At 71.6% G+C, this 113,516-nt stretch carries 102 protein-coding genes and 2 pseudogenes (1 of these 104 running past the window's edge); 49 read left to right on the top strand and 55 right to left on the bottom strand.

Annotated elements, in window-relative coordinates; all coding sequences use genetic code 11:
• Window positions 1-94: the 3' portion of a DUF3866 family protein gene (locus AB0L65_RS39660; protein ID WP_364256638.1), read on the top strand. The gene continues 974 nt to the left of window position 1, outside the view; only the last 94 of its 1,068 coding nucleotides appear in the window; its start codon lies beyond the left edge, outside the window; it ends in the stop codon at window positions 92-94.
• Here the strand turns inward: AB0L65_RS39660 and AB0L65_RS39655 are convergent.
• The 9 genes from AB0L65_RS39655 to prcB all read right to left on the bottom strand — a co-directional run bounded on the left by AB0L65_RS39655 (window position 40) and on the right by prcB (window position 7,776).
• Window positions 40-519, bottom strand: coding sequence for a DUF3291 domain-containing protein (locus tag AB0L65_RS39655; RefSeq protein WP_364256635.1), 480 nt, complete (start codon window positions 517-519; stop codon window positions 40-42). The genes AB0L65_RS39660 and AB0L65_RS39655 overlap by 55 nt on opposite strands.
• Window positions 520-552: 33 nt before the next feature.
• Window positions 553-1,197 (bottom strand): helix-turn-helix domain-containing protein, encoded by a 645-nt coding sequence (locus AB0L65_RS39650; RefSeq protein ID WP_363969728.1) that lies wholly within the window; start codon window positions 1,195-1,197, stop codon window positions 553-555.
• Between the two features lie 9 nt (window positions 1,198-1,206).
• A complete protein-coding gene (locus AB0L65_RS39645; protein ID WP_364256632.1) occupies window positions 1,207-1,563 on the bottom strand; it encodes a hypothetical protein in 357 nt (118 codons plus the stop codon).
• A gap of 15 nt (window positions 1,564-1,578) precedes the next feature.
• On the bottom strand, window positions 1,579-2,478 hold the full coding sequence (locus tag AB0L65_RS39640) for an FKBP-type peptidyl-prolyl cis-trans isomerase (RefSeq protein ID WP_364256629.1): 900 nt from the start codon (window positions 2,476-2,478) through the stop codon (window positions 1,579-1,581).
• Window positions 2,479-2,567: 89 nt separating this feature from the next.
• Entirely contained in the window at window positions 2,568-3,503 is a 936-nt protein-coding gene (locus AB0L65_RS39635) for an FKBP-type peptidyl-prolyl cis-trans isomerase (RefSeq protein WP_364256626.1), read from the bottom strand.
• A 74-nt stretch (window positions 3,504-3,577) separates the two neighbouring features.
• Window positions 3,578-4,936, bottom strand: a complete 1,359-nt coding sequence (pafA, locus tag AB0L65_RS39630; protein ID WP_185076838.1) for a Pup--protein ligase — start codon at window positions 4,934-4,936, stop codon at window positions 3,578-3,580.
• A gap of 151 nt (window positions 4,937-5,087) precedes the next feature.
• A complete protein-coding gene (locus tag AB0L65_RS39625; RefSeq protein ID WP_364256623.1) occupies window positions 5,088-5,624 on the bottom strand; it encodes a hypothetical protein in 537 nt (178 codons plus the stop codon).
• A 589-nt stretch (window positions 5,625-6,213) separates the two neighbouring features.
• A complete protein-coding gene (prcA, locus tag AB0L65_RS39620) occupies window positions 6,214-7,008 on the bottom strand; it encodes a proteasome subunit alpha (RefSeq protein WP_364256863.1) in 795 nt (264 codons plus the stop codon).
• 21 nt (window positions 7,009-7,029) lie between these two features.
• Window positions 7,030-7,776 carry a proteasome subunit beta gene (gene prcB, locus AB0L65_RS39615; RefSeq protein ID WP_364256620.1) on the bottom strand — a complete coding sequence of 249 codons (747 nt, stop codon included), beginning with the start codon at window positions 7,774-7,776 and terminating at the stop codon, window positions 7,030-7,032.
• 297 nt (window positions 7,777-8,073) lie between these two features.
• Here prcB and AB0L65_RS39610 point away from each other — a divergent pair, with 297 nt between their 5' ends.
• The 4 genes from AB0L65_RS39610 to AB0L65_RS39595 all read left to right on the top strand — a co-directional run bounded on the left by AB0L65_RS39610 (window position 8,074) and on the right by AB0L65_RS39595 (window position 12,488).
• Complete coding sequence (locus AB0L65_RS39610) at window positions 8,074-9,441, top strand: extracellular solute-binding protein (RefSeq protein WP_364256617.1); 1,368 nt, start codon at window positions 8,074-8,076, stop codon at window positions 9,439-9,441.
• Between the two features lie 76 nt (window positions 9,442-9,517).
• Window positions 9,518-10,420 (top strand): sugar ABC transporter permease, encoded by a 903-nt coding sequence (locus AB0L65_RS39605; RefSeq protein WP_364256614.1) that lies wholly within the window; start codon window positions 9,518-9,520, stop codon window positions 10,418-10,420.
• Window positions 10,417-11,223, top strand: a complete 807-nt coding sequence (locus AB0L65_RS39600) for an ABC transporter permease subunit (RefSeq protein WP_364256611.1) — start codon at window positions 10,417-10,419, stop codon at window positions 11,221-11,223. Before AB0L65_RS39605 ends, AB0L65_RS39600 begins: the two co-directional genes overlap by 4 nt.
• 203 nt (window positions 11,224-11,426) lie before the next feature.
• Window positions 11,427-12,488: a DNA polymerase IV gene (locus AB0L65_RS39595; RefSeq protein WP_364256608.1), complete on the top strand. Its 1,062-nt coding sequence runs from the start codon at window positions 11,427-11,429 to the stop codon at window positions 12,486-12,488.
• Here AB0L65_RS39595 and AB0L65_RS39590 read toward each other — a convergent pair.
• A complete protein-coding gene (locus tag AB0L65_RS39590) occupies window positions 12,461-13,459 on the bottom strand; it encodes an endonuclease domain-containing protein (protein ID WP_364256605.1) in 999 nt (332 codons plus the stop codon). The genes AB0L65_RS39595 and AB0L65_RS39590 overlap by 28 nt on opposite strands.
• Before the next feature lie 34 nt (window positions 13,460-13,493).
• A complete protein-coding gene (locus AB0L65_RS39585; protein WP_344995612.1) occupies window positions 13,494-13,703 on the bottom strand; it encodes a ubiquitin-like protein Pup in 210 nt (69 codons plus the stop codon).
• 147 nt (window positions 13,704-13,850) lie between these two features.
• On the opposite strand from AB0L65_RS39585, the gene AB0L65_RS39580 reads away from it, so the two are divergent.
• Window positions 13,851-14,255, top strand: a complete 405-nt coding sequence (locus AB0L65_RS39580; protein WP_350735389.1) for a hypothetical protein — start codon at window positions 13,851-13,853, stop codon at window positions 14,253-14,255.
• 38 nt (window positions 14,256-14,293) lie between these two features.
• Here AB0L65_RS39580 and dop read toward each other — a convergent pair whose 3' ends face one another.
• The 6 genes from dop to AB0L65_RS39550 form a co-directional block, all read right to left on the bottom strand.
• Window positions 14,294-15,808, bottom strand: a complete 1,515-nt coding sequence (gene dop, locus AB0L65_RS39575) for a depupylase/deamidase Dop (protein ID WP_363969745.1) — start codon at window positions 15,806-15,808, stop codon at window positions 14,294-14,296.
• Between the two features lie 86 nt (window positions 15,809-15,894).
• Window positions 15,895-16,974, bottom strand: a complete 1,080-nt coding sequence (locus AB0L65_RS39570; RefSeq protein WP_364256602.1) for an acyltransferase — start codon at window positions 16,972-16,974, stop codon at window positions 15,895-15,897.
• A 67-nt stretch (window positions 16,975-17,041) separates the two neighbouring features.
• Window positions 17,042-18,217 carry a pyridoxal-phosphate dependent enzyme gene (locus AB0L65_RS39565; RefSeq protein ID WP_364256599.1) on the bottom strand — a complete coding sequence of 392 codons (1,176 nt, stop codon included), beginning with the start codon at window positions 18,215-18,217 and terminating at the stop codon, window positions 17,042-17,044.
• Window positions 18,218-18,293: 76 nt separating this feature from the next.
• Window positions 18,294-20,534: a carbamoyltransferase HypF gene (gene hypF, locus AB0L65_RS39560; protein ID WP_364256596.1), complete on the bottom strand. Its 2,241-nt coding sequence runs from the start codon at window positions 20,532-20,534 to the stop codon at window positions 18,294-18,296.
• Between the two features lie 137 nt (window positions 20,535-20,671).
• Complete coding sequence (gene arc, locus AB0L65_RS39555; protein ID WP_318786861.1) at window positions 20,672-22,444, bottom strand: proteasome ATPase; 1,773 nt, start codon at window positions 22,442-22,444, stop codon at window positions 20,672-20,674.
• Between the two features lie 194 nt (window positions 22,445-22,638).
• Entirely contained in the window at window positions 22,639-23,490 is an 852-nt protein-coding gene (locus tag AB0L65_RS39550; protein WP_350735376.1) for a tRNA (adenine-N1)-methyltransferase, read from the bottom strand.
• 55 nt (window positions 23,491-23,545) lie between these two features.
• Between AB0L65_RS39550 and AB0L65_RS39545 the strand changes: the two genes are divergently transcribed.
• Complete coding sequence (locus tag AB0L65_RS39545) at window positions 23,546-24,643, top strand: GNAT family N-acetyltransferase (protein ID WP_364256593.1); 1,098 nt, start codon at window positions 23,546-23,548, stop codon at window positions 24,641-24,643.
• Window positions 24,644-24,790: 147 nt separating this feature from the next.
• Window positions 24,791-25,330 (top strand): hypothetical protein, encoded by a 540-nt coding sequence (locus AB0L65_RS39540; RefSeq protein WP_364256591.1) that lies wholly within the window; start codon window positions 24,791-24,793, stop codon window positions 25,328-25,330.
• A gap of 257 nt (window positions 25,331-25,587) precedes the next feature.
• Here the strand turns inward: AB0L65_RS39540 and AB0L65_RS39535 are convergent, their stop codons facing one another.
• Entirely contained in the window at window positions 25,588-27,033 is a 1,446-nt protein-coding gene (locus tag AB0L65_RS39535) for an FHA domain-containing protein (RefSeq protein WP_364256588.1), read from the bottom strand.
• Between the two features lie 344 nt (window positions 27,034-27,377).
• A complete protein-coding gene (locus AB0L65_RS39530) occupies window positions 27,378-28,514 on the bottom strand; it encodes a site-2 protease family protein (RefSeq protein WP_364256585.1) in 1,137 nt (378 codons plus the stop codon).
• A 115-nt stretch (window positions 28,515-28,629) separates the two neighbouring features.
• On the opposite strand from AB0L65_RS39530, the gene AB0L65_RS39525 reads away from it, so the two are divergent.
• The 3 genes from AB0L65_RS39525 to AB0L65_RS39515 all read left to right on the top strand — a co-directional run bounded on the left by AB0L65_RS39525 (window position 28,630) and on the right by AB0L65_RS39515 (window position 31,457).
• Window positions 28,630-29,490 (top strand): RecB family exonuclease, encoded by an 861-nt coding sequence (locus AB0L65_RS39525; RefSeq protein WP_355200837.1) that lies wholly within the window; start codon window positions 28,630-28,632, stop codon window positions 29,488-29,490.
• 111 nt (window positions 29,491-29,601) lie between these two features.
• On the top strand, window positions 29,602-30,777 hold the full coding sequence (locus tag AB0L65_RS39520) for a sensor histidine kinase (protein WP_364256582.1): 1,176 nt from the start codon (window positions 29,602-29,604) through the stop codon (window positions 30,775-30,777).
• A complete protein-coding gene (locus tag AB0L65_RS39515; RefSeq protein WP_185076857.1) occupies window positions 30,774-31,457 on the top strand; it encodes a response regulator transcription factor in 684 nt (227 codons plus the stop codon). The genes AB0L65_RS39520 and AB0L65_RS39515 overlap by 4 nt, the downstream gene beginning before the upstream one ends.
• A 42-nt stretch (window positions 31,458-31,499) precedes the next feature.
• Here AB0L65_RS39515 and AB0L65_RS39510 read toward each other — a convergent pair whose 3' ends face one another.
• The 8 genes from AB0L65_RS39510 to metH all read right to left on the bottom strand — a co-directional run bounded on the left by AB0L65_RS39510 (window position 31,500) and on the right by metH (window position 43,492).
• Complete coding sequence (locus tag AB0L65_RS39510) at window positions 31,500-32,528, bottom strand: dipeptide ABC transporter ATP-binding protein (RefSeq protein ID WP_350735355.1); 1,029 nt, start codon at window positions 32,526-32,528, stop codon at window positions 31,500-31,502.
• Complete coding sequence (locus AB0L65_RS39505) at window positions 32,525-33,553, bottom strand: ABC transporter ATP-binding protein (protein WP_350735353.1); 1,029 nt, start codon at window positions 33,551-33,553, stop codon at window positions 32,525-32,527. The genes AB0L65_RS39510 and AB0L65_RS39505 overlap by 4 nt, the downstream gene beginning before the upstream one ends.
• On the bottom strand, window positions 33,550-34,563 hold the full coding sequence (locus AB0L65_RS39500) for an ABC transporter permease (protein WP_357742707.1): 1,014 nt from the start codon (window positions 34,561-34,563) through the stop codon (window positions 33,550-33,552). Before AB0L65_RS39500 ends, AB0L65_RS39505 begins: the two co-directional genes overlap by 4 nt.
• A 93-nt stretch (window positions 34,564-34,656) precedes the next feature.
• Complete coding sequence (locus AB0L65_RS39495) at window positions 34,657-36,423, bottom strand: ABC transporter substrate-binding protein (protein ID WP_364256579.1); 1,767 nt, start codon at window positions 36,421-36,423, stop codon at window positions 34,657-34,659.
• A gap of 58 nt (window positions 36,424-36,481) precedes the next feature.
• Window positions 36,482-37,480 carry an ABC transporter permease gene (locus AB0L65_RS39490; protein ID WP_364256576.1) on the bottom strand — a complete coding sequence of 333 codons (999 nt, stop codon included), beginning with the start codon at window positions 37,478-37,480 and terminating at the stop codon, window positions 36,482-36,484.
• A gap of 266 nt (window positions 37,481-37,746) precedes the next feature.
• Window positions 37,747-38,217, bottom strand: a complete 471-nt coding sequence (locus tag AB0L65_RS39485) for a cellulose synthase (protein WP_364256573.1) — start codon at window positions 38,215-38,217, stop codon at window positions 37,747-37,749.
• Between the two features lie 712 nt (window positions 38,218-38,929).
• Window positions 38,930-39,574: an HAD family phosphatase gene (locus AB0L65_RS39480; RefSeq protein WP_350735343.1), complete on the bottom strand. Its 645-nt coding sequence runs from the start codon at window positions 39,572-39,574 to the stop codon at window positions 38,930-38,932.
• Between the two features lie 453 nt (window positions 39,575-40,027).
• On the bottom strand, window positions 40,028-43,492 hold the full coding sequence (gene metH / locus AB0L65_RS39475; protein ID WP_364256570.1) for a methionine synthase: 3,465 nt from the start codon (window positions 43,490-43,492) through the stop codon (window positions 40,028-40,030).
• Window positions 43,493-43,684: 192 nt separating this feature from the next.
• Here metH and AB0L65_RS39470 point away from each other — a divergent pair, with 192 nt between their 5' ends.
• From AB0L65_RS39470 to AB0L65_RS39445, 6 genes are all read left to right on the top strand, one after another.
• Window positions 43,685-44,140 (top strand): universal stress protein, encoded by a 456-nt coding sequence (locus AB0L65_RS39470; protein ID WP_355200827.1) that lies wholly within the window; start codon window positions 43,685-43,687, stop codon window positions 44,138-44,140.
• An 850-nt stretch (window positions 44,141-44,990) separates the two neighbouring features.
• Window positions 44,991-45,845 (top strand): PAC2 family protein, encoded by an 855-nt coding sequence (locus tag AB0L65_RS39465; RefSeq protein ID WP_350735337.1) that lies wholly within the window; start codon window positions 44,991-44,993, stop codon window positions 45,843-45,845.
• 269 nt (window positions 45,846-46,114) lie between these two features.
• A complete protein-coding gene (locus AB0L65_RS39460; RefSeq protein ID WP_364256565.1) occupies window positions 46,115-46,567 on the top strand; it encodes a hypothetical protein in 453 nt (150 codons plus the stop codon).
• 122 nt (window positions 46,568-46,689) lie between these two features.
• The gene (locus tag AB0L65_RS39455) at window positions 46,690-47,328 is read left to right on the top strand and encodes a TetR family transcriptional regulator (RefSeq protein WP_364256562.1); all 639 of its coding nucleotides are present in this window, start codon (window positions 46,690-46,692) and stop codon (window positions 47,326-47,328) included.
• 3 nt (window positions 47,329-47,331) lie between these two features.
• Complete coding sequence (locus AB0L65_RS39450; protein ID WP_364256559.1) at window positions 47,332-48,153, top strand: class I SAM-dependent methyltransferase; 822 nt, start codon at window positions 47,332-47,334, stop codon at window positions 48,151-48,153.
• Between the two features lie 45 nt (window positions 48,154-48,198).
• Window positions 48,199-49,152: an NAD(P)-dependent oxidoreductase gene (locus AB0L65_RS39445; RefSeq protein WP_364256556.1), complete on the top strand. Its 954-nt coding sequence runs from the start codon at window positions 48,199-48,201 to the stop codon at window positions 49,150-49,152.
• 10 nt (window positions 49,153-49,162) lie between these two features.
• On the opposite strand, the gene AB0L65_RS39440 is transcribed toward AB0L65_RS39445, so the two are convergent.
• Complete coding sequence (locus AB0L65_RS39440; RefSeq protein ID WP_364256553.1) at window positions 49,163-50,350, bottom strand: glycosyltransferase; 1,188 nt, start codon at window positions 50,348-50,350, stop codon at window positions 49,163-49,165.
• Window positions 50,347-51,582, bottom strand: coding sequence for a glycosyltransferase family 9 protein (locus tag AB0L65_RS39435; RefSeq protein ID WP_364256550.1), 1,236 nt, complete (start codon window positions 51,580-51,582; stop codon window positions 50,347-50,349). The genes AB0L65_RS39440 and AB0L65_RS39435 overlap by 4 nt, the downstream gene beginning before the upstream one ends.
• Before the next feature lie 168 nt (window positions 51,583-51,750).
• Here AB0L65_RS39435 and AB0L65_RS39430 point away from each other — a divergent pair, with 168 nt between their 5' ends.
• Together AB0L65_RS39430 and AB0L65_RS39425 are read left to right on the top strand one after the other, a co-directional pair.
• On the top strand, window positions 51,751-52,341 hold the full coding sequence (locus tag AB0L65_RS39430) for an HAD-IIIA family hydrolase (protein WP_364256547.1): 591 nt from the start codon (window positions 51,751-51,753) through the stop codon (window positions 52,339-52,341).
• 46 nt (window positions 52,342-52,387) lie between these two features.
• Window positions 52,388-52,630 (top strand): WhiB family transcriptional regulator, encoded by a 243-nt coding sequence (locus AB0L65_RS39425; RefSeq protein WP_363969792.1) that lies wholly within the window; start codon window positions 52,388-52,390, stop codon window positions 52,628-52,630.
• Window positions 52,631-52,640: 10 nt separating this feature from the next.
• On the opposite strand, the gene def is transcribed toward AB0L65_RS39425, so the two are convergent.
• Window positions 52,641-53,153, bottom strand: coding sequence for a peptide deformylase (def, locus tag AB0L65_RS39420; protein ID WP_364256544.1), 513 nt, complete (start codon window positions 53,151-53,153; stop codon window positions 52,641-52,643).
• A gap of 199 nt (window positions 53,154-53,352) precedes the next feature.
• Between def and AB0L65_RS39415 the strand changes: the two genes are divergently transcribed.
• Both AB0L65_RS39415 and AB0L65_RS39410 read left to right on the top strand, forming a co-directional pair.
• Entirely contained in the window at window positions 53,353-54,519 is a 1,167-nt protein-coding gene (locus AB0L65_RS39415; RefSeq protein WP_364256541.1) for a uroporphyrinogen-III synthase, read from the top strand.
• Window positions 54,516-55,250, top strand: a complete 735-nt coding sequence (locus AB0L65_RS39410) for a CbiX/SirB N-terminal domain-containing protein (RefSeq protein WP_364256538.1) — start codon at window positions 54,516-54,518, stop codon at window positions 55,248-55,250. The genes AB0L65_RS39415 and AB0L65_RS39410 overlap by 4 nt, the downstream gene beginning before the upstream one ends.
• A 46-nt stretch (window positions 55,251-55,296) precedes the next feature.
• On the opposite strand, the gene mshC is transcribed toward AB0L65_RS39410, so the two are convergent.
• The 5 genes from mshC to AB0L65_RS39385 all read right to left on the bottom strand — a co-directional run bounded on the left by mshC (window position 55,297) and on the right by AB0L65_RS39385 (window position 59,257).
• The gene (mshC, locus tag AB0L65_RS39405; protein WP_364256535.1) at window positions 55,297-56,520 is read right to left on the bottom strand and encodes a cysteine--1-D-myo-inosityl 2-amino-2-deoxy-alpha-D-glucopyranoside ligase; all 1,224 of its coding nucleotides are present in this window, start codon (window positions 56,518-56,520) and stop codon (window positions 55,297-55,299) included.
• A 10-nt stretch (window positions 56,521-56,530) separates the two neighbouring features.
• Complete coding sequence (locus AB0L65_RS39400) at window positions 56,531-57,178, bottom strand: NRDE family protein (protein WP_364256532.1); 648 nt, start codon at window positions 57,176-57,178, stop codon at window positions 56,531-56,533.
• Between the two features lie 70 nt (window positions 57,179-57,248).
• Complete coding sequence (locus AB0L65_RS39395) at window positions 57,249-58,016, bottom strand: SCO1664 family protein (protein ID WP_364256529.1); 768 nt, start codon at window positions 58,014-58,016, stop codon at window positions 57,249-57,251.
• On the bottom strand, window positions 58,013-58,561 hold the full coding sequence (locus AB0L65_RS39390) for a DUF3090 domain-containing protein (protein ID WP_364256526.1): 549 nt from the start codon (window positions 58,559-58,561) through the stop codon (window positions 58,013-58,015). The genes AB0L65_RS39395 and AB0L65_RS39390 overlap by 4 nt, the downstream gene beginning before the upstream one ends.
• Before the next feature lie 9 nt (window positions 58,562-58,570).
• Window positions 58,571-59,257, bottom strand: coding sequence for a histidine phosphatase family protein (locus AB0L65_RS39385; protein ID WP_364256523.1), 687 nt, complete (start codon window positions 59,255-59,257; stop codon window positions 58,571-58,573).
• 124 nt (window positions 59,258-59,381) lie between these two features.
• Here AB0L65_RS39385 and AB0L65_RS39380 point away from each other — a divergent pair, with 124 nt between their 5' ends.
• A complete protein-coding gene (locus tag AB0L65_RS39380; protein ID WP_350735310.1) occupies window positions 59,382-60,329 on the top strand; it encodes an aldo/keto reductase in 948 nt (315 codons plus the stop codon).
• Between the two features lie 136 nt (window positions 60,330-60,465).
• Window positions 60,466-61,287, top strand: a complete 822-nt coding sequence (locus AB0L65_RS39375) for a hypothetical protein (protein ID WP_364256520.1) — start codon at window positions 60,466-60,468, stop codon at window positions 61,285-61,287.
• A 97-nt stretch (window positions 61,288-61,384) separates the two neighbouring features.
• Here the strand turns inward: AB0L65_RS39375 and fabI are convergent, their stop codons facing one another.
• Both fabI and fabG read right to left on the bottom strand, forming a co-directional pair.
• Window positions 61,385-62,149 carry an enoyl-ACP reductase FabI gene (fabI, locus tag AB0L65_RS39370; protein WP_364256517.1) on the bottom strand — a complete coding sequence of 255 codons (765 nt, stop codon included), beginning with the start codon at window positions 62,147-62,149 and terminating at the stop codon, window positions 61,385-61,387.
• Between the two features lies 1 nt (window position 62,150).
• A complete protein-coding gene (gene fabG / locus AB0L65_RS39365; RefSeq protein ID WP_364256515.1) occupies window positions 62,151-62,846 on the bottom strand; it encodes a 3-oxoacyl-ACP reductase FabG in 696 nt (231 codons plus the stop codon).
• A gap of 77 nt (window positions 62,847-62,923) precedes the next feature.
• Here fabG and AB0L65_RS39360 point away from each other — a divergent pair, with 77 nt between their 5' ends.
• Both AB0L65_RS39360 and AB0L65_RS39355 read left to right on the top strand, forming a co-directional pair.
• A complete protein-coding gene (locus AB0L65_RS39360; protein ID WP_364256512.1) occupies window positions 62,924-64,420 on the top strand; it encodes a TldD/PmbA family protein in 1,497 nt (498 codons plus the stop codon).
• Complete coding sequence (locus AB0L65_RS39355) at window positions 64,417-65,787, top strand: metallopeptidase TldD-related protein (protein ID WP_364256509.1); 1,371 nt, start codon at window positions 64,417-64,419, stop codon at window positions 65,785-65,787. The genes AB0L65_RS39360 and AB0L65_RS39355 overlap by 4 nt, the downstream gene beginning before the upstream one ends.
• A 27-nt stretch (window positions 65,788-65,814) precedes the next feature.
• Here AB0L65_RS39355 and AB0L65_RS39350 read toward each other — a convergent pair whose 3' ends face one another.
• A complete protein-coding gene (locus AB0L65_RS39350) occupies window positions 65,815-66,372 on the bottom strand; it encodes a hypothetical protein (protein WP_364256506.1) in 558 nt (185 codons plus the stop codon).
• Window positions 66,373-66,493: 121 nt separating this feature from the next.
• Window positions 66,494-66,706 (bottom strand): dodecin, encoded by a 213-nt coding sequence (locus AB0L65_RS39345; RefSeq protein ID WP_350735297.1) that lies wholly within the window; start codon window positions 66,704-66,706, stop codon window positions 66,494-66,496.
• 99 nt (window positions 66,707-66,805) lie between these two features.
• Here AB0L65_RS39345 and AB0L65_RS39340 point away from each other — a divergent pair, with 99 nt between their 5' ends.
• The gene (locus AB0L65_RS39340) at window positions 66,806-67,120 is read left to right on the top strand and encodes a DUF3099 domain-containing protein (protein WP_350735295.1); all 315 of its coding nucleotides are present in this window, start codon (window positions 66,806-66,808) and stop codon (window positions 67,118-67,120) included.
• A 303-nt stretch (window positions 67,121-67,423) separates the two neighbouring features.
• Here the strand turns inward: AB0L65_RS39340 and AB0L65_RS39335 are convergent, their stop codons facing one another.
• The 3 genes from AB0L65_RS39335 to AB0L65_RS39325 all read right to left on the bottom strand — a co-directional run bounded on the left by AB0L65_RS39335 (window position 67,424) and on the right by AB0L65_RS39325 (window position 70,092).
• Window positions 67,424-68,563 carry an NTP transferase domain-containing protein gene (locus tag AB0L65_RS39335; protein WP_364256503.1) on the bottom strand — a complete coding sequence of 380 codons (1,140 nt, stop codon included), beginning with the start codon at window positions 68,561-68,563 and terminating at the stop codon, window positions 67,424-67,426.
• Between the two features lie 4 nt (window positions 68,564-68,567).
• Window positions 68,568-69,557, bottom strand: a complete 990-nt coding sequence (moaA, locus tag AB0L65_RS39330; protein WP_364256500.1) for a GTP 3',8-cyclase MoaA — start codon at window positions 69,555-69,557, stop codon at window positions 68,568-68,570.
• 166 nt (window positions 69,558-69,723) lie between these two features.
• The gene (locus AB0L65_RS39325) at window positions 69,724-70,092 is read right to left on the bottom strand and encodes a helix-turn-helix domain-containing protein (RefSeq protein WP_364256497.1); all 369 of its coding nucleotides are present in this window, start codon (window positions 70,090-70,092) and stop codon (window positions 69,724-69,726) included.
• A 105-nt stretch (window positions 70,093-70,197) separates the two neighbouring features.
• Here AB0L65_RS39325 and AB0L65_RS39320 point away from each other — a divergent pair, with 105 nt between their 5' ends.
• A complete protein-coding gene (locus AB0L65_RS39320) occupies window positions 70,198-70,875 on the top strand; it encodes an NAD(P)H-binding protein (RefSeq protein ID WP_364256495.1) in 678 nt (225 codons plus the stop codon).
• Window positions 70,876-71,276: 401 nt separating this feature from the next.
• On the opposite strand, the gene AB0L65_RS39315 is transcribed toward AB0L65_RS39320, so the two are convergent.
• The 3 genes from AB0L65_RS39315 to AB0L65_RS39305 all read right to left on the bottom strand — a co-directional run bounded on the left by AB0L65_RS39315 (window position 71,277) and on the right by AB0L65_RS39305 (window position 75,062).
• Window positions 71,277-71,765 (bottom strand): hypothetical protein, encoded by a 489-nt coding sequence (locus AB0L65_RS39315; protein WP_364256492.1) that lies wholly within the window; start codon window positions 71,763-71,765, stop codon window positions 71,277-71,279.
• 152 nt (window positions 71,766-71,917) lie between these two features.
• Window positions 71,918-73,114: a hypothetical protein gene (locus AB0L65_RS39310; protein WP_364256489.1), complete on the bottom strand. Its 1,197-nt coding sequence runs from the start codon at window positions 73,112-73,114 to the stop codon at window positions 71,918-71,920.
• Window positions 73,115-73,220: 106 nt separating this feature from the next.
• On the bottom strand, window positions 73,221-75,062 hold the full coding sequence (locus tag AB0L65_RS39305; protein WP_364256486.1) for an AMP-dependent synthetase/ligase: 1,842 nt from the start codon (window positions 75,060-75,062) through the stop codon (window positions 73,221-73,223).
• 140 nt (window positions 75,063-75,202) lie between these two features.
• On the opposite strand from AB0L65_RS39305, the gene AB0L65_RS39300 reads away from it, so the two are divergent.
• The 3 genes from AB0L65_RS39300 (at window position 75,203) to AB0L65_RS39290 (ending at window position 77,583) form a co-directional block, all read left to right on the top strand.
• A complete protein-coding gene (locus AB0L65_RS39300; protein WP_364256483.1) occupies window positions 75,203-76,660 on the top strand; it encodes an oligopeptide:H+ symporter in 1,458 nt (485 codons plus the stop codon).
• A 10-nt stretch (window positions 76,661-76,670) separates the two neighbouring features.
• Entirely contained in the window at window positions 76,671-77,279 is a 609-nt protein-coding gene (locus AB0L65_RS39295; RefSeq protein WP_364256480.1) for a trimeric intracellular cation channel family protein, read from the top strand.
• Window positions 77,280-77,352: 73 nt separating this feature from the next.
• Window positions 77,353-77,583 (top strand): hypothetical protein, encoded by a 231-nt coding sequence (locus AB0L65_RS39290; RefSeq protein WP_350735278.1) that lies wholly within the window; start codon window positions 77,353-77,355, stop codon window positions 77,581-77,583.
• Window positions 77,584-77,820: 237 nt separating this feature from the next.
• Here the strand turns inward: AB0L65_RS39290 and AB0L65_RS39285 are convergent, their stop codons facing one another.
• Window positions 77,821-79,251, bottom strand: a complete 1,431-nt coding sequence (locus tag AB0L65_RS39285) for a PLP-dependent aminotransferase family protein (protein ID WP_364256477.1) — start codon at window positions 79,249-79,251, stop codon at window positions 77,821-77,823.
• Window positions 79,252-79,314: 63 nt separating this feature from the next.
• On the opposite strand from AB0L65_RS39285, the gene AB0L65_RS39280 reads away from it, so the two are divergent.
• Both AB0L65_RS39280 and AB0L65_RS39275 read left to right on the top strand, forming a co-directional pair.
• Window positions 79,315-79,920 carry a hypothetical protein gene (locus AB0L65_RS39280; RefSeq protein ID WP_364256474.1) on the top strand — a complete coding sequence of 202 codons (606 nt, stop codon included), beginning with the start codon at window positions 79,315-79,317 and terminating at the stop codon, window positions 79,918-79,920.
• Window positions 79,921-80,000: 80 nt separating this feature from the next.
• Window positions 80,001-81,755 carry a glycoside hydrolase family 15 protein gene (locus AB0L65_RS39275; protein WP_364256471.1) on the top strand — a complete coding sequence of 585 codons (1,755 nt, stop codon included), beginning with the start codon at window positions 80,001-80,003 and terminating at the stop codon, window positions 81,753-81,755.
• Between the two features lie 18 nt (window positions 81,756-81,773).
• Here the strand turns inward: AB0L65_RS39275 and AB0L65_RS39270 are convergent, their stop codons facing one another.
• Together AB0L65_RS39270 and AB0L65_RS39265 are read right to left on the bottom strand one after the other, a co-directional pair.
• On the bottom strand, window positions 81,774-82,706 hold the full coding sequence (locus tag AB0L65_RS39270) for a lytic transglycosylase domain-containing protein (protein ID WP_364256468.1): 933 nt from the start codon (window positions 82,704-82,706) through the stop codon (window positions 81,774-81,776).
• 65 nt (window positions 82,707-82,771) lie between these two features.
• Window positions 82,772-83,629: a helix-turn-helix transcriptional regulator gene (locus AB0L65_RS39265; protein WP_364256465.1), complete on the bottom strand. Its 858-nt coding sequence runs from the start codon at window positions 83,627-83,629 to the stop codon at window positions 82,772-82,774.
• A gap of 92 nt (window positions 83,630-83,721) precedes the next feature.
• Here AB0L65_RS39265 and AB0L65_RS39260 point away from each other — a divergent pair, with 92 nt between their 5' ends.
• Genes AB0L65_RS39260 through AB0L65_RS39250 form a run of 3 tightly spaced genes read left to right on the top strand, consistent with a single transcriptional unit; the run spans window position 83,722 to window position 87,155 of the window.
• On the top strand, window positions 83,722-84,528 hold the full coding sequence (locus tag AB0L65_RS39260) for a phytanoyl-CoA dioxygenase family protein (protein WP_363969850.1): 807 nt from the start codon (window positions 83,722-83,724) through the stop codon (window positions 84,526-84,528).
• Complete coding sequence (locus tag AB0L65_RS39255) at window positions 84,525-84,785, top strand: hypothetical protein (protein ID WP_350735260.1); 261 nt, start codon at window positions 84,525-84,527, stop codon at window positions 84,783-84,785. The genes AB0L65_RS39260 and AB0L65_RS39255 overlap by 4 nt, the downstream gene beginning before the upstream one ends.
• 57 nt (window positions 84,786-84,842) lie before the next feature.
• Entirely contained in the window at window positions 84,843-87,155 is a 2,313-nt protein-coding gene (locus tag AB0L65_RS39250; protein WP_364256462.1) for a protein kinase, read from the top strand.
• A 188-nt stretch (window positions 87,156-87,343) separates the two neighbouring features.
• On the opposite strand, the gene AB0L65_RS39245 is transcribed toward AB0L65_RS39250, so the two are convergent.
• From AB0L65_RS39245 to AB0L65_RS39235, 3 genes are all read right to left on the bottom strand, one after another.
• Window positions 87,344-90,652, bottom strand: coding sequence for a PQQ-dependent sugar dehydrogenase (locus tag AB0L65_RS39245; RefSeq protein ID WP_364256459.1), 3,309 nt, complete (start codon window positions 90,650-90,652; stop codon window positions 87,344-87,346).
• A gap of 100 nt (window positions 90,653-90,752) precedes the next feature.
• Window positions 90,753-91,880, bottom strand: a complete 1,128-nt coding sequence (locus tag AB0L65_RS39240; RefSeq protein WP_364256456.1) for a TIM barrel protein — start codon at window positions 91,878-91,880, stop codon at window positions 90,753-90,755.
• Window positions 91,881-92,008: 128 nt separating this feature from the next.
• Entirely contained in the window at window positions 92,009-93,187 is a 1,179-nt protein-coding gene (locus tag AB0L65_RS39235; RefSeq protein ID WP_364256453.1) for an ROK family transcriptional regulator, read from the bottom strand.
• A gap of 667 nt (window positions 93,188-93,854) precedes the next feature.
• Here AB0L65_RS39235 and AB0L65_RS39230 point away from each other — a divergent pair.
• Window positions 93,855-94,022, top strand: a complete 168-nt coding sequence (locus tag AB0L65_RS39230) for a hypothetical protein (RefSeq protein WP_364256450.1) — start codon at window positions 93,855-93,857, stop codon at window positions 94,020-94,022.
• Between the two features lie 8 nt (window positions 94,023-94,030).
• Window positions 94,031-94,945, top strand: a pseudogene (locus AB0L65_RS39225) (2-phospho-L-lactate transferase CofD family protein); the annotation flags it as partial.
• Window positions 94,946-95,209: 264 nt separating this feature from the next.
• Here AB0L65_RS39225 and AB0L65_RS39220 read toward each other — a convergent pair.
• The 3 genes and pseudogenes from AB0L65_RS39220 to AB0L65_RS39210 all read right to left on the bottom strand — a co-directional run.
• A pseudogene (locus AB0L65_RS39220) lies at window positions 95,210-95,278 on the bottom strand (hypothetical protein); the annotation flags it as partial.
• 66 nt (window positions 95,279-95,344) lie between these two features.
• A complete protein-coding gene (locus AB0L65_RS39215) occupies window positions 95,345-96,895 on the bottom strand; it encodes a carboxylesterase family protein (RefSeq protein ID WP_364256447.1) in 1,551 nt (516 codons plus the stop codon).
• On the bottom strand, window positions 96,892-99,378 hold the full coding sequence (locus AB0L65_RS39210; RefSeq protein WP_364256444.1) for a beta-glucosidase: 2,487 nt from the start codon (window positions 99,376-99,378) through the stop codon (window positions 96,892-96,894). The genes AB0L65_RS39215 and AB0L65_RS39210 overlap by 4 nt, the downstream gene beginning before the upstream one ends.
• A 265-nt stretch (window positions 99,379-99,643) precedes the next feature.
• Here AB0L65_RS39210 and AB0L65_RS39205 point away from each other — a divergent pair, with 265 nt between their 5' ends.
• The 12 genes from AB0L65_RS39205 to AB0L65_RS39150 all read left to right on the top strand — a co-directional run bounded on the left by AB0L65_RS39205 (window position 99,644) and on the right by AB0L65_RS39150 (window position 113,154).
• On the top strand, window positions 99,644-100,519 hold the full coding sequence (locus AB0L65_RS39205; protein ID WP_364256441.1) for an IclR family transcriptional regulator: 876 nt from the start codon (window positions 99,644-99,646) through the stop codon (window positions 100,517-100,519).
• 72 nt (window positions 100,520-100,591) lie between these two features.
• Entirely contained in the window at window positions 100,592-102,370 is a 1,779-nt protein-coding gene (locus AB0L65_RS39200) for an aldehyde ferredoxin oxidoreductase C-terminal domain-containing protein (RefSeq protein ID WP_364256438.1), read from the top strand.
• Between the two features lie 87 nt (window positions 102,371-102,457).
• Entirely contained in the window at window positions 102,458-103,216 is a 759-nt protein-coding gene (locus AB0L65_RS39195; protein WP_364256435.1) for an SDR family NAD(P)-dependent oxidoreductase, read from the top strand.
• 2 nt (window positions 103,217-103,218) lie between these two features.
• Window positions 103,219-104,559: an adenylosuccinate lyase family protein gene (locus AB0L65_RS39190; protein WP_364256432.1), complete on the top strand. Its 1,341-nt coding sequence runs from the start codon at window positions 103,219-103,221 to the stop codon at window positions 104,557-104,559.
• Window positions 104,552-105,499, top strand: a complete 948-nt coding sequence (locus AB0L65_RS39185) for a thiamine pyrophosphate-dependent dehydrogenase E1 component subunit alpha (RefSeq protein WP_364256429.1) — start codon at window positions 104,552-104,554, stop codon at window positions 105,497-105,499. Before AB0L65_RS39190 ends, AB0L65_RS39185 begins: the two co-directional genes overlap by 8 nt.
• On the top strand, window positions 105,492-106,481 hold the full coding sequence (locus AB0L65_RS39180; RefSeq protein ID WP_364256426.1) for a transketolase C-terminal domain-containing protein: 990 nt from the start codon (window positions 105,492-105,494) through the stop codon (window positions 106,479-106,481). Before AB0L65_RS39185 ends, AB0L65_RS39180 begins: the two co-directional genes overlap by 8 nt.
• Complete coding sequence (locus tag AB0L65_RS39175; RefSeq protein WP_364256423.1) at window positions 106,478-106,939, top strand: VOC family protein; 462 nt, start codon at window positions 106,478-106,480, stop codon at window positions 106,937-106,939. The genes AB0L65_RS39180 and AB0L65_RS39175 overlap by 4 nt, the downstream gene beginning before the upstream one ends.
• 40 nt (window positions 106,940-106,979) lie before the next feature.
• Window positions 106,980-107,828: an amidohydrolase family protein gene (locus AB0L65_RS39170; protein ID WP_364256420.1), complete on the top strand. Its 849-nt coding sequence runs from the start codon at window positions 106,980-106,982 to the stop codon at window positions 107,826-107,828.
• Between the two features lie 43 nt (window positions 107,829-107,871).
• The gene (locus AB0L65_RS39165; RefSeq protein ID WP_364256417.1) at window positions 107,872-108,978 is read left to right on the top strand and encodes a Gfo/Idh/MocA family oxidoreductase; all 1,107 of its coding nucleotides are present in this window, start codon (window positions 107,872-107,874) and stop codon (window positions 108,976-108,978) included.
• Window positions 108,975-109,976 carry a LacI family DNA-binding transcriptional regulator gene (locus tag AB0L65_RS39160; protein WP_364256414.1) on the top strand — a complete coding sequence of 334 codons (1,002 nt, stop codon included), beginning with the start codon at window positions 108,975-108,977 and terminating at the stop codon, window positions 109,974-109,976. Before AB0L65_RS39165 ends, AB0L65_RS39160 begins: the two co-directional genes overlap by 4 nt.
• A 158-nt stretch (window positions 109,977-110,134) precedes the next feature.
• Window positions 110,135-111,166 (top strand): LacI family DNA-binding transcriptional regulator, encoded by a 1,032-nt coding sequence (locus AB0L65_RS39155; protein ID WP_364256411.1) that lies wholly within the window; start codon window positions 110,135-110,137, stop codon window positions 111,164-111,166.
• The gene (locus tag AB0L65_RS39150) at window positions 111,163-113,154 is read left to right on the top strand and encodes a beta-galactosidase (RefSeq protein ID WP_364256408.1); all 1,992 of its coding nucleotides are present in this window, start codon (window positions 111,163-111,165) and stop codon (window positions 113,152-113,154) included. Before AB0L65_RS39155 ends, AB0L65_RS39150 begins: the two co-directional genes overlap by 4 nt.
• Window positions 113,155-113,273: 119 nt before the next feature.
• Here the strand turns inward: AB0L65_RS39150 and AB0L65_RS39145 are convergent.
• On the bottom strand, window positions 113,274-113,516 hold a 243-nt coding region (locus AB0L65_RS39145; RefSeq protein WP_364256405.1), incomplete at its 5' end, for a zinc ribbon domain-containing protein.

Here is a 113,516-nt window from a genome sequence, read left to right as displayed (position 1 = left end):
CCTGTCGACGATGGGCAGGGGCCTGGAGGAGGACCTGCCCTACTTCCTGGCCTCGGCGGCGGCGGGCAGGCTGGCGGCCTCGCTGCTGTCGTAGGAGTCCTTGAACGTGAACGCCTCGGGGCTCGGCCCCTCGGCCCTGAGGCGCTCCAGCCGCGCCATGCCCTCGGCCAGCGTCGGGATGTGACCCTCGGGGATCCACCACATCACCATGTACGGCTCCGCCAGGCGCAGGAACCACTCCCTGCGCCGGCGCAGCACGCCCAGATGGGCGCTGCGGTAGGTGTAGTTCCACAGGGCGTCGAGCGACTCCCACACCGAGAAGTTCATCAGCAGGTGGTCGCCGTAGTCGTGGATGACGGTGGCGGTGGGGTCGCTCTCGCTCTCCTTCAGCCGCCACACGAACCCGGGGGCCTCGTCGGCGACGGTGTTGACGGGCTCGAGGAGGGCGACGAACTCGGCGAGCTCCTGACTGTCGATGGGCGCGCGCAGATGGGCGATGTTCAGCTCAGCGAGATGCATGACGCTCAGCACACCACCCGTCCGCCTTCTATGTCAATCCTCATTTGTTTTAGAAAGGGAGACGCAGCAGTCCCCCGGCCGCGGGTCGAGCCTGGCCCTGCCCGGCTCGTCGCCGAGACCTTCGAGCAGCCCCTGGCACAGGGCCAGGTTCATGGAGCACACCAGCAGCGGCTGCTCCTCGGCCAGCACGTGGAAGGGGCAGTTGCGCAGCCGCAGCGCGCCGCCCTCCTCGTACGGCTCGTAGCCGCGCTCCCTGAGCACCTGCTCGACGGGCTCGCCGGCGTGCCTCTTGGCCAGCCGGGCGCCGGCCTCGCGCGCCGCCCGCTCGGCCCGCTCCTCGGCGCCGAGCGCGTCGACGACCTCGGCCAGGACGGAGGCGAGCGCGCCGTAGTCGCGCGGCGGCAGGCTCACCGACCGCTCACCCCTGGCCCGGCGGTAGACCTTGGCGGGCCGGCCGCTGCCCGGCCCCTTCTTCTCCTGCTGCCGGAAACCGCTCTCGAGCAGCCCCGCCTCGACGAGCTTGTCGAGGTGGTGGCCGGCGAGGGTCCTGGAGACGCCCGCGGCCTCGGCCGCCTCCCCCCTGCCCACGTCGCCGCCGCGGCCCGCGACGGCCGCGTACAGGCTGCGGCGTACGGGGTCGTGCAGGAGGGCCAGCGCGTCGAGGTCGTCGCTACTCACAACGGGAGTCTATGAAAACTTCCGCTTCACGTGCTTGTACGTGCACGCGCGGCTGGCGTCGGACGGGACGTTGCCGTACCTGCGCCAGCACGCCCCCTTCTTGATCACCCAGATGTCGACCCACTCGGGCGCGTGGTAACGGCGGTGGGCGGCCGTGGCGTTCTTCAGCACGCGGGCGGCCACGGCCTTGGCCTGGGCCTTGCCGGCGGCGGAGGTGTTCACCCACGTCGTGCCGGCGTCGCCGCCGACGACGCAGGGCTTCTTGACGCCCTTGCAGAAGGGCGGGTCATCGGCGGCGGACGCGGCCGTGGCGCCGCCGAGGAGGACGGCTAAGGCGGAGGCGATGACCAGGAAAGTACGGATCATGAGGATCATCCTGCCTCAGTAGGCGGCGATGACGTCCACGACGTAGACGAGCGTGTCGGTGCCCGTGATGCCGTGGGCGGGGTCGCCGGCGGGGCCGTACCCGTACGAGGGCGGGACGACCATCAGGACCCGGCTGCCGGCGGGCACCCCGACCAGGGCCGCCTCCCACCCCTTGGGCACGCCGCCGTCGCCGATCCTGAACGCCTTCGGCCGGCCGCTCGTCCAGGTGGCCTCGAAGACGCGGCGGCGGCTCCAGATCGCGCCCTCGTACTGGGCGACCACGAGCTGCCCCGCCTGCGTGCCGCGCCCCTCACCCCTGGCCAGCACTTTGACCTCGAACGCGGCCGGCGGGGCGGTGGCGGGCACCTCCAGCCCGGGCGGGGCGCCGGCGGTGACGCGCACGCCCGCCAGCGAGCCGCCGCCCGCCTCGACCGAGGCGCCCTTGGGGTGGGCGCCGAGGATGTCGACCACGTAGACCAGCTCGTCATCGGGCCCGACGCCGGGCGGCAGGCGCGCGCCACGGCGCTGATCGGGCGGGAGCACGGCCAGGACCCTGCTGCCGACCCTGCGGCCCCGCAGCGCCCCGTCCAGCCCCGGCGGCAGCTCCCCCAGCGGGAGCGCGGCCGGGGTGCCGCGGTCGAAGGTGGAGTCGACCAGGCGGTTGTCCCCGCCGTCCCAGACGTGCGCGGTGTACTGGACGATCGCCGTGTCGTCCGCGCCGAGCCGGGCGCCGCCGCCGGTCGCCAGCTCCTCCACCTTGAGCCCGGCCGCCGGTCCGCCGCCCGCGAAGGTGATCGTCGGCCTGGCCCCGAACGGGCCGTCCACCGTCATGCCGAGGTCGCGCGCGGCACCGCCCGAGCAGCCGGCCAGCAGGACGAGGACCGGCAGCAACACGGCGGTACGGCGGTGCGGCATCGGTCCTCCCACGCGGCGGGGCTGGGCGTGGCGATGCTACCGCGTCCGGCCCCCGTCCGGCCCGCCCGCGGGCCGGACGGGAGATCGGCTCAGGAGGCGCCGAGGATGTCCACCACGAACACGAGGGTGCTCTTGGCGGGGATGCCCTGCTGCGCCTGGTCGCCGTAGCCGAGGTCCGGCGGGATGCTCATCACGACCCGGCTGCCGACGGGCACCCCGGCCAGGCCCTGCTGCCAGCCCTTGATGACCCCCGACAGCGGGAACTCGGCCGGCTGACCCCGCTCCCAGCTGGAGTCGAACTGCTTGTCGCTGCCCCACAGCTTGCCCGTGTAGTGGACGGTGAGCGTCTGGCTCGCCTCCACCTTCGGCCCGGTGCCCTCGATGAGCGTCTTGACGACGAGCTTGTCCGACGGCTTCTCGTCGGTCTTCGTGGTCAGCGTCGGCGCCTTGTCGCCGCCCGGGCTGACGACCTTGACGCCCTTGAGGCTCTCGCCGGTCTCCTTGCCGGTGGCGGCCTTCAGCGGCGGCGGCTGGGTGCCGACGATGTCGAACACGAACACCTTGGTCGGCTCGGCCGGCTGCGTGGCCTGCTGCTGGGCCATGCTGTCGTTGGCGAGCACGGCCAGCAGCCGCCCGCCGTGCTTGACCTTGGTGAAGCCCTCCTGCAGCACCTGCGGGATCTGCTGGTCGACCGCGATCGTCTCGGGCTTCTTGGTGTCGTAGGAGGAGCCCTGGACCGCGTTGCCCTTGCCGTCCCAGTTGTAGACGGTCAGGTTGACGATCACGCGGTCGCCGGCCTTGATCCCGTCGCCGGTGCCCGGCTGGATCACCTCGTACGACGACTTGCTGGCGGGCGTGCCGGCGGGGAAGGTCACCGTGGGCTTGCCGCCCACGTCACCGGTGACCTTGACCCCCGACCCGGCGCCAGTGGCGGTGGCGCCGGTGCTCGCACCGTCGTCGGATCCGCAGGCGGCGGCGAACAGGATCAGTGGCACGGCGGCCAGTACGGCCATAGCGCGGCGCATGGGTTTCCCTCGGGAAGACGGCAGATTCGCGTCACCCTACCCGACATCCTGGTAGGCCCGAGGTAAACCACGCGCTACATCCCGGCTATGAGCTTGTCCACCCTCTCGTCCACGCTCCGGAACGGGTCCTTGCACAGCACCGTGCGCTGCGCCTGGTCGTTGAGCTTGAGATGCACCCAGTCGACGGTGAAGTCGCGCCGCTTCTCCTGCGCCTTGCGGATGAACTCGCCGCGCAGCCGCGCCCTGGTCGTCTGCGGCGGCACCGACTTGGCCTCGAAGATCTTCAGGTCGGACGCCACCCGCTCCACCGAGCCGCGCTTCTGCAGCAGGTAGAACAGGCCGCGCTTGCGGTGCACGTCGTGGTAGGCCAGGTCGAGCTGGGCCACCCTGGGCGAGGACAGCGGCAGGTCGTACTTCTTCCGGTAACGCTCGATGAGCTGGTATTTCGTCACCCAGTCGATCTCCCGGGAGACCAGGTCGAGGTTGCCGGTGTCGACCGCGTTCAGCGTGCGCTCCCACAGCTCCAGCACCCGGTGGGCGATGGCGTCGCCGCCGCGGCGGTCGACGAAGTCCTTCGCCTTGGACAGGTATTCCTGCTGGATCTCCAGGCTGGAGGCCTCCCGGCCGTTGGCCAGGCGCACCCTGCGGCGGCCGGTCATGTCGTGGGAGACCTCGCGGATGGCCCTGATCGGGTTCTCCAGCGACAGGTCCCGCATCACCGTGCCCGACTCGATCATGCGCAGCACCAGGTCGGTGGCGCCGACCTTGAGCAGCATCGTGGTCTCGCTCATGTTGGAGTCGCCGACGATGACGTGCAGGCGGCGGAACCGCTCGGCGTCGGCGTGCGGCTCGTCCCGGGTGTTGATGATGGGCCGGGACCGGGTCGTGGCGCTGGAGACGCCCTCCCAGATGTGCTCGGCCCGCTGCGAGACGCAATAGACGGCGCCGCGCGGCGTCTGCAGGACCTTGCCGGCCCCGCAGATGATCTGCCGCGTCACCAGGAACGGGATTAGCACGTCCGCCAGCCGCCCGAACTCCCCGTGCCTGCCGACCAGGTAGTTCTCGTGGCAGCCGTAGGAGTTGCCGGCCGAGTCCGTGTTGTTCTTGAACAGATAGATGTCACCCGCGATGCCCTCTTCGCGAAGCCGTTTCTCGGCGTCGACCAGCAGGCCCTCGAGGATGCGCTCACCCGCCTTGTCGTGCGTGACGAGCTCGATGACGTTGTCACACTCGGGTGTTGCGTATTCAGGATGGCTGCCCACGTCGAGGTAGAGACGCGCGCCGTTGCGGAGGAAGACGTTGCTCGATCGGCCCCAGGACACGACCCGCCGGAACAGGTAGCGCGCGACCTCGTCGGGCGACAGCCTGCGCTGTCCCCTGAACGTGCAGGTCACACCGTACTCGTTCTCCAGCCCGAAGATGCGACGATCCATCACCTCACACTATGCCCATGGATCCGCGAGCGGGAGAGATCTTCCAGGTGTTTTCCCACCCGGCCCTCTGTGACCTCTCTTTTATCCCCTTGTCCCGCGCCCGCCCCCACGGGGCGCGGGTCCTTTTTCCCGCGTTTCCAGGGCCCTCGTGTCAGGGCGTCCAGATCTCCTGAACCTGGACGATCTTCCCCTTGTAGACGGTGATGAGCGCGGGTTTCCCCTCCCGTTTCATCAGCACCGACCTGGAGCAGCGCTTGTCGCCCAGCCCGGTGTCCCGGTTGACCGTCATGCCGCCCTCCGACTTCCCGCAGCCGAACGCCGACAGATAGACCACGTCCTTGGCGACGGGCGAGGCGTACGCCATGACGTCGCCCTCGGGCGGGCCCACGAAGTAGCCCTCGGTCTCGGTGCCCTTCTTCCACTTGATCGGCTGGTACTCGGCCACGTCACCGCGGATCAGGGTGATCCGGCCGCGCAGGATGCCGTCGTGACGGGAGTGGATGCCCTTGGTGAAGTCGTGCTTCGGGTCGGCCTGGAAGGTCGTGCCGAAAGGCTTGGGCGCCTTGAAGTTGGGGAACGCGGCGGCGTACCCGGAGGACGCGCCGGCCGCCGCGGAGGCGGCGTGAGCGGCCACGCCGGAGCTCAGCGCCACGACCACAGCGGCACCGGCCGCCAGGAGGCCACGCATGGGAGTGTTCACGGATTTTGAGACCCGATATCACCCCCCGAAGTTCGCCTCAACCCCAGTGATACAAGTCACACTCCCCCACACCCCCACCACCCACACCGCCTTCCCCACCACCCCACATCACCTCACCGACCCCTCCACCCCTCAGCCACCCTCACCACTCACAGCTCCCCCGCACGCAGCACCCAACGGACCGCTGCCCACCCCTCACCACTCACAGCTCACCCACCCAACGCACCTCTGCCCCCACCACGCCGCCCCCTGGACTACCTCCGCACGCCCCGCCACCCTGCGCGCCTCGCCGGACCCGTCGCCCGTCCACCGCCGCCGACCGCCACACCCCCGCTGCCGTGTCGCGCGACCGCCCGTACCCCTTCGGGCGACGGGGGCGGCGTCCGACGAAGCCCCCGAGGCACCGTCAGGCCCGCGCCGCGAGTTGCCGAAATGACGGCTGTGCCCCGGAGTGCGCCCGTGAAATCGCCGCCGCCCCGTACCGAACCCGGAAACCGCCACAACCCATGCCGGGCCAACGAAAAACCCGCCAGGAGCAGCCGTAGCGGCCCCTGGCGGGTGTGAGAAGAGCGGACGGCTACAGCGGCGACGAGCCGTCGTCCACGTCGCCCTCAGGCCCCGTGGGAGGCGGGGTGTCCTCGGACGAGGGCTTGGCCGCGGGCGGCGGGGTGGCGGCCGGGGGCGGGGTGGTGGTCTGGGCCAGGAGGCGCTCCAGGCGGGCGCCCGTGAGCCGCAGGAACTTGCGGTGCTCCCGGTTGCGGTCGAGGACCGCCACCTCGAGCTGCGCCACCGGCGGCCGCTCGCCACCAGGCTCGGTGAGCGCCGTCAGCGCCACCTCCAGCGCGTCGGCCAGCGACATCGACTCACGGTAACGCTCCTTGAGCCGGGTGGACACCGCGTCCGCCTGGCCGCCCATGGCCGCGAAGCCGTGCTCGTCGAAGACCGACCCGTCGAAGGTGAGCCGGTAGATCGCGTCGCCGTCCTTGGACTCGCCGACCTCGGCGACCACGACCTCCACCTCCAGCGACTTGATCGACTCGGTGAAGATGCGGCCCAGGTTGGAGGCGTACAGGTTGGCCAGGCCGCGCCCGGTCACGTCGGAGCGGTCGTAGGTGTAGCCGTTGATGTCGGCGTAGCGGATGCCGCCGAGCCGCAGCTCCTCGAACTCGTTGTACCGGCCCACGGCCGCGAACCCGATGCGGTCGTAGATCTCGCTGATCTTGTGCAGCGCCCGCGACGGGTTGGGCGCGACGAACAGGATGCCGTCGACATACTGCAGCACGACGACGGAGCGGCCCCGCGCGATGCCCTTGCGCGCGTAGTCGGCCTTGTCCCGCATGATCTGCTCAGGGGACGCATATCCAAAAGGCATGGACACGTGCGGTGGTCCTTTCTAGCGCAGCGGGGCGATGGGGCCGTCAGGCGAGATCAGGCGGGCTTCGAGCATCTGCTCCACATAATCGGAGACCTGCTCCTCGCTCAGCCTGCGGAAGCCGTCACCGTCGATCACCGACACGATCGGCCAGATCTTCCTGGTGACGTCCGGCCCACCGGTCGCCGAGTCGTCGTCGGCGGCGTCGTAGAGGGCCTGGATGAGCGTCATCACCATGTCGTCGGCCGACGACCCGTCGCGGTAGAGCTTCTTCAGCGACCCGCGCGCGAAGATCGAGCCCGAGCCGATCGCGTCGAACCTCTCCCGCTCGTACGGCCCACCCGCGACGTCGTAGCTGAAGATCCGCCCCTCGTCCTTGTCGGGGTCGTACGCGGCGAACAGCGGCACCACCACCAGCCCCTGCATCGCCATCGGAAGGTTGCCCCTGATCATGGTGGCCAGCCGGTTGGCCTTGCCCGCCACCGACATCGTGCGGCCCTCGAGCTTCTCGTAGTGCTCCAGCTCCACCCGGAACAGCCGGGCGAACTCGATGCCGGTGCTGGCCGTGCCCGCGATGCCCATGCACGAGTAGTCGTCGGCGCGGAAGACCTTCTCCACATCGCGCTGCGAGATGATGTTGCCCGACGTCGCCCGCCGGTCGCCCGCCATGATCACGCCACCGGCGAAGGTGGCGGCCACGATCGTCGTCGCGTGCGGGACCTGGTCGCCGATCGGGGTGGCCAGCACCTCATTCCGCTGCGGCAGCAAATCAGGCGCATACGAGCTGACAAACTCCGTGAACGAGGAACTTCCGGTGTTGCGGAAAAGCTGGTTGACCAAGCCGGCGGGCAGATCCCTGTGCGATGCCACGCGACTCCCTCCAAACGTCAGTGTTCCTAGGGCGACCCTACTCATGTTGCGTTGTTGTCTGCACTTCCCACGATCAGCTCACGGCGAACCCGCGTGATCACACGCCGCCCCGTTCCGTGTTCAGATCGTTTCTTTACGGCTCCCGGCGCCCGTGCGACTGTCGGTATGTCTGCACGTCCTGAACAGGAGGCCGACATGCGATTCCCCAGCCGACCTGCGGTGATCGCCACCCTGGCCGCCCTCGCCCTCACGTCCTGCGGCACCGGCGCGGACTCCGGCGCAGGCAGCGTCTCCCTGACCATCGCCGCCAACTCCATCTCCGGCGGCAAGAACTCCGAGTCCGCCGACTGGATCAAGCGGTGGGTGATCCCCGAGTTCGAGCGGACGCACCGCGACGTCAAGGTGCTCTTCCAGCCCAGCGGCGTCGACGACGAGCAGTACAAGACGAAGATCGCGCTCGACCTCAAGTCCAGGACCGGCGCCGACGTGATCGACATCGACGGCATCTGGGTCGGCGAGTTCGCCCAGGCCGGCTACATCAAGCCGCTGCCGGAGGTCGGCGGCGCCACCGTCGAACAGTGGGAGGGCTGGTCGCAGATCCCGCAGGCCGTGCAGAGCCTGGGCATCTTCGACGGCAAGAAGTACGGCCTGCCGCAGGGCACCGACGGCCGCGTCCTGTTCTACAACAAGACCCTGTTCGCCAAGGCCGGCCTGCCCGCCCCGTGGCAGCCCAAGAGCTGGCAGGACATCATCGACGCCGGCACCAGGCTCAAGGGCGCGGGCGTGCCCGTCCCCATCCAGATCGACGCCGGCACCGCCATGGGCGAGGCCACGACCATGCAGGGCGTGCTCCCCCTGCTCGCCGGCGCCGGATCCGAGATCTACGCCGCCGGCAAGTGGACCGGCGCCTCCCGCTCGCTCAAGGACGCGCTCGGCCTCTACCGGCAGATCTACGGCGGCAGCGGCCTCGGCGACCCCAGACTGCAGCAGGAGGCCAAGGGCCGCGACAAGTCCTTCGCCCAGTTCGCCGCCGGCAAGATCGGCATCCTCGCCGAGAGCGACTACTTCTGGCGCTCCGTCGTCGAACCCCGGGCCGGCGTCGCCCCCATGAAGGACCGCGACCAGGTCGTCGGCTACGCCAAGATCCCCGCCGAGCGGCCCGGCGCCGGCGTCCGCGGCCAGGACTTCGTCAGCATGTCCGGCGGCGCCGTCCGCGTGCTCAACCCGTACTCCAAGAACCCCAGGCTCGCCTGGGACCTGCTCGCCTTCATGCACTCGGCGGCCGCCACGAAGGCGCAACTGGCCGGGCAGGTGCGCATCAGCTCGCGCGCCGACGTCAACGACGAGGTGCTCACCGCCGACCCGATGCTGAAGTTCGTCGCCGACGAGGTGCTGCCCCTCACCGCCTACCGCCCCGGCCTGGCCGTCTACCCGCAGGTGTCGGCCGCGCTCCAGGAGGCCACCGCCGCCGTCGTCAGCGGCACGAGCCCCGACGAGGCCGCCGCCGCGTACCAGATGAAGCTGGAGGAACTCGTCGGCGGCCCGGCCCACGTCGGTGGCTGAGCCCGGGTCCGCCATGAGCGGCGAGCGACCACAGAGACGAGGGAAGACACCGGATCCCGGCGGTCGAAGGATCGCCATGAGCACCGACGCCGCCGGGCTCGGCAAGGGCAGGGCGGTCGCGTTCGTGCTGCCGGCCCTCGTCCTCATCGCCGTCTTCCTGATCTTCCCCGCGCTGTGGACCATCTACCTCGGACTCACCGACTACCGCCTCACCGGCCTGGCCGCCGCCGAACCGCGGGTCGTCGGGCTCGGCAACTACGCCGCCGCGCTGTCCGACCCCCGCTTCCGCACCTCGCTGTGGCTCACCGTCCTGTACGTGGGCGGCTCGGCGATCATCGGCCAGGCGGGGCTCGGCTTCACCCTGGCCTGGATCCTGCGCACCCGCGGCGGCCCCGTGCGCCGCGCCGTCGAAGGCGTGGTGCTGCTGTCGTGGATCCTGCCCAGCGCCGTCGTCGGGTTCCTGTGGTTCGCGCTGCTCGACCGCGACGACGGCACCCTGAACGCGCTGCTGCACACGCCCGGGTTCGCCTGGCTGCTCGACTATCCGCTGCTGTCGATCATCGTCTTCAACGTGTGGCGCGGCACCGCGTTCTCCATGATGCTGTACGCGGCCGCGCTGGAGACCGTACCGCCCTCCCACCTCGAAACCGCCCGGCTGGCCGGGGCGAGCGTCCCCCAGCAGCTGCGCGACGTCGTCCTCCCCCGCATCAGGCGCCACGTCCTGACGAACCTGCTGCTCATCAGCCTGTGGACGTTCAACGACTTCACGCCGTTCGTGCTCACCGGCGGCGGCCCCGAAGGGCGATCGGAGATCCTGCCCGTGTACGTCTACCGCGTCGCGCTGCGCGACGGCCAGCTCGGCGTCGGGGCGGCCATCTCGTTCCTCATCCTGCTGGTCAACCTCGTCTTCGCGCTGGCGTACCTACGGCTCCTGCGCGACCGGCGCGAGGCCCTCGCGGCGGGAGGGCCGCACGCATGATCCGCCACACCCTCGGCAGACTCGCGGCCACCGTCTTCATCGCCGTCATCCTGGCCTTCTTCACGCTCCCCATGCTCTGGCTGGCCGCCGCCCCCTTCGACGACACCCCGACGATCACCACCTCCGTCCCCGAGTTCACGCTGCGCAACTTCGCCGCCCTCCTCGACAACCCGTACGCGCTCGGCTCCATCCGCAACTCCCTCATCCAGGCAGGCGGCGCCGCCGCGCTCGTCGTCGTCCTGGCCGCGCTGGCCGCCTACGCCCTCTCCCGCGTCCGCGTACCCGGCCGGGACGCACTGCTCTACCTGCTCCTGCTGCTGTCGTCGGTCGTCACCGGCACCGCCGCCATGGTGCCCATCTTCGAGCTGGCCACCCGGCTCGGCCTCATCGACACCCACCTCGTCGTCTCCAGCGGCCTGCTGCCCGCCGCGATCTTCATCCTCAAGGACTTCATGGACGAGACCCCCACCTCGTACGAGGAGTCCGCCCGCGTCTTCGGCGCCTCTCCCCTGCAGATCCTGCGCCACATCGTGATCCCGCTCGTCCGCCCCGGCCTGGCCACCATCGCCGTGTGGGCGCTGGCCAGCGTCTGGGGCGGCTTCCTGTTCCAGTTCATCCTGCTGCGCGACCCCGAGAAGGCACCCGGCTCGGTCATCCTCTACACCCTCTACACCGAGGGCGGCGCGCCCAAGCTCGACCTGATCTCCACCTTCTCGCTGCTGTACTCGCTGCCGGTGGTGGCGATGTACCTGCTCGTCTCCCAACGGTACGGCTTCCGCTTCCACGGAGGAATCAAGGCCTGACCGAGGCCGCCCGGGACGCCCGGCGACCCGCCCTCAGGGGCTGACGAAGGTCTTCACCCGGCGGGGTACGCGCCCTGGACGGCATCGACCTGACCGTCGAGGACGGCGACTTCTCCGCCCCGCCGCGCCCTCACCCACCGCGACGACCGCCTCCACACCGTCTCCACACGGTCTCCACGGCGCCCCACGACATACTGAGAACCATGAGGGACTGGATCCTCCACGTCGACCTCGACCAGTTCATCGCCGCCGTCGAGATCCTCCGCCACCCCGAACTCCGCGGCAAACCCGTCGTCGTCGGCGGCTCAGGAGACCCCACCCAACCCCGCACCGTGGCCGCCACCGCCACCTACGAAGCCCGCGAACACGGCATCCACTCCGGCATGCCACTGCGCACCGCACTCAAACGCTGCCCCGAAGCGATCTTCCTGCCCAGCGACCCACCCGCCTACGAAGCCGCCTCCGCCCACGTCATGGCCGTACTCCGCGAATTCCCCGTACGCGTCGAAATCTGGGGCTGGGACGAAGCCTTCCTCGGCGCCACCACCGACGACCCCGAAACCCTCGCCGCCACCATCCGCCAGACCGTACGCGAACGCACCCAGCTGTCCTGCTCCATCGGCATCGGCGACAACAAACACCAGGCCAAACTCGCCTCCGGCCTCGCCAAACCCGCCGGAATCTACCGCCTCACCAGCGACAACTGGGCCGAGATCATGAACAACCGCCCCACCGACGCACTCTGGGGCATCGGCGCCAAGATCTCCAAAAAACTCGCCGCCCTGGGCCTCCACACCGTCGCCCAACTCGCCGCCGCCGACCCCGCCCACCTCGCCCGCCACTTCGGCCCCACCAACGGCCCCTGGTACCGCTACCTCGCCCTCGGCAAAGGCGAAGCCGAAATCGTCACCACACCCTGGATCGCCCGCGGCCACAGCCGCGAAACCACCTTCCAGCACGACCTCACCGACGAAGCCGACATCACCCACCACGTCGCCGCCCTCGCCACCCAGGTCGCCCACGACGCCCGCGAAGCCGGCCGCGACATCACCCGGGTATCGGTCAAGGTCCGCTTCACCCCGTTCCTCACCCGAACCCGCCAGTCAAAACTCCCCGCCCCCACCACGGACCCGGCCACCATCCAGCAGGCGGCCCTCACCATCCTCACCCGCTTCGACCTCACCCGCCCGGTCCGCCTCCTGGGCGTCGCCGTCGACTACACCCTCCCCAAAGCCGATCAGCCCACCCTCGACACCGTCGAATAGAACTCGCCCCGAAGCCGCTCCTCGGCCTCGACCAACTCCCGAAACTCCTCCTCCGAAACCTCGACCTCGTCGAACTCCTCCACGGTCGCCTCGACATAAGAAAGCGCCCGCCACACCACACCGGGATCATCCCTGAACTGCCCGATCCCCGTATTGCACGGCAGACACAACGCAAACCGCACATCGCCGGTGCGATGACAATGGTCCACATGCTCGGGCGGCCGATCCCAGCACACCACGCACAAACCATGCTGAGCCGAGATCATCCGCTCGACATCCTCATGCCGAACCTGATAACGCTGCGTCAGGTGATAACTCCGCGTCCGCGCCACCTCATCCGAGGCACGCTGCCGCGGGAGGACCACGAACTCGGGCCAGAGAATCTCCCCGTCCAGATAAAGGGCCGCCAACTCCAGCAACACCAGATTGTCGCCGAAGTGGCCGAGCCCGTTGTTGCAGTTGAAACAGAGAATGCCCCGGACCTGGCCGGTCTGATGACTGTGGTCGACGAACGTGCCGGGGACGGCCCGGCAGATGGCGCAGAGCCCGCCCTGGTGGGCGAGCATGCGCTCGAAGTCGTCCTCGGTGATGCCGTAGCGGCGCTTCAGGTGGTAGTTGCGAGTGCTGCCGTGGTGCTTGATGCGGTTCTCGCGCATCACTTGGTTATGACACGGCTTGCAGTAATGGGTGAGCCCGTCCTTCTCCGACCTGTTCTTTCCGAAGTCGGTGATTGGCTTGATCTCCGCACAACGGGGGCAGTATTTCTGCCCGTCAGGCACTTCAACGCGCTCACGCACGGCCTTCCCTTGCTCTTCCCTGCGCTTGCGGTAACTCTGCGTGTGACGCCGCTGGAAGCAGGCCTTGCAATATCGCGCCAGCCCATCGGCCATTCGCTTATTGCGCCCGAACTCGGAGACCTCCTTCTCTTCCCCGCAGTCCGGGCACCGCTTATACCCATCCGGCGTCTCCACCGATCCCCCTCCTATCCGATGTCCGATTTATCCCCTACTGTCCGCCCTTCTGTACATATGACCTGACAAATTCCTCTGCGTTCTCTTCGAGAACTTCGTCGATTTCGTCCAGAATTGCGTCGACATCGTCCGTGAGCTTCTCCTGGCGCTCCTGAACGTCCGGCGTCGCCGAGGCCTCGGTCTCCTCGACTTCGCTCTCGCGCCGACCGGCCTGCTTCTGGCCTCCGGTGTCCTTGGTTGCCATGTCCTACCTCCGGTTGGGGGACTGCCTCTAAGGCATATCTTCCCCGAACCGAGCGACATTTCGCGCCGATCGCCCAGCGATCTTGCCGGCTTGACTAGATAGCCAAACTATCCAACAATGGATCCACCTACACACGAGGAGGTTCCGATGTCCCCCGCATCCCTGAGCACGGCCGGTGTGCTCCTCATCACAGTCCCCGGGGTGGCCTTCGGCGGCGTCACCCTGCTGAAGTTCCTGATGCGCAACGTCCCCGGCTATCTGGACAACCCGGTCCGGCGCGGCCTGTGGCGGGCCGGGCACGCGCATGCGGGCGTGCTGGTGCTGTTCTCGCTGGTGGCGATGCTCTATGTGGACCAGGCGAGTCTGCCGGAGGGCGTGAAGGCCCTGACGCGGGTGCTGATCGTGGCCGCGCCGATCCTGATGCCGCTGGGTTTCTTCCTGTCGGTGGTGCGTCCGGGTGACACGAAGCCGAGCAGGTTGATCTGGTTGACGGTGGCGGGCGGGGCGTGCCTGGCGGTGGGCACGCTGACGCTGGGTGTGGGGCTGCTGTAGGAGACCGGCCCTCGTGGGCCGGTCTCGTTCAGAAGGGTTCAGTCGCCGCCGGTGAGGGCGGCGACGAGGTCGGCGGCGGTGCGGCAGCGGTCGAAGAGTTCGCCGACGTGGGCTTTGGTGCCGCGCAGTGGTTCGAGGGTGGGTACGCGCTGGAGTGATTCGCGGCCGGGGATGTCGAAGATGACGGAGTCCCAGGAGGCGGCGGCGACGGATTCGCTGTATTGGCGCAGGCAGCGGCCGCGGAAGTAGGCGCGGGTGTCGTTGGGCGGGTGTTCGACGGCGCGCTGGACTTCGTCTTCGGTGACGAGGCGTTGCATGCGTCCGCGGGCGACGAGGCGGTTGTAGAGGCCGCGGTCGGGGCGGATGTCGGAGTATTGCAGGTCGACGAGCTGGAGTCTGGGGTGGGACCAGGGCAGGCCGTCGCGGGTGCGGTAGCCCTCGAGGAGTTCGAGTTTGGCGACCCAGTCGAGTTCGCGGGAGAGCTGCATGGGGTCTTCGGCGAGCCGGGTGAGGACGGACTCCCAGCGGTCGAGGATGTCCTTGTTCATCTCCTCTTGGGCGGTGCCTCGCTCTTCGACGTATTTGCGCGCTTGTTCGAGGTATTCCATCTGGAGCTGGATGGCGGTGAGCTTGCGGCCGTCGCGCATGGCGATCTCGTAGCGGCAGGTGGGGTCGTGGGAGACGGCCCGGAGGGCTTGTACGGGGTTTTCGACGGCGAGGTCGCGGGTGAGGAAGCCTTCTTCGATCATGGCGAGGACGAGGGCAGTGGTGCCCAGCTTCAGATATGTCGAAATTTCCGACATGTTGGCGTCGCCGATGATCACGTGCAGCCGGCGGTACTTCTCGGGGTCGGCGTGCGGCTCGTCGCGGGTGTTGATGATGGGCCGCTTGAGCGTGGTCTCGAGGCCGACCTCGACCTCGAAGAAGTCGGCGCGCTGGCTGATCTGGAAGCCTTCGCCGCGGGAGTCCTGGCCGATGCCGACCTTGCCGGCGCCGACGACGACCTGGCGGGAGACGAAGAAGGGGGTGAGGTGGCGGACGATGTCGGCGAAGGGGGTGGCGCGCCGCATGAGGTAGTTCTCGTGGCAGCCGTAGGAGGCGCCCTTGGCGTCGGTGTTGTTCTTGTAGAGCTGGATGGGCGCGTTGGAGGGGATGGCGGAGGCCCGGGTGGCGGCGTCGTACATGACGCGTTCGCCGGCCTTGTCCCAGATGACGGCGGCCCGGGGGTTGGTGCACTCGGGCGAGCTGTATTCGGGGTGGGCGTGGTCGACGTAGAGCCGGGCGCCGTTGGTGAGGATGACGTTGGCGAGGCCGAGGTCCTCGTCGGTGAGCTGGCTGGGGTCGGCGACCTCTCTGGCCAGGTCGAAGCCGCGCGCGTCGCGGAGTGGGTTCTCCTCCTCGAAGTCCCACCGGGCCCTGCGCGCCCGCGCCGCCGAGGCGGCCAGGTAGGCGTTCACGACCTGCGAGGAGGTCACCATCGCGTTGGCGCCTGGCTGGCCGGGTACGGAGATGCCGTACTCGGTCTCGATGCCCATCACCCGACGCACCGTCATGCAACACCCTCTGTTCGTCCGGATCTGCCTATCCGCCGTTTATATGCCCGAGCCTATGCCCTTCACAGTGCCCCAGGGTCACAGAGTTATGGCACCGACGCCTTTTCAACCTGTACGGCCGGAGCTGATGGGGTTTGCGTGGGTCTGCGGGGCTTGAGTAGCCGCTGGATGGGCCGTTCGGCAAAGGAGTACACGAGATACGACAGCACCACGGCCGTCAGGACGGTCGTGGTGGCGATGGCCCAGGGGGGCATGTGGCCGGTGAGCGCTGGGATGAGGGCCACCGCGACGACGCCATGGAACAGGTAAAGCGGGTATGTGATGCCGCCGAGCGCGGTGAGCGTCCTGGACGGTTTGAGGCGGATCAGCCCGAGGGCGGCGACGGCCATCACGGCGAAGATCAGCGTGATGGCGATGATCACGCTGACGTCGGTGACGGGCATGTTCTTGAACCCGACGTTGTCGACGCGCCGGTGGACCCGGTCGAGCGCGGAGCCGATCGACAGCGCGTACGCGCCGACCACGTAGAGCCATGGGAGCCAGGCGCTGCCGTGTTTGTGGACGAGGTAGAGGGACATGCCGGCGATGAAGTAGGGCGCGTAGTCGGGCATGACGATCTCGTTGACGATCTCGTTGCCGAGCAGGTCGGCGCCGAAGGCGGCCACCAGCCAGACGCCGGAGAAGATCAGGACGCGCCCGTACGTGACCCCGATGATCACGAGGATGACCATCAGCAGGTAGAAGCGGAGCTCCGCCCAGAGCGACCAGTAGACCTGGCTGGCGTCGGTGACCTTGAACAACCGCTGGAACATGGTGGCGTTCACCAGGTAGTCGCCTGGTGAAAGTTTTGGGTCCAGCGCCTTGGCGCCGGTGAGCCCGTAGAGCGCGGCGGTGGCGCCGAGGCTGAGCCAGTACGCGGGATAGAGGCGGATGAACCTGGACTGGGCGAACCCGCCGAGGCCGCGCCCCCACACGGTCATGAGGATGACGAACCCGCTGATGATGAAGAACAGCTCGACACCGAGGATGCCTAACCCCGCGAAGGGCGCCAGCGGCGGGAACAGCGCGGCGGGCCTGGCCCCCCAGACGGACGCGTACGCCACCAGGTAGTGGAAGGCGACGACGGCCAGGGCGGCGATGAAGCGCAGGAGGTCGAGCTCGGCCAACCGGCCGTCCCCCCGAGCATGCTTGGGCCGGTTAGGTGCGTGCACGCCCTTTTTGACGTCACCTGGATCACTTTGGTTCCACGGGGCCCTCCGTTCCCACCACCAGCGGGCGGGAGGCGTCGTCGAGACCGAGCGCGTCGCGGGACGCGGGCGTGAGGGCGAGCAGGCCGGCGGCTCCGGCGGCGCCGCACTCCGACAGGTGGACGCCGTGGCCGGCCAGGAGGCGGGCGGCGTCGGCCGCCTGGTCGTCGGTGATCGTCATGTAGAGGTCGGCGAGGTGGTGGAGGAGTTGGAAAGCGATGACGGAGGGTTCCGGGCAGTCGAGGCGGCCGAGGATGGTGCGGCCGCCCTGGACGCGTACGGGCTCGCCGGCCCGGGCGCTTTCGAGCAGGCAGGGCGCGCCTTCCGGCTCGACCACGACGATCTTGGGCTGCTCGCCCCAGCGGTCGCGCACGTACGCGGCCCCGGCGGCGGCGAGCCCGCCGACACCCGCCTGGAGGAACACGTGGGTGGGCGCGCCCGCCGCCCCGTGGGGCGTGCTGTGGCCGCCGGTCACGGCCGAGGAACCGTTGAGCCTGCCCGAGTACGCCTCGAGGCCGGCGCGCGCTCCTGGGGGCGCGGCGGGGCCGCCGGTGCGCGCGGTCTGCGCGGGGACGGCGGGCAGGGCGCCCGGGTCGGCGAGTTCGTCGAACAGGACGGTGTAGCCGCGCATGACGTCGAGCGGGATGCCGGTGTAGCCGTTCCAGGAGCTGTCGGCGACGAGCCGCCAGCCGTTGCGTTCGGCGGCCTGGATCGCGGCGGCCATGCTGGCCTCGTAGTCCTCGCCGCTGCGCCGCACCTCGGCGCCGAGTCCGCGCAGCCGCTGCGCGAACGCCTCGGGGACGCCTTCGCTGAGGTACACGACGCAGTCCACGCCGACCTCGGCGGCGCCGGAGGCGACGGAGATGCCGTGGTTGCCCGCGCTGGCGCACACGAACGGCGTGCCGCCGCCCTCGTGCTCGGCGAGCAGGTGGACGGCGTACGCGCCCCCGAGCGCCTTGAAGCTGCCCAGCCCCATGCGCCCGCTCTCGTCCTTGACGTGGACGGCTTCGGTTCCGGCCAGGTCCGGGATGGTGCGGACCGGTGTGGGCCGGTAGGAGGGGTGCCGGGCGAAGTGGGCGCGGGCCTGGCGGGCGTGCTCGGTCCCGATGAGCGCGCGGTCGTGCGCGGTGTACGGGGCGCGGGCGGGGTTGAGGTACTCCATGATCGCCATGCTAGGGCGGCCGGCCGCTCTCCCCCGGCCCGCCACTCCGCCGCGGGGAGACCAGGGTGACGGGTGGTCAGGCGCGGTCGCGGGCGGCGGCGACGGCGGCCTGGCCGAGGCTGACGCCGCCGTCGCCGGGCGGCACGCGCACGTGCTTGAGCACCCGGAACCCGGCCGCGCGCAGCCGGGCCACGGTGGCCTCCAGCAGCAGCGCGTTCTGGAACATCCCGCCCGACAGCGCCACCGCGGTCAGCCCGGTGGCGTGGCGGAGGGTGTCGCAGGCGCGGGTGACGGCGTCGGCGAGGCCGTTGTGGAAGCGGCCGGCGATCGCGCGGGTGCAGGCTCCTGCGACCAGGTCCGCGGCGGCGGCCCGGACGAGGTCGGCGCCCTCCACGACGAGCAGGTCGCCGTGGGTGATCCCGGCCTCGTACGTGCCGCGCTCGGCGGGGTCGGCGTGCTGTTCGAGCTCGACGACGGCCTGCCCCGCGTAGGTGATCTTGTCGCGGACGCCGAGCAGCGCCGCGACGGCGTCGAAGAGGCGGGCCGCGCTGGAGGTCAGCGGGGAGCCGGGGGCGAGCCGGAGGGCGTCGGCCCAGGGGTTGCGGCGGGCCACGTCGAGGCCGGGGTGGTCATCGCCGAGGTAGGCGGCGGTCATGCGCCAGGGCTGCCGGACGGCGGCGCTCCCGCCCGGCATGGGAACCTGGGCGAGGTGGCCGAGGCGTTCGAAGGAGGTCAGGTCGGCGCGCAGGAACTCGCCGCCCCACAGGGTGCCGTCGGGGCCGTGGCCGAGCCCGTCGAGGGCCACGCCGAGCACGGGCCCGGGGTCGCCGTTGTCGGCCAGGCAGGAGGCGATGTGGGCGTGGTGGTGCTGGACGCCGAGGAGTTCGGCGCCGTGGATCTCCATGGCGTGCCGGGTGGACAGGTAGCCGGGGTGCAGGTCGTGGGCCACGACCTCGGGCCGGATGCCGAACAGGCCGCAGAAGTGGTCGATGCTCTCGACGAACGACCGGAGCGTCTCGTGGTTCTCCAGGGTGCCGATGTGCTGGGAGACGAACGCGCGCCGTCCTTCGGCCAGGCAGAAGGTGCTCTTCAGCTCGGCGCCGCAGGCGAGCACGGGCCGGAGCGCGGGCCAGCGCATCGCGAGCGGTTCGGGCGCGTACCCGCGGGCGCGGCGCAGCACGGTCACCTCGCCCGCCATGGGCCGCACGACCGAGTCGTCGGCGCGTACGTGGATGGGGCGGTCGTGGATGAGGAAGGCGTCGGCGATGCCGCTCAGGCGGGTGAGCGCGTCGTCGTCCTCGTAGGCGATGGGCTCGCCGGAGACGTTGCCGCCGGTGAGGACCATGGGTTCGGCGAGCTCGGCGAGCAGGAGGTGGTGCAGGGCCGTGTAGGGCAGCATGAGGCCGAGGCTGCGGGTGGCGGGCGCCACGGAGGCGGCGACGGGGGCGCCGGGCAGGCGGGGCAGCAGCACGATGGGCCGGGCGCGGCCGGTGAGCAGCTCGGCGGCGTGCTCGTCGATCTCGCACAGCCGCCGCGCCTGCGCCAGGTCGGCCGTCATGACGGCGAACGGCTGCTCCTCCCGGTGCTTGCGGCCGCGCAGCGCCGCGGCGGCCCGCTCGTCGGCGGCGGGCACGGCGAGGTGGAAGCCGCCGAGGCCCTTGACGGCGACGACGCGCCCGGCGCGCAGCAGGGTGACGGCGCCGGCGATGGGGTCGCCGCACAGCTCGGTGCCGCGGGCGTCGCGCAGCCGCAGCCGGGGCCCGCAGGCGGGGCAGCAGGTGGGCTGGGCGTGGTGGCGGCGGTTGCCGGGGTCGTGGTACTCGGCCGCGCACGCCTGGCACATGCCGAAGCCGGCCATGGTGGTCAGGGGCCGGTCGTACGGGACGCCGCGCACGATCGTGAAGCGGGGCCCGCAGTTGGCGCAGTTGATGAACGGGTAGCCGTGGCGGCGGTCGGCGGGGTCGGCCAGCTCGCGCAGGCAGTCGTCGCAGGTGGCGCCGTCGGCGCGGACGAGGGGCCGCAGCGGGCCCGACGGGAGGCCGGCGGCGATGGTGAAGCCGTTGTGGCCGGTGGGGCGGGCGCTGACGACGGTGACGCGTTCGATCTCGGACAGGGCGGGCGCGTCGCGTTCGAGCGCGGTCAGGAACTCCTCGACGCCGGCCAGGGCGCCTTCGACCTCGATGTGCACTCCGTCGACGTCGTTGTGCACCCGCCCGGCCAGACCCAGCCGGCGGGCGAGCGAGTGCACGAAGGGGCGGAAGCCGACGCCCTGGACGACGCCTTCGACGTGCACGTCTACTCGTTTGAGCGTGGTCATCAGCCCAGTGTGCGCCTGATCGGGGCGGCGTGCATGCGTATCGGCCGTGTCGCATCCGGCGTCCTCGCCGGGGTCGCCGCGGCGGGGCGCGGACATGCGAACGGGAGGGCCACGGCGGGCCCTCCCGTTCGGGGGTTCTACAGGTACTGGCCGGTGTTGGCGACGGTGTCGATGGACCGGCCGGCTTCGGTGCCCTGCTTGCCGGAGACGAGCGTGCGGATGTAGACGATCCGCTCACCCTTCTTGCCGGAGATGCGGGCCCAGTCGTCGGGGTTGGTGGTGTTGGGCAGGTCCTCGTTCTCGGAGAACTCGTCCACGCAGGCCGTGAGCAGGTGCTGCACCCGCAGGCCCTTCTGGCCGGTTTCGAGGAACTGCTTGATGGCCATCTTCTTGCCACGGTCGACGATGTTCTGGATCATCGCGCCGGAGTTGAAGTCCTTGAAGTAGAGGACTTCCTTGTCGCCGTTGGCGTAGGTCACCTCGAGGAAGCGGTTTTCCTCGCTCTCGGTGTACATGCGCTCGACGACGCTCTGGATCATGCCCTGGATGGTGCCCTCGCGGGAGTCGGCGTGCTCCGTGAGGTCGTCCGGGTGCAGCGGCAGGTCGGCGATGAGGTACTTGGAGAAGATGTCCTTGGCCGCCTCGGCGTCCGGCCGCTCGATCTTGATCTTGACGTCCAGGCGGCCGGGCCGCAGGATCGCCGGGTCGATCATGTCCTCGCGGTTGGAGGCGCCGATGACGATGACGTTCTCCAGGCCCTCGACGCCGTCGATCTCCGACAGCAGCTGAGGGACGATGGTGTTCTCCACGTCGGAGGACACGCCGGAGCCTCGGGTGCGGAAGATCGAGTCCATCTCGTCGAAGAACACGATCACCGGGGTGCCCTCGGAGGCCTTCTCACGGGCCCGCTGGAAGACCAGGCGGATGTGCCGCTCGGTCTCGCCGACGTACTTGTTGAGCAGCTCGGGGCCCTTGATGTTGAGGAAGAAGCTCTTGCCGGACTGGCCGGTCTTCTCCGCGACCTGCTTGGCCAGGGAGTTGGCGACCGCCTTGGCGATGAGCGTCTTGCCGCATCCGGGCGGACCGTACAGCAGCACGCCCTTGGGGGGCCGGAGCTTGTGCTCGCGGAACAGGTCGGCGTGCAGGTAGGGCAGCTCGATGGCGTCCCTGATCTGCTCGATCTGCCTGCCGAGGCCGCCGATCTCCTCGTAGGAGATGTCGGGGACCTCCTCGAGGACGAGCTCTTCGACTTCGGACTTGGGAATGCGCTCGTAGACGTAGCCGGAGCGCGGCTCGAGCAGGAGCGAGTCGCCGGCCCTGATGGGCTGGCCGACCAGCGACTCGGCCAGTCGCACGACGCGCTCTTCGTCGGCGTGCGAGATGACCAGGGCCCGCTTGCCCTCGTCGAGCAGTTCTTTCAGCATGACGATCTCGCCGACCTCTTCGTAGCCGAGAGCCTCGACCACGTTGAGCGCTTCGTTGAGCATGACCTCCTGGCCACGCCGCAGCGAGTCGATGTCGACGGCAGGGCTGACGTTCACCCGGAGCTTGCGGCCGCCGGTGAACACCTCGATGGTGCCGTCTTCTCTGGCCTCGAGGAAGGTGCCGAAACCGGATGGCGGCTGCGCCAGCCGGTCGACCTCCTCCTTGAGGGCGACGATTTGGTCCCGGGCCTCCTTCAGTGTGGCGACCAGGCGTTCGTTCTGGCCGGTCACGGCCGCGAGATTCGCCTGCGCCTCATGAAGACGCTCTTCGAGGACCCTGGCCTGACGGGGTGACTCGGCCAGCTTCCGCCTCAGCGCGGTGATCTCCTCCTGGAGGAAGGAGACCTGTGTTGAAAGATCAGCGACCTCCCGTTCGCGCTGCGCGGCTCGAGCCTCAGCATCATCGCGAGCTGCCACGCCCGTCACCTCCTTCCCAGTCGAGGGCGACTACTTAGGACCTTACCTATCTCGGGCCCCTCCGTAACCTGGCCGGGCAGTGTTCGTAGAGTGACATTCAGTATTCGGTGAATAATCCTCAATAGTGCGTTTAATACTCCCAGCACATGAACACGGCAATCTGTTCCCGTGTCACGCACCAACGCACCCCCGTGGCCAAATTGTCATAGTTCCTCGGTGGTCCCCTTCGGTCGACGGCGTCTCGGCGGGGGCGTCACTCCGTCCGCCATGCGGCGGGCGGTGACCAGGAATCCCGTGTGACCGATCATCCGATGATCCGGTCTCACCGCGAGCCCTTCGACGTGCCAGTCGCGAACCAGGGTCTCCCACGCATGCGGCTCCGTGAAACACCCGTGATCGCGAATCATCTCGACCGTCTTGGACAACTGCGTGGTCGTGGCGACATAGCAGCAGATCACGCCACCCGGGGTGAGCGCCTTGGCGGCGGCGTCGACGCACTCCCACGGGGCGAGCATGTCGAGGATCACCCGGTCGACGTCGCTCTCGTCGATGGAGGCGACCAGGTCGCCGACGACCAGGCGCCAGTTGTCGTCCATGGGGCCGCCGAAGAACTTCTCCACGTTCTTGCTCGCCACGTCGGCGAACTCCTGGCGCCGCTCGTACGAGGTGACGTGCCCGTCGGGGCCGACGGCCCGCAGCAGGAAGCACGTCAGCGCGCCGGAGCCGACGCCGGCCTCGATCACCCGCGCGCCCGGGAAGATGTCGGCCATGCCGACGATCATCGAGGCGTCCTTCGGGTAGATGACGGCCGCGCCTCGCGGCATGGCCAGCGTGTAGTCCTGCAGCAGGTGGCGGAAGGCGAGGTACTGGGTGCCCCCCGAGGAGCGCACGACGGAGCCTTCAGGCTGCCCGATCAGGTCGCTGTGCGGGATGGCGCCCTTGTGGGTGTGGAAGACGCCGTCCTCTTTGAGCGTGATCGTGTGGCGTTTGTTCTTGGGGTCGGTGAGCTGCACCTGATCCCCCGCCTGGAAAGGCCCATGCCTGCGGAAACCCATGGCCGCAAGGTTATAGGGCTTTCGAGTGCGTCCGGACGCACGGTATCTATGGGGGATGCTTCCGCGCGACGTGATCACCACCGGTCCCCTGATTCTCCGGCCTCCCGCGGAGGAGGACGTCGAGGCGATCGTGAAGGTGTGCAACGACCCGGTGACCGCCCGGTTCCTGCCGGCGTTGCCGTCGCCGTACCGGATGGAGGACGCGCGCGGCTTCCTGGAGAAGGCGGCGGCGAAGTGGGCGGACGGCGGCGCGGAGTTCGTGATCACGCAGGACGGCGGCTACGTGGGCTCCATCGGGATCGTGCGGCCCGATCAGTGGGGCGTGGCCTCGATCGGCTACATGGTGGCGCCGTGGGCCCGGGGCAGGAGCGTCGCGGCGACGGCGGCCAGGGCGGTCACCGACTGGCTGTTCGACCACGGGGTGCGCAGGGTCGAGCTGCAGGCCGCGGTGGAGAACGTGGCGAGCCTGCGGGTGGCCGTCAAGGCGGGCTTCCTCGAGGAGGGGCGCCGCCGGGACGCCAGGCGGCTGCGCGACGGCCGCTACGTCGACATGGTCACCTTCGCCCGGCTGGCCGAGGACACGGTGGACGCGGTGACGGCGGAGCCGTACCTGCCGTTCTTCGCGGACGGGGAGCTGTGCGACGGCGTGGTGCGGCTGGTGCCGCTGGCCGTGGAGGACGCCGGCGACTTCCACCGGATGCTGGCCGACCCGACCGTGGCGGCCTATCACTTCGGGCCGATGGGCACGCTGGAGGAGCACGAGCGGCGCTGCCGCTACACCGGCTACTGGTGGGTGTCGGGGCAGCGGATCGAGCTGGCCGTCAGGGACGCGGCGTCGGGGGCGTTCGCCGGGCACATCCAGCTGGCGCACGTCGTCCCGTCGCTGGGGCAGGCCATGGTGGGCTATTCGCTGGTGCCCGGGTTCCGGGGCAAGGGGTTCATGACGCGGGCGGTCCGGCTGCTGGTGGACTGGGCGTTCGCGAACACGGCGCTGCACCGGATCGTGGCCGGCACCGACGCGGGCAACACGGCCTCGCACGCGGTGCTGGAGCGGGCCGGGTTCAGCCGGGAGGGCGTGCACCGGGGGCTGTTCGTCAAGGCGGACGGGACGCGGGCGGACGACCTGGCGTGGTCGGTGCTGCGTCCCACGTGACGCGTGCGGAGCGGGAGGGGGCAGAAATCCCGATTTCCTGTTGAGGGCTAGTCAGGAGCCGCGTCGGGGGTGATAGTCAGGGCACCCGCACTTCAGTTTCGCGCGATCGGGCCGCGCGATCTCTCCTCCCCCCGAGGGACCACCGCGATGTCATACAACCATGCCGATGCCGCCATGCGTGAACTCATCGCCTCGTTCTCCTGCCTGGAGGCCGTCGACCTGCTCGACCGGCTGGCGCGTACCGCCGCCGCCGTCACGGGCACGGCCTACGCGGGATTCGTGCGCGTGGACGCCCTGCGGCTGGAGGCCGACGCGATCCACACGCACGCCCCTCCCGGCGATCCCCAGCGCGTGCGCCGGTGGCTGGCCGAGTCGGGGGTGCTGAAGGAGCTGGCGACCGTGCCGGCGACGGTCCGGCTGGCGCGCGACGCGGCGGTGGGCGAGCCGGGCTTCCTGGCCACTCCGCTGCCGCTGGCGACGCGGGACCACACGTTCGTGTGGGTCGCCGGGCGGAGGTTCGGCGACGGGGACGAGCACCTGCTGAGCCGCTTCGCGACCGCCGCCGGGCGGGCGCTGGAGGCGGCGAGCGGGCTGGAGGCCGCGGTACGGCTGTTGCGCGGGGTACGGGCGTTCCGCCCGGCCCAGCCGCCGAACCTTCCCGTTGGAGGCGACCGGATCCCGGGGTAAGGGACGGCCGGTTGCCTGCCCGGATCGGGCGGAGAATGGCCGCTTCCCGCCAACCCATTTGTCCGAAGATTTTACGGACATTTGGCCATTTATCAATAAATCATGGGCCGTTGGCTCTCCGTGAGAATGCTCGCGGAGCGCGCTGAGGCGCATGTCGCGATGCACCGGTACGAGCGGGGGCAGCTCACCGCCCCCGAGCGGCGTACGGGAAACGCCCGCGGCCCCGGGACGGGGACGCGGGCGTTCCGGCGGCCGGGTTATCCCCGGTGCGCCTCGAAGCGGAGCGTGCGGGAGACGCCGACGCGGACCGTCGTGCCGGGGGCGATGGTGACCGGCTCGTTCGGCGGGATGTCGTAGAAGTTGGGGTCACCGGGCGGCTGGATCTGGGTGCCGTTGACCGAGCCCAGGTCGACCAGGTTGACGTCCCACCCGTCGAGCGCCACCCGCAGGTGGCGGCGCGACACCGAGCCGTCCGGGCTGGTCACCTTGGCGGGCCTGGCGGTGCCGCCGGCCACCTCGGGCGCCCGCTCGGGGTCGCGGCCCAGCAGGTAGTCGCTCTCCAGCGGCAGCGCGGTGCCGTCGTCGAGGATGAGCACCCCGAGCGACGGGCGCGGCCCCTTGTAGGGGACGAGCGTGCGCTGCACCAGCGCGATGCCGCAGACCGCGCAGTAGGGCGAGCGGGGGTCGTTGAAGTGGTCGTTCTTGCAGTCGACGCCGTAGACCAGGGGCCGGTCGCCGTGGTCCTGCTGCGGCTCCTGCGGCGGCTGGCCCGGGTGGTCGAAGTGCTCGGGCGGGCCGAGCAGGGGCGGCGCGGGCTGGTCGAAGTGGTCGGACGGGCCCAGGTGCTGCGGCATCGGCTGGTCGGCCACGCCGTTGCCGGGGGGCGGCTCGTCGTAGGAGGGGAACTGCTGCGGCTCCGGCAGGGGCGGCGGCTGCTCCGGCGGCGGCGCGAAGAAGGGGGCCGGCTGCTCCTGCGGCGTGTGGTAGGGCGGCGGGTCCTGGGGCGGGACGTACGGGGGCTGGTCCTGGGGCGAGAGGTACGACGGCTGCTCCACCGGCGCGGGCTGCGGGCCCGACGGCGGCCCCGGCACGACCGGCGGCTGGTCGGCCAGCGGGTACGGTGGCCGCTCCACCGGCGCGGGCGGCTGCTGGACCAGGTCGGCCTCGAGGTGGAAGGCCGTGGCGGGCATCTCGCTGGTGAGCGGCCTGGACGGGGCGGGCGCCGAGGACCGCTCGGTGAGGTCGCCCACGAGGCCGCCGCCGTGCACCACGCCGCCGTCGAAACGGACCGCGGGGTGCGGGGTGCCGGCGCCGGGCAGGCTCAGCTCGACCCGCTCGACGGGCCCGGTGACGAGCCGGTCGGCCCACGTCAGCGAGTCGCTGCCGGCCAGCCGCGTCTCACCGCCCGGGGTGCCGATGACGGCCGCGGCCGAGCCGCTGACCAGGACGGCCACGCCTTCTCCGACCCGGCCCGCGACGGCGCAGGTGGCCGGGTCGCCGGCCATGTTGGCCGCGAGCACCTGAGCGGCGCGGCGGGCCAGCGCCCTGCCGTCGCCGCCGGACGCGGCCGTCTCGCGCAGCGCGTCGAGCAGGTCGTCGGCCGCGGCCTCGCCGGCGTCGCACACCAGCAGCAGCCCGCCCGCGTAGGCGACAAGTCCGTTACCGGGAAGCGGACGCACCACTCCGAAGCCTTGGTCGGTCATGCGTCCTCCCTCATGACGACGGCGCTGCGCTGCTCATCGGTGCCCTCGCTGCGCTCGGTCACTCATTTCTCCTCCCCGGAAGCCGGCGAAATTACGGCACCCGCACTGCCGTGCCGGCCACCAGCCATACGCATACCCAGACGAAGGGGCCGTGCCGCGGCCACGTCGTCTCGATTCGGTGAACCGGTGGACTGCGGCAAACCCCTCAACTGTGCAAGTCTGGCCAAACAGAACACTATCGGCCAGTCGTCACATCGCAGTAACCGGCCGGAGTCGGCCCCGGCCGCCCGAAACTGCTGGACACGACCCTATCCATGGCCCGCCGCTTAAACGAGTGGGACAAATCAGACGCCCGTGAAAACCCGGTTCACGTCGGCCGTGGCGAGCACCCCGTAGATCTCGCCGCCCCGTTCCACCAGGAGGTACTCGCTGCCCGGGGCCTCGCGCATGGCGTCGATGAGCGGCTCTCCGGTCAGGTCGGCCGCGAGCACCATGGTGGGCTCCAGGGACTTGGCGACCGAGCCGACGCTCACCCAGGGGCGGCGGTGCTCGGGGGTGGCCTGGACGGCGGTCTCGTTCACGATCGCCAGGGGCTCGCCGTCGTGGCCGATCACGACGAGGGCGCCCGCGTTGCGCTCGGCGGCCTGCCGCAGCGCCTCCGACAGCGGCGTCTCGGCGGTCACCGGGATCGCCCTGCGCGCCAGCGTACGGGCGTTGACCTGCGGGATCCTGGCGCGGATCTTGGCCACGCGCAGCGACTGGCTCGCGCCGAGCCAGATGAACGACGCCAGCACGAACGGCCACAGCAGGTCCAGCGGGTCGGTCACCTGGCCGCTCTGCAGGGCCGTGGCGATCGAGAACACGACGAGCAGCACGGCCAGCACGCGGCCGCCCCAGGCCGCGACGATGGTGCCGGAGCTGGGGTTCTTGGTCAGCTTCCAGACTCCGGCGCGCAGCATCCGGCCGCCGTCCAGGGGCAGGCCGGGCAGCAGGTTGAACACGCCGACGATGAGGTTGGCGACCCACAGCCACCAGACGAGCACCTCGAGGATGCCGCCGCCGTTGATCACGTAGACGTCGGCGGCCAGTCCGAGCCCGGCCAGGCCCAGCGACAGCGCCGGCCCCGCCGCGGCGACCAGGAACTCCTTGGCCGGCGTGGGCGGCTCCTTCTCGATCTCCGACACGCCGCCGAGCAGGTAGAGGGTGATCCTGCGCACCGGCAGGCCGTAGAACTTGGCCAGCACGCTGTGGGCGAGCTCGTGCAGCAGCACCGACACGTACAGCAGCACCGCGAACACGAACGCGACCGCGTAGGCGGCCGCGCCGTCGAGCTCGGGCAGCATGTTCGTCACCCGGCGCCCGAACACCCAGGTGATGACCGCCGCCACGATGAACCATGTCCACGAGACGTACACCGGAATGCCGAACGGCTTCCCCATCCGAAGACCGGAGAACTCCTGCCGCGGGCTCTGCTCGCTCACCGCACTCCTTGAACGTCCATTACGTGCTGTTGCTGCCTTGATGCTACGCGCCGGATCGGGTGATCATCGTGGCGCGAGGGCTATTCTGTCGGGGTCTTGACCTAGAGTGCGGTGCATGACGTTGACCGAACCGGAGATCATCGGAGCTCTCTCCCCGTCCCGGGCGGGCGATTTCATGACCTGTCCGCTGCTCTACCGCTTCCGGGTGATCGACCAGCTCCCCGAGAAGCCTTCGCAGGCGGCGGTGCGCGGCACGGTGGTGCACGCGGTCCTGGAGCGCCTCTACGACCTCCCGGCGCCGCGGCGCTCGGTCCAGGCGGCGCTGGAGCTCCTGGAGCCGCAGTGGCAGCGGCTGCTGGACGAGGACGCGCAGTACGCGCAGATGTTCGCCGACGAGGCCGAGCAGGCCGAGTGGCTGGTCCAGGCGCGCGGCATGCTGGAGCGCTACTTCACGCTGGAGGACCCGACGCGGCTGGAGCCCGCCGAGCGCGAGCTCTACGTGGAGGCGGTCCTCGACGGGGGGCTCATGCTGCGCGGCTACGTCGACCGGCTCGACGTGGCGCCGACCGGCGAGGTCCGGGTGGTCGACTACAAGACGGGCAGCGCGCCGGGCCCCGACTTCGAGGCCAAGGCGCTGTTCCAGATGAAGTTCTACGCCCTGGTGCTGTGGCGGCTGCGCGGCCAGGTGCCTCGGCTGCTGCAGCTGGTCTATCTGGGCGGGCAGGGCGAGGTGCTGCGCTACGCCCCGGACGAGGCCGACCTGCTGGCCACGGAGCGCAAGGTGATGGCGCTGTGGACGGCGATCGAGCGGTCGCTGGAGTCCGGCGAGTGGCGGGCCCGCCGCAGCCGCCTGTGCGACTGGTGCGACCACCAGGCCCTGTGCCCGGAGTTCGGCGGCACACCCCCGCCGATCCCGGCCCGCCAACCGGGCGACACCACCCGCACCCACCGCCGCGCCGCCACCGACGAACTCTGACCCACCCCGCGCACCCGCCGCGCCGAGGCGGTGCGGGGTTTGGGGGCGTGTGGGTGGTAATCCTCCCGAGGGAGGAGGTTACGGGTTTTCACCTGGGCCTACAGTGAAGCGGTGCGTATAGACCGGACCACGTTCCACGACTCCGTGCTCGCCGGGGTGGTGGCCGTGGCGTCGGTGGCGATGTTCGTGCTCTACGGTCCCGACCGCCTGGAGGCGCAGGGCCTGCCGGTGGACGGCATGCGCGCCCCCGACCCGCTGGGCGGGGTCCTGGTGGTGCTGGCGTGCGTGCCCGTGGCGGCGCGCAGGAGGTGGCCGCTGGCGGCGATGTGCGCCGAGCTGGTCCCCGAGACGCTGCTGACCGTGCTCGGCTACGGGACCGGGATCTCGGGGCTGGCCGGGCTGGTGCTGCTGTACTCGGTGGCCTCCTACCGCGGGCTGGCGATGGCGCTGGCGGGGTTGCTGATCTCGCTGGTGACGTACGTGCTGGGCGCCCTGGCGGGCCCGGTCAGGGCGACGAGCTGGAGCGAGCACGTCGTGGTGGCCGTGGTGCTGGTGGCGGTGTGGGGCGCGGGGCGGAGCCTGCGGCTGCGCCGGGCGTACCTGGACGAGCTCAAGGACCGGGCGGAGCGGCTGGAGCGGGCGCGCGCGGCCGACACGAGGGCGGCCCGCGCCGAGGAGCGCTCGCGGATCGCCCGCGAGCTGCACGACGTGGTGGCCCACCACGTCAGCGTGATGACCGTGCAGGCGGCCGCGGCGCGCCGGGTGCTGGCCTCCGATCCCGACCTGGCGCGCGAGGCGCTGTCGGCGATCGAGCACACGGGCCGGATGGCGATGACGGAGATGCGCAGCATCGTCGGCGTCCTGCGTACCGACGCCCGCGCCGAGCTGGGACCGCAGCCCGGCGTGCACGATCTGCCCGCGCTGGTGGAGCAGATGCGCGAGGCGGGGCTGGCGACCCGGCTGATCGTGGAGGGGGAGCCGCGGCCGCTGCCCGCCGGGGTCGACCTGGCCGCCTACCGGCTGGCCCAGGAGGGGCTGACGAACAGCCTGCGGCACGCCGGGGCGGGCGCGAAGGCCGTGGTGACCGTCCGCCACGACCCCCGTGAGCTGGACGTACGGGTGGAGGACGACGGGCTGGGCGCGGCCGGGGTGTCCGCGCCGCCAGGGCACGGTTTGGTGGGCATTCGCGAACGGGTCGCACTCTATGGTGGAATCCTCAACATCGGTCCGCTACCGGGGGGCGGTTTCGAAGTGCGGGCGAGGTTCCCGTTGAAGGACGGCCAATGACGATCAGAGTGCTGCTGGTGGACGACCAGCCGCTGCTGCGTACGGGATTCCGCCTGATTCTGGAGGCCGAGTCCGACATCACGGTGGTGGGGCAGGCGGGCGACGGCAAGGACGCCATGGAGCAGACGCGGGCGCTGCTGCCCGACGTGGTGCTGATGGACATCCGCATGCCGGGCGTCGACGGCATCGAGGCGACCCGCAGGATCGTGCGGGAGGCGGCGCCGACGGCGCACGTGCCGAAGGTGCTGGTGCTGACGACGTTCGACCTGGACGAGTACATCGTGGAGGCGCTGCGCTCGGGCGCGTCCGGGTTCCTGCTGAAGGACGTGCCGCCCGACGAGCTGGTGCAGGCGATCCGGGTGGTGGCGGCGGGCGACGCGATCGTGGCGCCGAGCGTGACGCGGCGGCTGCTCGACAGGTTCGCCAAGCGGCTGCCGTCGGCGTACGAGCAGCCCGCTCCGGCGCGGCTGGACCGGCTGACGGAGCGGGAGCTGGAGGTGCTGCGGCTGATCGCCAAGGGCATGTCCAACGCGGAGATCGCGGCCAAGCTCGTGGTGAGCGAGACGACGGTCAAGACCCACGTCGGCAACGTGCTGACCAAGCTGGGGCTGCGCGACCGCGTACAGGCCGTGGTGCTGGCCTACGAGACCGGGTTGATCACGCCGGGCACGTACTCCTGAGACCGGGGGCGCACCCCCGGTCAGGACACCGTCAGGACACCGTCAGGACGCGGCGGCGGGGGCGGCCTCGGCGGAGGCGGGGGCGTTCTCCGGGAAGTGGCAGGCGACGCGGTGGCCGCTGGCCAGCTCCTCCAGGGGCGGCTCGACCGTCTTGCAGATCTCCTGCGCCTTCCAGCAGCGGGTGTGGAAGCGGCAGGCGGGCGGCGGGTTGAGCGGGCTGGGCACGTCGCCGGCCAGCCGGATGCGCTCGCGCTCCTTGCGCGCCTTGGGGTCGGGCACGGGCACGGCCGACATCAGGGCGTTGGTGTACGGGTGCATCGGCGCGCTGTAGAGCTGCTTGCGGTCGCCGATCTCCACGATCTTGCCCAGGTACATGACGGCCACCCGGTCGCTGATGTGCCGCACCACCGACAGGTCGTGGGCGATCACGACGTAGGTGAGGTCCAGCTCGTTCTGCAGGTCTTCGAGCAGGTTGACGACCTGGGCCTGGATGGAGACGTCGAGCGCGGAGACCGGCTCGTCGGCGATGATCAGCTTGGGCTTGAGCGCGAGGGTGCGGGCGATGCCGATGCGCTGCCGCTGGCCGCCGGAGAACTCGTGCGGGTAGCGGTTGTAGTGCTCGGGGTTGAGCCCGACCAGGGCGAGGATGTCCTGGACTGCGCGCTTGACGCCGTGCTCGGTCTTGACGCCCTGGATGCGGAACGGCGCGCCGACGATGGTGCCGACCGTGTGACGGGGGTTGAGCGACGAGTACGGGTCCTGGAAGATCATCTGCATGTCGCGGCGGAGCGGCCTCAGCTTGCCCTGCCCCATGTGCGTGATGTCCTCGCCCTCGAAGATCACCTTGCCGGCGGTGGGTTCGAGGAGCCGGGTGACCAGCCGGCCGGTGGTGGACTTGCCGCAGCCGGACTCCCCCACCAGGCCGAGCGTCTCGCCCTTGAACACGTCGAAGCTGATCCCGTCGACCGCCTTGACGGCGCCGACCTGCCGCTTGAGCAGGCCCTTCGTCACGGGGAAGTGCTTCTCCAGGCCCTGTACGGAAAGGAGCGGCTCGTTCTTGGGCTCGGTCACTGGGTCTCCAGCAGTGGCTTGATCTCGTTCTCCCACAGCTCCCGCCGCTCCGTCCGGTCCATGTGGCAGCGCACCAGGTGGCCGCCCTGGGTCTGGAGCAGCTCCGGGACCTCGGACTTGGCCTTGTCTCCGGTCCGCTCGACGTACGGGCAGCGAGGGTTGAAGGCGCAGCCCGGCGGCACGTTGATCAGCGACGGCGGGGAGCCCTTGATCGGCAGCAGCCGTTCGGTGGGCTCCCGGTCGAGCCGGGGCATCGATCCCAGTAGACCCCATGTGTAGGGGTGCTCGGGACGGTAGAAGATGTCGTCGGCGCTGCCGTACTCGATGCACTTGCCCGCGTACATGACCAGGATGTCGTCGGACAGCTCGGCCACCACGCCCAGGTCGTGGGTGATGATGATCAGCGCGGAGTTGAACTCGCGCTGCAGGTCGACCATGAGGTCGAGGATCTGGGCCTGCACGGTCACGTCGAGCGCGGTGGTGGGCTCGTCGGCGATGAGCAGCTCGGGGTCGCACGACAGCGCCATGGCGATCATGGCGCGCTGGCGCATGCCGCCGGAGAACTCGTGCGGGTAGGAGTCGACGCGGCGCTGCGGTTCGGGGATGCCGACCCGGCCGAGCATGTCGATGGCGTGCTTCTTCGCCACGGCCTTGGTGACCTTGTGGTGGATGCGGTACGCCTCGATGATCTGGTCGCCGACCGTGTAGAAGGGGTGCATCGACGACAGCGGATCCTGGAAGATCATCGCCATCTTCTTGCCGCGCAACCCTCGCACGTGCTCCTGGGAGGCGCCGACGAGCTCCTCGCCGTCGAGCCAGATCTCCCCGGAGACGTTGGCGCCCTTGCCCTTGTGCAGGCCGAGGATGCCGAGGCTGGTGACCGACTTGCCGGAGCCGGACTCGCCGACGATGCCGAGCGTCTTGCCGCGTTCGAGGTCGAACGTCAGCCCGTCGACGGACCTGACCAGGCCGTCGTCGGTCGGGAAGTGGATCTTGAGGTCCTTGACCTGGAGAAACGCACTCATGCCAGCCTCACCCTCGGGTCCACGACCGCGTAGAGCAGGTCGACGATCAGGTTGGCGACGATGATGAAGGCCGCCGCCACCAGGGTGACGCCCATCACCTGGGGCAGGTCGTTGCGTTCGATGGCGTCCCTGGCGTACTTGCCGATGCCGGGCAGCGAGAACGTGCTCTCGGTCAGCACCGCGCCGCCGAGCAGCAGGCCCAGGTCCAGGCCGAACATGGTCAGCACCGGGGTGAGCGTGGCTCTCAGCCCGTGTTTGAGCACCACGGCCCGCTCGGGCAGGCCCTTGGCTCTGGCCGTGCGTATGTAGTCCTCGGACATGGTCTCCAGCATGCCCGCCCTGGTGAGCCGGGCATAGCCGGCGGCGTACAGGAAGGCGAGCGTGATCCAGGGCAGCATCAGGTTGTTGGCCCAGGTGAGCGGGTCCTCGCTGAACGGCACCCAGTCGGCGACGTCGCCGACGAGGCCGAGCTGGTCGCGGAAGATGGCCAGCGACACGATGCCGGTGAAGAAGATCGGCAGCGACACGCCGGCCAGGGCGACGCCCATGGAGATGCGGTCGAAGAAACTGCCGCGCCGCAGCGCGGACACCACGCCGGTGGCCACGCCGAAGAAGACCCACACCAGGGCCGCGCCGAGCGCCAGCGACAGCGTGATCGGTATGCGGTCGAGCAGGTCGGGCAGGACCGGGTTCTGCGTGACGTACGAGTAGCCGAGGCAGGGCGCCGGGCACAGCTCGACGCCGGGGCCGTAGTTGCGCTCCACGCCGACGAAGATGCCCTTCACGAACCGCCCGTACTGGACCAGGAGCGGATCGTAGAACCCCAGCCGGATCGCCGTATCGTGGATGACCTGCTCGTTGGCGGCCTTGCCGACATAACGAGAGGCGAGGTCGTCAGCGGACATCCCAGCGAGCCGAGGCACGAGGAAGAAGATGGCGAACGTCGTGATGCTCACCACGAAGAGCAGCATGACGGCCGCTATCAACCGTCTGAGAATGTATGTGAACACTGATCTCGGCCATGGCGGCCGGGCCTCGTGAGCCCGGCCGCCGGAGCCTTCACCTGCTTTCGGCGTACGTGTCCGGCGGGATCGCCTGACCGGTTACTGGGTGCCCAGCGTGAGGTACTCGTACATGCCCCAGTTCTGGCTGACGAAGGCGTTCTTCAGCGTCGGCGGCCGGTAGAACAGGCCGTGCGCCCAGACGTAGGGCAGGATGAACGCCGAGTCCATGACCTGCTTGTCGACCTGCGCCCAGATGGCGTTGCGCTTGGCGGCGTCGGTCTCCCCGGCGGCCTGGTCGATGAGCTCGTCGATCTTCGGGTCCTTGACGCCGAGGTTGGTGTTACCGGCGTCGCGGATCACGCGGCTGTCGACGATCTGCTGGAAGAAGCCGAAGCCCTCGGGGTAGTCGGCGCCCCAGCCGTAGACCATGAGGCCGAGGTTGTTCTTCTTGGCGAAGTCGGGCTTGCCGGCGTACAGCTTGAAGTAGTCGCCCTGCGGGTAGCCCTTGATCTCCAGCTTGATGCCGATGCGGCCGAGCGACTGCTGCAGCGACTCGGCGGTCAGCTTCTCGGCGGCGCGCTCGTTGCGGTAGGAGATGGTGGTGCTGAAGCCGTTGGGCTGGCCGCAGGCCGTCAGCTCCTCCTTCGCCTTGGTGAGGTCGCCGGTCGGGTTGGCCTCGACGCCGTACGGGTCGATCTTCTGGTAGCCGGTCATCTTCGACGGCATGAGGCTGAGCGCGACGTCGCCGCCGGCGTCGGGGCCGCCGTAGGCGCCCTGGATCGCGGAGCGGTCGGCGGCGTACATCACGGCCTTGCGGCAGTGGATGTTGTCGAACGGCTTGACGTCACCGTTGATGTTGGTGAACCAGGTCCGGTCGATCGCGGCCGAGTCGGCGTACTGCTTGACCTTCGGGTCGGTCAGGACCGTCTTGCGGGCGTTGGCCGCCACGCCGGTGCTGTTGATCTTGACGTCGATCTTGCCGGACAGCAGGCGCTGGTCGAGGTCGTCCTCGTTCTGGCCGAGCAGCACCTCGACGGAGTCGTTGAGCTGCTTGCGGTTGGGGTCGGTGGCCGGGTCCCAGTTGGGGTTCTTCACGAGCTCGATGCGCTTGGTGAGCTCGTGCGACTTGAACATGTAGGGGCCGGTCGAGACCGGGTGCTCCTTGTACTTCGAGCCGGTGTCCTTGGCCGCGGGCACGGGGGCCGTCTGCGGGAGCATGGCGAAGTAGTCGAAGCCGCCGTAGGCCTTCTTCAGGTGGAAGACGACGGTGTAGTCATCAGGCGTCTCGACGGCCTTGAAGTCGTCGAGCTTGTCCTTCATCTTGTACGGGCCGGTGTAGCCCTGCAGGTCGAGCCAGTCGTTGAAGTAGGTCGGGCCGCTGGGCAGGATGTCCTTGTCCAGGGAGCGGGCCACGGCGTACTTGACGTCCTTCGACGTCACCGGGGTGCCGTCCTCGAACTTGATGCCCTTGCGCAGCTTGTACGTCCACGTCTTGCCGCCGTCGCTGGGCTTGCCCAGGTCCTCGGCCAGGTCGCCGACGAGCTGCAGGCCCTCTTCGCCCGGCACCGGCTTGAACATGGTCAGCGCGCGGGTGTAGAAGCGGGAGAAGTTCCACGCGTAGCCGTAGTACTGGTCGCCGGGGTCGACGGAGTCGAAGTCGCCCGGCATGCCCATGTGCAGGGTGCCGCCGGTCTTCTCCGACGGGTTGACGACCTGCGTGACACCCGCGTTGTACTGGCTCGCGGGCTTCTCGTCACTGCCGGTGCCGCTGGTGCTCTTGGCACCGCCACCGCCGCCACACGCCGAGACGACCACGGCGAGAGCGGCGGTCACCGCCACTGCCGACGCCTTTGATCTTGTCTTCATCGACCTGACACACCCCTTGTATCTAGGAGTTGAGAACTTGCTGAAAAACTCACGAGGGCTATCGGGCCTTGGGGTCGAAGGCGTCCCTGAGGCCGTCACCGAGCAGGTTGAACGCCAGCACGGTAATGAAGATCGCGAGACCGGGGAAGATCATGAAGTTGGGTGCCACCTGGTAGTTGTGGACGGCGTCCGACAACATGCCTCCCCACGTGGGAGTCGGCGGCCGCACGCCCACGCCGAGGAACGACAGCGCGGCCTCGAACAGGATGTTCGAGGGGATCAGCAGCGTCGAGTAGACGAGGATCGGCGCCAGGAGGTTGGGCAGGATCTCCTTGAACAGGATGGTGTGGTTGCGCGCGCCCAGGCTCCTGGAGGCGTCGACGAACTCCCGTTCACGGAGGGACAGCGTCTGACCTCGGATGATGCGTCCGATATAGGGCCAGTTGAAGAACCCGATGATGAACACCAGCAGGCTGATCCGCAGCGTGTCGCCCGACAGGCCGAACGCCTTGTCGGGGATGACGCCGGCCAGCGCCAGCGCGAACACCAGCAGCGGGAAGGCCAGGAAGATGTCCATGAGGCGGCTGATGACGGTGTCGACCCAGCCGCCGAAGAAGCCGGCGATCATCCCGAGGACGGTGCCGAGCACCACGCACAGCAGGGTCGCGAAGAACGCGATCAGCAGCGAGATGCGGGCCCCGTACAGGACGCGGCTGAACAGGTCGCGGCCCGAGTCGGGCTCCACGCCGAACAGGAAGTCGCCGCTGATGCCGCCGAAGGCGCCCAGCGGCGCGCCGATGGAGGGGTCGAGCTTCTCCCGGTGCCACTCACCCGGCGGGTGCCCGAACCACGACACCAGCAACGGGGCGAAGACGGCGACCAGGATGAGCAGCAGGATGACGATGCCACCGGTCATCGCGATGCGGTCGCGCTTGAGGCGCATCCACGCGATCTGCCCCAGGGAACGTCCCCTGATGACCGAGGTCTCCGTTCCCTCAAGAACGGTCTCCGGCCCTGCTTCGATGGCCGATTCCGGAACATCGAGCGGTGCGGTCATGCCAGTAGCCCCCTGGATTCCAGACGACATCGTCCGTGTCGGCGCGGTCCCGGTCAGGGTAGTGCGCCCATGCGAGCGAGGTCCGCCGTGTCGCGGCCCCAGGAGGCAGAATCTATGGCCTGAGCTGGTGTGACTAGTCCCTCTGAGCTCTATGTGGCTCAACTGTGATTGACCAGAAACTCATTCGTATCGATCTTGAGGAGAATGTCTACGAGCCGTCCCGGTTACGTCTCGGAACTGTGACACAGCCGATTTCGTCCTTGTATTCAGCTGATGCCACGCTTTTTGAGCAGCGCCTCGATATCGGAGAAGTCGTCCTCTGCCTTGGCGGTTTGCTTGGGAGGGACGGCGGGCTGCTGAGGCTTGGGCACGGTTTTGTTCGCTGAGGGCTTAACCTCGGGGGCCTCTCCGGGGGTCTTCTTCCTGAAGCTCGCCAGTTTCCGGCCGCGCATGACACCCGACGCGACGAACAGCACCGCCGACAGCCCTGCGACGGCGACACCCGCCCACACCAAGGGGTTGAACACCAGCTGCGTCACGAAACCCACGACGGTGGCGCCGATGGTCCACAACGCCTGCAGCGCGCCCGTCAGATAAGCCGCCACCGGCAGCAGCGCCCACGCCGCCATCCGCATGCCCGCGGCCGCCCCCCTGCGCCTGAAGGCCAGGAAGCTGAACACCAGGCCCACCGCGCTCAGTCCGGCGCACAGCGGCAGCCAGGCGATCGAATTGAACATCACGCCGCCCCTCATATCGACTACGTCTCCATCCTGGCACGCGAAACGCCACCCGCCGCTCCTCCGCAAGAACCACTTGCCCCCTAAGGGTCCGGCTCCCCATCCCTGGGCCGGCGGTCGCGATCGCGTCCGCGGGCGGGTGGCGGGTGCCGCGGCCGGCGACGTGCCGACGGGACGGCAAGCCCGATCGATCCGGCAGCGGCGGCACTCGTGCGGGCCGCCGTGGCGTTGAAGGCGCGGGTGCGCGGCGAGCACGGCGCGGACGCGGGGCGAGCACGGCGCGGACGCGGGGCGAGCACGGCGCGGACGCGGGGCGAGCACGGCGCGGACGCGGGGCGAGCACGGCGCGGACGCGGGGCGCCCAGCGGCGTCGACCGTACGGGAGCGGCGCGGCTCACGAGCTCGCCCCGCCCCGCGTGTTCCGGCGAGGCGAGCGAATGCGACACCGACGACTGGCTCATGCCGAGCACGGCGGCTGCCGCCCCGAGTCCAGGGCAATCAGCGCCCCGCCCCGGGCGGCGGCACCATCGGCGAGGAGGCCCAGCACGGTGCCGAGTAGGGGGCGCCGGGCGAACCAGCGGCGGCACCCAGCAAGCACGCGTGGAAGGTATTACGCGGCCAGCATGCGGCCGAGGGCGGGGCGGCCGGGACGCGGGGAGGCGGGGACTCGGGGAGGCGGGGACTCGGGGAGGTGAGGCGGATGGGGTGGGGGTCAGGTTGAGATGAGGGCGCGGAGGTCGGCGACGGTGACCTGCTCCAGGGACGGCACCACCAGCCGTCCGGGGGCGGGGTCGATGGCCAGCAGGCTCGGGACGGCCACCACCGCGCAGCCCGCCGCCGTCGCGGCCGCCACGCCGTTGGGAGAGTCCTCCAGCACCACGCACCGCACCGGCTCCACCCCGAGCAGCCGCGCAGCCGTCAGGTACGGCTCAGGGTCAGGTTTGGTACGGGTGACGTCGTCCGCCGTGACCACGACGTCGAACCGGTCGCGCCCCACGCTCTTGAGCACCGCCTCAGCGATCTCCTTCAGCGACGAGGTGACCAGCCCCACGGGCACCCCCTCGTCCCGCAGCGCCCCCAGCAGCTCCAAAGCACCCGGCATGACGTGCACGCCCGCCGTCAGCCGCCGCACCATCCCGCCAGTCATCCACTCTCGCACCATCTCGGCGGGCACATCGGCCCCCGAGACGGCCAGCATGTAGTCGACCGTTCGCTCCATGGATCCGCCCACCAGGTGGACCTGGTGCTCCGGTGTCCATTGAGCGCCGAGCCTGGCCATCACGTCCGTCTCGATCTCCAGCCAGACCCGCTCGCTGTCGACCAGCAGCCCGTCCATGTCGAAGAAGACCGCTTCCATGCATGCCCCCGATCGGTAGTGTTTTGCCCGCCATTGTCCCTGCCCCGCCCGGCGCGCGGAGAGGCCGCCCCCCGTCACCGCCCCCCGTCAACCGGCATCGGCATCGGCACCGGCACCGGTCGGTTCCGGAATCCGCTCGCTGGGTGGACGGATGTCTCGTGGGGCACTGCCGTCTGGGGAGCGGGCGCTGGCCATCCGTCCGAAGGGTCAACGGCATACCGACACGGTGCCGGGTGCCCCCTCCTCCGCCGCCAGTGAGCGCCGGTGGAGTGCCGGAGCGGGAAACCCCACGTCCGGCGACCGGTGAGCGATCGTCCGCCCGGGCTGGGAAGCCGCCATCCGCCCGCCGACCGGTGAGCGGCTGTCCGTCCGCCCTGGGCCGGGAAGCCGCCATCCGCCCGCCGGGCGGTGAAGGGCCGAGCGGGCGGTGAAGGGCGAGCGGGCGGGTGTGGGTCAGACGTTGAAGTATTTGGCCTCGGGGTGGTGGGCGACCAGGGCCGAGGTGGCCTGCTCCGGGTGGAGCTGGAACTCCTCCGACAGCGACACCCCGACGCGCTCGGGGTCGAGCAGCTCGAACAGCTGCTTCTGGTCCTCCAGGTTGGGGCAGGCCGGGTAGCCGAAGGAGTAGCGGCAGCCCTGGATGTTGACCTTGAGCATGTCGTCGAGCGACTCCTCGCCGCCGATCGACCACTCCGAGCGCACCCTGGCGTGCCAGTATTCGGCCAGCGCCTCGGTGAGCTGCACCGACAGGCCGTGGAGCTCGAGGTAGTCGCGGTAGGCGTCCTTGGCGAACAGCTCGGCCGTGGCCTCGGCGATCTTGGCGCCCATGGTGGCGACCTGGAAGCCGACCACGTCGACCTCGCCGGAGTCCTTGGCGCGGAAGAAGTCGGACAGGCACAGGTGGCGGTCGCGGCGCTGGCGCGGGAACGTGAAGCGGGTGCGCTCGCTGCCGTCGTCGTCGAGGATGATCAGCGAGTCGCCGTCGGAGACGCACGGGAAGTGGCCGTAGACGACGGCCGCCTCCAGCAGCCCCTCGGTCTGGATGCGGTCGAGCCACATGCGCAGCCGCGGCCGCCCCTCGAGCTCGACCAGCTCGTCGTAGTCGGGCCCCGAGCCGCCCCTGGTGGGCTTGAGCCCCCACTGGCCGAGGAACAGGGCGCGCTCGTCGAGGAAGGCGGCGTACTCGGTCAGGGAGATGCCCTTGACCACGCGGTCGCCGTAGAAGGGGACCGCGGGGACGGGGTTGTCGGCGGCCACGTCGGAGCGGGCGGGCAGCTCCTCGACAGGCGTGCGCTGCAGCACCGCGCCGGTCTTGACGCGCCGCTCGCGCAGCGGCGGCAGCGTCGCGCCCGCGACGCCGCGCTTGACCGCCATGAACGAGTCCATCAGCCGCAGCCCCTCGAACGCGTCGCGCGCGTAGCGCACCTCGCCCTCGAACAGCTCGGCCAGGTCCTGCTCGACGTAGGCGCGGGTCAGGGCGGCGCCGCCGAGCAGGACGGGGTATCTCTCGGACAGGCCCCTGGAGTTCATCTCCTCCAGGTTTTCCTTCATGATGACCGTCGACTTCACCAGCAGCCCCGACATGCCGATGACGTCGGCCTTCTGCTCGTCGGCGGCCTCGAGGATGGCCGAGACCGGCTGCTTGATGCCGAGGTTGACGACCTGGTAGCCGTTGTTGGACAGGATGATGTCGACGAGGTTCTTGCCGATGTCGTGCACGTCGCCCTTGACGGTGGCCAGCACGATGCGGCCCTTCGACTCGCCTTCGAGCCGGTCCATGTGGGGCTCGAGGTAGGCGACGGCGGCCTTCATGACCTCGGCCGACTGCAGCACGAACGGCAGCTGCATCTGCCCGGAGCCGAACAGCTCGCCCACCGTCTTCATGCCGTCGAGCAGCACGTCGTTGATGATCTCGAGGGCGGGGCGCTGCTCCAGCGCGGTGTCGAGGTCGGCCTCGAGGCCCTTGCGCTCGCCGTCGATGATGCGCCGCTTGAGCCGCTCCCACAGCGGCAGCGCGGCCAGCTCCTCGGCCTTGCCGGCGCGCAGGGCGGCCGCGTCGACGCCCTCGAACAGGTCCATGAACCGCTGCAGCGGGTCGTAGCCCTCGCGGCGGCGGTCGTAGACCATGTCGAGCGCGACCTGGCGCTGCTCGTCGGGGATGCGGGCCATCGGCAGGATCTTGGAGGCGTGCACGATGGCGGAGTCGAGCCCGGCGTTGACGCACTCGTTGAGGAAGACCGAGTTGAGCACCATGCGGGCGGCCGGGTTGAGGCCGAAGCTGATGTTGGACAGGCCCAGCGTGGTCTGCACGCCCGGGTAGCGGCGCTTGAGCTCGCGGATGGCCTCGATGGTCTCCAGGCCGTCGCGCCGGGTCTCCTCCTGGCCGGTGGCGATGGGGAAAGTGAGGCAGTCGACGATGATGTCCTCGACCCGCATGCCCCAGTTGGTGGTCAGGTCCTCGACGAGGCGGCTGGCCACGCGCACCTTCCAGTCGGCGGTGCGGGCCTGGCCCTCCTCGTCGATGGTGAGCGCGACGACGGCCGAGCCGTGCTCGCGGACGAGGCGCATGATCTTCTGGAAGCGGGAGTCGGGGCCGTCGCCGTCCTCGTAGTTGACGGAGTTGACCGCGGCGCGCCCGCCGAGCATCTCGAGACCGGCCTGCAGCACCGCGGGCTCGGTCGAGTCGAGCATGATCGGCAGCGTGGACGCGGTGGCGAACCGGAACGCCAGCTCCTTCATGTCGGCCACGCCGTCGCGGCCGACGTAGTCGACGCACAGGTCGAGCATGTGGGCGCCGTCGCGGGCCTGGTCACGGGCCGTCTCGACGCAGTCGTCCCAGGCGCCCGCCAGCATGGCCTCGCGGAAGGCCTTGGAGCCGTTGGTGTTGCAGCGCTCGCCGATGGCGAGGTAGGAGGTGTCCTGGCGGAACGGGACCGTCTGGTAGAGCGAGGACGCGCCAGGCTCGGGGTGCGGCCGGCGCGGCGCGACCTCCTTGCCGCGCACGCGCTCGACGACCTGGCGCAGGTGCTCGGGCGTGGTGCCGCAGCAGCCGCCGACCAGCGACAGGCCGTAGTCGCGGGTGAAGGTGCCGTGCGCGTCGGCCAGCTCCTGCGCGCTCAGCGGATAGTACGCGCCGTCGGCCGTCAGCACCGGCAGGCCGGCGTTGGGCATGCAGGAGAGCTTGAGCCGCGAGTGGCGGGCGAGGTAGCGCAGGTGCTCGCTCATCTCGGCGGGGCCGGTCGCGCAGTTGAGGCCCACGACGTCGACGCCGAGCGGCTCGATCGCGGTCAGCGCGGCGCCGATCTCGGAGCCGAGCAGCATCGCGCCGTTGGTCTCGATGGTCACCTGCGCGATGATCGGGATGTCGCGGCCGGAGGCTTCGGCGGCCCGCCTGGCGCCGATGACGGCGGCCTTGACCTGGAGCAGGTCCTGGCAGGTCTCGATGATCAGCGCGTCGGCGCCGCCCGCGATCAGGCCCGCGGCGTTGTCGCGGTAGGCGTCGCGCAGCAGGGCGTACGGCAGGTGGCCGAGCGTCGGCAGCTTGGTGCCGGGGCCCATGGAGCCGAGCACGAAGCGCGGCTGGTCGGGCGTGGACCAGTGGTCGGCGGCCTCGCGGGCGATCCGGGCCCCCGCCTCGGAGTATTCGAAGACGCGGTCGGAGATGTCGTATTCGCCGAGGGCGGCGAAGTTGGCGCCGAAGGTGTTGGTCTCGACGCAGTCGACGCCGACGGCGAAGTAGGCGTCGTGGACGCCGCGCACGATGTCGGGCCTGGTGACGTTGAGCACCTCGTTGCAGCCCTCGTGACCGTGGAAGTCGTCGAGCGTCGGGTCCTGGGCCTGGAGCATCGTGCCCATCGCCCCGTCGGCCACGATGACGCGCTGGGACAACACTTCTCGGAAGGACGGGGAGATGCTCATGGGGTAGAGCTTATCGGGTGCGCCTGGAGCCCTACTCTCAAGCGGCCCGTACGCCTGTTCGCTTTGGGCGCGAAATCGGGGCCTCCAGGGGCGTGAGCGTCCCGGTCCGCGGGACCCGGGCGGCTCTGGGGTGGGTGCCGGGCGCTATCGTACCGACTGTCAATTGAACGCCGCGTCCAATTGGGGGTCTCCGTGACCTACCGCACCGTACTCGTCGGCACCGACGGCTCGGCCTCCTCCTTCCGCGCCGTCTCCGCGGCGGGGTCCCTGGCCGCGGCGACCGGCGCCACCCTGGTCCTGGCCTGCGCGTACCTGCCGATGCGGGAGAGCGAGCGCGCCGCGGCCGCCGACCGGCTGGGCGACCTCGCGTACAAGGTGGGCGGCTCCACCCCGGCCGACGACGCCCTGCGCGCGGCGCGCGGGCACGCCGTGGCGGCCGGCGCCTCCGACGTGGTCCTGGCCGCCGAGCAGGGGGACGCCGTGGACGTGCTCGTCTCGCTGGCCGCCCGGCACCGCGCCGACCTGCTGGTGGTGGGCAATCGCGGGCTCAACAGCCTGGCGGGGCGGCTGCTCGGCTCCGTGCCGTCCGCGGTCTCCCACCGCGCCGCCTGCGATGTCCTGATCGTCCGCACGACCGACGGCCGCTGATCCTTCGCCGCTTGTCTTACGCGCACGCGCGCGCGAGGAGCCGGCGGGCGTCGCCTGGGCTGGGACGCGGATGGCGTAGGTCGCGGGGAGATCACGTATGCGCCGCAGCGGGTAGATACGTGGCCACAGGGGGCATATCAGGCGCATAGAACGGCACATTGCACACAAGGCACACCAACCGCACTGGGCACGCAGCCCGCACTGGACGCATCGGGCGCAGAGCGCGCACAGGGCGCAGGAGGCACGAGTGTGCAGGAGGCGGACGGTGCTGGAGCGCAGGAGGCGAAGGGCGGCGACGCAGGGGACGTGGGGCCGGCGAGGCGTGGCGGCGTGGAAGCCAGGAGGGTCGCGGGTGGTGGAGAAGCGCCGGAGCGCGAGAGGCGGGCCAGTGCGCACGGAGCGGACCGGGAGCGCACCGGGAGTGCCGGGAAGGCGCGGCGGTGCGAGTGGGTGCGCACGCCGGGGAAGGGCGGGAGTGCGGGAGAGGCGTCGCGGCGGTGCGAGTGGGCGGGGCGGGTGTGGGCGTGCGGGAGAGGGTGCGGATGGAGCGGTGGGAGGGGTGGGGAGTGGGAGAGCGAGTGGGTGTGGGAGGGCTGGAGGGGTTGCGGGTGGTGGAGGCGGGATAAGGGTGCAGGAGGCATGGGTGGCGCGGGGCGGCGTAGGGGTTTCGGGCGGGTTGAGCGGCGGGCTGGGATGGGTGGTGGGGAGGCGCGGTGAGGTGTTCGCCTGAGGGGACGGCGATGGCGCGTTCGCACGTGAGACGCAGGTTGCGCATTCGCGGGGAGATCGGTGACGCCGAGTACTCCCGACCGCATAGGCTTAGCGAGACGATGGAGAGAGGAGGCGACACGTGATAGAGCTCGAAAGGCTCCCCGAGCTCGTAGACCCGGTGCTCATTGCCGCGTTCGAGGGGTGGAACGACGCGGGCGAGGCCTCTAGCGGTGTGATCGCCCATCTCGAGTCCGCCTGGAAGGCCGAGCCGCTGATCGCGCTCGACCCGGACGACTACTACGACTTCCAGGTCACCCGGCCCGTCGTGGAGATGGGCGAGGGGCTGACGCGTTCGATCGTGTGGCCGACGACGCGCCTGCTGCGCGCCCGCCCGCCGGGTCTGGAGCGCGACGTCGTGCTGCTGCGCGGCATCGAGCCCAACATGCGCTGGCGCTCGTTCTGCGCCGACATCATCGAGATCTGCCGCGAGCTGGGCATCGAGCTTGCCGTCATGCTGGGCGCGCTGCTCAACGACTCGCCGCACACCCGGCCCGTGCCCATTCTCGGGGGCGCGACGGACGAGGCGCTGGCCCGTTCGACGAACCTGGAGCTGAGCCGCTACGAAGGCCCGACCGGCATCGTCGGGGTGCTGCAGCACGCGTTCGGCGAGGCGGGGCTGGACGCCATCTCGCTGTGGGCGTCGGTGCCGCACTACGTGGCCCAGCCGCCCAACCCGAAGGCGACGCTCGCGCTGCTGCGCCGCCTGGAGGACGTGCTGGAGATCCCCATGCCCCTGGGCGACCTCGACGAGGAGGCCCGCGCGTGGGAGCGCGGCGTCGACGAGCTGGCCTCGCAGGACAGCGAGGTGGCCGAGTACGTCAAGGAGTTGGAGGAGCGCAAGGACGCCGCCGAGTTGCCCGAGGCCAGCGGCGACGCGATCGCGGCGGAGTTCGAGCGCTACCTGCGCCGCCGGGACCGGGACACTGACAGCTAACCCTCAGGGATAAAAACCGCGAAATTTTCGGGATTTCGGGTAATAATCGGGGCCGTACAAGATTGCACCAAGTTGCGGTTCCAGACACAAAGTCCGATAAATCCAGAAAACACCCTCGGCTTCGCGCCGTGATGCCTACTCAACTAACCGCGCACGTTAGGCACGCCATGGCGACTTCCCATGTTGACCCGCACCAAAGAAGTCAGGACACCAGGCGCCGCATCCTCGAGATGGCCGTCTCCCTCCGGGAGGACCGCTCCGGGGGCTCCGTGGACCACTTCCTCGCGCTGCTGCAGGACCGCCTTCCGCTCTGGCTGAGCATTCTTCACAATCTCTCCTATCGCATCGGAAAAGGGTGCGTAGCGGACAACCTTCTCCCCATTGCCCGAGCGGGCATTAATTACTACATCGACGTACAAAGTGCGGCACTTCCCGTTTTCACCTCGCCGAACGTGACGGTCCGCTTCCGCGAGGCCGTCCGCGACACGGGGCTGGGGCCGCGCACCGAGGTCGCGCCGCTGGCCGCGTACCTGGCGGCCGAGCAGGACCTCGGCCGGATAGGGCCCGAGGTGGACCCGGAGGCCAGCGCGCGACTGCTGATCGCGGGCTGCTTCCACCGGGCCCACCTCGAGATGTTCATCGGCGCCGACGCCGGCCCGACGCTGGAGACCAGCGCTCGCGAGATCGTCCGCGAACTGCGCCTCGATCCCGTCCCCGCCTGACGGCGGCAACACCCCGGCCCCGCCCGCGGCGACCCCGCGAGCGGGGCCGGGGTGTTCGCGCGCGCAAAACCGCGCGCGCATGACCTTGCCAAGGGACTGAACGTGCGTTTAGCATTCTGAACATGTGTTCAGCGCATGCGGACCTGACCGCGCAGGCGAAGATCCGCGACGCGGCCATCGCCCACTTCGCCCGCGACGGCTTCCAGAAGACGAACCTGCGGGCCGTCGCCGCCACCGCGGGCGTGAGCGCCGCCCTGGTCATCCACCACTTCGGCAGCAAGGAGAAGCTGCGGATCGCCTGCGACGACCATGTGCTCGGCGTCCTGGTACGGCGGGCGCACGAGGCCGGGACGCCCAACCTGCTGGGCGAGTTCATGGCGGACCCGGAGGAGTACCAGCTCAAGGTGCGCTACATGGTCCGGGCGATCGAGGAGGACACCCCCGCGGGGGGCAGGTTCGTCGACACGCTGGTGGCCGAGTCGGAGGCGATCCTGCGGGCCGGGATCGCCGAGGGTTCGGTGCGGCCGTCCTCGGACGTGCGGGCGATGGCCGTGCTCACCGTGCTGACCAGCCTCGCCATGCTGACCATGGCGCCTCCCCTGACGCGCGCTCTCGGGCACGACGGCTTCGGCCCCGAGGTCCTGCGCCGGATGACGCTGCCCACGCTGGAGCTCTTCACCCACGGCCTGTACGCGGACGACGCGCCGCTGAAGGCGGCCACGGCCGCCTGGGAGGCCTCTCAAGAGAACAGGGACGAATGACCGATGGCTACCCCGATTCCCGCTCTGACCCCACTCCAGGACACCCTGTGGCTGACGTTGTGCGGCCGGGCGCTCGACAACCGCCTGCCCCGCCCCGTCCTGGGCGACCGGATGGCCGACGAGATCGTCCGCAAGGTCGGCTACGACTACGGCAAGCTCCACATCCCTTCCTCCAGCGCCCTCTACATCGCGCACCGGGCCAGGAAGCTGGACGAGATCGCCCGGCGCTTCCTCGCCCGCCACCCCGACGCGATCGGCCTCGATCTGGGGGCCGGCCTCGACAGCCGGGCGCTGCGCATCGCCCCGCCAACCACCGCCGAATGGCACGACGTCGACTTCCCCGAGGTCCTCGCCGCCCGGCGGCGGCTGCTGCCGGATGAGGCCAGGCCCCACGACCTCGCCGCGGACGTCACCGACCCCGCGTGGCTGGACGGCCTGCCCTCCGACCGGCCGGCGGTGATCGTCGCCGACGGGCTGATCGCGTTCCTCTCCCTGGAGGAGATGATCGCGCTGGTGAACCGCCTCATCGGCCACTTCCCCACCGGCGAGATCGCCTTCAACGGCTACAGCAGGTTCGCCGTGTGGGCCCAGAAGCGGTTCGCCGTCGGCAAGAACATCATCGACGTCTCCAAGTTCCCCGGCCTCGACGACCCAAGGGAGCCCGAACGCTGGCACCCGAAGCTGAAGCTGGTCAAGGAGGTCCTGATGACGCGGGAGCCCGAGGTGGCCGGGTTCCCGGCGTGGCTGCGGCTGATGAACCGCCTGACCGCCCCCAGCGCGGTGTTGTCGCGGAAGGGGAACGTGGTTCTCCATTACCGCTTCTAGGGTTAGACTGATTGTCAGTCGCACTGACGATCTGGAGAGCTGACCATGATTCTGATCACCGGCGGGCTGGGCTTCATCGGCACGCACACCACCCAGGCCCTGCTCGACCTCGGCGAATCCTGCGTGCTCGTCCAGCGCAGGCCCGCCGTGCTGCCCGAGAGGTTCGCGGACGCGCCCGTCGTCGTCGAGCAGGCCGACCTCACCGACGAGGCGGCCCTCCTGGCCGTCGGCGAGCGGCACAAGATCACCGGCATCGTGCACCTCGCCGGCTCCATCCCGTGGCCGCCCGGCGCGTACCAGCCCCTGGAGGGCGCGGACAAGTCCGTCCGCAGCCTCCTGAACGTGTTCCGCGCCGCGAGCGAGTGGCAGGTGACGCGGCTCGGCCTGGCCAGCACGATCGGCGTGTACGGCGGCGTCACCGGCGAGGGCGCGCTCCAGGAGGACCTCCCCCTGCCGATGACGTCACCCCACCCGATCCCGGCGTTCAAGAAGATCGGCGAGCTGCTCGGCGACCATCTGGCCGGGGCCATGGGCCTCGACGTGGTCCACTACCGCATCGGCGCCATCTGGGGGCCGCTCGGCCACCCCCATTCGCCGTTCTTCGCCGCTCCCCAGCTCGTGCACGCCGCCGCGCGCGGCACCGAGCCCGACCTGTCCACGCTGCGCGCCGGCGCGTACATGGAGGACGGCATCGACCTGTGCTACGCGAAGGACTGCGGCCGCGCCCTCGCGCTGCTCCAGCTCGCGGACCGGCTGGCGCACCGCACGTACAACGTGGCCTCCGGGAGGGCGACGACCAACGGCGAGGTCGCCGCGGCGATCAGGAAGCTCGTCCCCGACGCCCGCGTCGGCCTCCCGGAGGGCCGCGACCCCGCCGCGCGGAACACCTGGCTCGACATCACCCGCCTGCGCGAGGACACGGGATACGAGCCCGCCTACGACCCCGAGCGGGCGGTCGCCGACTACCTGGCCTGGCTGCGCGCCGGGAACGAGCGTTAGGCGCGGGCGCTCAGCCTCCGAGCGCGGCCAGGCGGCCCACCGTACCGTTGACGGCCTGCGTGTACACGGCCTCGGTCAGCTCGGCGACGCGCGCCCAGCCGTACCTGTCGCGGGCCCTGCGAGCCCCGGCGGCGGCGAGCGCCGCCCGCCTGCCCGGGTGGTCGAGCACGTCGCTCAGCGCCCTGGCCAGGGCGCGCGGGCGGCGCGGCGGCACCAGGACGCCGCAGCCGGCGACCGTGTCCAGGTGTCCCCCGACCGCCGAGGCCACGACGGGCACGCCGCAGGCCATCGCCTCGATCGCCACCATGCCGAACGGCTCGTACCACGGAACCGTCACCAGGACGTCGGCCGAACGCATGAGGGCCGGCACGTGCTCGCGGGGCACGCTGCCGATCACGTGGACCCGGCGTTCGAGCCCGTACGCCCGCGCCAGCTCGTACAGCCTGACCGCCTCCTCGTCGTCCTGGCGGCCGCCCGCGATCACCAGGTCGGCGTCCGGGATCCGGCGCAGCGCCCTGATCACGGTGTCCACGCCCTTGCGCGGCACCAGCCTGCCGATGCTGAGGATCAGCTTGCCGCCCGTGCGCGGCGCCACCGGCCCGCCGGGACGGAACACCGACAGGTCCACCCCGCACGGCACGACCGCGATGCGCCGTTCGGGGACGCCCATCGCGCGCAGTTCGGCCACCTCGTCGCCGCAGGTGGCCAGCACGGCGTCGGCGCGCCTGCCGATCGCGCGCTCGGCGTCGACCCGGTGGGCGGGGCTGGTGTCGGCGTCGCCCTGCCAGCGCCGCTTGACGGTGCCGAGCGCGTGGAACGTCTGCACCACCGGCACCCTGCCGGCCGCCCGCAGCGCCGCCTGCCCGCTCATCCAGAAGTGGGCGTGGACGACGTCCGGAGGGCTCGCGGCCCAGCGGTCGGCCAGGCGCTCGGCGAACTCGGCCAGGTACGGGGGCAGCTCGTCCTTGGGGACGGGGACCGGCGGCCCGGCCGTGACGTACTCGACCGTGACGCCCGGCGCCATGGTCACCGACCCGGGCTGCCGATCGGACGAGCGCCGGGTGTGGACGACGACCGTGTGCCCGCGCCCGGCCAGCGCGCGGGCCAGTTCGGCGACGTGGACGTTCTGGCCGCCGGAGTCGACGTCGCCGACCTGCGCCAGCGGGTCCGCGTGTTCGGAGATGAGATCGACCTTCACTGCGTCAGCTCCCTCACTGCCTTGACCACCTGCTCGCTTGTCACGTGGGACAGGCACGGGTGCCCGGGCACCGGGCAGGCGCGCGCCCCGCTTGCGCGGCAGGGCGCCTCCTGGTCTCCGAGCAGCACCGTGGGCACGCCGTACGGGGCCCACCGCGCCGCGGGGACGACGGGGGCGAACAGGCTCACGACCGGCGTCCCGACCGCCGCCGCCAGGTGCGCGGGGCCGGTGTTGCCGGCCACGAGCACCCCGGCGCCGTCGATGACGGCGGCGAGTTCGGCGAACGTGGTCACGCCTCCGAGATCGACGGCGGCGCCGCCGGCCACGTAGGCGGTGAGGTCACGTTCGTTGCCGGTCACGACGACCCGGTGTCCGTCCTGCGCCAGCTCCCGTACGGTCCGCCGATGCCGTTCGGCCGGCCAGGTCCGCGCGGGGGCCGATGCCCCTGGGTGCACCACGACGTACGTGCCTTTGCCGGCATCGGCGCCGGCATCCAGCAGTTGCCCCAAATTTCCGCCTATATCCGGCAATGGCCGCTGAACAGCGAGTTTGCCGTCATCACCCGTCGGCAACGCGAACCCGGCCGCCCTGGCGACCGCCAACATCCGCTCCGCCTCGGGCACGTCGGCGCTCTCGTCCACGACGTGCCGGACGTCCAGGAGCGAGCCGGGGTAGTCGTCGCTGATGGCGGTGATCCTGGGGACGCCGGCCAGCCTGAGCAGCAGGGCCAGCGGCAGCGCCGACTGGTGGAACGAGGTGAGGATCACCGCCTCGTCGACGCCCGCGAGCCGGCCGACCAGGTCGGCCGCCTGCCCCTTGGTGACGGGCGGCGGCGTGTGGTCGATCCACGGGGCCCGCCATTCGATCACCCGGTCCACGCCGGGCAGCAGCTCGGCCGCCGGCCTGCCGTCCGGGCCGGCCAGGAAGACCAGCTCGCGGGCCAGCGTGCGCACGGCCCTGACGGCGGGCCCGGCCAGCAGCACGGCGCCGGCGCCGTCCAGCCGCGCCACCAGCACCCGGCCCCGGTCGCCCGGGCCGCGGCCGTCAACCCGGTGGCTCACGGCGCGCACGGCCCGTCTCCTGGCCGACGCGCGCGGGACCGTTCTCATCCTCCGGCGCGGGGCCGGGTCGCACAGCACCGCTCCCGGCATGCGACCGTTCATCGCCGCCTGCGCGCGCGGGCACCAGGCGGCCGGCTCGTGGAAGATCGCGTCGATGCCGAGAAACCTCATCGTTCCCCCTCAGAGGACGGGAACCGCTACCGAGAGGAGCGATGCCCCAACCTTCCCCACGCCCATGAGATGCGCAAACAGGAGAAACGGCCTGGACTTGGTCACGCTAAGTAGTTGTTTGCCTGGTTGGGCCCCGGGTAGCTGGCGGGCACGCGACGGAGGTGGAAGGTGTTCGAAAAGCGACGTCCCGGCGCGGTGCTCTTCGACCGGGACGGGACCTTGATCAGGGACGTGCCGTACAACGGCGACCCGGACCTCGTCGAGCCCATGCCGGGCGCGGTGGAGGCGGTGGCCAGGCTCAGACGGGCCGAGGTGCCGGTGGCCGTGGTCACCAACCAGTCCGGCGTGGCCAAGGGTCTGTTGTCCCCGGACGACATGGATCAGGTGAACGCCCGGGTGGAGGAGCTGCTGGGGCCGTTCGACGCGTGGGCGATCTGCGTGCACGACGACGCCGACGGCTGCACCTGCCGCAAACCGGCCCCCGGGCTCGTGATCAGAGCCGCCGCCGTGCTCGACGTCAGCCCCCGCGACTGCGTGGTCGTGGGGGACATCGGCAGGGACATGGAGGCCGCCAGGGCGGCCGGAGCCAGGGGCATCCTGGTCCCCACCCCGCAGACGCGCCAGGAGGAGATCCTCCAGGCCGCCGAGGTCGCGGACGACCTGATCGACGTCGTCGACCTGGTGCTCAGCGACGCGGAGGCGCCGGTGCCGGCCATCAGCGCGCCATGGGCCCGCGCTCTGGGTTGGAGCCGCTGGTGAGCCGGCGGAGGTATGAGAGCAGGTCGGCTGGGTAGACGCGAGCAACATGATGATGCTCGACTGGACCCGCAGGGCCGCCTGCCTCGAACTGGACCCGGAACTGTTCTTCCCGATCTCTCTGGAAGGGCCGAGCCAGTCGCAGGCCGAACGGGCCAAGCATGTGTGCGCCGGCTGCCCCGTACGTGAGCCGTGCCTGGAGTACGCGCTGACCACGCGGCAGGCGTACGGCGTGTGGGGCGGCACCGACCCGCAGCAGCGCAGGGAGCTCGCCGTACGCTCGGCAGCCTGAACGACGCCCCTCAGCCGGGCAGGGCCGCCGCCAGGAAGCGCTCCCGCTCGGTCGCCTCCAGATGGTCGCTGAACAGCACGCCGTCGAGATGGTCGACCTCGTGCTGCAGCACCCTGGCCAGCACCCCCAGCGCGCGGACCGTCACAGGCTTGCCCATCATATCGCGGCCACGCGCTGTGACCATGTAGGAACGTTCCAGTGGCCACCACAGCCCCGGCGCCGACAGGCACGCCTCGTCGGCCGTGACCCGCCGCTCCGACAGCTCCAGGCGGGGGTTGACCAGATGGCCCGACTTGCCGTCGTAGGAGTAGACCACCACCCGTACCGGCTCGCCCACCTGCGGCGCCGCCAGGCCCGCGCGGCCGGCGCCGGCGCGCATCGTGGCGGTCAGCGACTTGACCAGGCGCCGCAGCTCCCGGTCGAAGTCTTGCACCGGCTCCGCGACCGAACGCAGCACCGGATCGTCGAACGTGCGAATAGGCCGGACCGTCACCCGCAACTCCCCGATAGGCCACGTCGTCACCGTCAACGTTTCCCGTGACCGCGCCTCGCCAATCCCTGAGGACCCGGCTTGTAGCACAGCGGTAACAGAGGAGACCCGTGGGTGAAACCACCCGAAAGCAGTATCGGAGGGTGATCTCACTTGCGTCACACGTGCCTGTGATGCCTAGCCGGGTGCTCGGGGCCCGGCCAGGCATCTTCGACTACCTGGAGGTGCCGGCATGAGCGTGCTTGCCCTTGAGGGCGGGTCCTCCCCGGAGACGGCCCCCGACGCCCTGTCGGGCTTCACGGTCGGCGTGACCGCGACGAGGCGGCGCGAGGAGTTCGGCGCGCTGCTGGAGCGGCGCGGCGCCCGCGTGGTCAGCGCCCCCGCGATCCGGCTGGTCCCGCTGGCCGAGGACGCCGACCTGCTCGCCGCGACCCGGCTCAGCCTGGCGGAGCCACTCGACGACGTGGTGGTCACCACCGGCGTCGGCTTTCGCGGGTGGATGGCCGCCGCCGAGGGCTGGGGCCTGTCGTCCGACCTGGGCGAGCACCTGGCCAACGCGCGGCTGCTGACCCGCGGCCCCAAGGCCCGGGGCGCGGTGCGCGCCGCCGGCCTCAACGACTACTGGACGCCCGCCACCGAATCGTGCCAGGAGGTCAAGCAGTACCTGCTCGACCAGGACCTGCGCGGGCGGCGCATCGCGGTGCAGCAGCACGGCGAGCCGCTCAGCGACTTCGTGGCGGACCTGCGACACGCGGGGGCCGAGGTGATCGAGATCCCGGTCTACCGGTGGCTGCCGTACCGCGACATCTCGCCGCTGCGCCGCCTCATCAGCCAGACCATCTCCGGCTCGGTGGACGCGGTGGCCTTCACCAGCGCGCCCGCCGTACACGCGATGCTGGGCGCGGCCCGCGCCGAAGGGCTGGAGGAGTCGCTGCTGTCGGCATTCAGCGGGACGGTCGTGGCCGCCTGCGTCGGGCCCGTCACCGCCGAGCCGCTGACCTCGCGCGGCGTGCCGACGCTGCAGCCGGAACGCTCGCGCCTCGGCGCGCTGGCCCGCGCCCTGGCCCGGCACCTGCCCGAGCACGGGGTGACCCGGCTCGTGGCGGGCGAGCACCGGCTGGAGATCCGCGGCCACGCGGTGGTGGTGGACGGCGAGTTGCGCCCGCTGCCCCCGGCCCCGATGGCGGTGCTCAAGCGCCTGGCCGACAAGCCGGGTCACGTGGTGTCCCGCGCCGACCTGCGTACCGTGCTGCCCGGCAGCGTCGCCCGCGACTCGGCCGAGCACGCCGTGGAGATGGCGATCACGCGGCTGCGGCGGGCGCTCGGGCCGAGCGGGATCGTGGAGACGGTGGTCAAGCGCGGCTACCGGCTCGCCTGCCAGTACGAGGCGGGGCTGTGATCGAACGTACGGCCACGCTCGTCCTGGCCGCGCACGGCACGCGGAGCGCCGCCGGGGAGTCGACCCTGTCGGCCCTGGCGGAGACGGTCAGGAGGGCCCGCCCCGGGCACCGGGTCGAGCTGAGCTACCTCGAGATCAGCTCGCCCCTGCTGTCCGACGTGCTGCCCGCCGTCCGCGGACCCGTGGTCGTCGTCCCGCTGCTGCTGGCGGGCGGTTACCACGCCCACATCGACCTGCCGGAGGTCATCGCCTCCCGCCGCCCCGACGCCGTGGTCGCCGGCTGGCTGGGGCCGCACCGGCTGCTGACCTCCGCGCTGGTCCGCAAGCTGGCGCGCGCCGGCCTGCGCGCCACGGACGCGGTCCTGCTCGGGGCCGCGGGCTCCTCCGACCCGTCGGCCCTCGCCGACGTCCGCGCCGCCGCCCACCGGCTCGCCGTACGCCTGGCGCGGCCGGTCACGGCCGCCTTCGCCTCGGCCGGCTCGCCGTCCCTGGAGGAGGCCATGGAACGGCTCGCCTCGACCCCGGCCGCCCGGGTGGCCATCGCCTCGTACGTGCTCGCGCCCGGCCACTTCCATGACCGGCTGGCTTCGGCGGGGGCGGGGCTGGTGAGCGACCCGCTCGGCCCGGACCCGGACGTGGCGGCGCTCATCTGGCACCGCTACGACACCGCCCTCACCGGGCGCCACGCACTCCCCCGGCATTCACCCGGCCTGCACCGGGCATCCCTGTAGCGACGCCCCGCCGAGCGCCGTTCGACCCGGCGCTCGCGGGACGGTGTCAGAGGGCGATGCCCAGGAGGGCGTCGGTGAGGTCACGGACCAAGGCCGGGGCGGTGGCGTCGGGGCCGCCCTGGGCGAGGGCCTCGTCGACCCAGGCGTCGACGGCGGCCAGTGCGCCCGGCGAGTCGAGGTCGTCGGCCATCCGGGCGCGTACCGTGGCCAGCAGTTCGTCGGCGCGCGGCCCCGACGGCAGCGCGACCGCCTCCCGCCACCGCGCCAGCCGCCGCTCGGCGTCGGCCATCAGGGACGGGACGTACTCCCAGTCCGCGCGGTAGTGGTGGGCCAGCAGCACCAGCCGGACCGCCATCGGGTCGTGGGCCACCCGCAGCCTGGACACGAACACCAGGTTGCCCTTGGACTTGGACATCTTCTCGCCGTCGAGCGCCACCATGCCCGCGTGCGTGTAGAACTTGGCGAACGGCCACTCGCCGGTGAGGGCGTGCCCCTCGGAGGCGCCGCACTCGTGGTGCGGGAAGATCAGGTCCGAGCCGCCGCCCGCCACGTCGTAGCCGCCCCCCAGGCTGTCCAGGGCGATCGCCGTGCACTCGATGTGCCATCCGGGCCGTCCCCGGCCCAGCGGGGAGTCCCAGGCGGGCTCTCCGGGCCGCTCGGCCCGCCACAGCAGCCAGTCGAGGGGGTGACGCTTGCCCGCCCTGTCGGGGTCGCCTCCGCGTTCGGCGAACAGGGCCGGCATCTCCGCCTCGTCGTAGCCGGACACCTGGCCGAACTTGGGGGCGTCGGCCACGCTGAAGTAGACGTCGCCGTCCAGGGCGTACGTGACGCCCTTGGCGGACAGCTTGGAGATCAGCTCGGCCACCCGGCCGACGACCTCGGTGACGCCCACGTACTCGCGGGGCGGCAGGATCCGCAGCGCCTCCATGTCGCCGCGGAACAGCTCGATCTCCCGCTCGGCCAGCTCACGCCAGTCGACGCCGGTCTGCTCGGCCCGCTCCAGCAGCGGGTCGTCCACGTCGGTCGCGTTCTGGGTGTAGTGGACCTCGTGGCCCGCGTCCCGCCACATCCGGCCGACGAGATCGAAGGCGTGGTAGGTGTTGGCGTGACCGAGGTGGGTGGCGTCGTAGGGGGTGATGCCGCAGACGTACATCCTGGCGGTCGGCCCCGGATCGGTCTGCCTCACCTGCTTGGCCGAGGTGTCATAGAGACTCAGCGGAATGCTCTCACCTGGGAGCTTTGGAACGTTCTGGGCAGCCCACGATCTCATGTGTTTGAGCCTATCTGTCCCGATCAGCGGTCAGGTCAGTGAACTGGTACGTCACGTCCTCCGCGGAGAGTGAGACCTCCATCACCGACAGGGAGGCGAAGACGCGCCCGCCGGGGAGTTCGTGCCGGACGATGAGCGCGCCGGGGTCGGCGGACGGCTCCGCCTTGATGAGCTCGCTCCAGGTCTCGCTCTCGAACCTGGGCAGGTAGACGACGACCCGTTCGCTCGCCGGGTCCAGGCCCGTGTTCACGATCATGCTGACGCCGTCGGGCAGGTCGGTGGTGGTCAGCCGGTCGCCGTCCCAGCTGAACATGCGGATCCGCGCCAGGTCGGCGAGCACCAGGTGGAAGGGGTCGTAGCGGGTCAGGTCGGGGCCGGGCGGCTCGCCGGTGGACACGGCCCGCAGCGCCAGGTCGCCGCGCGAGAGCCGGTCCGCCTCCGGCGCGTGCCGGCCGCGTCCGTTGAGCAGCGCGGCGGCGCGGCGGGCCGCCGGGTTGACGGCCAGCCAGGTGCCGCCGGCCTTGAGGTCGCGCCCGCCGACCACGCCCGGATGCTCCGGCCAGTGCTCGCCCGGCGCCTCCCACGGGCGGTCGGTGAACTCGTCTCTGACGCCCATGAGGGTGAGCGTCCGCCCGGGTTTCACGATCAGCGTGCACATGGGGCAAAGGGTAATAAACGGGCTTCGGCCGCCGCCGGGAGGGGCGGGCCCTGACGGGCCCGGGAACGCTTTAGATCGGGGGCCAGGGGATGGCGGGCCAGCCCTCGGAGGGGTACGGGTGCACGCCGGTGTCCAGCAGCCGCCTGACCCGCTGCCAGGTGGCCTCGACCTCCTCCAGGCTCAGCAGCTCGCGCAGCCTGCGCCCGAGGGAGCCGGACTCGATGTCGCGCTCCAGTTTGGCCAGCACGGCCACCGCCTCGCGGGCGAGGGGCTTGCCGCGCCACTGCCACAGCACGGTGCGCAGCTTGTCCTCGACGGAGAAGCAGACCCCGTGATCGACCCCGTAGACGTGCCCCGTGGGCAGCGGCAGCAGGTGGCCGCCCTTGCGGTCGGCGTTGTTGACGATCGCGTCGAACACCGCCATCCGGCGCACCAGCGGATTTCGGCTCTTGACCAGCCGCTGGAGGTCGATCTCGCGCTCGGTGTCGATCCAGAGCTGGACCATGCCGGGGCCGAAGGGGCCGTCGCGGTAGACGGTGGGCGGCACGATGTTCCAGCTGGTCGCCTGCGACACCTCGAACGCGGCCACCTCCCGGGCGGCCAGCGTGCCGTCGGGGAAGTCCCACAGCGGGCGCTCGCCGCGTACCGGCTTGTAGACGCAGGCGGCCGAGCGGGAGCCCAGCTTGACCGAGCAGTAGAGCGTCATGTTGGTGGCCTCGACGAGGCGGCCGGCCACCTCCAGCCGGCCGTCGCGCAGCAGCGCGAGGGCCTCGTCCTCCTGCATGGACGGCGGCTGCCGGGACGGCTTGACTGCCGGTTCGCTCTCCGGAGCGGTCATGAAGCCGCCTCACCCCCGCGATATCCGTTGAGGCGCACGCAGACGTGCCCGGAAGCGTCGAGCGGCTGTCCGCACAGCGGGCACGGTGGTCGGCCCGCGGAGACGATCTCGAGGGCCCGCCGGGTGAAGGCGCGAGCGGCTCCCGCGCTGATGCGCACCCGCAGCACCGCGGGGTCGGCGGCCTCGACGTCTTCCTCGTCGACGACCTCCTGCGCCTCGATCACCACTTGCGACCTCTCCGCGTCCCAGGCCAGCGCCATGGTGCCCACCCGGAAGTCCTCGGCGACGGGCACCTCGAGCGGCGCGTCGTCGGCCAGGTCGGCCGGGGCCAGCGCCGGGACGTGCGCGGTGCCCCCGCTCAGGCGCAGCACCTCGTCCAGCAGCTCGTCCAGCCTGCCCGCGAGGGCGGCGACCTGCAACTTCTCCAGCGCCACCGTGGTCAGTCTGCCCTCGGCCCTGGCCTGCAGAAAAAAGGCGCGCGCGCCCGGCTGCCCCAGGGCACCGGCGACGAACCTCTCTGGTGGGTCGTAGTCGAAGACCGGCATACGCTGACCTTACGTGGTTCCGGGTCCGCCGCCGACGGCGGCATCGCTCCCGGTGATGTTTTCTCCCCCGTCTTTCTCCTCCGAATCCTCGGGGAGCCGCAATTCCCCCATATCGTTGAGCCTGAGAACAAAGGGGCGCAGGGGGGCATAGCGAATGATGGTCAGGGCCGCAGGATCGGCTGTTATCCGCTGAAAGTGATCGAGGTGCAGGCCCAGAGCGTCCGCGACGATCGATTTGATCACGTCGCCGTGGCTGCAAACCAGGTAGACAGCCTTCTCCCCCAGGCGTTGATTCCACTCCCGGACCGCCACGACGGCCCGGTGTTGCATACCGGCCAGGGACTCCCCTTCCGGAAATGTCACGGCACTGGGATGCGCCTGCACCACCTGCCACAGCGGCTCCTGGGCGAGCTCCTTCAGCGGGCGGCCGGTCCAGCCGCCGTAGCCGCACTCGATGAACCGGTCGTCGATCAGCACGTCCATCCCGCGCCCGTCGGCGACCGCGTGGGCCGTCTCCCGGCAGCGTTCGAGGGGGCTGGAGACGACGGCGTCCAGCCTGACGCCCGCGACGCGGGCGGCCAGCGCCTCGGCCTGCGCCCGGCCGGCCTCGCTCAGATGCACCCCCGGCGTACGCCCGGCCAGCACCGGGCCGGTGAGGTCCGTCAGCCCGTGGCGGGCCAAAAGCAGCGTGGTCACCCGGCAAGTGTCTCAGGCGTGGATCACAACATTTCACCGTGGGCCGCCGCCGCCGCGCCAACCGCGAACAACAGTGGTGCGGCAGCCCGATGAGCAGGTTTCTTGTTGGTAACCTGGCGGGATCATGCAGCAGCGCTATGTCGGCCACAGCGGCCTGTCGGTGTCCCGGCTGGGGCTCGGCACGATGACCTGGGGGCGTGACACCGACGCCGACGAGGCGGCTGCCCAGCTCCGGACGTTCCTGGACGCGGGTGGCAATCTCGTCGACACGGCCGACGTCTACACCGGTGGCGACTCCGAGCGGCTGCTGGGCCGGATGCTGCGTGACTCGGTGCCGCGTTCGGAGCTGGTGATCTCCACCAAGGCCGTGGTGACGCCGACCGGCCGCCGGCCGCGCGACGCCTCCAGGCGCCACCTGATCGCCGCGGTCGACGACTCACTCAACCGGCTCGGGCTCGACTACGTCGACCTGTGGCAGCTGCACACGTACGACGCCGAGGTGCCGATGGAGGAGACCCTGGCCGCGCTCGACGCGATCGTCTCCTCCGGACGCGCCGTCTACGCGGGCGTGTGCGACTACACCGGCTGGCAGCTGGCCGTCGCGGCGGTCACCCAGAAGATGATCCCCGGCCGCATCCCGATCACCTCGGCGCAGGCCGAATACTCGCTGCTGGCCCGCGAGCCCGAGCGCGAGCTGCTGCCCGCCGCCGCCGAGCTGGGCGTGGGGGTGCTGGCCTGGTCGCCGCTGGGCCGCGGGGTGCTGACCGGGAAATACCGCACCGGCATCCCGGCCGACTCCCGGGCCGCCACCCCGCACTTCGCCGACTTCGTCCGGCCGTATCTGGATGAGCGCAGCCGCAGCGTCGTCGAGTCGGTCATGACCGCCGCCGACGGGCTCGGCGTCTCACCGCTGGCGGTCGCCCTGTCCTGGGTCCGCGATCAGCCGGGGGTCGCCTCGGCCATCGTCGGAGCCCGTACGCACGCGCAGCTCACGGGGGCCCTGACGGCCGAGGACGTGGTGCTGCCCATAGAGATCCGAGATGCCCTCGATGACGTGTCGTCACTCGACTGACCCCTCGCCCCAGGAACGAGAGACCCCCTCGCGTATCACTACTCGATACCGAATCGCAACTTTACCTGCCAAACGCCTGCGTCTCATGTCCGATGTCCATAAAGATTTCCCCCGGAAGCGACGCAGGAGGGGACGGATGGGGAGCAGGGCCGCGATCTCGGCTGGAGTTCTCGCGGTGGCGCTGGCGGCCGTCCCAGGGGCCGCGACAGCCGCGGCGGCCGACGCGCAGGACTGTACGCGCGACGGGGGCCTGCTCTCCGGAGTGACCAACACTCTGTGCGACGTGGTGAACACGCTCACCGGCACGGTGGACACCTTGACCGGCGGGACCACCAAAAAGGTGACGGACGGCGTGAACGACACCACCGACGAGGTGCTCGGCCGGGTCGGAGAGGTGGCGCCGACCACCAAGGCCACGCCTGACACCAGGTCCTCGGCGTCGCCCTCCACCTCCGCGACGGGGCAGGACGACTCTCAGGACAGCGCCTGCCGGCCGGGGCAGGCCTGCGCGGACGAGGAGGCCACGCAGAAGCTCTCCCCCTCGCCCTCCCCCGCTCCCTCGCGTACGTCGCGGCCCCGCGAATGGGGCGTGGAGTCCCTGCCCAGCAAGAGGCCCACGGCGCCGGAGCAGCACCCGCAGACCGTGGACACGGGGCGACCGGTGATCGAGAAGGAGACGAAGGCCGACACGGACGAGCCCCGGGTGGACCTGCTGTGGCCCAATCCGTTCGCCCACGAGCTGACCCTGCCGATGCAGGACAAGCGGGTGGTACGGCCCAGCCCGCCCGCCTCGGACGTGCTGGGGACGGCGCTGACGATCGCGCTGCTGGGGTCGGCGGTGCTGGCCACGCGGATCGTCCAGCAGCGGCGCCAGCGCACGGAGCCGGTGGAGTCGATCCCCTTCGAACCGGCGCGCGCCGGCAGCGGCCCCGGCAACGGCCGTCACCGCGTGGCCTGAACGGCCGCGCACCCAAGAGCGGGCTCGCGCCTGGTGGAACCCCCGGGCGTCGAAAAGCGGGGCCCCGCGACCCGCGAGACCCCGCCCCAGCCTCAGATCAGGTGCCGACGGCGTGGACGCCGCCGTCCACGTGGACGATGTCGCCGGTCGTCGCCGGGAACCAGTCCGACATGAGCGCCACGCACGCCTTGGCCGCCGGAATCGTGTCCGACAGGTCCCAGCCCAGCGGGGCCTTCGCCGGCCAGCTGTCCTCGAACTCCTTGAAGCCCGGGATCGACTTGGCCGCCATGGTGCGCAGCGGACCGGCCGCCACCAGGTTGACGCGGATGTTGTGCGGCCCCAGGTCGCGGGCGAGATAGCGGCTGCACGACTCCAGGCCCGCCTTGGCCACGCCCATCCAGTCGTAGACGGGCCACGCCTTCGTGGCGTCGAAGTCGAGGCCCACGACCGCCCCGCCCTCCTTCATGAGGGGCAGGCAGGCCACGGCGAGGGACTTGAACGAGTAGGTCGACACGTGCAGGGCCGTGGCGACGTCCTCCCACGTGGTGTTGAGGAAGTTGCCGCCCAGCGCCGTCTGCGGGGCGAAGCCGATCGAGTGGACCACGCCGTCGAGGCCGTCCACGTGCTCGCCCACCCGCGCCGCGAGCGTGTCGAGGTGCTCGTTGTTCTGGACGTCGAGCTCCAGCACCGGCGCCGGCTCCGGCAGCCGCTTGGCGATGCGCTCGACCAGGCTCAGCCGGCCGAACCCGGTGAGCACCACCGTGGCGCCCTCCTCCTGGGCCAGCTTGGCCACCGAGAAGGCGATCGAGGCGTCGGTGAGCACGCCCGTCACGAGGATCCGCTTGCCTTCGAGAATTCCCACGTCAGTGCCCCATTCCGAGTCCGCCGTCGACCGGGATCACGGCCCCGGTGATGTAAGAGGCGTCGTCGCCGGCCAGGAAGCGTACGACGCGTGCCACCTCCTCGGGCGCCGCCTGGCGGCCGAGGGGGATGCGGGAGACGATCGCCTCCTGGTCGAGGTCGGCCGTCATGTCGGTGGCCACGAAGCCGGGTGAGACCACGTTGACCGTGATGTTGCGCGAGCCGTACTCGCGGGCCAGGGAGCGGGCGAAGCCGACCAGCCCGGCCTTGGAGGCGGCGTAGTTGGACTGGCCGGCCTGGCCGGACAGGCCGATCACGGAGGAGATGAGGATGATCCGGCCGCGCTTGAGCTTCATCATCGGGCGGATGGCCCGCTTGGCCACGCGGTAGGCGCCCGTCAGGTTGGCGTCGATGACGTCGGTGAAGGTGTCTTCCTTCATCATCGCCAGCAGCGTGTCCTTGGTCATGCCGGCGTTGGAGACGAGGACCTCGACCGGGCCCTGCTCCGCCTCGACCTTGTCGAACGCGGCCTCGACGTCGGCCATGCTGGTGACGTCGCAGCGCACGCCGAACAGGCCCTCGGGCGGCTCCCCCGATCGGTAGGTGACCGCGACGGCGTCGCCGGCCGCGGCGAGTTCACGGGCGATCGCGAGGCCTATGCCGCGATTGCCCCCGGTGACGAGTACAGAGCGTGCCATGGCACCAGACGCTATCTCCTACCGGCGGGTATGCGGTTGTCCGGGTGGCACAAGATCACAGGGTTAGGATCGTGGACATGCGCCAGATCGATCCCGACTTCCTGGAGCTGCCGCTGCGGCAGCTCGCGGACGCCGCCCTGCAACGCGCCCGCGAACTCGGCGCCGAGCACGCCGACTTCCGGCTCGAACGCGTCAGAGCCGAGACGCTCAGCCTTTATGACGCCCGGCTCGAAGGCGCCATGGACGCCGACGACCTGGGCTACGCCGTGCGTGTCGTCAAGGGCGGCACATGGGGGTTCGCGGCGGGCATCCACCTGACGCCGCAGGCCGCCGCGGCCGTGGCCGAGCAGGCCGTGCGGGTGGCGGAGGTGAGCGCCCCGATCAACCGCGAGCCCATCGAGCTGGCGCCCGAGCCGGTGCACGCCGAGGCCGTGTGGGTGTCGGAGTACGACGTCGACCCGTTCGAGGTCTCCTCGGCCGACAAGGTGAGCCTGCTGGCCGACTGGTCGGCCGGCCTGCTGAAGGGCGCCGATCACGTGTCGGCGCGGCTGCTGCAGGTCAAGGAGCAGAAGTTCTACGCCGACACGGCCGGCACGGTCACCACGCAGCAGCGGGTGCGGGTGCACCCGAAGCTCAACGCGATGAAGGCGCACGAGAGCGGCTTCGACGACATGTCGACGCTCGCGCCGCCGGTCGGGCGCGGCTACGAATACCTGACGGGCACGGGCTGGGACTGGCAGGGCGAGCTGGCCAGGCTGCCCGAGCTGCTGGCCGAGAAGCTGGCGGCGCCCTCCGTCGAGGCGGGCGACTACGACCTGGTCATCGACCCGTCCAACCTGTGGCTGACGATCCACGAGTCGATCGGCCACGCGACCGAGCTGGACCGGGCGCTCGGCTACGAGGCGGCCTACGCGGGCACCAGCTTCGCCACGTTCGACCAGCTGGGCGAGCTGGTCTACGGCTCGCCCCTGATGAACGTGACCGGCGACCGCACGGTCACGCACGGCCTGTCCACGATCGGCTACGACGACGAGGGCGTGCAGGGGCAGAGCTTCGACATCGTCAAGGACGGCATCCTGGTCGGCTACCAGCTCGACCGGCGGATGGCCCTGATGAAGGGGCTCGGGCGGTCCAACGGGTGCGCGTTCGCCGACTCGCCGGGGCACATGCCGATCCAGCGCATGGCCAACGTGTCGCTGGCGCCCGCGCCGGACGGCCCCTCCACCGACGAGCTGATCTCGGGCGTCGAGCGGGGGATCTACATCGTCGGCGACAAGAGCTGGTCGATCGACATGCAGCGCTACAACTTCCAGTTCACCGGGCAGCGGGCGTACAAGATCTCCCACGGGAAGCTGGCCGGGCAGGTCAGGGACTTCGCCTACCAGGCGACCACCACGGACTTCTGGCAGTCGATGGAGGCCGTCGGCGGGCCTCGGACGTACGTGCTCGGGGGCGCCTTCAACTGCGGCAAGGGCCAGCCGGGCCAGGTCGCGCCGGTCAGCCACGGCTGCCCGTCGGCGCTGTTCAGGGGCGTGCGGATCCTCAACACCGTTCAGGAGGGTGGCAAAGCATGAGGCCGCAGGAGATGGTCGAGAAGGCCCTGGAGCTCTCGGCGAACGACGACTGCGTGGTGCTGGTGGACGAGGGGTCCACGGCCAACCTGCGGTTCGCGGGCAACACGCTCACCACGAACGGCGTCGCCCGCTCCGCCCGGCTGACCGTGATCTCGATCGCGGGGCAGGGCGTCGGGGTCGTGTCGCGGGCCGCCGTACGCGAGGATCAGCTCGCGGACGTGGTGGCGGCGGCCGACGCGGCCGCGCGGGAGGCCCAGCCCGCGGAGGACGCCCGCGCCCTCGTCGAGGGCGTGCCGCAGTCGCCGCACTGGGGCTCCGCCGTCGAGCCGACCGACATCGGGGTGTTCGAGGGGTTCGCGCCCGCGCTCGGCGACGCGTTCGCGGCGGCGGAGGCGGGCGGCAGGAAGCTGTACGGGTTCGCGGAGCACTCGCTGACCTCGACGTTCCTCGGCACGTCCGCGGGCCTGCGGCTGCGCCACGACCAGCCGACCGGGCGCCTGGAGCTCAACGCCAAGTCGGCCGACCTGAAGCGCTCGGCGTGGACGGGCGTGTCCACCGAGGACTTCACGGACGTGGACGTCGCGGCGCTCGACGCCTCGCTCACGCAGCGGCTGGAGTGGGCCAAGAACCGGGTCGACCTGCCGGCCGGGCGCTACGAGACGCTGCTGCCGCCGAGCGCGGTGGCCGACCTGATGATCTACCTGTTCTGGTCGGCGGGGGCCAGGGACGCGCTCGACGGGCGCTCGGTGTTCTCCAAGTCCGGCGGCGGCACGCGGGTGGGCGAGCGGCTGGGCACGCTGCCCGTCACGCTGTCGAGCGACCCGTCGGCGCCGGGCATCGCGTGCGCGCCGTTCGTCACGGCGCACGCCTCCAGCCGGGAGAGCTCGGTCTTCGACAACGGGCTCCCGCTGGGGCCGACCGACTGGGTCAAGGACGGGACCCTGGAGGCCCTGCTGCAGACCCGCTACTCGGCGGAGCTGAGCGGCCTGCCGGTGACGCCCGGGATCTCCAACCTGATCATGTCGGGCCCCGAGGGCGGCCGGTCCATGGAGGAGATGATCGCCTCCACGGAGCGCGGGCTCCTCGTCACCTGCCTGTGGTACATCCGCGAGGTCGACCCGCAGACGCTGCTGGTGACCGGGTTGACCCGGGACGGGGTCTACCTGGTCGAGCACGGGGAGGTCGTGGGCGAGGTGAACAACTTCCGCTTCAACGAGAGCCCGGTCGACCTGCTCGGGCGGTTGACGGAGGTGGGCGCCGCCGGGCGCACGCTGCCCCGGGAGTGGAACGACTACTTCCAGCGCACGATCATGCCGGCGGTGCGGGTGCCGGACTTCAACATGTCCACGGTCAGCCAGGCCAGCTGACCTTCCCGGGCGCGGCCCCCGCCGTGATCAGCGGGGGCCCAGGAGGGCGCCCAGGGCGTGGCTGAGAGCCTCGCCGAGGGTCTTGGTGCACGCCTCGTAGCCTTCGTACGGGCCGCCGTACGGGTCGTACACCTCGGGCACCCGCCGCGCGTCGCGCCGTTCGGCGGCCGACTCGACGATCGCCCGCGCCCGTTCGGCCGTGTCCGAGCGATAACGGCGGTGCCCCGCCCCGGTCGCCAGTTCGGCGAACTCCGGCAGCGTGAACGTCCTGCGCTCCGCCTCCGGGGCGATCCCGACGGCCACGGCCCGGTGCGCGGCCTCCATCGTCAGCAGCAGATCGGCCGAGCTGACCAGGTCGTGGTCCAGCATCCGGGCACGGTGCGCCCGGCCGTCCAGGCCCAGCCGGTCGAGGGCCGTGATCGCGTGGGGGGCCATCGGCCGGCCGACCAGCGCTCGAACCCCCGCGCTCCCCGTCGCCACGGGCAGGTGCGCGGAGTTGAGCATCGCCTCGGCGATCACCTGCGCCATGGCGGAACGGCAGATGTTCGCCGTGCACACCAGCAGGATCCGGAACTCAACACTCACACCGGCCAATCTAACCTCTCGCCTCCGGCGAGGGGCAGGGGACGGCTCTCCGATCCCCGGGGTCTCCACGGCCCCCTACGGCCGTCAGAGAGCCGTACGCGGCCCGCGAGGCGTTGTCGAGTCAGGCGTCCTCGAGGCGGAAGCCCACCTTCATGCCGACCTGGAAGTGCGCGACCTCTCCCGCGTCGATGTACCCGCGGATCTCCGTCACCTCGAACCAGTCGAGGTGACGCAGCGTCTGCGAGGCCCGCCTGATGCCGTTGCGGATGGCCTCGTCGACGCTCTCCCCCGACGTTCCGACGATCTCGGTCACCCGATACGTTCGATCCGTCATCTCCACATCCTCCTTACTCAAAGGCCATGATCGCATGACCCCTGTTCCCGCACCGGGGCGCTGTCGCACCCGGCCTGTTCCAGGTCTACGGTGGAAGATATGAAGGGGTGGCGCAGGAGACCAGACGTCCACCAGGTCACGGACGCCAAGCCGTCGCTGACGGACGACATCCGCAAGCGCGAGATCGGCTACCTCATCAAGATGGGCATCCGGACGATCTGCCTGATCCTGGCGGTCGTGGTGCCGGTGCCGTGGCCGTACCGGCTGCTGTTCATCGCCGCCGCAGTCTTTTTGCCATACATAGCCGTAATCGGGGCCAATGAGAGAGGGAAGGCTGCCCCTCCGCCTACCTTTGACACCCCTGAAGCTAACCAAACCGAGATACCGCTGCATCGACGCGAGATCGGGTCGTGACTAAGTCTTGACGCATCCCACGGGTTGTAGGTGTACGCTTTAGGCAAGCGCTCCGGTCCCCCGTCGGAGTGCTGGTGCCGGCGTTCCGGGCCCCCGTCGGAACGCCGATGACGCGACGCCGGGTGGTTTGCCCCCGTAACCACCCGGCGTCGCCCTTTCCCGGAAGTTTTTGATCACTTGGCGACGCCGACCGCAGTCGGATAGGGCCGCTTTCCCGAAACCGTTTGCACTCCCTCCCGCCTCATTATTCACAGGAAATCTTCAGGCGGGAGGGCGGCTTGACTTCAAGAGTTCGTTCGAGTGTCAGCTGTCTGTCAGCGTCTCGGCTGTGGCCTGTCCCCAGTTCTTCGCCAATGTGATCAATTTCGCCGCCGCGTCGTCGGGGGCGGTCCCGGCGCCCTGGGCGAGGCCGAGCAGATACGCCGTCAGGGGCGCGGCCGGTCTCGCCACGCCGTGGGCGACCTCCTTGGTCAGGTCGAGAATCAGGTCGCGGTCCACGGTGGCCGGGTCGATGCCCAGCTCCTCGCAGGCCAGGGCGGTCCATTCGTTGAGCACGTTCATACGAGCCTCCTCCAGGTCGTCCATTGTGTCGCAGTCGAACCAGGGCCTTCCCGGCAGCGCCAGCCGTACGGCCGCGAGGGGGCCGAGCAGGCCCTTGAGCGAGCGGCCCGGGTAGGCGGCCAGGGCCCGCTTGAGCCGCGCCATCGGCCACACCCCGGCCAGCCACTGCTCCCGCCCGCCGTCATCCACCATCACCACCCCACCGACCGGCCCCTCCTCGGGGGCCGGTTCCCGGGCGTCTCCGGACGCCGGCGCCACGGCATCCCGCAACGTCGGCCGTGCGGCGTTGGCGGGCGTCCCTGCGGCGTCACCACGCGTCGGGCGCACGGCATCGGCGGGCGTCCCTGCCGCGTCCCCGGACACCGACTGCGGCGTCTCGCCAGGCGTCGGGTGGGCGGGGGCGGCGGGCGGCTGGGGCGCTGGGTCTCCGGCCGTGGTGGTCGGCGGGGTGGGGTCGGCTGGGTCGCTGGGCGGCTGGGTCGCGGCAGTCACCGGGACCGGGTCGGCCGTGGTGCTGGGCGGTTGGGTTGTGGCGGCGTTCAGCAAGGACGTGACGTGGGGGGCGGTGATGAACGGCAGGTCGCCCGCGAGCAGGACCACCCATGGGGCGGTGACCCCGTTCAGTCCTGCCGCCAGGGCCGGGACGGGGCCGCTTCTCGGCGGGTCCTCGCGGACGAACACCACGCCGGGGATCGGGCGCTCGGGGCCGACGACGATCGTCGTGCGGGCGTCCGCGACGGCCGTCACCACGTGCTCGACCAGGGATCTGCCGCCCACGGTGAGGCCGGGTTTGTCCGCCCCGCCGAGCCGGCGCGCCTCTCCCCCGGCCAGGATCACCGCGTCGAAGGCCGGCTGACCCGGGCTCTCGGCCGAGGGCGCCACGCCGTCAGCCGCCGATGGCGGACATGGGCCGGGCCGGCTGGAGGAAGGACGGATCGTCGATGCCGTGGCCGGCGCGCTTGCGTGCCACGGCGGCGATCCAGCGTTCGGCCAGTTCCTCGTCGGAGGCCCCCTCGCGCATGCGCGTCTTCAGGTCGGACTCCTCCCTCGCGAAGAGGCAGTTGCGTACCTGGCCGTCGGCGGTCAGCCGGACCCGATCGCAGGACCCGCAGAACGGGCGCGTCACCGATCCGATCACCCCGACCCGGCCGGGACCCCCGTCCACGAGGAACCGCTCGGCCGGCGCGCTGCCGCGCTCCTCCAGGTCGTCCGCCGCGAGGTCGAACCCGCTCGACAACCGGTCGAGGATCTCGTCGGCGGTGACCATGCCCTCGCGGGTCCAGCCGTGCTGGGCGTCGAGGGGCATCTGCTCGATGAAGCGCAGCTCGTAGCCCCGGTCGAGGCACCACCGCAGCAGCGGTACGGCCTCGTGGTCGTTGAGGCCGCGCATGAGCACCGCGTTGACCTTGACGGGACGCAGGCCCGCGGCGTCGGCGGCGGCGAGACCGGCGATCACGTCGGCGTGCCGGTCCCGGTGGGCGAGCCGCTTGAACGTGTCGCGGTCGAGCGTGTCGAGCGAGACGTTGACCCGGTCCAGCCCGGCGGCGGCCAGCGGCTCGGCCAGCCGGGCCAGCCCGATGCCGTTGGTCGTCAGCGAGACCTGCGGCCTCGGGGTCAGGGCGGTGGTACGGGAGACGATGTCGACCAGCTCGCGCCTGATGAGCGGTTCGCCGCCGGTGTAGCGAACTTCGGTGATGCCCAGGCGTTCGACGCCTATGGTCACGAGGCGGACGATCTCGTCGGCGGTGAGGAGCTGCGCGTTGGGGAGCCAGTCGAGGCCTTCGGGCGGCATGCAGTACGTGCAGCGCAGATTGCACTTGTCCGTGAGGGACACCCGCAGATCCGTCGCCACCCGTCCGAACGAGTCTCGCAACATGGGGCGTCACCTCCTGTTCGATCGCCAGAGGGCCAGACTACGACGCCTGTCCGGCGACGCTCAAAATCACTCCTTCACCACACGACAACACTTTGCGCCCTAGATCGATTCCGCACGAACCGGTCAGAACCGCGAGAAAGGCCGCACGCGGCCGGCGTCAGGAGGGTCATCCCGCCGCCTCGTACCATGCCTCGCGGGCGTTCATCAGTTCGGCCAGGTGGTTCCTCGACCACTCGCAGCCGGCGTTCATGGGTGCGATGAGGCTGCGGCCGAGGTCGGTCAGCTCGTACTCGACGCGCGGCGGGATCTCGTCGTACGCGGTGCGGGTGAGGAAGCCGTCGCGCTCCATGGCGCGCAGGGACTCGGTGAGGACCTTCGGGGTGATGCCGCGCAGCGTGACCTGGAGTTCCTTGAAGCGGCGCGGGCCCGATTCCAGGCAACGGATGAGCTTCGCGGTCCACTTGTCGCCGATGCGGATCGGCGCGACTACCGGAGGGCATCCGGTGAACATGTCCGGATCGAGTGGCTCGGCCATCCCGACATCGTAGGTAACTATCGTTGCGGAAAGCGATATCTCGCCCTTTACCGTCTCCGCTGAGTGGCCGGGGAGACCGGCCCAGGCAGAAGGGGTGTGGTGAAGGTGAGCAAGATCGTGGTGTTCGGCGCCGGTGGGCGGGCCGGGGTGCGGGTGGTCGCGGAGGCGGTCGGGCGGGGGCACGAGGTGACGGCCGTCGTCCGGGATCCCGGGAAGTACGCGGGGGTGTGGGGTTCGTCCGGGGCGGGTTCGTCCGGGGCGGGTTCTTCCGGGGCGCGGGTGCGGGTGGTGGCCGGGGACGTCACCGACCTTGCCGGCGTGGCGGAGGTCGCGGCGGGGCACGACGCGGCCGTCCAGGTGGCGGCCCGGCTGGACATGTCGTCGGCGGAGTTCTACACGGCGGCGGCCCGGGCGCTGGTCGGCGGGCTGGGGCAGGCCGGGGTGTCCCGGCTGGTGGCGGTCGGCATCGGGAGCCTGCTGGAGGTCTCGCCGGGGGTTCGGCTCGTGGACACGCCGGACTTCCCGGCCGAGGCGCGGGCGTTCTCGCTGGGGCATGCGGCTGAGTTGGAGGTGTTCGAGAAGTCGGGGCTCGACTGGGTGGTGCTCGCGCCGCCGCCCGTGCTCCTCGACGAGTCGGCGTCCCGGACCGGGCGTTATCGGATCGGGGGCGGGGAGGTGCCGGCGTTGGAGCCCGCGTTCTCGTTCGCCGATCTGGGGGTGGCGGTGGTGGACGAGGTCGAGCGGCCCCGGCACCACCGCGTCCAGGTTGCTGTCTCGTACTAGCCGCAACCGGTTGCCGTGCTTCCGGGACGTCTTCACCGCGCCGCCGCTTTCGGAACGCGCGGGTGGTGGGGCGTCCTGGGGCAGCCCGGGCGATGGAGCGCACTGGGGACGTGAGGTGCGGGGCGTGTGGCACGCAGGACCCGCTCGGGCACACGGCGCACGCTGGGCGTGGGGTTCGGTGGGCGTTGAACGCGTCGGGCGTTGGGTGCGCCGGGCGTGAAGGTGCCGCCGGGCATAGGGCGCGGGGTGTGAGGCGAACCCGGGACGTGGGGTTCTGGGGTGGGCAGGGCCGGGGTGCGGGACGTGGAGTTCTGGGGTGCACAGGGGCGGGGTGCGGGGCGGTGGGAGGTTGGGGAAATGGGAAACGCCCGGCCGGGAAAGGCCGGGCGTTTCGGGGTGGATCAGCGGCGGCCGACGACCTTGACCCAGTCCTTGCCCTCCGCCGGGGAGAGCGAACGGGAGCCCTCGAAGACCGCGCGCCACGTACCCGACGTACGGGCCGGAACCCGCGTCGAGAAGTAGCCCTTGCCGCTGGTCCTGATGGTGTCCACGTACTCCCAGCGGCCGCTGCCGTCAGGCTGGAAGAGGATCACGATCCGCTTCCAGGCCAGCCGGTGCCAGCGCTCCGAGTCCTTGCAGTAGTCGGCGTTGTGCACCGACACGAAGCCACTGATGTAGTCCTCGTCGCACTGCACGGAGAGCTTGCCCTCGAGAGTGATGGGCCGGCCCCGCCATGCGGGCTCGGGGTTCGCGTCGAACTGCAGGCTCGTGTAGCCCGCGACATCCGGGTCCAGGCCCGGGTCCGGGTCCGCGAGCGCGGGCGAGGCGGCGGTCGCCACCATCGTCGCGCCCAGGGCGGCAGCCGCCAGGCCGGCGGCTAGACGTCGCATCTTCAAAATGGAATTCCTTCCCCGTCTCGGACACGGCCCCAAGTCGGGGCCATGTCAACGCCAATGACGCGTAAGGGTAAGGAAAAGTTGTAGTAAAGCTGATCACAATTCCGCAACGGCGGTTTAAGGCCGTGCTATAGGCATCTTTTCGGCTATTGCGTAATTTGTCGGGACTTGGAGGCGTCTGAGGCGTAGTGTCCCGTTCCGGGATAGCGGACGCGCCAGAGGCCACCCGCGCGGCCCGTGACCGTCGCCTCGAAGGTCCCGGAGGCGTCCGTCGTCGTCTGCCCGATCCGCTCCCAGGCCGAGGACTCGTCGCCGCGCCACAGGATCTCCAGCGGCTGCCTGGCGAACGGGCCGTAGTCGGTGTAGCCGCGCGGGTCCACCCGCCTGAGCGAGCCGCGCAGGCGTACCAGGTCGGAGCCCTCCAGCTTGTCGGCCCGGACCGACGAGAGCTTCGTGTCCCGCCTGAACTGGAACGACGCGTACTCGGTGACCGTCGTCCCGCCCGCTCCCCTGGCGGTGGCGGTGATCGTCCAGGTGCCGGTCGGGTAGTAGCGGTTCAGCTGCTTGTCGGGGAGGAAGCGCCAGGTCTCCCAGCCGTTCGCCATGCGGGCCGGCGCGCCGGATCCCGGTCCCGCGGTGCGCCAGGTCAGCTGCGGAGGAGTTCCCTCCAGAGCGTCCTCGGCCAGCTGCGGTGGTTGCGCTGCCGGAGCGACAGCGGGCGCCTGAACGGGAGCGGGTGCGGGGGCCTGAACGAGCGCAGGGGCCTGAACAGGTGCGGGTGCCACGGGCCGGACGCCCGGCCGGGGCTGGTTCGGCGGCGCCGGTCGGGCGCCTGGCCGGGGCTGGTTCGGCAGTGCGGGCCGCACGCCCGGTCGGGGCTGGTTCGGCAGTGCGGGCCGGGCCACCGGTGCCGGACGGGGTGCCGTGCCCGGTGCCGGACGGGCCACCGGTGCGGGCCGGGGCGCCGTGCCCGGTGCGGGACGGGTGCCGACGGAGCCGCTGGTGGGGGCGGGGCCGGAGCCCACCGAACCGGTGTCGGGGGCGGGCGCCGGAGCCGGTGCCGGGGCTGGAGCCGGGGCTGGAGCCGGGGCCGGGATCGGTAGCTTGTCGGTCAGTACGGGGCCGGGCGGGGCGCCGGGTTCGACTTTGACGGTGACGCCGCCCTGGCCGCGCACGCCTTTGGCGACGACGTCGACCACCAGGCGTACGGAGTCGTTCGCCCCCACGATGGGTTCGGCCGGACGGACGGTGATCGCGCGGATGACGGGCTCGGTCGCGACCGGGGGGGCGGGCACGGTGAGCGGCCCGGCCGCGAGCGAGACGAGAAGAAGGCTTCTGGTCATGATCGAGACGGTAGGAACCGCCCGGTAATGGCCAGGACCTCGACACACGCCACGAATGGCAAAACCGGGATCAGCCGCAGCAGGCGCGAACCCCGCGAAAGTCGCCCTAACTCGGCCCGCTGTAAAGGCCCTCGATGACGTCGGCGTACTTCGCGTGGATGATCCGCCGCTTGAGCTTCAGGCTCGGGGTGAGCTCCTCGGTCTCGGCCGTCCACTCGGTGCCCAGCAGTGCCCACTTCTTCACCTGCTGCACCCTGGCCAGCTTGGCGTTCGCGGCCTCGACCGCCGTCTCCACCTCCTTCATCACCTCCGGGTGCTCGGCCAGCTCCGCCAGCGAGGCGAACGCGATGCCGCGCGCCTGCGCCCAGCCCGGCGCCACCTCCCCGTCGAGCGTCAGCAGGGCCACCGGGTGCGGCCGGTTGTCGCCGTAGGCGAGGGCCTGGCCGACGAGCATGTGCTCCTTGAGGTGGTTCTCGATCTCGGCCGGGGAGATGTTCTCGCCGCCCGCCGTGATGATCAGCTCCTTCTTCCGGTCGACCACCCGGTAGAAGCCGTCCTCGTCGACCGTGCCGATGTCGCCGGTGTGCAGCCAGCCGCCGTCGTCGATGAGCTCGGCGGTGGCCTCGGGCCGGTTGACGTAGCCGCGGGTGTTGAGCGGGCTGCGGGTGAGGATCTCGCCGTCCTCGGCGATGCGGATCTCGACGCCGGGCTCGGCCCTGCCGACGGTGCCCAGGCGGTAGCAGGAAGGGCTGTTGCCGGTGAACGCGCCGGTCGTCTCCGTCATGCCGTACACGTCGATGACCTTGAGCCCGAGCCCGGCGTAGAAGTGCTGCACCTCGGCGGGCAGGGGCGCGGCGCCCGTGGCGGTCCACTCGGCGCGGTCGAAGCCGATCATGCCGCGGATGATCGACAGCAGGGACGCGTCCGCCTGCTCGTAGGCCGCCCGGATCTCGGGGGTGATCGTGCGCCCGTACTGGCCGGCCTCCACGTACGCGGCGCCCGCCCGCATCGCCTGGCGTACGGCGGCCTGCTGCTCCTCCGGCTGGGTGGCGAGCACGGCGAGCAGGCGGGCCATCATCTTCTCCCACACGCGCGGCACCCCGAAGAACATCATCGGCCTGACCTGCCCCAGCGTCTTGCCCAGGTTGGCCAGGTCGGTGCAGAAGTGCACGTGGGAGACCTTGACCAGGGGCAGGTAGAGGCTGAGGATGCGCTCGGCGATGTGCGCGTACGTGAGGTAGGAGATCTGCGTGCCGCGGACGGGCAGGTTCGTGATGCGGTCGGTGGCGGCGACCTCGTAGAAGACGTTCGCGTGGGTGAGAGGGACGCCCTTGGGCATGCCGGTGGTGCCCGAGGTGTAGAGGACGGTGACCACGTCGCCGGGGGTGACCGCGCTCATGCGGGCCTCGACCTCGGCCGGGTCCGCGGCCAGGCGCGCGCGGCCCAGCTCCAGGAAGTCCTCCCATGACATGAACCGCTCGTCCGCGGGCGCCCCCTCCAACATGATGATCCTGCGGAGCCCGTCCAGCTGGGACAGGACGGGCTGCCAGCGGGCCAGCTCTGCCGGGCCGCCCAGCACCGCGTACCTGGCGGCCACGTCCCCGGCCACGAACGCGATCTGCTCGGGCGCGAACGTCGAGTACACCGTGCAGCCGACCCCGCCGGCGTGCACGGCCCCCAGGTCGGCGAGCACGTGCTCGCTGCGGTTGACCATCATCACCGCCACCGACTCCCCGGGTTCCAGCCCGAGCGCGACGAAACCCGCGGCGATCTCCAGGACCCGCTGCCGCGCCCGCGCGTAGGTCAGCGTGGTCCAGCCGTCCCCGTCGGGGTCGGAGTAGGCGGGGGCGTCGGGGTGCTGCTCGGCGGCGTGCCTGAGCCGTTCGCAGACGGTACGGCCGGCGATCTGCCGCTCGATCTCGGCCCGGACTTCGAGGTCTTCGGCCATGGCGCGCGCCTCCAGTCAGTGTTCACTTGCGTGAGTGGCCTGCATCGCACCACACCGAGGGGGTAGCGGCAAGAGCCTGCGGAGAAAGACCCGCGTCCGTCACGTAGAGTGATCGATCGGGTGCACAAAGGGGGCGGCACATGAGCGGCAGGACGTTCTTCGGGCATCCCTGGGGACTGGCCACGCTGTTCGGCACCGAGATGTGGGAGCGGTTCAGCTGGTACGGGCTGCGGGCGATCCTCGCCACCTTCCTGGCCGCGTCACCGGCGCAGCAAGGCCTGGGCCTGTCGCAGGAGACGGCGCAGGCGGTCGTCGGCGTCTACGGCGCGCTCATCTACCTGGTGGCGCTGCCCGGCGGGTGGATCGCGGACCGGATCCTGGGGGCGCGCAGGTCGGTGTTCTGGGGCGGGTTCATCATCATGCTGGGGCACATCAGCATGGCCCTCCCGGTGTCGTCACCGTTCTTCGTGTGGCAGGGCCTGCTGCTGATCATCGCCGGCACCGGCCTGCTCAAGCCGAACATGTCCGTCATGGTCGGACGGCTCTACCCCGAGGGGGACGACGCGCGCAGGGACGCCGGGTTCTCCCTGTTCTACCTGAGCATCAACCTGGGCGCGTTCTTCGCGCCCATCGTGGTCGGCTGGCTGGCCACCGGCGACCGGTGGCACCTGGCGTTCGGCGCGGCGGCCGTCGGGATGGCGTTCGGCCTGGCCCAGTACATCCGGGGCGGCCGCCACCTGCGGGGCATCGGCGAGCGGCCGGTCCACGTGCAGCACCACCTGTTCTGGCGGGTGGCGGGGGTCGCGGCGGCGGCGGCGATCGCGCTGGGCGCGTGGGCGGCGACCGGCACGCTCACGGTCGACCGGCTCACCGTGGCGATCACCATGGTCATCCTCATCGTGCCGGTGGCGTACTTCTCGTACCTCCTGCTCGGCAGCCACGACCTGACCGAGGACGAGCGGATCCGGATGAAGGCCTACATCTGGCTGTTCGTGGCCGCGTCCGTCTTCTGGATGATCTACGACCTGGCGCCGAGCAAGCTGCTGTTCTTCGCCAGGGACCACACCGACCTGTCGCTGTTCGGCATCCCGATCCAGCCGGCCACGACGCAGTCCTTCAACCCGCTGTTCATCATGATCTTCGTGCCGGTCTTCGCCGCGTTGTGGGTGCGGCTCGGGACGCGGGTGAGCACGCCGCAGAAGTTCGCGTTCGCGCTGATCGTCATAGGGGTGAGCTTCGTGGTCATGGCCGTCGCGGCGGCGCTGGCGGGGCCCGGCAGGGTGTCGGTGTGGTGGCTGGTGCTCGTCTACCTCATCCAGGTGTTCGGGGAGCTGTCGCTGAGCCCGGTCGGGCTGTCGGTGACGACGAAGCTGGCGCCCGAGGCGTTCAAGGGGCAGATGCTCGGGGTCTGGTTCATCTCGCTGTCGGTGGGCGACGCGGTCGGCGGGCAGACGGGGCGGCTCGGCCGGGTGCTGTCGGATCCGATGTACTACCTGGTGCTGGCGGCGATGGCGATCGTGGCCGGGATCGCGTTGTTCATGTTCGCACGGAGGTTGCGGGTGATGATGGCCGAGCATCACGAACCGGTCATACGGTAAATATTCCGACGTGTCTGAAATTCTCGACCTTGTCGGCATCTTCGTCTTCGCGTTGACGGGCGCGCTCATGGGCGTGCGCAAACGGCTCGACGTGGTCGGGATGGTGGTGCTCGCCGAGATGACCGCCCTGGGCGGCGGCGTCGTACGCGACCTGATCCTCAACGTCCGGCCCGCCGCCTTCCAGAGCCTCGGGTACGTGCTGGTGCCGGTGGCCGCGACGGTGATCGTGTTCTTCTGGCATCCGCACGTGGCGCGGGTGATGCCGCTCATCCTGGTGCTGGACGCGGCGGGGCTCGGGCTGTTCTGCGCGGTGGGGACGGAGAAGGCCCTGGAGTACGGCCTCGCCCCGCTGCACGCGGCGCTGCTGGGGGTGGTGACGGGCATCGGCGGCGGCATGCTGCGCGACATGCTGGCCGGGGAGATCCCGACCTTGCTGTACGACCGCCAGCTGTACGCGGTGCCCGCGCTGCTGGGGTCGGGGGTGATGGCGGCGCTGTCGGCGTACGGGCTGCACGGCTGGCCGGCCACGCTGGCGGCGGCGGTGCTGGCGTTCGGGCTGCGGATCATGGCGATGCGCCGCAAATGGCGCGCCCCCTTGGCCCGGGGGTCCGGCGAATGAGGCGCTCGAATTGCGGGAAAGCAGACGACGTCGCACGCTGGAAGCGACTAGCGTGAGGGAGGTGACACAGAGCGTGGCGAAGACGATACGCATTGACGACGTCCCGGACGAGACGTATGAGGCGCTCCGCATTCAGGCGGAGGCCGAAGGCCTCACGGTCGCCGACTATCTCCGTCGCCAGCTGCGGCTCATCACCCGCCCGACGACCGCCGAGGTCATCGAGCGAGCGCTTCGGCGGTCGCGGGAGAACGGCCCGACCAACGACGACATCCTCACGGCGATCCACCAGGGCCGCGGCGCATGATCGTGGTCGACGCCCCGGCCTGCGTCCACGCCCTTCAGGCCGAGCGACCCGAGGGATCGCTGCACGCTCCCACGCTGCTCGACTCGAATTCCTGAACGCCCTGCGCGGGCTGGTGATGAGCAGCAAACTCCCCATCGACCGGGCCTCTGGCCGAAGCTCTCGGATGCACGCTGGTCACCACGGATGCCAAGTTGCGGTCCGCGTGCGGGCATCGGGCGGAGGTCGAGGTTTACCCCCTCACACCATCGCGATGAGCGCGTCCACGGGGCGGCGGGGGCCGGTGGGGCCGTGGTCGCGGGCGGCGCGGATGCGGGTGAGCGCTTCCGTCAGGACCTGAGGCGGCTGGGTGTAGGGCAGGCGGAGGTAGCCCTCCAGGGTGCCCTCCAGGCCGAACCACGGGCCGGGCGCGAGGCGTACGCCGTGGTGGGCGGCCGCCTCCGCGAGCGGCGTGGCGCCCGGGCCGTTCAGGCGCACCCACAGGGTGCCGCCCCCGCGCGGCACCGTGAACGTCCACTCGGGCAGGTGCTCGCGAAGCCCCGACACCAGCGCGTCGCGTGAGGCGCGCAGCGTGCGGCGGCGCTCGGCGCGCGTCTCCTCCAGCCGGTCGAACAGCCGCGCCACCACGAGCTGTTCCAGCACCGGGCTGGCGATGTCCACGGCCGCCCGGAACATCGCCAGCCGCCGGGCCAGCGCGGCGGTGGTGCGGACCCAGCCGATGCGCAGCCCGCCCCACCACAGCTTGGAGGCCGAGCCGATGCTGATCACCCGGCTGTCGGTGTCGAAGGCCGCCGCCGGCGAGGTCCGGGGCACCTCGTCCAGCGCCAGCTCCGACCAGGTCTCGTCCACCAGCAGCATCGTGTCCGTACGCCGGGCCGCGCCCACGACGGCGGCGCGGGTGGCGTCGTCCATGAGGGCGCCGGTCGGGTTCTGGAAGTCGGGCATGAGGTAGGCCAGCCGCGCCCCCGACTGGCGCATGGCCCCCGTCACCAGGTCGGGCTGCCAGCCCTCGTGCGAGATGCCGACCGGGACGATCCTGGCGCCGCGCTGCCGGGCCACGTCGATGGCGTGCGGGTACGTCGGCGACTCCACGAGCACCGGGTCCCCCGCGCCGACCAGCAGGCCGAGCACGAGCTGGATGGCGTGCTGGGAGCCGGTCGTGACGAGGATCTGCTCGGGCCGGGTGGCCAGGCCCCTGGCGGTGTAGTGGGCGGCGATGCGCTCCCTGAGCACGGGCAGGCCGATGGGGTCGTAGCCGTTGCCCATGCCGTACACGGACAGGTCGTCCACCGCCTCCAGCATCGCCTGCCGCAGGGCCGACGGCGCGGGCGGGGCGGCGCACTGGAGCTGGACGAGACCGTCGCCGTCGGTGCTGAGCCACGGGTTGTCGGCCGTGGTGGCCGGGTCCGGCAGGGCGGTCCAGCTGCCGGAGCCCTGGCGGCTCTCCAGGTAGCCGCGTTCGCGCAGCAGGTCGTAGGCCGAGGTCACGGTGGTGCGGCTGACCTTGAGGGTCTCGGCCAGGTGGCGTTCGGCGGGCATGCGGACGCGTACCGGGAGCTGGCCGTCCATGATGAGGACGCGCACGCCGTCGGCGAGCGCGCGGTAGTACGGACGCGCCGCCGGATCGATCTTGATGAGCCGCGCCACCTGGGCCGCCGACAGATGCCTCATAAGGCCACTTTTCGTGATTGGCTCTGTTTTGGCAAGTCGGTTGCATGCCAATCTGTGGCCACTATGAGTGAAGCGACCGTCCCCCGGCTCAGTTCGTCCCTTCCCGCGCGCCTCGTCAGGCTGTACGGCGGGCTCGCGCTCTACGGCGCCGGCATCGGCCTCCAGGTCGAGTCCGGGCTGGGCAACGACCCGTGGGACGTGTTCCACCAGGGCCTGGCCCTGCGGACCGATCTGTCCATCGGGACCGTCATCATCGGCATCGGCGCGCTGGTGCTGCTGCTGTGGATCCCGCTGAAGCAGAAGCCCGGGCTGGGCACGATCAGCAACGTCGTCTTCCTGGGCCTGTTCGCCGACGGCGCGATCTTCCTGCTGCCCACCCCGTCGCACCTGGTCATGCAGGGCCTGTACGTGGTGCTCGGCGTCGTCGCCATCGCCCTGGCCACCGTGCTCTACATCGGCGCCGGGATGGGCCCGGGCCCCCGCGACGGCATCATGACCGGGCTGATGCGGCTCGGCCTGTCGGTGCGGCTGGGCCGGTTCCTCATCGAAATCACGGTCCTGGCCGCCGGCTGGCTGCTCGGCGGCACCGTGGGCGTGGGAACGCTGGTGTTCGCGCTGGCCATCGGGCCGTTGACCCAGCTGTTCACCCGCTGGTTCCCCCTGACGTGATCCCGTGAGGGAGTCCGGGCATGACGCGACATGATCGGACCCCCTCACGGGATCGCCCCTCCTCCGAGTAGCGTCTAGGCATGCGGATCGAGGACTACGCCCTCATCGGGGACATGCAGTCGGCGGCTCTGGTGGGCCGCGACGGTTCGATCGACTGGCTGTGCCTGCCCAGATTCGACTCGCCGTCCTGTTTCGCGTCGCTGCTCGGCAGCGAGCGCAACGGACACTGGTGGCTCGGCCCCACGGGCCGCAGACCGGCCACCCGCCGCCGCTACCGGCCCGAGACGCTCATTCTGGAGAGTGAGTGGGACACCCCGACGGGCACGGTCCGGGTGATCGACTTCATGCCGCCGCGCGACCGCAACCCCGACGTCGTGCGCATCGTGGAGGGCGTCTCCGGGACCGTGGAGATGTCCACGCAGCTGCGGGTGCGCTTCGACTACGGCCGGATCGTGCCGTGGGTGCGCCAGAGCGACGGCCACCTCCAGGCCATCGGCGGGCCCGACTCGGTGTGGCTGCACTCCCCCGTGCCGCTGAAGGGCGGCGACTACGCGCACCGGGCCACGTTCACGGTCAAGGAGGGCGACCGGTTTCCGTTCGTCTTCACCTGGCACCCCTCGCACGAGCCGATGCCGCCGCAGATCGAGGCCGACACCCAGCTGCGCGAGAGCGAGGCCATGTGGGCGGAGTGGGTCGCGCGGTGCACCTACCAGGGCCCGTACCGGGACGCCGTGGTGCGGTCGCTGATCACGCTCAAGGGCCTCACCTACGCCCCCACCGGCGGCATCGTGGCCGCGCCCACCACGTCGCTCCCCGAGGACGTGGGCGGGGTGCGCAACTGGGACTACCGCTTCTGCTGGCTGCGCGACGCGACGCTGACGCTCGACGCGCTGATCAGCTCCGGCTACCTGGAGGAGGCCGCCGACTGGCGCGCGTGGCTGCTGCGGGCCATCGCGGGCCGGCCCCAGGACCTGCAGATCATGTACGGCGTCGCGGGCGAGCGCCGGCTGCCCGAGCTGCGCCTCGACTGGCTCGACGGCTACGAGGACTCCCGGCCCGTCCGCATCGGGAACGAGGCCGTCAAGCAGCTCCAGCTCGACGTGTACGGCGAGGTGATGAACTGCCTGTTCGTCTCGCGCACGCGCGGCCTGTCACCCGACGACCGGGCGTGGACCATCCAGCGGGAGCTCCTCGACTACGTGGAGGACCACTGGGACGAGCCCGACGAGGGCCTGTGGGAGGTGCGCGGGCCCCGGCGGCACTTCGTGCACTCGAAGGTGATGTGCTGGGCGGCGCTGGACCGGGCGGTCAAGTACGTGGAGCGGTTCGGCCGCACCGGCCCGGTGGACAAGTGGCGCACGCTGCGCGACGTCGTCCGCGCCGAGATCCTCTCGAAGGGCTACGACGCGCGGCGCAACACCTTCACCCAGTCGTACGGGTCGTCGGAGCTGGACGCGTCGCTGCTGATGATCCCCATGGTCGGCTTCCTGCCGGCCGACGACCCCCGGGTGGTGGGGACGGTGGCGGCCATCGAGAAGGAGCTCATGTCGGACGGGTTCGTGCTGCGCTACCCGCTGGCCGCGGACAACGACGTGGACGGCCTGCCCGGCGGGGAGGGGGCCTTCCTGGCGTGCAGCTTCTGGCTGGTGGAGGTGATGGCGATGCAGGGCCGCAAGGAGGAGGCGAAGGCGCTGTTCGAGCGGCTGCTGACGCTGCGCAACGACGTGGGGCTGCTGGCCGAGGAGTACGACCCCCGCTACAACCGGCTGGTCGGCAACTTCCCGCAGGCCTTCAGCCACGTCCCCCTGATCCACGCCGCGCGCGCCCTGTCATAGCGGGGGTCGTAGCGGGGCCTACGGGCCGGTGAGGCGCCGCTCGCCGGCCGTGGTGATCACGAACACCTGCCAGTTGTAGTAGGCGTAGTAGTTCCTCGGGTCCCGCTTCATCTGGCGGGCGTGCAGGAGGATGGCGTTCACGTACGCCCTGGAATGGTTGTAGGCGTACAGCGCCCGCCGGTAGTCGCGGGGCGCCCCCGAGGCGCGCAGGTAGTTGGCGGCGCCCATGACGGCGTCGCGCGGGTCCTGCACGTCGCCGCCCATGCCGTACGCCTTCCAGGTCCCGGGCATGAACTGCATGGGCCCCTGGGCGCCGACGTTGCTGTCCGACTTCACCCGGCCGAACTTCGTCTCCGCGAACATCACCGCCGCCAGCACCTCCCACTCCACCCCGAACTTGCGTTCGGCCTTCTTGAAGTGGCCGAGCAGCTCGGCGGCGGGCGGGGCGGGCTGGACCTTGAACGTGGCCGAGGGCTTGATCGGGTGGGCCAGGGAGAGCAGCTCGCGGATGGCGGCCGTGTTGTCCTTGGCCTGGGCGGCCAGCCCGGACGGCAGGCGGGCGAAGGCCCGGGCGGCCACCTCGGGGTGGCGGGCGGTGTAGCGGTAGGCGCGCTGCTGGTGAAGGGCCAGGAGCTCGACATCCCGGGGCGGTTTGCTGGCCTTCGGCCAGGCGTCGATCGCGGCGTTGAGCGCGGCGCTGGTCCCCTTGAGGGCGGCGGCCAGCCGGGCGGGGTCGCCGGGGATCTTCTGGTCGGGCGCGGGCAGCGTCCCGCCTGCCGGCGGGGTGGACGCGGTCGGGCTCGGCGCGGACGGGCTCGGCGCGGGTTGCCGGCCGGCCGCCGAGGCCGCCGGGGCCGGATCGCCGCAGGCGGCCGTGGCGAGGAGGGCGGCTAGCGCCATCGCGGCCAGGGCACGGGCGGGGCGGCGGTGATGATCGTGGCGTTCCTCCATGGTCGGCCAACCTACCGGGTACGGCCCGCCCCCGGCGCCAGGCGGGCCCGGACACGCGCCCGGCCTCACCGCTGATCGGAGCCGACCAGCGGCGCGGGTGGCGGCTGCCCGCGCCGCTCGTCGAGGCCGTTCGCGCGCAGCGGACGGCTACCCGCGCCGTGGTCGGGGCCGCTCGCGCGCAGGGTCCGGGGTGAGGCGCCCAGCTCGCGTCTGCAGGCCTTGTTGAACGCCTGCAGGTCCGGGATGCCCACCGCCGCCGCGATCGCCGGGATCGCCAGGGTCGACTCGCGCAGCAGATGCAGCGCGCGGGACAACCTCCTGCGGCGGATGTACGCGACCACCGTGTGTCCCGTCTGGGCCCGGAACAGCCGGGTGAGGTGGTTGTGCGACACCCCGGCGGCGCGGGCGATGCCGGGGACGGTCAGCGGCGCGGCCAGGTCCGCGTCGATGTGCTCCATGGCGGCCGCCACGACGGCGTGCGCGCTGCCGGCGACGGGCAGGTTCGCGATCCGCCAGAGCACCGTCCACACCTCGGCCGACGCCCTGGCCCTGGTGTCGGGGACCGCCGCGATGGCCTGCCGCAGCGAGGCGGCGATGAGCGGCGCCTGGTCCCCCGCGTCCCGCATGACGGGCACGACCCGCCGCTCCTCGCCGCCGGGCAGGCGGAAGTGCGCGTACAGGTGCTCCGACCTGCCCCGGTAGTGGTAATGGACTTCGGCGCCCGGCGGGATCAGGCTGACGTGGCCGGGCTTGATGGCGTGCACGGTGCCGTCGAGCACCAGCTCGGCGGCGTACCCGTACAGGTGGAGCTGCCACAGGTCGGGGAGCCGGAAGACGTCGTGGTCCCTGACCACGCCGTGTACGCCCACAGCCGCGCCGGCCACGGCCGGCGGGTCGGAGAGCGCGATCGTCACCTGCCGCACAGGGATCTGTTCTATCGCAGCGGGGGAAAATGGACCAGTAGTTGATGATTACATCCCACGACACGGCCAATGTCCGGTTCTAGTTTTGAGGCATGCGAACCACTTTGCTGACCTCCGCGCAGGTCGCCGGATTCGTCGCCGCCGGCTATCTGCGGCTCGACGGGATCGTCCCGGACGAGCTCAACGACCAGGCGATCGACGTGCTGGAGGCGGGCATCCCGCGCCCGCCGTACGGCACGCCGGTCACCCAGGCCTACCCCGAGGGATCGTTCGCCCGCCGCCTGATCGAGCTGCCCGCCGTGGCGGGCGCGCTGCACTCGCTCGTCGGCCCCGACCCGACCGTCGACCACCACGCCGTGCACGTCCGCGAGCCGCACAACGGCCACGCCCAGCCGCTGCACGCCGACGCCATCATCGACACCCGCATGGACGCCTTCGACGTGCAGCTCATGTACTACCCGCGCGAGGTGACGGCCGACATGGGCGGCACCCTCGTGGTGCCGGGCAGCCACCTGCGCCGGATCAACGAGAGCGACACCGGCCGCTACCAGAACCTGCGCGGCCAGACCCGGCTCACCTGCCCCGCCGGGACCGTGATGCTGCTCCACCACGGCATCTGGCACGGCGGCCGGCGCAACGACAGCGACGTCCGCAGGTACATGTTCAAGATCCGCTTCAACCCGACCGTGCCGCAGGTGCGGCTCTGGGACACCTCCGACCTGGACGATCCCGCCGTCCTGGCCGAGCTGGGCCGGCGTTTCCCCTGGTACGAGCAGGCGACCGGGCGGTTGGAGGTCCACAACCGGGTGCGGATGTGGCGGGCGCTGACCAACGATCCGTCGTTCGACGTCGAATACTGGACGACTCGCGTGAACAACCGCCCCGGGAGGGTCGCATGAAGCAGCAGGTGCTCGTTCTCTATTTGGCCACCTCCGCCCTCGACGCCCAGGTGGTGGGCTGGTCGCGTTACGACGGCACCGGGCGCACCGAGCCGACGGCCGGTGACGGGGACGAGCCGCCGTACGAGACGGGGGTGGAGGCGTTGCGCGACGGGTGGCGGCTGTTCCAGGCGTCTCAGCTCATCCCGCCGTATCCCGGGCACGAATATGACACGTCGTTCATGAAGCACGAGTTCTTCTTCGAGAAGATGTCGTAAATCCGGACGTACGGCCTTATCGTGTGATCGCTCGATCTGGCCCGAGGAAGGAGCGGGATGCCGGACCTGCGCCCGCTCCGGCCGAGCGATCCCGAGCGGATCGGCTCGTACCGGCTCGTCGGCGTGCTCGGCTCCGGTGGACAGGGCGTGGTCTACCGGGGCGTCGGCGACGACGGGCGCGAGGTCGCCGTCAAGGTCCTGCACCTCGCCCATGAGGAGGACGTCACCAAGAGCTTCCTGCGGGAGGTGGAGGCGGCGCGGCGGGTGGCCGCCTTCTGCACGGCCGCGGTGCTGGACGCCGGGATGGCGGACGAGCGGCCGTACATCGTGAGCGAGTACGTGCCAGGGGACACGCTCCAGACGCTGGTACGGGAGTCGGGGCCGCGGTCGGGCGGGGCGCTGGACCGGCTGGCCATCTCCACGCTGACCGCGCTGGCGGCCATCCACCAGGCGGGGATCGTGCACCGGGACTTCAAGCCGGGCAACGTGCTGATGGGGCCGGACGGGCCGATCGTCATCGACTTCGGCATCGCCAAGGCCCTCGACGCGACGACCCGGACGTCGGTGCCGGTGGGGACGCCCGCGTACATGTCGCCGGAGCAGTTCAGGGGCGAGCGGGTGGGGCCCGCGTCGGACGTGTTCAGCTGGGCGGGGACGATGGTGTTCGCGGCCACCGGACACACGCCTTTCGCGGGCGAGACGCTGGCGGCGGTGGTGAACGGCGTCCTGAGCGGTACCCCGGACCTCACGGGGGTGCCGCCGCACCTGCTGGGGGCGATCGCGGCGTGCCTGTCCAAGGACCCGTCCACCCGCCCGGACCCGACGACCCTGCTCCAGCAACTCATCCGCCAGGCCGGCCCGACGGCCCGCGCCCCCGGCCCCGCCGGGGCGGCTCAGCCCGTCGCCGCATGGGCGCCGCCCGCTGGAGCGGTCCCGTCCGGTTCGGCTCCTTCGGTGCCTCCGTCCGGTGGGGCAGCGCATTCCGGGCCTCCGCCTCCTCCCCAGGGGGCGTGGCCTCCTTCCGGTGCTGAGCCTGTCTCCGGCTCCTCGGCCGTCCGGACGGAGCCCCCTGCCGGGAGCGCCGTTCAGACGGGCCCCGATGCCCGGAGCGGTATTTCGACGGGCCCCGATGCCCGGAGCGGCGTTCAGACGGGGCCCCGCGCCGGCGCCGGGCCGGTGGCGGATGCGGATACGGCGACCGGGCGGGGCCGGTCGGTCAGCCGGCGGGCCGTGTTCGGCGGGGCCGCGGCGGCGGCCGCCCTCGCGGTGTCCGCCTTCACCGTCCTGCGCCCCAGGAACGATTCCCTCGACCCGGAGGACCGGCGTACGGAGCGGCCGTACACCGGAAGCCCGTCCCCCACCGCGACACCGACACCCACGCCGACGCCGTCCGCCGAGCCCTTCGGGACGCAGGTCGCGATGTCCGCGCCCCTGCCCGAAGCGGACGGCGCGATCACGGCACTCGCCGCCACGGGGAGCACCGTCGTGTACGGGACCGCCAAAGGGGCGGTGTTCACGTGGGGCCTGGGCCAGGCGGCCACCCGGCTCGGCGGCGGCCGGGCCACGACGACGGAGGTGGCCGTCGGCGAGGTCGGCGGCACGCCGGTGATCGCCTCCGGGCACACCGACGGGCGGATGCGGCTGTGGAGCCCGACCGGCGAGAGCCTCGCCTCGCACAAGGTGAGCGACCCCGTCATCGCGGTCACCGTCACGGGCGCGGGCAAGGCGGTGGCGGTGTCGCAGAAGTACGACTCCATGAAGGACCTCCGCAGCGTCGTGCGGCTGTGGGACATCTCCACCGGCAAGCAGATCGGCCCCACGATCACCGACCACTTCCAGGGCATCAGAGGGCTGGCGTTCGGCCGGCTGGGCAAGGACGACGTGCTCGTCACGGGCGACGGCGGGGAGCGGGTCCGGGTGTGGCGGCTGTCGAACGGGCGGATGACGCACTCGTTCGGCACCGGGGAGATCGGCGGGATCGAGCGGCTGGCCTGCGGCGAGATCAAGGGCAAGCCCGTCCTCGTCTCGACCCACCTCGACGCGACCCTGCGCGTGTACGACCTGGCCACGGGCAAGCGCAGGAAGAAGTGGAAGTTCAGCGACCGGAGCCCGGACGACCGGGGCACCGTGGCTCTGGTCACCGGACGGCGGGGAGACGTGCCCATCGCCGTCGTCGCCCACGGTCCGTGGAACGACGAGTACGTCACCCGGGTCTGGAGCCTGGACGACGGCGACACCATAGGAGCGCTCGACCTGGATCCCGGCGGAACGATCCCCACGCTGGCACTGGCCGAACGGGGCGGTCACCCGGTGGTCGCCGACACGGGCGGAGAGCGTACCGTCCGGGCCTGGAGCCTCGGCCCCGCCTGACCGCTGCCTCACCCCATCCCCGCCGAAAACCCGGAAACCCGGAAACCGCCGCGCGCAAGGACGCGCCGCACCGGCGCCCGAACTTCCGGCGGGCTCGCACACCGTGCGCCCGCCGTGCCGGTGTTCCGGCCTCCGGCGGGTGCGAAGGCCGGAACACCGGCGGGGCCGGGCACTGCCCCTGCGGGGTGTTACGGGTTGGTGAGGCGGTTGATGAGGGCTTGGGCGTCGCGGGTCAGGATCGTGCGGGACGTGGAGTCGGGGACGTTGGCGTTCTTGCCCGCGGCCTTGATGAAGCGCTTCAGCGCGTCGATCGCCTGCCCCGGCTTGCCACGCTTCTCGTGCCACTCCGCCGCGTCGAGCTGCTCCAGCAGCTCCCGAGCGCCCACGGCGGTCACCGTGCGCGCCTTCTTGAAGTGCGCGATCAGCGCGCGCACGTCACCGTACGAGGTCGTGGTCGAGAACGTGACGGTCGAGGTCACCGTCCGTCCCGCCCGGTCCGTCGCCGTGGCGACGAGGGAGTGGTCGCCGAGGGGCAGCGTCCAGAGGCGTACGGGCGCGCCCGGGGGAACCGCGGTTCCGTCGAGCTTGGCCGTGGTGCCCTCCACCCCCGAGACCGCGTCCGTCGCCGTCAGGACCGGGGTGACGGTGCCCGAGTCGCCGTACGGCTTGGCCTCCACGCCGGTGACCGTCAGCGCCGGGTCCGATTTGTCGATCTTCACGGTGACCGTGCCGACCTGGGAGACGTTGCCGCCGTTGTCGGTGGCCCGGTAGCGGACGTCCTTGGCGCCCTCCGCGCTGAGCGTCACCGGGCTGGCGGCGTTCGCCCAGGTGGTGCCGCCGTCGAGCGAGTACTGGCGACTGGCCACCGTGCCGTTGTCGGTCGCGGTGACGGTGAGCGTGACGTTGCGGGTGTACCAGCCGTTCGCCCCGTCGGGCGAGGCCGGGTTGAGCGTGGCGGTAACGGTGGGCGGGCTGGTGTCCGCGACGCCCCCGCCCTGGAACGTGAACGCGTCCACGTCCACGCCGCCGGTCGAGGTGACGTACAGCCGGCCGGTTCCCGCGGGCGGGTCGGCGAGCGCGGTGGTGATCGTCTGCCAGCCGTCGCCCGGCGGGATCGTCACCGTCGCGAACGGCGCGGCGGTGGGCGACTTCCAGCGCAGGGAGAGCGTCCCCGCGCCCGAGGCCCTGGTCTGGACCCCGGTGATGCCGGTGAAGTTGACCGGGTCGTAGGCGAGCCAGTCCCCCGCGTCGAACGAGGTGATCTTGAACTTGCCCGACGCCCCGTCGTCGGCGGTCCTGGTCACGCCGCTGCTCTGGTCGGCGTGCTCGGCCTGCGCGAGCTTCGGGTTGAGGGTGAGCGCGGCCTCGCCGAGCGCGCCGGGGATGCCGTTGGCGCCGTTGTCGCGGTAGCTCACGACGACCACGCCGTAGATGTTCTCCGTCTCGCCGTGCTCGGGCGCGTTCGCGGGCGTCGGCCAGGCGCCGGTGCAGCCGGTGCCGGTGGTCTCGGGGTGGGCGTGCACGTCGTGCCCGAGGCCGAACGTCCACTGCATGCGCGTGCACACCGGGCTGTCGCCGTCCTCGGCGTCATGCACGGCGATCTTGTACGGCACCGCGTTCCCCCAGTCGAAGAACCCGCCGTCCGGCGGCGTCTGGACGCTGACCTCGGGCGCGGTGTTGCCGACGGTGATCTCGGCCGAGGTGAGGCCCGCCCGGCCGCCGGAGTCGGTGACGCGCAGCCGCGCCACGTACTGCCCCAGCTCGGTGTAGGTGTGCGTGGCCGTCGCCCCGGTGGCGTCGAACGTGCCGTTCCCGTCGAAGTCCCACTCGTACGTCAGCGTCCCCGGCTCGGTGTCCCTGGACGACGACGCGTCGAAGGCGACCGTGAGCGGCGCCTGGCCGCTGGACGTCCTGTCCATGGTCATCCTGGCCTGGGGCGTCTTGTTGTCCGGGGTGTAGTCGATCCGGTAGAGCCCGGCGTCGGGGTTCGCGCGGAAGAACCCGTCGCCGTACTCCAGCACGTACAGGGACCCGTCCGGCCCGAACTCGATGTCCATCGGGCTGTCGGTGATGGGCTGCGCGGCGTCCCGCAGTTCGGCGTTGGGCAGGAAGTGCTCCAGCTTGGTGACCGGCCCGTCCGGGTACGTCACGGTGAACGCCGCCAGGTAGTCCTGCGAGAACTCGGCGAAGAACGCCTTGCCGTCCCAGTACGCGGGCAGCTTGCCGGGCGCCGGGTTGTCCGGGTCGTAGTGGTAGATCGGCCCGCCCATCGGCCCCTGGCCGCCCTGCGGGTCGAAGTCCACGAGCCCGGCCCACTCGGCCGGCTGGTGGGTGTTGTTGTCGCCGTAGTAGAGGTCGGCGGGGACGGCCGGCGGGAGCCGGTCGATGCCGGTGTTCCAGCGCGAGGTGTTCAGCGGCCCCGCCGCGCAGTCGAACCACGGCCCCGGCCGGGCGGTCTCGAAGTCCCAGTCGTTGTAGTTGAAGTTGTCGCCCGTGCAGTACGGCCAGCCGCTGTTCATGGGCTTGGTGAGCGGGGTGATGTTCCACTCGACGTAGCCGAGCGGGCCCCGGTTCGGGTCGGGGGTGCCGGCGTCGGGGCCGTAGTCGGCCCACGACAGGGTGCCCGTCTCCCCGTCCACGTCCATCCGGAACGGGTTGCGCACCCCGGTCACGAAGATCTCCGGCCGCGTCTTGGCCGTGCCCGGCGGGAACAGGTTGCCCTGGGGGATCGTGTACGTGCCGTCGTCCGCGACCTTGATCCGCAGGATCTTGCCGCGCAGGTCGTCGCTGCTGCCCGCGCCGCGCCGGGAGTCGAAGCCCGGGTTCATGCCGGGCGCGTCGTTGTTGGGCGCGTACCCGTTGGCGCCCGGCGCGCCCGCCGGGGTGTTGTCGCCGGTGGCGAGGTAGAGGTTGCCGTCGGCGTCCCAGTCCACGTCGCCGGCCACGTGGCAGCACTGCCCGCGCTGCGTCTCGACCTTGATGATGACCTGCTCGGTGGACAGGTCGAGCGCGTTGCCCGTCCACTTGAAGCGGGAGAGCTGGTTGTAGCCCTTCCACTGGTTCCAGTACGTCTCGTCGGCCCCGGCGGGCAGCGAGTTGGGCGCCGAACCGGCCGGCGTCGTCTCGGGGTACGGCGCCGACATGGTCTTGGGCGCGTAGTAGAGGTAGACCCAGTGGTTCTCGCTGAAGCGGGGGTCGAGGGAGACCGTCTGCAGGCCGTCCTCGGAGTTGTTGTAGACCGGGACGGTGTTGACGATCTTCGTGACGCCGCTGGCCGGGTCGGTCAGCCTGAGGTCGCCGTTGCGCGCGGTGTGCAGGACCCGCCGGTCGGGCAGGACGGCCAGGTCGATCGGCTCGCCCACGTTCTTGGTCAGGGTGATCTTCTCGTAGCTCGACCATTCGGTGGCCGGTTCGTGCGCCTGAACGGGGCCGGCGGGTAAGACGAGTGCGGTGGCGGCCAGGAAGAAGCCGCCGAGCACCGCGAGGGTACGCTGCATGGTGATGCCGCTCCTAGGACGAGGAGTGTCATGATCCGGGCCGCCACGCCTGCCGCTGCAACGGCAGGGATCGCGTGGCGGTCCGGCGTCGTGGTGAGGGTCAGCCGCGCAGGGCGGCCATGTTGCGGTAGCTGAGCTCGGCGTACTGCAGCGACTGGCCCGGGTCCGTGCCGGGCGCGTTGTCCTGCTCGTACATCGGGTTGTGCAGGCCCCTGGAGCGGAGCCGGCCGAAGAAGCGGGCGTAGTCGATGTCCCCGGCCCCGAACGGCACCATGTCGTAGCCGTTGGCGGTGCCCGGGTTGGCGGTGCCGTCCTTGGCGTGGAACAGCGGGAACCGCTTCTCCTGCGCCAGCACGGTGGCGAGCGGGTCGAAGACGTCGGTCTGCGCCGAGCCGTCGGGCGCGGTGTACGTACGGTGCTTGAACTGGGCCACGTGCGCCCAGAAGATGTCCATCTCGAAGTAGACCCGCCTGGGGTCGCTGATCCTGAAGAAGTACTCCAGCTTGCGGATGCCCGAGGAGCGGGTGGGCCGGCCCTGGTCGTCGAGCGGGCCGCTGTCGAGCAGGAACGCGTACGCCGCGTCGTGGTTGTGCGTGTAGAGCTTGACCCCGGCCTGGCAGGCGAGCTCGCCGAGCGCGTTCCACTTCTCCGCCGCCACGTCCCAGTCGGCCTTGTACGCGCTGCCCGTCGGGTCGGAGCCGGTGCCCACGTGGTCCAGGCCGAGGATGTTCGCGATCTCCAGCACCTGCTTGAACCGGTCGAGGTCGACAGTGCTCAGCGGCCACGAGGCCGGGATGAAGCCGTGGTTGCCCTCGGCCCGCAGCCCGTTGTCGTCGAGCCAGCTCCGCAGCAGCCGGGCGCCCTCGACGGTCTCCAGGTTCGCGCCGCCCTCGGCGTTGGCGTGCTGCCGGTACCCGGCGAACTCGACCTGCTGGTAGCCGATGCGCGCGAGCGCCTCGAACACGCGGCGGAAGCCGGACGGCAGGGTCGTGGACGCCGGGTCGCGGCCGATCGCGTCGCGGACGGTGTAGAGGATGATGCCGCGCTTGCCCGGCGGGATCAGCGGCCGGTTCCACCCGCTCTGGGCCTGCACGGGGTCGGCGGCGGCGGGCTGGGCGAGGGGGACGGCGGCCGCGGCGGCGACGCCGGCGGTGGCCGCGAGTAAGCGGCGGCGGCTCAGGCCGAGCGTGCGGCGGAGGGCCTCTTCCTGCTCATGGAGCTGGCTCACGCGTGTTTCCCTTTCTCGAGGGACGCGTGCGCCGACCACGTCACGGCGTAACTGTGCCCGGCTCCACGAGCATGCCACCGCGCGGGGAGCCTGCGACGATCAATTGTTACTACGCCGCGCAGAAGCGGTCAATGGTGCCCGAAAGCCTGATCGACGGCGTCCGGCGCGAGCACGTGCTCGACGACCATGACGGCGGCTCCGACGACGCCCGCCCGGTCGCCGAGCCGGCTCGACCTGATGCCGAGGTGCTGGGTGGCCAGCGGGAGCGACCGGCTGTAGATCGTCTCCCTGACCCCCGCCAGCACCTGCTCGCCCGCCTCGGCGACGTCCCCGCCGATGACGATGAGGGAGGGGTTGAAGAAGTTCACGATCGAGGCCATCACGGCGCCGACCTCGCGGCCGGCCTGCCTGACGAGCCGTGTGGCGCGCAGGTCGCCCGCGCGCATCAGCGCCACCACGTCCCGGCTGCCGTGCGCGTCCACCCCGGCGGCGCGCAGCTGCGCGGCCATGGACGCGCCGCCCGCGACCGCCTCCAGGCAGCCGGTGTTCCCGCATCTGCAGGGGGCCTCGGACGCCGGGACCCGGATGTGGCCGACGTCCCCCGCGGCGCCCTGCGCGCCCCGGTGCAGCCGGCCGCCGGAGATGATGCCGCAGCCGATCCCGGTGCCGATCTTGATGAAGATCAGGTGGTCGATCTCGGGCCCGGCGGCCCAGTGCTCGCCGAGCGCCATGATGTTCACGTCGTTGTCGGCCAGCACCGGCGCGCCGAGCCGCGCCCCGAGCCAGCCGGGCACGTCGAAGCCGTCCCAGCCGGGCATGATCGGCGGGTTCACCGGCCGCCCCGACGCGTGCTCCACCGGCCCGGGCAGCCCGACGCCGACCCCGCACACCTGGTCGAGGTCGCGCCCGGCGTCGGCCAGCAGCTCGCGGAAGGCGGTGGCGACCCACTCCAAGGTGGGCTCGGGCCCCCGGTCGACGGGCAGGTCCGCGGCCCGTTCGGCGAGCACGGTCATGCCGAGGTCGAGCACGGCCAGGCGGGCGCGGGTGGCGCCCAGGTCGGCCGCGAGCACCACCCGCGCGCCCTCGTTGAACGCGAACACGGCCGCCGGGCGGCCCCCGGAGGAGATCGAGTCGTCGGCGGCCACCACCCAGCTCCCGGCGATCAGCGCGTCGAGCCGCTGCGACACGGTGGACCTGGACAGGCCGGTGAGCTGGGCCAGCTCGCCGCGGGTGCGCGCCCGCCCGTCCCGGAGGATCGCCAGCAGCGCCCCCGCTCCGGCGCTCTGGCCGTTGGATCCCGTTGTCATGAGTACTACCTTACTTCGATGATCGACCGACTTATGTTGACAGAAACGAAAAGCCCGATCTATCGTCGCGAAATATGTCGGACATATGTGGGCAACAACCCACATATCGTGAGATCGTCCGGCAATTCCCGAGCTCCGGCCCGGGATCAACGCTCTACGCCTTGGAGGATTCGGTCCGGCCCTCGCCCGCCGTCGCGCCGAGACGCGGGCCCCGCAGGGATGCCACCCGGCCGGATCCTCCACAGGGCCTGGTTCCGGCGATCCGGAAACCAGTGTTTCGGGCCCAGAATGCGAACCAGGCGCGGGAGCGCTCCCAATCCTATCAGACCCCGCTTGAACTGCACACATGCCCATAAATTCCGAAATTTTCCTAATTGATGGACTGCGAACGGCCGGCGCAATCACGTCGAGAGTGAGGGCTTGACATCCCAGGCAGGCCCGCCCGCACCGATTCGCGAGTAAAACGTGCCAGATTTCCAGATACCTCGAAGCAAGGCGGATGAGCTGGGCTTTTGTCCCTTAACTACGGTTAGTCAATAGGCCAGACAATTCCGGCGGGTCCGATATTTGGTATTGAGGCCAGCATTGCGGGCGCAGGTGCCATACTGCGCTTGGGAGCGCTCCCGCGAGCCGTTCCCCCCGTGACGCCCCTCCACGAGGACCGGCAGTGAACCATCCCGACCCCCTTCTCGACGCCCGGCGCCCATGGGCCGCGCGCATCTGGTGGATCGCGCTGGCCATCGGGGCGGCCTGCTTCGCCTTCGTCTGGCCGGCCACCCCGCACGCCCGGCGCGGCGTGCCGCGGGTCCCCGCGGGCCACGAGGAGGTCCGGTGAGGGTCGCCATGTTCAGCGGCGGGCGCGGCGCGGCGGGGATCGCCCGCGCCCTGCTGCGGGTGCCGGGGCTGGAGCTGTCCCTGCTGATCAACGGGTACGACAACGGGCTGTCCACCGGCGCGCTGCGCCGCTACCTGCCGGGCATGCTCGGTCCCTCGGGCTTCCGCAAGAACCTCCTGCTCCACCTGGACCCCGGCGACCCTCGGCGCGAGCTGCTCGAACGCCGCCTGCCGGCCGGGACCACGGCCGCGGACCTGGCGCGGCTGGCGGACGGGCCGCTGGACTACCGGATCGCGCGGGAGCTGCGGGTGTTCGCCGGGCGGCTGCGCGCCGAGCCGGACGGGCTCGATCTGGCCGGCTGCGCGCTGGGCAACCTGGTGCTCGCGGGGTCGTACCTGCGGCTGGGCGAGGCCTTCAACGCGGCGTTACGCGCGTGCGCGCACACGTTCGGGTCGCCGGCGCGGCTGCTCAACGTGACGAACGGCGAGAACGCGTTCCTGGTCGCGCTCAAGGAGGACGGGCGCGTGCTGGCCGACGAGGCCGACATCGTCGCGCCGCAGGACGCGGTGGCCATCACCGGGCTGTTCCTGTTGCGCGAGCCGCCCGGCCCGGACGAGCTCTCCGGGTCGCCGGAGCTGCTCGCGCGGCGCGCCGCCACGGTCACGCCCAGCCTCGAGGCGCTGGCGGCCGTCCGGGACAGCGACCTCATCGTGTACGGCCCGGGCACGCCGCACTCGTCGCTGCTGCCCAGCTACCTGACGCCGGGGCTGGCCGGGGCGGTCGCGGAGAGCCGGGCCGCGGCCAGGGTGTTCGTCGTCAACCTCGGGGGCGACCACGACATCCAGGGGCTGACGGCCACCGACCTGGTGGACCGCACGCTGGCGTACCTGGGCGACCCGGGCAACGAGCGGCGCACCATCACGCACGTGCTCAGCCGCCGGGGCGGGTCCGGGGGTCCCGCCGTGCCGCTCGGGGTCGTGGAGCGCGGCTGCTGGGCGGGGGCGCGCTGGATCGGCGCGGACGTCGAGGACGCCGGGCGTCCCGGCACGCACGACGGCCCGCGCACGGCCGAGGCGCTGCGGACCGTGCTCGGCGAGATCCCGCTGGCGCACCCGGCAGCCCGGCTCCCCGGCGATGGCCGGGGAGCCGCCGGCGTCGTCCACCACGACGATCTCGTCGGGCGGCCGGGTCTGGGACAGCGCCGACTCCAGGCACAGGCGCAGGCGCAGGGTCCTGGCCGCGTTGTAGCACGGCACGGGGGCCGCCCTTCGCGAGCCCTGGAACCTCCATGATCTCGCGGCCGGCCCCCGCGGCGCGTCATCTCAGCCGGCCTCCCACAGGTCGCAGTTGTGCTCGGCGAGCATCGTGGCCAGCGGGACCGGCGTGGACTTCCCGCCCGCCCTCAGGGACATGACGAGGGAGGTCCCGTTGAAGGCCGGCCAGCGCGCCGAGTACGCGGCCCGCGGCTGCCCGCCGATCGTGAACGACCCCCAGTAGTGCACCATGTCGCGGGCCAGCCGCCGCTCCGAGGCGTCGAACGTCGGCGCGATCGGGGTGCCGTTGTCGAAGCTCGGCCACAGGTAGGCCAGCTCGGCGGCGTGCCCCGCGCCCCACTCGTAGCCGGCCGGCTCGGGGCTCAGGCCTGGGCCGGTGCGGTGGTCGAAGCGGTAGCCGTACACGCGGGTGTGGGTGGACAGGGCCTCGATGAAGCGCAGCGTCGGGCAGCCGCCGAGGCCGGCCAGGAAGCCGGAGTCGGTGAACACGGCCGCCGCCAGGTACGCCGAGGTGAACTGGTCGGACTGCGCCGGCCACGGATACCTGGCCAGGACGGCGTCGGCGCGTTCGGGGAAGAGACCGCGGACCCAGCCCTCGTACTGCTCCTTGGTCCAGCCGCGGGCGCCCTGCAGGAACGTGCGGCCCTCGTCGCGGTTGGCGCCGACGATCAGGGGGACCCGCTGGAAGCGGCCCGCCCGCACGGCGGTGTCGGGGTTCTCCGGCAGGGCGGGCGTGCCGTACAGGAACGAGGCGAACTGCGGCCCGTCGACCAGCTTGGCCGCGCTCAGCCCGCGCAGGCAGGCCAGGTCGGAGCAGCCGAGCGCGGTGGCGATGGAGGCGCCGGCCTGCTCGCCGTCCGCGTACGGGCGGCTGGTGCAGGACCCGCTCTGGATGATCGCGCGGGAGAACAACCCGGCCGAGGCGGGCGAGGCGAGGTTGGCGCAGACGGAGAAGCCGCCGGCCGACTCGCCGTCGATGGTGACCTGGCGGGGGTCGCCGCCGAACGCGGCGATGTTGCGGTGCACCCAGCGCAGCGCGGCCTGCTGGTCGGACAGGCCGTAGTTGCCGGACGTGCCCGCTTCCGCTGTCAGCAGCGGGTGGGCCAGGTAGCCGAACACGCCGAGCCGGTAGTTGACGCTCACCACGACGACGTTCTCGAGCTGGGCGATCAGGGTGCCGTCGTGCTGGTTGGCCGAGCCGTTCTGCAGGCCGCCGCCGTGGATCCAGAACAGCACGGGCAGCCGCTGCCCGGCCTTCGTTCCGGCGGGGCGGAACACGTTGAGGTAGAGGCAGTCCTCGGTCTCGGAGCGGGGGCCGTTGGTGCTGGCGGCGGCGGGGCAGCGGTTGCCCCACTGGGACGCGTCGCGCACGCCCTGCCAGGCGGGCGCCGGCCGGGGCGCCCGCCAGCGCAGCTCGCCGGTGGGCGGGGCGGCGTACGGGAGGGCGAGGAAGCGGTCGACGCCGTCCGCGCGGGCCCCGCGTACGAAGCCGGTGTCGGTACGCGCCGTCGGCCGGTCGCCGCCGGACGCGGCGGCGGGCACGGGAAGCGCGGCGGCGGCCAGGGCCGCCGCGGCGAGCGCGATCAGTAATCGTCTCATCGGACTGTGACCTCCTGACGTAGAGGCAGGTCCCTGGAGGAGGACCCGACGTGGACGGTACGGCGGCCCCTCGCGAGGGTCCATCGGCCGTCCGACCAGTACTGCAGTGCGCGCAGCGGCACCGTCACGGTGACGCGGCGCCGCTCGCCGGGCGACAGCGGCACCCGGGCGAACCCGGCGAGCGCGCGGGGCGGCATCGGGACCGGCGGGGCGGGCGGCGAGCCGAGATACACCTGCAGCACCTCCACCCCGGCGCGCCGGCCGGTGTTGGCGACCGTGAAGGACACGCTGAGCCCGCCGCCCGCGGCCCGCACCGACAGGCCGTCGTACTGGAAGCGGGTATAGGACAGGCCGTGCCCGAAGGGGAACAGCGGCTCGATGCCGTGCGCGTCGTAGTGCCGGTAGCCGACGAGCACGCCCTCGCTGTAGTCCGCGACGCCGCCCACGCCCGGGTAGCGCTCGGGCTGCGCGGTGGGCACGTCCTCGGCCCGCGCGGGGAACGTCACCGGCAGCTTGCCGCCCGGGCAGGCCCCGCCGAGAAGGATCGTGGCGGTGGCGTCGGCGCCCTCCTGGCCCGGGTACCACATCTGCAGAATCGAGCACACGTTCCGCACCCACGGCATGAGCACCGGGTCGCCGGTGTTGAGCACGACCGCGGTGCGGGCGTTGGCGGCGGCGACGGCCCCGATGACCGGGTCCTGGCCGTTCGGGAGGGCGAGGGCGGCGCGGTCGGCGCCCTCGGTGCCCTCGTTGAAGGCGAACACGAGCGCCGCCCGCGCCCCCTTGGCCAGCGCGGCGGCCTCGCGCAGCGCCTCCTGGCGGCGCTGCGGGGTGACCCAGGCCAGCCTGACCTGCAGCGGCGTGCCGGCGATGCCGGTGGCCGCGACGGTGACGGGTTTGGCCACCCCGGCTTCGAGGCGGACGGTCGTGCCGGCGTTCGTCAGGCCGCCGGAGGTCGCGATGAGGCTGCTGTTGCCGCCGATGAGGGCGCCGACCGAGCCGATCCTGACGCCGTCGAGGGTCAGCGAGATCGAGCCGTTGAACGACGGCACTCCGCCCGTGCCCTGGATGCGCAGGTCGTAGTCGCCGGTCGCGGGCGCGGTGAGCGTGCCCGTCCACGTCCACGACGAGCCGGCGGGCAGGGCGGCCGCGCCGGTGTGGTCGACCTGGGCGGCGGCCTGCGGGGTGCCGCCCTGCTGGGCGCGCTGGAGCACCAGCGCGGAGGCGGGCACCGGGACCCCTTCCAGGTCCACGCCCGTGGCCCAGCGGATGCGGCTGCCCGGGCCGGCCTGGCGGCGCAGGGCGGTCAGCGGGCTCTCGGCGCTCGCGGGGATCACCCTGGCGCTGCCTCCGCCGCCCACCAGGGGGCTGGCCGCGGTGGGGCCGATGACGGCCAGGTCGGCCAGGTCGGCGCGGCCCAGCGGCAGCAGGTCCCGTTCGTTGCGCAGCAGCACGGCGCCGGCCAGCGCGATCTCCTTCGCGGTGCGGGCGCCGCCCGCCGGGTCCGGGGAGGGCCGCGGCCGGCCGCCGCCGAGCAGGCCGAACCGGTCGAGCTGGACGAGGACGCGGCGCACCGCGGTGTCCACCACCGACTCGGCCAGCTGCCCGGAGGCGACGGCGGCGGCCAGGCCCCCGTAGTTGACGCCGAAGGGCATCTCCATGTCCATCCCGGCGGTGAGCGCGGGCGCGCCGCTGTGCGTGGCGAACCAGTCGGACATCACCCAGCCGCCGAAGTGCCATTCGTCGCGCAGGATCCCGGTCAGCAGGTGCGGGTGCTCGGCGGCGTACACGCCGTTGACGTGGTTGTAGGCGGCCATGACGGCGCCCACTCCCGCCTGCACGGCGGCCTCGAAGGCCGGCAGGTAGATCTCGCGCAGGGTCCGCTCGTCCACCTTGACGTCGATCGTCTGGCGGGCGTTCTCGAAGTTGTTGGCCGCGTAGTGCTTGACGGTGGCGATGAGGCCCTCGCCCTGGATGCCGCGGATCTCGCCGGCGACGAGCGCGGCGGCCAGCAGCGGGTCCTCCCCGAGCGTCTCGAAGTTCCGGCCGGCCTGCGGCACCCGGACGATGTTGGTCATCGGCGACAGCAGGACGTCCATGCCCAGCGCGCGGCCCTCCCTGCCGATGACCGCGCCGAACCGCCGGGCGAGGTCGGGAGCGAACGTCGAGGCGAGCGCCACCGGCGCGGGCAGGGCGGTGGCGTTCGCCGTGACGCGCACGCCGGCGGGCCCGTCGGCCAGGCGGATCTCGGGGATGCCGAGGCGGGGCACGCCGGGCACGTACCCGGCCTGGCCCTTGGAGGCGGGGTCGGTGCCGCCGTGCAGCAGCGAGACCTTCTCCTCCGGCGTCAGCTGCCGCAGGAGCGCGTCGACGTCCGTGCGGCGGGCGGTCCACTGCGGCGCGACGGCCGCGGCCAGGGCGGCCGCGCCGAGCAGCCGGGCCGCGTCGCGACGGGTCAGCGACGGGTTGAGCGCTTCAGCCATGTGAACAGCTCCTTCGAGGAACGGGCCGACCGGCTGGGGTCGCGCCCGCAACATATGAGCCGCGGACAGGTTGCGTAACCGCGTTCTCCGTTGAACGGAAGACTTTTCAGAACGTCGTTCGGTGTGTTTCTGGATTGTTACCCATCGCAACAAACTCTGGGGCTTCGATGGCTGGACCCGCAGGCAGCACGGGTTTACGTTGCCGCAAACAACATAAAAACCGGAACATCGCGGGGTGACAGGTCCGAACCGGGAGGCGGCGACCATGACCACAACCGACGACGGCCCGGCCGCGGCCACGATGCGCCGCGGCGTGCACGCGCCCGGCAGTGTCCAACAGCCGGCCAAGCAGCCGGAGGTCCGGACGGCTTCCGGAAGCGCGCGGCGGCCCGCCGGCCGGACCGTGACGAGCCGGGTCCTCAGCGTGCTCAGCGCGTTCTCCGGCGAGTGCCCCAGGCTGAGCCTGTCCGACATCAGCCGCCGCGCCTCGATGCCGTTGACGACGGCGCACCGGCTGGTCAGCGAGCTGATGTCGTGGGGCGCGCTGGAACGCGACCGCGACGGCCGCTACCAGATCGGGCTGCACCTGTGGGAGGTGGGCGCGCTGGCGCCGCGCGGGCTGGGCCTGCGCGAGGCCGCCATGCCGTTCCTGGAGGACCTGTACGAGGTCACCCACCAGCACGCCCAGCTCGCCGTCCTGGACGCGCCCGACGTGCTCTACCTGGAGCGGATCTCCGGCCGGGACGCGGTCGGCGTGCGCAGCCGGGTGGGCGGGCGCTTCCCGGCGCACGCCACGGGCGTCGGGCTGGCGCTGCTGGCCCACACGCCGCCCGCGACACAGGAGGCGTACCTGGCCGGGCCGCTGGCGGCCTTCACCGACCGGACCATCGCGAACCCCGGCCGGCTGCGAGGGGTGCTGGCCGAGGTGCGACGCCACGGGTACGTCATCAGCGACCGGCAGGTCACGCTGGACGCGGTGTCGGTGGCGGCGCCGGTGCGGGACGCGGCGGACGAGGTGATCGCCGCGCTGTCGGTCGTGGTGCGGGTGGGCGGGCAGCAGCCGGGCGCGCTCGTTCCGGCCGTCGTCGGCGCCGCCCGCGGGCTGTCGCGCTGGCTGCAGTCGCACCCGGGGCAGCCCTGACGGGGTTGCCTTTCGCGGGTGTTGTGTGATGTGGTGCGGCTCGCTTTCCTCTTTCGCTCTGGAGGCTTGACCGTGCCGTTCATTGTGGATCTGACCAGCGGGAACGTGGAGAAGGAGCAGCACCCGGGCGAGATCGGCGGGTCCGTGCTCGGGCTGCGGCTGATGGCCGGGCGCACGCCCGCCGGGCTCGATCCGTACGATCCGCGGGCGTTGCTGTACGTGGCGGCCGGGGTGCTGGGCGGGACGGCGGCGCCCGGGCTGGCCAAGGCGGTGTTCCTGGCGAAGTCGCCGCTGACGGGGGTGGCCGGGGAGTCCCACGCGCTCGGGCCGTTCGCGGCGGGCCTGCGCGGGGCGGGCGCCAAGGCGCTGGCCGTCACGGGACGGGCCGCGCGGCTGTCCTACCTGCTCGTCCAGGACGGTGAGGTGTCCCTGCACGACGCCTCGGAGCTGCGCGGGCTGGGCACGGCCGCGACGACGGACGCGCTGCGGGCGCGGCACGGCCAGGGCGCGCACGTGGCGGCGATCGGGCCGGCCGGGGAGAACCTGGTGCGGTACGCGAGCGTGGTGACCGACTATGCCTACGCCGCCGGGCGGTACGGGCTCGGCGCGGTCTTCGGGGCCAAGAACCTCAAGGCCGTCGTGTGCGTCGGCGAGGCCCCGACGGAGAGCGCGGCGGAGGTCGCCGACCCCGGGGCGATCGCCGGGCTGGCCGCCTACTACCGCGACTCGCTGGCCACGAACCCGCTGGCGGCGATCCAGGCAGGGATGCCCGGGTTCGCCGGATGGGTGGGCGATCCGCCCGCCCCCGGGTACGCCGCGGTGCGCAACTTCTCGGTCACCGGCGCGCACGGGCTGCGGGTCCCGTCCGCGGACGACTACGACGGGCGCGCGGTGGCGACCACCGGGGCCTGCCCCGGCTGCCCCAACGACTGCCTCAAGGTGTACGCGCCCCCGGGGCTCGCCGAGCGGCGGACCGGCGGGCTGGGGCAGGAGGCGTTCCTGTCGCTCGGCTGGAACCTCGGGATCGACGACCTCGACACCGTGCTGGCCGCCAACGCCCGCTGCAACGACCTCGGGCTGGACCCGGTCTCCCTCGGCGGCACGCTCGCCTTCGCCATGGAGTGCGCCGAGCGCGGGCTGCTCCCCGGCGGGCCCGCGTTCGGCGATCCCGAGGCGTTGCCCGGGCTGATCGACGACGTGGCGGGGCGCACGGGCGAGATGGGCGACCTGCTGGCCGAGGGCGCGGCGCGGGCGGCCGCGAAGCTCGGTCCCGCCGCGGCCCCGTACGCCATGACCGTCAAGGGCGCCGAGCTGCCCTGCTTCGACCCCCGCGTCCAGCCGGGCATCGGCCTCGGGTACGCGATCGCCCCCGGCGGGCCGCGCTACGACGCGCTGGAGCACGACCTCGACTTCGACCCCGTGGCCGGGCTGGCCTACAGCTTCGGCGAGGCCCGGCGGATCGGGGCGGAGCCCGCGCCGGTCGCCGGGCTCGACGCCGAGCGGGGCCGGCGCACCGCCCGGCTGCTGCGGCTGTGGAGCGGGCTCGACGCGCTCAACCTGTGCGTCTTCGCCTCCTCCCCCACCCGCCCGCTGACCCTCGACCACCTGAGCGCCCTGGTCACCGCCGTCCTCGGGCGGGAGTTCACCCTGGACGACCTGCTGGCGGCCGGTCAGGCACGGCTCGACGCGATGCGCGCGTACGCGATCCGTGAGGGCGGCGGTCCCGACGAGCTGCCGGCCCGGATGCACGAGGAGCCCGTCGCGGTGGGGCCCCACGAGGGCGCGGTCCTGGACCGCGCCTCGTTCGAGCTCGCCCGGGCCGCCTTCTACGAGGAGCTCGGCTGGCGCTGATTTCCCGAAAAACGCTCTTGTCCGGTTTGTGCGGTTCGCGTTATGTTCTGGTCAATCGTTTGAACGAAAGACGGGAGACCATCGGGGATGGCTGTCACGATCGATCTGGGCGGGCGGACGGCGCTCGTCACGGGCGGCGCGGGAGGGCTCGGGTTCGCGTGCGCCCGCGCGCTGGCCGACGCCGGAGCGGACGTCGTGCTCTCCGACCTGGAGGGCCCGCGGCTGAGCGAGGCGGCGGCCGAGCTGGGCGCCGAGGCCCGGCCGGCCGACCTCACCGACCCGGCGCAGGCGGCGGCGCTGGCGGGCGCCCGCGACCGGATCGACGTGCTGGTGAACTGCGCCGGGATCATGCGCACCACCCCGCTGCTCGACATCGAGCCCGGCGAGTGGCTGCGGATCGTGGACGTCAACCTCAACGCCACGTTCTGGCTCACCCAGGCCGTCGGGCGCGGGATGGCCGAGCGGGGCGGCGGCTCGATCGTGACGCTGGCCTCGGTGGCCGCCCGCTCGGGCCGCCCCGACGCCGCCCACTACTCCGCCACCAAGACGGCCCTGCTCTCCCTGACGAGGTCGGCGGCCGAGGCGCTGGCCCCCGTGCGCGTGAACGCGGTGTGCCCCGGCGTCTTCCTCACCCCCATGTGGGACGAGATCATCGCCGACCGCGACCGGCGGTTCGGCCCCGACGCGGGCGCCGGCTACCTGAAGGAGGTCAGCGAGCGCTCCCCGCTGCGCCGCCCCGGACGTCCCGAGGAGGTCGCCTCCGCGGTGCTGTTCCTGGCCAGCGACCTGGCGTCGTTCGTGACGGGCCAGGCTCTCAACGTCGACGGCGGACTGGAGATGAACTGACCGTGCGCCAGACGTTCAAGCTGCTGCCCGAGCTGTTCGGCGACGGCGCGATGACCGAGATCTTCTCCGCCGAGCGGACCGTGCTCGCCTGGCTGCGCACGGAGGCCGCGCTGGCCCGCGCCCAGGCCGAGGAGGGCGTGATCTCCGAGGCCGACGCGCGGGCCATCGAGGCGGCCTGCGTGCCGGCCAACATCGACGTCCGGCGCCTCTGGTCGGAGGCGGTCAACGTGGGCTACCCGATCCTGCCCCTCGTACGGATGATCTCCGCCGCGCTCCCCGAGGGGCCCAACGGCCGCGTCCACTACGGCGCGACCACGCAGGACATCATGGACACCGGCCTGGCCCTGCAGATGGGCGAGGCCCTCGACCACCTGCGGGCCCTGCTCGGCTCGTTCGGCGGCGCGCTGGCCCGGCTGGTGGCCGAGCACGCCGGCACCGTCATCGCGGCCCGCACGCACGCGCAGCAGGCGGTGCCCACGACGTTCGGGGCGAAGATGGCGGTGCTGCTGGCGGAGGTGGCGCGCCAGCGCGACCGGGTGGGCGAGGCGGCGCGGCGGGCGCGGGTCGTGTCGCTGTTCGGCGCGGGCGGCACGTCCGCCGCGATGGGCGAGCGCTCCAGCCAGGTGCGCGAGCGCGTGGCCGGGGTGCTCGGCCTCGGCACCACCGAGGTGCCCTGGCACGTGGCCAGGGACGGCGTCGCCGAGTTCGGCGTGACCTGCGCGAGCCTGGCGGCCACGGCGGCCCGCTTCGCCCGCGAGGTCGTGGACCTGTCCAGGACCGAGGTCGGCGAGGTGCGCGAGGCGGGCGGACACCACCGCGGCGCGTCCTCCACGATGCCGCAGAAGGCCAACCCGATCGGCTGCGAGGCCGTCATCGGCATGTCCGGCACGGCGGGCGCGCTCAGCTCGGGCCTGTTCCGCGCGATGGAGGCCGGCCACGAGCGGGCCGCCGGCGAGTGGCAGGTCGAGTGGTACGTGGTGCCGCTCCTGGCCGAGCTGGCCGCGGGCGCGCTGGCCACGGCCGCCGAGGTCGCCGCCGGGCTGCGGGTCTACCCGGAGGCCATGCGGGCCAACCTGGGCGCCGAGGGCGGGCTGATCATGGCGGAGGCGTACATGATGCGGCTGGCCCCGGCGCTGGGCCGGGAACGGGCGCACGACCTGGTCTACAAGGCGGCGCACGAGGCCCGCGAGCGCGGGCGGGCGCTGGCCGACGCGCTGCGCGACGTGGCGGGACCGGACGATCTGGCGAGCCTGGGCGCGCTGCCCATCCCGCCCGAGTCCTACATCGGCGACGCCGAGGCGATCTGCGCCGCGGCGCTCGAAGCCTGGAGATGTGATGAGTGAACGCAGGCTCGCGGATTTGCTGGCCATGTGGCGGATCCGCGCGTTCGAGGAGAAGGTGCGCGACCTGCGAGCGGAAGGGCCGATCGTCGGTTCGGTGCACCTGTGCATCGGCCAGGAGGCCGTCCCGGTGGGCGCGTGCGACGTGCTGGAGCCGCACGACGCGCTGTTCGCGACCTACCGCGGGCACGGCTGGGCGCTGGCCAGGGGCGTGCCCGCACAGGCGCTGTTCGCCGAGCTGGCGGGCCGGGCGACGGGCGTGAACGGCGGCCGGGGCGGCTCGGCGTACTTCACCGCGGCCGAGTACGGCTTCCACGGCGAGAACTCGATCGTGGGCGCGGGCGCGCCGATCGCGTGCGGGGCGGCGCTGGCCGGCCGGCACGACGGCTCCAACCGGGTGGCCGTGAGCGTCTTCGGCGACGGCGCGATGAACCAGGGCGCGGTGCACGAGGCGATGAACTTCGCCGCCGCGTTCTCCCTGCCCGTGGTGTTCGTCTGCGAGAACAACCGCTACTCCGAGCTGACCCCGATCGCCGACACGGTGCGCAACGCGCGCCTGGCCGACCGCGCCGCCGCGTACGGGATGCCGGGTCACCGCGTCGACGGCAACGACGTGGAGGCCGTGCGCTTCCACGTGCGCGACGCGCTGGAGGTGGCCCGCGAGGGCGGCGGGCCGACGCTGCTGGAGTGCATGACCGAGCGCCTGGTCGGCCACTACATCGGCGACGCGGAGACCTACCGGCAGCCCGGCGAGCTGGAGCGGATCGGCAGGCGCGAGCCGATCGCCCGGCTGCGCGAGGGCCTGCTCGCCGACGGGGTGCCGGCCGCCGACCTGGACGCCGTGGAGCGCCGGGCGCGGGCCGAGATGGCCTCCGCCGCCGAGCGCGCGCTGGCCGCGCCCCTCGCCGACCCCGCCACCGCAAGGGAGCACCTGTATGCCTGACCTGTCCTACGGCGAGGCCGTGAACGCGGCCCTGCACCGCCTCATGGAGGAGCTGCCGGAGACGCTGGTGTACGGCGAGGACGTCGCCGTGCCCGGCGGCGTGTTCGGCGTGACCAGGGGCCTGCGCAAGCAGTACGGCGACCGCGTGTTCGACACCCCGATCAGCGAGTCGGCGATCCTCGGCAGCGCGGTGGGCGCCGCGATGTTCGGCCGCCGCCCGATCGTCGAGATCATGTGGGCCGACTTCTCCCTGGTGGCGCTGGACCAGATCGTCAACCAGGCGGCCAACGTCCGCTACGTGTCGGGCGGGCGGCTGCGGGCCCCGCTGACCATCCGCACCCAGCAGGGCAACGCGCCCGGCGCGTGCGCGCAGCACTCGCAGTGCCTGGAGGCGCTGTTCCTGCACGTGCCGGGGCTGCGGGTGTGCATGCCGAGCACGCCGCAGGACGCCTACGACCTGCTGGTGACGGCCGTGCACGGCGACGACCCGGTGCTGGTGGTCGAGAACCGCACGCTGTACTTCGGCCCGAAGGAGCCGGTCAGGACGGACGGCCCGGTCCAGCCGATGGGCGGGGCGCGCACCCGCCGCGCGGGCTCCGACGTCACGCTCGTCACCTGGGGCGCGATGACGCACCGGGTGCTGGCGGCGGCCGAGGCCCTGGCCCGCGAGGGGGTCGAGGCCGAGGTGCTGGAGACGCCGTGGCTCAACCCGTTCGACACCGGGGCCGTGATCGAGAGCGCGCGCCGCACCCGCAGGCTTGCGGTCGTCCACGAGGCGAACGTCACCGGCGGCTTCGGCGCCGAGGTCGTCGCCCGGGTCGCGGGCGCCGGGGTGGCGCTGGCCGCGCCGCCGATCCGGATCGGCGCGCCCGACGTGCGGATGCCCGCGGCGCCGGTCCTCGCGCAGGCCCTGGTCCCCGACGCCACGCGGATCATTCACGAAGTCAAATGTTTGGCCGCAGGAGGAGGGGCGCTGCGATGAGAGGCGTCTGGCACTTCTCCTTCACGGTCTCCGACCTCGGCAGGTCCGTGGAGTTCTACCGCGACCTGCTCGGGTTCGCGCTGGTGCACCGGCAGGAGCAGGACAACGACTACACCCGCAGGCTCGTCGGCTACCCCGACGCCGTGCTGCGCGTGGCCCAGCTCGCCGTGCCCGGCCAGCCCCGCGGCGTCTCCACGCACGACCTGGAGCTGGTCGAGTACGTACGGCCGAGGGGCGCCCCGCGCGACCCGGCCCGCCACCTGCCGGGCGCCGCGCACCTGGCGCTCACCGTCGAGGACGCCCTGGCCGAGCACGCCCGGCTGGCGGCGGCCGGGGTGCGCTTCGTCAACCCGCCCGAGGCGATCACCGCGGGGGTGAACCGGGGCGGCTACGCCTGCTACTTCCTCGACCCCGACGACATCACCTTGGAGCTCGTACAACCGCCGGATAACCCCTAATATGTGCACGCTCAAACGATTGATCACGTGAGGAGGCTGGATGACCGTCGTCGACGCCCACCAGCACTTCTGGAACCTGGAGACGGGCTCGTACCCGTGGCTGACGCCCGAGCACGGGCCGATCCACCGCACGTTCGAGCCGGCGGAGCTCATCCCCCAGCTCGCGGCGGCGGGGGTCGGCCGCACGGTGCTGGTGCAGTCGATGGACTCCTACGCCGACACCGACGCCATGCTCGCGCAGGCCGACGCGTACGACTTCATCGGCGCGGTGGTGGGCTGGGTGCCGCTGCACCGGCCCGGCGAGGCGGCCGAAGCGCTGGAGCGGTACCGGCGGCATCCCAGGTTCGCGGGGGTGCGGCATCTCATCCACGACGAACCCGACCCCGACTGGGTGCTCCAGGACCCGGTGATCGAAGGGCTCGGGCTGCTGGCCGCGGCCGGGCTGCCGTTCGACGTGGTGGCGGTGCTGCCGCGGCACCTGGAGCACGTGCCGGTGCTGGCCGAGCGGGTGCCCGGGCTGCGGATGGTGATCGACCACCTGGCCAAGCCGCCGATCGAGGAGAAGGGCTGGGAGCCGTGGGCGTCCCTGCTCGCCCGCGCGGCCGAGTGCCCGGGCGTGTACGCCAAGGTGTCCGGCCTGAACACCGCGGCCGACGCCGCCACGTGGACGGCCGGGGACCTGCGGCCCTACGTGGAGCACGCGCTGGAGGCGTTCGGCCCCGAGCGGCTGATGTTCGGCAGCGACTGGCCGGTGGCGCTGCTCGCCGGCGACTACGCAAAGGTGTGGCGGGAGACGAACGTCCTGCTGTCGGGGCTCTCGCCCGCCGACCGCGCGGCGGTGCTCGGCGGCACCGCCACCCGCTTCTACGGCCTCCAGGAGGCGCCATGACCCGCCGCCACGTCCTCGGATTCCTCGCCCGGGAGGCCGCCGCGTGATCGACGTGTTCGCGCCCATCTCCGCCGCGGCCGACCTGTCCATCCCGGCCGCGCACCGGCTCCCCGTCGCCGTCGTCGGCGCCGGGGCCATCGTGGACGTGGCCCACCTGCCCGCCTACCGGCAGGCCGGGCTGGAGGTGACCGGCCTGTACGACCTCGACGCCGATCGCGCCGCCGAGGTGGCCCGGCGGCACGGGGTGCCCAGGACGTACGGCTCGCTGGAGGAGCTGCTGGCCGACGAGCGCGTGGCCGTGGTGGACATCGCCGTCGCGCCCGGCGCGCAGCCCGGCATCGCGCGGGCGGCGCTGGCGGCCGGAAAGCACCTGATGTGCCAGAAGCCGTTCGCGCCCGACGTGGCGACCGGCCGGGGCATCGTCGACCTGGCGGCGGCCGGCGGCCTGAAGGTCGCGGTCAACCAGCAGCTCCGCTTCGACGAGGGCATCGCCGCCGCCCGGGCCATGGTGCGCGCGGGCTGGATCGGCGAGCCGACGGCGATGACGTTCACCGTGAACATCCTCACCGACTGGAGCGCCTGGGACTGGCTGGTCACCACCGACCGGCTGGAGATCGTCTACCACTCCATCCACTACCTGGACGCGATCCGCTCGATCCTGGGCGACCCCGAGCTGGTCTTCTGCACCGGCAGCCGCACGCCGGGCCAGCTCGCCAAGGGTGAGACGCGCACGATGAGCACGCTGGTGTACCCGGGCGACCTGCGGGCGCTGGTGCACGTCACGCACGAGAACCGCACCGGCGACCAGGAGGCGTCCTTCCGCCTCGACGGCACGCAAGGCGCGATCAAGGGCACGCTCGGCCTGCTGTACGACTACCCGCACGGCCGCCCCGACACCCTGGCCGTGCACAGCCGGGCGCTGCCGACGGACGGCTGGCTGCCGTACCCGGTGACCGGGCGGTGGCTGCCGGACGCGGTGGCCGGGCCGATGGGCTCGCTGCTGCGGGCCGTCGCGGAGGGCGGCGAGCCGGAGACCTCCGGCGCCGACAACCTCGGCACGCTGCGCCTGCTCGACGCGCTCTACCGCTCGATGGACACCGGCGAGAGCGTGCGCTGCCGCCCGGCGGACAGGGGAGGATCGTCGTCATGAAGCGTTCCCGGGTCACGCTGGCCGACGTCGCCGCCGTCGCCAAGGTCGACCGGGCGGTCGTCTCCCGCGTCGTCAACAAGGACCCCACGCTCAGCATCCGGCCCGAGACGCGGGAGCGGGTGCTGGCGGCGGTCGAGGAGCTCGGCTACCGGCCCAACGTGGCCGCGCGGAGCCTGCGCACGTCACGGGCGCACATGTTCGGGCTGTTCATCCCCGACTTCGCCAACCCGGTCTACGCGGAGATCATCAAGGGCGCGGAGGCGGAGGCGGCCTCGCAGGGCTACGTGCTGGTCACCGGCAGCGCGTCGGGCGCGGCGCTGGGCGACTACATGGACCGGATCGGGCAGGGCCGCATCGACGGCCTGCTGCTGGCCGGGACCGGCGACGAGTCGGGGCTCATCGCGCAGCTCGACCGGTCCGCCATCCCGTGGCTCATGCTCAACAACCGCAGCAGGAGCGTCAAGCGCTACGTCATCCTCGACGACGCGCGGGCCGCCGCGCTGGCGGTGGAGCACCTCGTACGCCTGGGCCACCGCCGCATCGCCCACCTGGCGGGCCCGTCGCGCGCCGACACGGCCACGCGCAGGTCGGCGGGCTACTCGGCGGCGATGCGCGAGGCCGGGCTGCCGGAGGGGCCGATCGTGGCGGCCGACTACACGCCGGCGGGCGGGGCGGCGGCGATGGCCCGGATGCTGGCCGCCCCCGAGCGGCCGACGGCGGTGTTCGTCGCCAACGTGGCCTCGGCCATCGGGGCGATGGAGGGCGTGCGCGCGGCCGGGCTGGAGATCCCGCGGGACGTCTCGATCGTCGCCGTGCACGATCTGGAGCTGGCCGGCTACCTCAATCCCGCGCTCACGACGGTGCGCATGCCGCTGGGCGAGCTGGGCCGCCGCGGCGTGGCCCTGCTGGCCGGCCTGAAGCCGGACGACACGGTGGCGGAGGTGCTGGCCGGGCCGATCGAGCTGATCCAGCGCCGGTCCACGGCTCCCCCGCCGTAAGGCGTCACGAAGATCCGCTGCGGGCCCGGCCGGGAGGCGGGCGACGCCCTGCGCGCGGGCCCATGATTTGGGACGACCGATTCCACCCCCATTGACAGCCCCGCAAACCGCGTCCTACGTTGTGCGAAACGTTTCGACCCCAGCGGATCGGCAGTGGCATGTCTTCGATACGTGACGTGGCGGAGCGGGCGCGGGTCGCGGTGAGCACCGTGTCCGCCGCGCTCAACGGCACCCGCCCCGTGGCGGCGGACACCCGGCGGCGGATCGAGCAGGCGGCGGCCGAGCTGGGATACCGCCCGAGCCTGCTGGCCCGCGGCCTGCAGAGCAAGCGCACCCGCATCCTGGCCCTGCTGTACCCCACTCCGCGCAGCGGTTTCGGGCTGACCGAGATGCAGTTCGCCACCGGCGCCGCGGAGACGGCCCGCGAGCTGGGCTACCACCTGCTGCTCTCCCCCGAGCACGCCGAGCCGGTCGAGGAGCTGCGCCACATCACGGGGCTGGGGCTGGTGGACGGCGTGCTGCTGATGGAGGTCGGGCTGGACGACGAGCGCACGGAGTTCCTCCTGGAGGCGGGCGTGCCGTTCAGCATGATCGGGCGGACCCGCGACCCGGGCTCGATCGACTACGCCGACATCGACTTCGCGGCCACGGCCGCGGCCGCCGTGGCGCACGTGGCCGGGCTCGGGCACCGCAAGCTGGCCTTCTTCAACCTCTCGGCCGACCAGCACGCGGCGCGGTACGGGCCCGCTATCCGGGCCGGGGCGGAGTTCGCCGAGGCCGCCCGCGCGGCCGGGATCGGCTACGTCGACGACTTCCGGCCCGGCTCGGCCGACGAGGGCAGGCAGGCGTTCGAGCGGCTGGTCGCCGCGCATCCCGACACGACGGCGCTGGCGGTGATGGACGACCACGCGGCGGTCGGGGTGATCGCGGCCGTGGCGGCGCGCGGCTGGCGGATCCCCGAGGACCTGACGCTGCTGCTGGTGCTGTCGTCGGCGCGGGTCGCCGAGATGTTCCACCCCAGGCTCACCACGCTGGAGCCGCCGAGCGCCGAGCTGGGCGGCCTCGGCGCCCGCATGCTCATCGACCGGCTGGCGGGCGACGGCCCGCCCGCGCAGCGGCTGCTGCCCTGCCGCCTCGTGGTCGGCGACAGCTCCGCCCCACCCCGCGAAGGCGAAAGGACCGGATCGTGACGGAACGACTGGGCACGCACACGCTCACCGCCGGGCGCGGGCTGCTGTTCGGCGGCGACTACAACCCCGAGCAGTGGCCGGAGCACGTGTGGGCCGAGGACGCCGAGCTGATGCGGGCGGCCGGGGTCAACCTCGTCACGGTCGGCGTCTTCAGCTGGGCGCGCATCGAGCCGGAGCCGGGCAAGCGGGACTTCGCCTGGCTGGACCGGGTGCTCGACCTCATGGGCGAGGCCGGGATCGCGGTGGACCTGGCCACCCCCACCGCCTCGCCGCCGCCGTGGCTGGGGCACCGGTGGCCGCAGACCCTGCCGGTCGACGAGGCCGGGCACCGCCTCTGGTACGGCTCGCGCAACCAGTTCTGCCCCTCCTCCCCCGTCTACCGGGAGCGGGCACTGGCGATCGTGCACGACCTGGCCGACCGGTACGCCGGCCACCCGGCCCTGGCGTTGTGGCACGTGGGCAACGAGTACGGCCAGGTCTGCCACTGCGACGACTCCGCCGAGGCGTTCCGCGCCTGGCTGCGGGAGCGTTACGGCGACCTGGACACGCTCAACGAGGCGTGGGGCACCACGTTCTGGAGCCAGCGCTACAGCGACTGGGCCGAGATCCTCACCCCGCGCCGCGCCCCCTACATCATCAACCCCTCCCAGCAGCTCGACTGGTGGCGCTTCTGCTCCGACGCGCTGCTCGCCCACTTCCGCGCCGAACGCGACCTCCTCCGCGCCAGGACCCCGGATATCCCGGTCACCACCAACTTCATGGGCCTGTTCAAGCCGGTCGACTACTGGTCGTGGGCGGACGAGGAGGACATCGTCTCCAACGACCACTACCCCGACCCGTCGGACCCGCTCGCGCCCGCCCGCACGGCCCTCACCCACGACCTCATGCGCGGCCTGGCCAAGGGCAGGCCGTGGCTGCTGATGGAGCAGGCCGCCGGCGCGGTCAACTGGCGCCCGCACAACCCGCCCAAACCACCCGGCCGGCTCAGGCTGGAGTCGCTGCAGGCGCTCGCCCGCGGCGCGGACGGGCTGTGCTACTTCCAGTGGCGGGCCTCCCGCTTCGGCGCCGAGCGCTTCCACTCCGCGATGCTCCCCCACGCGGGACCGGACACCCGCCTGCACGCCGAGATCCGCGCGCACGGCCGGGAGCTGCGCGAGCTGGCGTCCGTGGCGGGGCGGCCGGTGCCCGCGCGGGTGGCGATGGTGTTCGACTGGGCGAGCTGGTGGGCGCTGGAGGAGCGCGGCCGGCCCAGCGACCGCCTCACCGCGACCGACCAGCTCTTCGGCTACTACCTGCCGTTCTGGCAGCGCGGCGTGACCGTGGACCTGGTGCCCCCCTCCGCCGCGCTCGACGGTTATTCCCTGGTCGTGGTGCCGAACCTGTTCCTGCTCCGCGACGCCGACGCCGCGGCCCTGACCGCCTACGTGCGCGGCGGCGGGGTCCTGGTCGTGGGCCCGTTCTCGGGGATCGTGGACGAGCGGGCGCACGTGCGTACCGGACGGTTCCCCGCGCCGCTGCGCGAGGTGCTCGGCGCGTCCGGCGAGGAGTGGCGGCCCGTGGACGGCCCGGTGCGCTGCCGGTGGGCCACGGGGGCGGAGTTCACGGCGCACGCCTGGACCGAGCTGGTCGCCGCGGAAGGGGCCGAGACGGTGGCAGAATTCGCCGAGGGCGGGCCCGCGCTGTTGCGGCACCAGGCCGGGCAGGGCGTCGCCTGGTACGTGGCGACGATGCCCGAGCCGGACGCGCTCGGCGAGCTGGCCGCGCGGGCGCTGGCCGACGCGGGCGTGCGGGGAGTCCTGCCGAACCTGCCGCCCATGGTCGAGGCGGTACGCCGCGGCGAGGTGCTGTTCCTGCTCAACCACGGCTCGGAGACGGCACGCGTGCCGCTCCCCCACCCGGCCACCGACCTGCTGACCGGATCCGCCGTGGACGGCCAGGTCACGCTGGCGTCGCAGGCGGTCGCGGCCCTCGTTCAAGGAGCGGATTGACCTCCTCCCCTCGTAAACGAGGGGAATTCCAACCGTCGCCGGTTGGCCTTCCTGCTTCACCGCCGGTCGCCCGCCCGAGAGGACTCTCGTTGAGGTCTTACACCAGCTCCACAGGCGTTTCAGCTCTCCGCCAGCCCGGCGGCGAGCACGTTGCGCGCGGCGTTGACGTCCCGATCGTGGACCGCGCCGCAGCCGCAGGTCCATTCCCGGATGGTCAGCGGCATCGCTCCTTGCAGGGCCCCGCAGGCCGAGCACAGCTTGGAGGAGGGGAACCAGCGGTCCACCGCCACCAGCGTGCGCCCGTACCAGGCGGCCTTGTACTCCAGCATCATCCGCAGGTCGCGCCAGGCCGCATCCGAGAT

This window comes from Nonomuraea sp. NPDC052116 (assembly GCF_040680035.1).
In the GTDB taxonomy this organism is placed as follows: domain Bacteria; phylum Actinomycetota; class Actinomycetes; order Streptosporangiales; family Streptosporangiaceae; genus Nonomuraea; species Nonomuraea angiospora_A.
The sequence above is the reverse complement of the archived record's forward strand: the minus strand, read 5'-3'. Positions and strand labels throughout refer to the sequence as shown.

Coding starts and splice junctions, on each gene's coding strand:
- AB0L65_RS39655 (WP_364256635.1), bottom strand. CDS start 519: ATGCATCTCGCTGAGCTGAACATCGCCCATCTGCGCGCGCCCATCGAC.
- AB0L65_RS39645 (WP_364256632.1), bottom strand. CDS start 1,563: ATGATCCGTACTTTCCTGGTCATCGCCTCCGCCTTAGCCGTCCTCCTC.
- AB0L65_RS39640 (WP_364256629.1), bottom strand. CDS start 2,478: ATGCCGCACCGCCGTACCGCCGTGTTGCTGCCGGTCCTCGTCCTGCTG.
- AB0L65_RS39635 (WP_364256626.1), bottom strand. CDS start 3,503: ATGCGCCGCGCTATGGCCGTACTGGCCGCCGTGCCACTGATCCTGTTC.
- pafA (WP_185076838.1), bottom strand. CDS start 4,936: ATGGATCGTCGCATCTTCGGGCTGGAGAACGAGTACGGTGTGACCTGC.
- AB0L65_RS39625 (WP_364256623.1), bottom strand. CDS start 5,624: ATGCGTGGCCTCCTGGCGGCCGGTGCCGCTGTGGTCGTGGCGCTGAGC.
- prcA (WP_364256863.1), bottom strand. CDS start 7,008: ATGCCTTTTGGATATGCGTCCCCTGAGCAGATCATGCGGGACAAGGCC.
- AB0L65_RS39610 (WP_364256617.1), top strand. CDS start 8,074: ATGCGATTCCCCAGCCGACCTGCGGTGATCGCCACCCTGGCCGCCCTC.
- AB0L65_RS39605 (WP_364256614.1), top strand. CDS start 9,518: ATGAGCACCGACGCCGCCGGGCTCGGCAAGGGCAGGGCGGTCGCGTTC.
- AB0L65_RS39600 (WP_364256611.1), top strand. CDS start 10,417: ATGATCCGCCACACCCTCGGCAGACTCGCGGCCACCGTCTTCATCGCC.
- AB0L65_RS39595 (WP_364256608.1), top strand. CDS start 11,427: ATGAGGGACTGGATCCTCCACGTCGACCTCGACCAGTTCATCGCCGCC.
- AB0L65_RS39585 (WP_344995612.1), bottom strand. CDS start 13,703: ATGGCAACCAAGGACACCGGAGGCCAGAAGCAGGCCGGTCGGCGCGAG.
- AB0L65_RS39580 (WP_350735389.1), top strand. CDS start 13,851: ATGTCCCCCGCATCCCTGAGCACGGCCGGTGTGCTCCTCATCACAGTC.
- dop (WP_363969745.1), bottom strand. CDS start 15,808: ATGACGGTGCGTCGGGTGATGGGCATCGAGACCGAGTACGGCATCTCC.
- AB0L65_RS39565 (WP_364256599.1), bottom strand. CDS start 18,217: ATGGAGTACCTCAACCCCGCCCGCGCCCCGTACACCGCGCACGACCGC.
- hypF (WP_364256596.1), bottom strand. CDS start 20,534: ATGACCACGCTCAAACGAGTAGACGTGCACGTCGAAGGCGTCGTCCAG.
- AB0L65_RS39550 (WP_350735376.1), bottom strand. CDS start 23,490: ATGGGTTTCCGCAGGCATGGGCCTTTCCAGGCGGGGGATCAGGTGCAG.
- AB0L65_RS39545 (WP_364256593.1), top strand. CDS start 23,546: ATGCTTCCGCGCGACGTGATCACCACCGGTCCCCTGATTCTCCGGCCT.
- AB0L65_RS39540 (WP_364256591.1), top strand. CDS start 24,791: ATGTCATACAACCATGCCGATGCCGCCATGCGTGAACTCATCGCCTCG.
- AB0L65_RS39535 (WP_364256588.1), bottom strand. CDS start 27,033: ATGACCGACCAAGGCTTCGGAGTGGTGCGTCCGCTTCCCGGTAACGGA.
- AB0L65_RS39525 (WP_355200837.1), top strand. CDS start 28,630: ATGACGTTGACCGAACCGGAGATCATCGGAGCTCTCTCCCCGTCCCGG.
- AB0L65_RS39515 (WP_185076857.1), top strand. CDS start 30,774: ATGACGATCAGAGTGCTGCTGGTGGACGACCAGCCGCTGCTGCGTACG.
- AB0L65_RS39505 (WP_350735353.1), bottom strand. CDS start 33,553: ATGAGTGCGTTTCTCCAGGTCAAGGACCTCAAGATCCACTTCCCGACC.
- AB0L65_RS39495 (WP_364256579.1), bottom strand. CDS start 36,423: ATGAAGACAAGATCAAAGGCGTCGGCAGTGGCGGTGACCGCCGCTCTC.
- AB0L65_RS39490 (WP_364256576.1), bottom strand. CDS start 37,480: ATGACCGCACCGCTCGATGTTCCGGAATCGGCCATCGAAGCAGGGCCG.
- AB0L65_RS39485 (WP_364256573.1), bottom strand. CDS start 38,217: ATGTTCAATTCGATCGCCTGGCTGCCGCTGTGCGCCGGACTGAGCGCG.
- AB0L65_RS39480 (WP_350735343.1), bottom strand. CDS start 39,574: ATGGAAGCGGTCTTCTTCGACATGGACGGGCTGCTGGTCGACAGCGAG.
- metH (WP_364256570.1), bottom strand. CDS start 43,492: ATGAGCATCTCCCCGTCCTTCCGAGAAGTGTTGTCCCAGCGCGTCATC.
- AB0L65_RS39455 (WP_364256562.1), top strand. CDS start 46,690: ATGTGTTCAGCGCATGCGGACCTGACCGCGCAGGCGAAGATCCGCGAC.
- AB0L65_RS39450 (WP_364256559.1), top strand. CDS start 47,332: ATGGCTACCCCGATTCCCGCTCTGACCCCACTCCAGGACACCCTGTGG.
- AB0L65_RS39445 (WP_364256556.1), top strand. CDS start 48,199: ATGATTCTGATCACCGGCGGGCTGGGCTTCATCGGCACGCACACCACC.
- AB0L65_RS39435 (WP_364256550.1), bottom strand. CDS start 51,582: ATGAGGTTTCTCGGCATCGACGCGATCTTCCACGAGCCGGCCGCCTGG.
- AB0L65_RS39425 (WP_363969792.1), top strand. CDS start 52,388: ATGATGATGCTCGACTGGACCCGCAGGGCCGCCTGCCTCGAACTGGAC.
- AB0L65_RS39415 (WP_364256541.1), top strand. CDS start 53,353: ATGAGCGTGCTTGCCCTTGAGGGCGGGTCCTCCCCGGAGACGGCCCCC.
- mshC (WP_364256535.1), bottom strand. CDS start 56,520: ATGAGATCGTGGGCTGCCCAGAACGTTCCAAAGCTCCCAGGTGAGAGC.
- AB0L65_RS39400 (WP_364256532.1), bottom strand. CDS start 57,178: ATGTGCACGCTGATCGTGAAACCCGGGCGGACGCTCACCCTCATGGGC.
- AB0L65_RS39395 (WP_364256529.1), bottom strand. CDS start 58,016: ATGACCGCTCCGGAGAGCGAACCGGCAGTCAAGCCGTCCCGGCAGCCG.
- AB0L65_RS39390 (WP_364256526.1), bottom strand. CDS start 58,561: ATGCCGGTCTTCGACTACGACCCACCAGAGAGGTTCGTCGCCGGTGCC.
- AB0L65_RS39380 (WP_350735310.1), top strand. CDS start 59,382: ATGCAGCAGCGCTATGTCGGCCACAGCGGCCTGTCGGTGTCCCGGCTG.
- AB0L65_RS39375 (WP_364256520.1), top strand. CDS start 60,466: ATGGGGAGCAGGGCCGCGATCTCGGCTGGAGTTCTCGCGGTGGCGCTG.
- fabG (WP_364256515.1), bottom strand. CDS start 62,846: ATGGCACGCTCTGTACTCGTCACCGGGGGCAATCGCGGCATAGGCCTC.
- AB0L65_RS39360 (WP_364256512.1), top strand. CDS start 62,924: ATGCGCCAGATCGATCCCGACTTCCTGGAGCTGCCGCTGCGGCAGCTC.
- AB0L65_RS39355 (WP_364256509.1), top strand. CDS start 64,417: ATGAGGCCGCAGGAGATGGTCGAGAAGGCCCTGGAGCTCTCGGCGAAC.
- AB0L65_RS39345 (WP_350735297.1), bottom strand. CDS start 66,706: ATGACGGATCGAACGTATCGGGTGACCGAGATCGTCGGAACGTCGGGG.
- AB0L65_RS39340 (WP_350735295.1), top strand. CDS start 66,806: ATGAAGGGGTGGCGCAGGAGACCAGACGTCCACCAGGTCACGGACGCC.
- moaA (WP_364256500.1), bottom strand. CDS start 69,557: ATGTTGCGAGACTCGTTCGGACGGGTGGCGACGGATCTGCGGGTGTCC.
- AB0L65_RS39325 (WP_364256497.1), bottom strand. CDS start 70,092: ATGGCCGAGCCACTCGATCCGGACATGTTCACCGGATGCCCTCCGGTA.
- AB0L65_RS39315 (WP_364256492.1), bottom strand. CDS start 71,765: ATGCGACGTCTAGCCGCCGGCCTGGCGGCTGCCGCCCTGGGCGCGACG.
- AB0L65_RS39310 (WP_364256489.1), bottom strand. CDS start 73,114: ATGACCAGAAGCCTTCTTCTCGTCTCGCTCGCGGCCGGGCCGCTCACC.
- AB0L65_RS39305 (WP_364256486.1), bottom strand. CDS start 75,062: ATGGCCGAAGACCTCGAAGTCCGGGCCGAGATCGAGCGGCAGATCGCC.
- AB0L65_RS39300 (WP_364256483.1), top strand. CDS start 75,203: ATGAGCGGCAGGACGTTCTTCGGGCATCCCTGGGGACTGGCCACGCTG.
- AB0L65_RS39285 (WP_364256477.1), bottom strand. CDS start 79,251: ATGAGGCATCTGTCGGCGGCCCAGGTGGCGCGGCTCATCAAGATCGAT.
- AB0L65_RS39280 (WP_364256474.1), top strand. CDS start 79,315: ATGAGTGAAGCGACCGTCCCCCGGCTCAGTTCGTCCCTTCCCGCGCGC.
- AB0L65_RS39275 (WP_364256471.1), top strand. CDS start 80,001: ATGCGGATCGAGGACTACGCCCTCATCGGGGACATGCAGTCGGCGGCT.
- AB0L65_RS39270 (WP_364256468.1), bottom strand. CDS start 82,706: ATGGAGGAACGCCACGATCATCACCGCCGCCCCGCCCGTGCCCTGGCC.
- AB0L65_RS39260 (WP_363969850.1), top strand. CDS start 83,722: ATGCGAACCACTTTGCTGACCTCCGCGCAGGTCGCCGGATTCGTCGCC.
- AB0L65_RS39255 (WP_350735260.1), top strand. CDS start 84,525: ATGAAGCAGCAGGTGCTCGTTCTCTATTTGGCCACCTCCGCCCTCGAC.
- AB0L65_RS39250 (WP_364256462.1), top strand. CDS start 84,843: ATGCCGGACCTGCGCCCGCTCCGGCCGAGCGATCCCGAGCGGATCGGC.
- AB0L65_RS39245 (WP_364256459.1), bottom strand. CDS start 90,652: ATGCAGCGTACCCTCGCGGTGCTCGGCGGCTTCTTCCTGGCCGCCACC.
- AB0L65_RS39235 (WP_364256453.1), bottom strand. CDS start 93,187: ATGACAACGGGATCCAACGGCCAGAGCGCCGGAGCGGGGGCGCTGCTG.
- AB0L65_RS39215 (WP_364256447.1), bottom strand. CDS start 96,895: ATGAGACGATTACTGATCGCGCTCGCCGCGGCGGCCCTGGCCGCCGCC.
- AB0L65_RS39210 (WP_364256444.1), bottom strand. CDS start 99,378: ATGGCTGAAGCGCTCAACCCGTCGCTGACCCGTCGCGACGCGGCCCGG.
- AB0L65_RS39205 (WP_364256441.1), top strand. CDS start 99,644: ATGACCACAACCGACGACGGCCCGGCCGCGGCCACGATGCGCCGCGGC.
- AB0L65_RS39195 (WP_364256435.1), top strand. CDS start 102,458: ATGGCTGTCACGATCGATCTGGGCGGGCGGACGGCGCTCGTCACGGGC.
- AB0L65_RS39185 (WP_364256429.1), top strand. CDS start 104,552: ATGAGTGAACGCAGGCTCGCGGATTTGCTGGCCATGTGGCGGATCCGC.
- AB0L65_RS39180 (WP_364256426.1), top strand. CDS start 105,492: ATGCCTGACCTGTCCTACGGCGAGGCCGTGAACGCGGCCCTGCACCGC.
- AB0L65_RS39175 (WP_364256423.1), top strand. CDS start 106,478: ATGAGAGGCGTCTGGCACTTCTCCTTCACGGTCTCCGACCTCGGCAGG.
- AB0L65_RS39170 (WP_364256420.1), top strand. CDS start 106,980: ATGACCGTCGTCGACGCCCACCAGCACTTCTGGAACCTGGAGACGGGC.
- AB0L65_RS39160 (WP_364256414.1), top strand. CDS start 108,975: ATGAAGCGTTCCCGGGTCACGCTGGCCGACGTCGCCGCCGTCGCCAAG.
- AB0L65_RS39155 (WP_364256411.1), top strand. CDS start 110,135: ATGTCTTCGATACGTGACGTGGCGGAGCGGGCGCGGGTCGCGGTGAGC.